Origin of the sequence: Burkholderia pseudomultivorans, assembly GCF_001718415.1 — a bacterium.
GTDB lineage: Bacteria > Pseudomonadota > Gammaproteobacteria > Burkholderiales > Burkholderiaceae > Burkholderia > Burkholderia pseudomultivorans_A.
This window is the reverse complement of sequence record NZ_CP013378.1, coordinates 4,448,973-4,561,602: the sequence shown is the minus strand read 5'-3', so window position 1 is coordinate 4,561,602 and position 112,630 is coordinate 4,448,973. Positions and strand designations below refer to the sequence as shown.

The following is a 112,630-nucleotide window of genomic DNA, read 5'->3' as shown; positions in this document are numbered from 1 at the left end:
CCCCACAGTTCGCGGCGCACGCGCGCATGCATCGCTTCGGCGAACGCTTCCGCGAAGCGGTCTGCGAGCGCCTTCAGCATGATCGCGCTGTAGTCGTCGAAATCGGCTTCGAACTGCTTTTCCTTCGCGTCGACGCCGATGCCGGCCGTCACCGCGAACATCCCGATGTAGTCGGCGACGCCCGATTCCTTCGGCGCGATGAAATCGGCGAGCGAGCGGTTCGGCCGCATCACGCCGTCGACCACCGGGCGCACGCTCTGCTGACGCAGGTTGCGCCACGTGAGCAGCACTTCCGAGCGCGATTCGTCGGTATAGATCTCGATGTCGTCGTCGTTGACCGTGTTCGCCGGCAGCAGCGAGATCACGCCGTTCGCGGTCAGCCAGCGGCCCTGGATCAGGCGCGCGAGCATCGATTTCGCGTCGGAGAACACGCGCCGCGCCGATTCGCCGACGATCTCGTCGTTCAGGATCGCCGGGTACGGGCCCGCGAGATCCCAGGTCTGGAAGAACGGGCCCCAGTCGATATAGTTCGCGAGCTCGTTCAGGTCGTAGTTGCGGAACACGCGGCGGCCGATGAACTTCGGCTTCACCGGCGTCGTGTTCGCCCAGTCGATCTTCGTCTTGTTCGCGCGCGCCTCGGCGAGCGTGACCATCGGCTGCGCCTTGCGGTTCGCGTGCTGGTCGCGGATGCGCTCGTAGTCGGACTTCAGCTCGTCGAGATACTTCGCCGCGCCCTCGTCGGACAGCAGGCTCGACGCGACCGACACCGAGCGCGACGCGTCGGGCACGTAGACGACCGGGCCTTCGTAGTTCGGCGCGATCTTCACTGCCGTGTGCACGCGCGAGGTCGTCGCGCCGCCGATCAGCAGCGGAATCTTCTTCACGCGGAAGTAGTCGTCGCGCTGCATTTCCGACGCGACGTACGCCATTTCCTCGAGGCTCGGCGTGATCAGCCCCGACAGCCCGATGATGTCCGCGCCCTCGACCTTCGCCTTCGCGAGGATCTCGTTGCACGGGACCATCACGCCCATGTTGAACACTTCGAAGTTGTTGCACTGGAGCACCACCGACACGATGTTCTTGCCGATGTCGTGCACGTCGCCCTTGACGGTCGCGATCACGATCTTGCCCTTCGCGCGCACGTCGCCGCCCGCTTCCGCGAGCAGCCGCTTTTCTTCCTCGATGAACGGGATCAGATGCGCGACGGCCTGCTTCATCACGCGCGCCGATTTCACGACCTGCGGCAGGAACATCTTGCCCTGGCCGAACAGGTCGCCGACGATGTTCATCCCGTCCATCAGCGGCCCCTCGATCACGTTGATCGGGCGGCCGCCTTCGGCGGCGATCTTCGCGCGCGCTTCTTCGGTGTCCTCGACGATGAAGTTCGTGATGCCGTGCACGAGCGCGTGCGCGAGCCGCTTCTCGACCGGCTGGTTGCGCCACTCGAGGTTCTCTTCCTTCTTCGCGGCGCCGGTCTTGAACTTGTCGGCGATCTCGAGCAGGCGGTCGGTCGAATCGTCGCGGCGGTTCAGGATCACGTCCTCGACGCGCTCGCGCAGTTCCGGGTCGAGATCCGCGTAGACGCCGAGCTGGCCCGCGTTCACGATGCCCATGTCCATCCCGGCCTGGATCGCGTGATACAGGAACACGGTATGGATCGCCTCGCGCACCGGGTCGTTGCCGCGGAACGAGAACGACACGTTCGACACGCCGCCGCTCACCTTCGCGTACGGCAGGTTCTGCTTGATCCAGCGGGTCGCCTCGATGAAGTCGACCGCGTAGTTGTTGTGCTCCTCGATGCCGGTCGCGACCGCGAAGATGTTCGGATCGAAGATGATGTCTTCCGGCGGGAAGCCGACCTCGTTGACGAGGAAGTCGTACGAGCGCTTGCAGATCTCGGTCTTGCGCTCGAACGTGTCGGCCTGGCCCTTCTCGTCGAACGCCATCACGACGGCGGCCGCGCCGTAGCGGCGGATCAGGTTCGCGTGATGGCGGAACGCGTCCTCGCCTTCCTTCAGCGAGATCGAGTTCACGATCGCCTTGCCCTGCACGCATTTCAGGCCGGCCTCGATCACCTCCCACTTCGACGAGTCGATCATGATCGGCACGCGCGCGATGTCCGGCTCCGACGCGATCAGGTTCAGGAAGCGCACCATCGCCGCCTTCGAATCGAGCATCGCCTCGTCCATGTTGACGTCGATCACCTGCGCGCCGTTCTCGACCTGCTGGCGCGCGACGGCGAGCGCCTCGTCGAACTGGCCGTTGAGGATCATCCGCGCGAATGCCTTCGAGCCGGTGACGTTGGTTCGTTCGCCGACGTTGATGAAGAGCGTCCCGGGCGTGACGTTGAACGGCTCAAGGCCGGCAAGGCGCATCGTGTGATCGGTCATGGCGGTGCGAATTCGTGTGATGAAGGGCGTGGGGCGGTCGGGTCAGGCGTCGTTGCCGTACTGGCTCGGCCAGCGGCGCGGCTTCACGTCGGCGAGCGCCTTCGCGATCTCGGCGATGTGCTCGGGCGTCGTGCCGCAGCAGCCGCCCGCGAGGTTCACGAGCCCGGCCTGCGCGAATTCCTTCAGCAGGCCCGACGTGACGTCCGGCGTCTCGTCGAAGCCGGTCTCGGCCATCGGGTTCGGCAGGCCCGCGTTCGGGTAGCACGACACGTAGGTGTCGCACAGCTTCGCGAGTTCGGCGATGTACGGGCGCATCAGCGCCGCGCCGAGCGCGCAGTTCAGGCCGAACGTGAGCGGCTTCGCGTGGCGCAGCGAATTCCAGAACGCCTCGACCGTCTGGCCGGACAGGATGCGGCCCGACGCGTCGGTGACGGTGCCCGAGATCATGATCGGCAGGCGCTCGCCGGTGTCCTCGAACAGCTCGTCGAGCGCGAACAGCGCGGCCTTCGCGTTCAGCGTGTCGAAGATCGTCTCGACAAGGAACAGGTCGACGCCGCCGTCGAGCAGCGCCTTCGCCTGCTGGTAGTACGCCGCACGCAGCTCGTCGAACGTGACGTTGCGTGCGCCCGGATCGTTGACGTCCGGCGAGATGCTGGCCGTCTTCGGCGTCGGCCCGATCGCGCCCGCGACGAAGCGCGGCTTGTCGGGCGTCGCGTATTTCGCCGCCGACTCGCGCGCGAGCTTCGCCGAGGCGACGTTCATCTCGACGACGAGGTCTTCCATCCCGTAGTCGGCCTGGGCGACGGTCGTCGCGCCGAAGGTGTTGGTCTCGACGATGTCCGCGCCGGCCGCGAAGTACTGGTCGTGGATCTCGCGGATGATCTGCGGCTGCGTGATCGACAGCAGCTCGTTGTTGCCCTTGATGTCGCGCGCGAAATCCTTGAAGCGCTCGCCGCGATACGCGGCCTCGTCGAGCTTGTAGCGCTGGATCATCGTGCCCATCGCGCCGTCGAGGATCAGGATCCGCGACTTCAGCAGCGCGGGCAGTTCGGCGCCGCGCGTGTAGGACGCGTCGAGCGGGGCGGCGGAAGCGGCGAGAGGGGACGCAGACATGGCGGAAGAGCGCGAAAACGGGAAAACCGACATTGTAGCCGGTGCGCCGGGCCGCCGCCCGGGCTCGCGCGGGGCGGGGCGGCGGCGCGTGTGACGCGCCGATGACGTGTCACACGCGCAACGCGCACGCCGGCGGGCCGAAAATGAAAGCCCCCGCCCGGCGAACCGGGCAGGGGCATGATCGGAGTGCTCGCGAGCCGCGCGTGAATGCGCGGCGAATGGCCCGGTCGCGCGAGCGCCGGGCCGTGGGTCGTCAGTGCAGGACGACGGGCATCATCATCAGGCTGTCGAATTGTCCGAGGAACTCGTCGACTTCGTCGAGCGACGGCTCTTCCTCGATCAATTGCTTCACGTGGGCGCGGAATCGTTCGGCAAGCTCGCCGTCGATGAAGATTTCGCGCTGCGCGTTCTTGTCGACGATTTCGTATCCGCCGGCATTCATCAGATGGTGGCCGGCCTGCGGCGCGAATTCGACGACGCAGTAGTTGGGGCTGTTGTAGATCATTTGCATGGCGGCACTCCTCTTCGCAGTGGCATCTGGCCTTGTTGTCCCCTAGGTGGGGCAGGCTTTGCCGGTTTCAAGGGGCTTGCGCTGCACACCCCGTTCCCGTTCGCGTGGGGTGTATCGGTTAGAAGCCGATGTCTATGAAACGTTTCCCATTGTGTGCCGGTGGACTGAAATAGTTGTTAAAGAGTGTCATCGGCTATTTCACCGAATATTGCAATCGGTCGAATTTGCCGATTTGCCGGTGTTCAGGGTGCGGCGGGCGACGATGCGGGCGGCTCGGCGGGCTGGGGCGCCGGTTGTGGTGGTTGCGGTGGCTGTGCCGGTTGCGCTGGCGACGATGCAGCCGATGCCGCTTCCGGCGACGACGGGGCGGCAGGCGCGTTCGTTGCGTCCGCCGCGGGCGGCGCGAGCCGTCCGTGCCACAGCAGCTCGATCTGCGCGCCGTTCGGCTCGGTCTGCACGAGCCGCGCCGGCAGCCAGCCGAGCGAGGGCGCGAGCCACATGTCGATGCGGCGCGTATCGCCGTCGCGGCGCGGCAGGCGCATGAAGTGCCGCGCCTGCACGATGCCGGCCTGCGTCTGCACCTGCTCGTCGCCGATCACCGTGATCGGCCACGTCTCGCCGCTGTTGTTGTCGATCACGAAAAACTGCTGCGTGACGCCGGGCTTGTACGCGGACGGATTGCCGCGCACGAGGCCCGACAGCTGCATCAGCATGCTGAAGCGGTCCTGCACGCCGTCGGGCAGCGGCGCGTTGTTCGGCGTGCGCGTGAACACCACCTGGCGGATCTCGCGGTTGAAGATCGCGATGTCCTCTGGGCGCCGGCCGCGCTTCTCGACGTAACGATCGGGCGCGATGCCGAATGCATCGATGCGGCCCTCGCTGCGATAGCTGAACGGTCCGACGAACGGCACGGGCATCGAGACGGCCAGGTCGTAGGTGCGGCCGTCGGTGCGCCAGTGGATCGTGCCGATCATGTTTTGCATGCCGTTGTAGAACGTGTCGTACTGCAGGTCGCCGGACGGCGGCGCGGAGAATTTCACGCCGCTCGTCGCCGGCCCGGGCGTCGCGGCCGTGCTTGCGCCGGCGGCCGATGCGGCTTGCGCACCCGACGCACCCGACGCGCCCGGCACGCCGCTCGCCGCGGAAGCGGCCGACGGCGGCGGCACGCCGTGATCGGCGGTCTGCGTCGACGTGAGGACCGGCGCCTGCGGCGGCGCGGCCGGCTTCGGCGCAGCGGGTTTCGGCGCGGGCGGCGTCGGCGCGGCCGGCTTCGGTGCAGCCGGCTGGGGCGCAGGCTGCCGCTCGATCGGCTGCGGCTTTAGCAGCTCGATCTGCACGGGCACTTCGGCGGGCGGCGTCGGCGTGAACGAATCGCGGCTGCGCATCAGCCACAGTGCGGCCAGCGCGTGCAGCACCAGCACGGCGACGAGCGCGATGCCCGCGCGCAGCCAGCGGCGGGGCAGGGCGGAGCGAGGGCGGGCGTCGGCAGGCGGCATCGGCAGTCGGAACGGGTTGGGGCGCGCGTGGCATCCGGCGCGGGTGCGCCACAGGAGTCGGACCGGCGGATGCGCCGCGCGTTCGCAGCGCGTGGCGCGCGTCAGTCGTTGCGCGCGTCGGGACTATAGCCGAGTTCGTACGACAGTTTTTGCGCGGTGGCGCGCAGCGCGGTGTCGATCTCGCCGCCCCAGGCGATGTCGAACGAGCCTTCCTGGCCGAGCGCGACGATCGCGAGCGCCAGCTCGCCGACCGCGTCGAACACGGGCATGCAGAATGCGTGGATCGTCGGCAGCAGCATCCCTTCGACGCGCGCGGCCTGGTGCGCGCGCACCTCGGCGAGCACCGCCTCGACCTCGTCGAGCGTGCGCGGGCCGCCATGATGCGGCGAACGGCGCGTATCGGCGAGCTCGCGCTCGAGCATCGCCGCGGTCTTGCTGCGCGGCAGGTACGCGGCGAACAGCAGGCCCGTCGCGGAACCGAGCAGCGGCATCACGTCGCCGAGCTTCAGCGACGCCTTCGCCGGATGGCTCGACTCCATCCAGTGCACGATCGTCGGCCCCTGGTTGCCCCAGACGGCGATGCCGACGGTCTGGTCGAGGCGGTCGCGGAATTCGGTCAGCGCGATCCGTGCGAGCTTCACGCCGTCGACGCGCGCGAGCCGCGCCAGCCCCATCTGCAGCGCGAAGCCGCCGAGTTCGTAGCGGCCCGACACCGGGTCCTGCGACACGACGCCGAGCCGCGAGAAGCTGACCAGGTAGCGATGCGCCTTCGCAGGGCTCATGCCCGCACGCTGCGCGAGATCGCGCAGCATCATCGCGCGCGGCTCGCTCGTCAGCACGTCGAGCAGGCGAAAGCCGACCTCGATCGACTGGATGCCGGAGCGGACCTTTTCGCCGTTTTCGCCGGCAGCGGCGTCGTCGGTGTCGGGTTCGGCGAGATCGTCGTCGGGAAGCTGGGTGGCGGGCATGGGCGGCAGGCGCGAAACGCGGCAAGGGTCGGGACGGAAGCGGCGCAGATCGTCGTCGCGCCGCGCGGATTCACCATCGTAAAATAGATTCCTTCCATCGTCACTACAACGGCAGATTCCCACTTATGAAACTTGCTTCGCTGAAGGACGGCACGCGCGACGGCCAGCTGATCGTCGTATCGCGCGACCTGCACACCGCGGCGATTGCCGACACGATCGCGCCGACGCTGCAGCGCGTCCTCGACGACTGGGCGTTCTACGCGCCGCAGCTGCGCGACCTGTACGACGCGCTGAACCACGGCCGTGCGCGCCATGCGTTCGCGTTCGATCCGGCCAACTGCATGGCGCCGCTGCCGCGCGCGTTCCAGTGGGCCGACGGCTCCGCGTACGTGAACCATGTCGAGCTGGTGCGACGCGCACGCGGCGCGGAGATGCCGCCGGAGTTCTGGACCGATCCGCTGATGTACCAGGGCGGCAGCGACGATTTCATCGGTCCGCGCGACGACGTCGTGTGCCCGTCCGAGGAGTGGGGCATCGATTTCGAGGCGGAAGTCGCGGTGATCACCGGCGACGTGCGGATGAGCGCGACGCCCGACGAGGCGCTGAAGGCCGTGCGGCTCGTCACGCTGGTGAACGACGTGTCGCTGCGCAACCTGATTCCGGCCGAGCTCGCGAAGGGCTTCGGCTTCTTCCAGAGCAAGCCGGCGACCGCCTTCGCGCCGGTCGCGGTGACGCCCGACGAACTCGGCGACGCCTGGCTCGACGGTCGCGTGCACCGGCCGATGATCGTCCACTGGAACGGCAAGAAGGTCGGCCAGCCCGATGCGGGCACCGACATGGTGTTCCACTTCGGCCAGCTGATCGCGCACGCGGCGAAGACGCGCAACCTGCGCGCCGGCACGATCGTCGGCTCGGGCACCGTGTCGAACAAGGACGCGAAGCGCGGCTACTGCTGCATCGCCGAGAAGCGCTGCCTCGAGACCATCGAGCACGGCGCGCCGCAGACGGCCTTCATGCGCTACGGCGATACGGTGCGCATCGAGATGTTCGATGCGGCCGGCAAGTCGATCTTCGGCGCGATCGAGCAGTCGGTCGCACCGCCCGACGGCGCCGCCTGACGCGTGCGCCGCCACGGCGAGACACGGCCTCGGCCCGCGCGCCGGGTTTCGCCCGATGTTTGCCCGCGCGGGCTTGGCTACACTCGATCCAACAGCCCAGCAAGGAGCAGCGCATGGCCGATCTCGCCGCCTATGGCGGTTACGAAGCCCTGAAGGTGACACGCCGCGAACATGGCGTGCTCGACATCGTGATGAGCGGCGAGGGCGTGAACCGCAGCAGTCTCGCGACCGCGAACGACCGCATGCATCGCGAACTGGCCGACATCTGGCGCGACGTCGATCGCGATCCCGACACGCGCGTCGCGGTGATCCGCGGCGAGGGCAAGGGCTTCTCGGCGGGCGGCGACCTCGCGCTCGTCGAGGCGATGGCGAACGACTTCGACGTGCGCGCGCGCGTCTGGCGCGAGGCGCGCGACCTCGTCTACAACGTGATCAACTGCAGCAAGCCGATCGTGTCCGCGATGCACGGGCCGGCGGTCGGCGCGGGGCTGGTTGCCGGGCTGCTCGCCGACATCTCGATCGCCGCGAAGGACGCGCGCATCATCGACGGCCATACGCGGCTCGGCGTCGCGGCCGGCGACCACGCGGCGATCGTGTGGCCGCTGCTGTGCGGGATGGCGAAGGCGAAGTACTACCTGCTGCTGTGCGAGCCGGTGAGCGGCGAGGAGGCCGAGCGCATCGGCCTCGTGTCGCTCGCGGTCGAACCGGCCGACCTGCTGCCGAAGGCGTACGAGCTGGCCGAACGGCTCGCGAACGGCTCGCAGTCGGCGATCCGCTGGACCAAGTACGCGCTCAACAACTGGCTGCGCTCGGCCGGGCCGACCTTCGACGCGTCGCTCGCGCTCGAATTCATGGGCTTTTCCGGGCCCGACGTTCAGGAGGGCATCCATTCGCTGCGCGAGCGCCGGCCGCCCGCGTTCCCCGGCGACGCACCGTTCTGACGCGCGCTATGATCGAACCACGCGGTCGCGCACGAGGCCGGCCGCGGTGCCTTACCAGTCAACCAGGATCCGCGTATGACCAACGATGCCTCCGGCTCCAACCCTTTCGCCGGCTTTGCCGGCTTCAAGCCCGCCGACATGCTCGACCGGATGTGGGACATGATCCGGATGTCGCCGTTCGGCGGGATGGCGCCGTTTCCCGGCGCCGCGTCGGGGCTGCCGCCGTCGCTGTCGAGCATGTCCGACATGATGGCGCCGCTCACGAGCGTCGAGGAACTCGACAAGCGCATCACCGACCTGCGCGCGGTCGAGCAGTGGCTGAAGCTCAATCTCGGGATGCTGCAGTCCGCGATCCAGGCGCTCGAGGTGCAGCGCGCGACGCTCGCGACGCTGCGCGCGTTCGGCGCGTTCGCGCAAACCTCGATGTCGGCCGCCGAGGATGCGGCCGTCGCAGCCGCGAAGGCTGCCGCGCCGGATGCCGGCGCCGCTGCCGGTGCGGGGGCGGCGAATGCGCAGGCGGATGGCGAGGCCGCGCAGAACGCGGCGTTCGACCCGTCCGGCTGGTGGAACCTGCTGCAGACGCAGTTCAACCAGCTCGCCAGCCTGGCGATGGCGCAGCCGGGCATGCCGCCGGGTGCGCCGGGTGCGGAGTCGGCGGCCGATGCCGAACCGCCGGCGGCCGCGCCCGCTGCCGCCGCCGCGCCGCGCAAGCCCGCCGCGAAGCGTGCGAAGCCGGCCGGTTCGGCCGCGGCGCGCGCGGCCGCGGCTTCGTCGCCCGAAACCCGTCCGCCGAAGCGCTCGACGTGACGCGCCGCAGGTAGCAGGTCGATCATGCGGCTCGCGCTCGTACTGATGGGAGGCGGCGCGCGTGCCGCCTATCAGGTCGGCGTGCTCAAGGCGCTGGCCGAGATCACGCGCGAGGCCGATCCGCACCGGCACACGCTGCCGTTCGCGGTCGTGTGCGGCTCGTCGGCCGGCGCGATCAATGCGACATCGATCGCGAGCCACGCGGACGATTTCTCGCACGGCGTGCGGCGCCTGCTCGAATTCTGGGAGCATCTGCGTCCCGACTACGTCTATCGCACCGACTGGCTCGGGATCGCCGCGGCCGGTGCGCGCTGGCTCGCGACGATGACCTTCGGCTGGGCCGCGCGCCGTTCGCCGCGCGGGCTGCTCGACAACACGCCGCTCGCGCACCTGCTGCAGCGCGAGCTGAGCTTCCACCGGATCGAGCAGATGCTCGAGGCGCGCCTGCTGCACGCGCTCGCGGTGACGGCGCTCAGCTATTCGAGCGGTCGCCACCTGACGTTCTACCAGGCGGCCGAGCCGATCCAGGCGTGGCGGCGCGCGCAGCGCACCGCGCGGCTCGTCGATCTGTCGGCGTCGCATCTGCTCGCGTCGTCGGCGATTCCGTTCGTGTTCCCGGCCGTGCCGCTCGTGCTCGACGGGCAGATCGAATACTTCGGCGACGGCTCGATCCGGCAGATCGCGCCGCTGTCGCCGGCGATCCACTTCGGCGCGGACCGCATCGTCGTGATCGGCGCGGCCGATCCGCGGCCCGAGATTCCCGCCGCGAACGGCGCGGGCCTCGTGCGCGGCTATCCGACGCTCGCGCAGATCGGCCAGCAGGTGCTCGCGAGCGTGTTCCTCGATTCGATCGGCTCGGACATCGAGCGCATCGAGCACATCAACCGGATGATCGAGCACCTGCCGCACCAGGTCGAGGTGGACAGCGGCTGGCGGCATGTCGACGTACTCGCGATCGCGCCGTCCGAGCGCATCGAGCTGATCGCCGCGAAGCACCTGAAGCAGATGCCGGCGACGATGCGCGGGCTGCTCGGCGCGATCGGCGGCAGCCAGCCGGCCGGCGCGTCGTTCGCGAGCTATCTGCTGTTCGAGGAACCGTTCACGCGCGAGCTGATCGAGCTCGGCTACCGCGACGGACGCGCGCAGCGCGACACGCTCGCGGACTGGATTGCACGGGCGGACGGCGGCGGGCCGGGCGCCGGCGCTGCCGTGTCGGGTACGGCCGAAGCCGGAACGCCCGCCGCCGACGGCCGGGCCGCGGGCGAAATGCGGGTCTGATGCGATCGGGTTGCATTTTCGCGACGCGCAGCCGCGACGGATCGCCGCACCACGATTGGCGGGAGGGGACCGGGCTGCCTTCTCGGATCCGTCATGTCCGCGTGCTATCATGGCCGCCGCCGAATACACCATATCGAGCAGCCCGCCGAGCCGGCGTCCGCACGGGAAACCCTTCGGGGCCTGCCGGAACCGGGGACGGGTTCGCCAGCGAGCCGGCAGGCGCCGGCCCCCACTCAGGCACGCGCGGCCGGTTCCGTTCGAGCGGAGCGCGGTTGCGGCGTGCGCCACGGCGGCGACGCGGCCGCTCGGCTGCCGGACGCGGAACGCGCGTCCGGGGGCCGGTTTCACGCGTAAAATTAGAGTCTTGGCTGCAAAAGGCGCGTGCGCGCCTGGCGGCAACAGTCACGTTGAGAGAAGTCGCATTGCGCAGAACAGGGGCGGGACCATCATGAACACCATGCTTTATCCGGAACTTTACAAGTCGCTCGAAGCCGTCCGCTGGGACATGGAGAAGGACATTCCGTGGGACAAGTTCGACGCTTCGCTGCTCACCGACGAGCAGGCGAGGACGATCAAGATGAACGCGATCACCGAATGGTCGGCACTGCCCGCCACGGAGATGTTCCTGCGCGACAACCAGCACGACAGCGATTTTTCCGCGTTCATGAGCGTGTGGTTCTTCGAGGAGCAGAAGCATTCGCTGGTGCTGATGGAATACCTGCGCCGCTTCAAGCCGGAAATGGTGCCGAGCGAGGAGGAGCTGCACGCGGTGCGCTTCGAGTTCGATCCGGCGCCGCCGCTCGAGACGCTGATGCTGCACTTCTGCGGCGAGATCCGCCTGAACCACTGGTACCGCTGCGCGGCCGACTGGCACACGGAGCCGGTCATCAAGCACATCTACGAGACGATCTCGCGCGACGAGGCGCGCCACGGCGGCGCGTACCTGCGCTACATGAAGAAGGCGCTGAACAACTGCGGCGACGTCGCGCGTGCGGCGTTCGCGAAGATCGGCGTGCTGATGGCGTCGGCGCGCCGCACCGAAAAGCCGCTGCACCCGACCAACCTGCACGTGAACCAGGCGCTGTTCCCGCGCGACACCGTGCAGTCGCGCCTGCCCGATCCGGAATGGCTCGAGCGCTGGCTCGACGAGCAGATCCGCTTCGACGGCGAATGGGAAAAGAAGGTCGTCGAGCGCATCCTGCACAACCTGTCGATCCTGTTCGAGCGCACGTTCGCGACCGCGCAGGAACTGAACCGCTATCGCAAGGAAGTCACGGGGCGCCTGCAGTCCGAAGGCGGCCCGTCGTCGGCCGCGCAGCCGGCCTGAGGCCGGCCGCCGTATGCAGCGGCGGCTCCGGCGCGATGCACCGCCGGCGCGCCGCACGCTGCGTCGCGCGAGCCACGTGAAGCCCGCCCGATCCGTCCGGCGGGCTTTTTATCTGGCGCGGCCGTCCGGCGCCTGCGGGCGCGCGGCCGCACTTGTCGTCCATTCTCCCCGGCCTTCATCATGCCCGTCACCTTCGAACGCAAGCTGATCACCCGCGATGCCCTCGTCGCGCTGCGCGCTTCGCTGCCGTCGCCCGTCGTGTTCACGAACGGCGTATTCGACATCCTGCATCGCGGCCACGTCACCTATCTCGCCGACGCGAAGGCGCTCGGCGCCTGCCTGATCGTCGGCGTGAACAGCGACGCGTCGGTGCGGATGCTCGGCAAGGGCGACGACCGGCCGATCAACCGCGAGGACGACCGGATGGCGCTGCTCGCGGCGCTGGAGAGCGTCGACTGGGTCGTGAAGTTCGAGGAAAAGACGCCGGTCTCGCTGATCGAGGCCGTCCATCCGGACATCCTCGTGAAGGGCGGCGACTACGACATGGACGCGCTGCCGGAATCGGCCATCGTGCGCGGCTGGGGCGGCCGCGCGCTCGCGATTCCGTTCGAGCACGATCGCTCGACCACCGCGCTGCTGAAGAAGGTGCGCGCGCAGCAGCCGTAAGCGGCCGCGAGCAGCCGCCAGCGTCGCGGCCGTGCGCCGTCAGTGCGCGGGCGCCGCGAGCGGCTCGGTGTCGACGCCGGGCGGCGCGATCGGCCCGCCGACGACCGGCTGATCGACCGCCTGCGCGAGCGGCATCGCGTGCAGCGCGTCGGGCTGCACCTGGCGTGACAGCAGGCCAGGCTCGCGCGGGCCGGCTGCGGGCAGCGGCCCGAACAGCCCGTTCGCGAGCGCGGCCGCGAGCAGGTTGGCGAGAAAGAGAACAGCGATCAACCAGCGCAGCATCGTCGAGACTCCCTGTCGTCATTCAGTCGAGCCGGCCACGTGGCCGGCTTTTTGCCGTTTGCGGCGACGGCCGGTGCGGCGATTGCGCGGCAGTACCGGCGTTGCGGCGGCGTCATGCCGTCGATCGTCGCCCGCGCGGGCCGGCGTCGATGCGCGTCTGCGTCAGGCGGCCGTCGCCGTCGACGCGGCAATCAGCGCGAGTCCGGACAGGATCAGCGCATCGTGCCGCGTATGCGGCAGCGTCAGCGCGCGCGCGACGTCGTCGGCCGCGCCGCCCGCGAGCACGAGCCGCACCGGCGCCTGCCACGCGTCGGCGAGGTCGCGCCACGCGCGCTCGATCAGCCCCGCCTGCGCATACAGACAGCCGGCCGACAGCGAGCGCGGCGTGTCGACCTGGAACGGCTCGGCCTGCGCACCCGCGAGCAGCCCGCTCGCGATGTCGGTCGTCAGCGTCGGGAGCTGCGCGGTGTGCGTGCCGAGCGCGCGCATCATCAGCGCCCAGCCCGGCGCGATCAGCCCGCCGGTGAAGCGGCCGTCCGCGCGCAGCGCTTCGAGCGTCGTGGCGGTGCCGAACGTCGCGATCAGCAGATGCTCGTCCGGAAACGCCGCGCGTGCGCCGATCAGGCCGGCCCAGCGGTCGCTGCCGAGCTGTTCGGGCGTCGTATAGCCGTTCGTCACGCCGCATTGCGCGGGCTGCGAACGGATCGTCGTGCGCGGCAGGCCCGGCCAGTGCGCGTCGAGCAGCGCATCGAGCCGCGCGGCGACGTCGGCGCCGGCGACGTTCGAGATCCATGCGCCGCACGGGCGCGGCAGCTTCGCCCAGTCCGGATCGGCGCCGCCGTCGCGCGTGTGGCCGAATGCGCCGGTCTCGACCAGCATGCGCTGCGCATCGGCGAGCGCCCACTTGATCCGGCTGTTGCCCGCGTCGATCAGCAGATGCGGTTCGCTCATTGCGCTTCGCGCAGCGAGACGTCGCCGGCGGCGATCGCCTGCGGGCCGTTCGGCGTGTCGAGCAGCAACTGGCCGGCCGCGTCGATGCCCGTCGCGATGCCGCGCGCGCGTTCGACGCCCTGTTCGAGCAGCACGACTTCGCGTCCCGCATACGCATGCAGCGCATGCCAGCGCGGCAGGAACGGCGCGAGCCCGTCGCTGGCGAACTGCGCGAGCGCAGGCGTGAGCGCGTTCAGCGAGGCGGCGAGCGTATCGGTCAGGTTCGCGGACGCCCATCCGGCCGACAGCGCGGCCGGCGGCAGGCCGCTCGCCAGCCTGGCGTCGCGGGCGCGCAGCGCGTCGACTTCCGTCGCCACGGCTTCCGCGCCGCGCACGTTGATGCCGAAGCCGATCACGACGGCGGTGGCGTCGGCGGTGGTCCAGACGGTTTCCAGCAGGATCCCCGCGAGCTTGCCGACGATGCGCGGCGTGCCGTCGTCGTCGTCGGCCGTCAGCAGCAGGTCGTTCGGCCATTTGACGGCGACGCGCGTGCGGGCGTCGAGCGGCAGGGCGGCGAGTCCTTCGGCGAGCGCGACGCCGATCGCGATGCTCAGGCCGCCGAGCGCGTCGACCGGGCGCGGCACGATGCAGCCGACCGAGCACAGCAGCGCGTTGCCGGGCTGCGCGAACCACGGCCGGCCTTGCCGGCCGCGTCCGGCCGTCTGCTCGAACGCGACGCGCACGAGCGGCGCGGGCAGCGCGTTCGCGGCGCGCGGCAGCGCCTTCAGGCGGGCGGCGAGGTCGGCGTTGGTCGAGCCGGTGGCGGCGACGATGTCGAGCGGCCACGCGCGCGGCGCGGCGTCCAGGTGCGCGTCGAGCCGGTTGCGCGCGATGTGCGCGGCGCCGGATTCGGGCGTGTCGGGGGAGGTGGGGGTGTTCATGGCGCTTATTGTAGCGACAGGGGGCGGCGGTGCTCGGAAGTTTGAGGAGGGCGTCGTAGTCGCAAAATGTCACTGAACGGCGAAATGCACAGCCGGTTCGATCGGGCGGGCGTTGTGCCCGGTATAGCCGAACACAAGTGCAAGTCCCTGCTGGGCTGAATAGGTGCGTCTCGACCGGTCTGTCTCTTATTGCGTAAACATACTAAAACGACACCGATTGATAAGGATTTCGAATTTGTCTCATTGAATTTCCGTTCTTGCTTACGCAAATTTGGGTACGGCAATTTTCACCAAATCGTCGAGAAAGGAGATTCCGATGAAGAACGAGCGAGCGGCGCCGACCCATCTTTTCGCCACCATCGGCGCGCTTACCGAACGAGGCGGGCGCGTAACCAAGGCCAGCAGCGAATTGACCGTCGCCGGGCTTGCTGTTGCCCGAGTCGGTGATATCGTGACCTACGAAGACGGCAGCGAGGCGGTAATTGCGGACGGCGCAGGCGAGTACGCGATTGGTAGCGACAAGCCGCTTGCGCTGGTGGGCAGTCGATTGAGCAATGGCGACTGTATTGTCGAAACGCTTCAGCGCTGGTGGGGAATCCATGTGCCGCCAGGCGAGACTATCGATGGATTGTTCGATGCCAGCTATGTACCGCTGCCGGCGCCGCAGCGCTATCGGCTGGCGGTCAGGGGGGCGACGACTGCGCGGGGTGGCGTGCTACGCGAAGCGACCGGCAAGTGGGATACCGGCGTTCGCCTCGGCAACGCCGGTGTGATAGGCGATCTTGTTCACTATGCGGATGGCTCGACTGCACGAATCATCAGCGGTCTCGGGCTGACGGATGACCGCAGCTTCGAGCCTCTGGCTTTCGTCGGTGGTGAACTGGATAACGGTGACACCTTTACGGACAGTCCGGACCGTAACGGTCTTGTATCTGCCGACACCTTCACGGTCGTGAAACATTCGGCGGTGATTCGCCGAGGCGGCGCCGAATGATTCGTTATTTTCTCGCCAAGGGTGATCGTGGCGGCAGCGCGGTGATTATCGAGGGGCTCGAGGGTGTGACCTGTTCGAATCCGCCGCCGAGCGTGAATATCGCCACGCTTTATATGAAGACTTACTGCGCGGCCTGCAATCAGGAAGGATTTATTTCACCGACGGGAGTACGCAAGCCAGGCACCGCGCCGAACGGTCAGCCATGGGCATTGAGCGGCGATATCAATGTCTGTGGGTGCAATCCGCCGCCGACTTTCTATGCCGAACGCAGCATGATGATGATCTTCGAGTCGCACGAAGTAGAGCCGCCGAAGGGAGCCAAACGTGTCCCGGCTGTAAGTGTCGCGATGGTCGAGGAGCAGAAGGGGGCACAGGCCGATATGTCTGTTGGTTACGACGAACAGGTGCGTGCTGGCATAGGCACCACGTTACCGCAGAGCTACCCATACCTGATCGAAATGAGTGACGGGCGTACGTTGTCAGGGCACATAAACAGTAATGGCCTGTTGCCGCGAATCCACTCAGAGAGTGCCGACAGCTACACGATCTATTGGGGCGAAGATGCCCTTATGCACAAGGACTGGACGTGATGCCAAACAGGCCGACGACGATAAGAACGAACACGACGCCTGATTCCATCAAGGGCGTGCAACTGAGGGCGATAACATTCAAGGAACTGTGGGACGCCTACCCGTCAGGCAATCCCTATGAGAATCCGGCTTATACCAACCAATGTGCTATTCGCATGAGCGTTGCCTTTCATGGCGTCGGTATTGAAATGAAGTCTTTTTCGTCAAGGCTGATCAAGCCGCTCGGTGGCCAGCCGAGTATCGGGCGAATCCTGCTGGACGGGAAAGCGACGGCCACGCGCGCCAACGAGTTGGGCGCGTGGCTGGAATTGTTGCCGTTCGCGGGGTTGGGGAGGGGCGAGAACATTACCGGGCGAGACTGGGAGGCGAAAATCAAAGGTCGAACCGGTATTGTGATGTTCGACGGTTATTGGACCCGGGCGGGTGAGCGCGCGGAAAACGCCAGTGGCGGGCATATCGATCTATGGAACGGCACGCGCCTGACCATAAGCAGTCCACTCAACGCATTAGCAGCGATCGGGCGTCAGCTCGGCCGACGATCTTTTCGGCCTGGAAGCGCAATGGGCTGGTCCGACCTGGGAAACTCGAATCGCATCCTGTTCTGGGAAGTCCGATGAGGCGTCAGGGCGTTGCGATTATCTTCGCGATTCTCGGACTGGTCAGCTGGTGGGGCTGGGCCGGTGTTGATATCGAGATCTGTCAGCGCTTCCCGCAGCGCTGTGTGACGAATGGGTGCAAGGAAATTGGCGCGTGCCCGGTCGACTTCGTGGAGGGACTGGGATTTCTCTCCGCCATTTTCGGTCCATCGATCCTGTTTTATGTCGCAGCCGTGTTGTTCGGCAGCAGGCGACGTAACGCGATTCAATGGGTGGTCTTGTTGAGCATGCTCGTGGCTGCGCACTGGCTCACGATGCTATCGATAAGGCTGATATAAGCCGCGCTGGCGGCATCGTGTCGTATGTGCGGCGAGGCCTGCCTGCCGGCACCTTCGGGGGTGTCAGGATTTCCGTGTTCAAGGCGGGTGGAGTAATTACACGGAAGGCCGAACGAATCGATCTGCGTAAAGGATAGCGAATTGGTTCATGGCCGTCTTCCAGTCGTGAGCGGCGCTCCCCCAGTTCGCGGTGATGTTGCGCAAGGCCAGCCAGATGAGCTTGGTGGCAGCCTCGTCGGTCGGGAAGTGACCACGGGTCTTGATGATCTTGCGCAACTGCGAGTTGATATTTTCAATCGCGTTCGTCGTGTAAATGATCTTGCGCACACCCGGCGGAAACGCAAAGAACGGGATCACGCGATCCCAGGCGTTGCGCCACGCGCTACTGACAGTCGGGAATTTCTGACCCCACGGCCCATCCGCAAACGCATCGAGTTCGGCCTGAGCGGCTTCCGCGCTGGGAGCGGCGTAGATCGGCTTGATCGCCGCGGCCAAGCCTCGGCGGTCCTTCCAACTGGCGTAATCGAGGCTGTTGCGGATGAGGTGGACGATGCAGGTCTGCAGCGTGGTGGCCGGGAACACGGCGGCCAGCGCTTCGGGCATGCCCTTGAGCCCGTCCGTGACGGCAATCAGGATGTCGTGAACGCCGCGCGTCTTCAGATCGTTGAACACCTTCATCCAGAACTTGGCCCCCTCGGTATTCTCGATCCACAGGCCCAGGATTTCCCGCGTGCCGTCGGGCAGCACGCCCAGCGCCAGATAGACCGCCTTGTTGCGCACGACGGCGTCTTCGCGAATCTTGACCCGCAGTGCGTCGAAAAACACGACCGGATACATCGGCTCAAGCGGTCGGGCCTGCCAGGCGGTTACTTCGGCCATGACCTCGTCGGTGACCGAACTGATGAAGTCGGGCGAGACCTCGGTGCCGTACTGTTCCAGCAAGAAGCCCTGAATCTCGCGTACGGTCATGCCTCGGGCATACATGGCGACGATCTTGTCGTCGAAGCCCGTGAAGCGCCGTTCGTGCTTGGGAATCAGGATGGGTTCGAAGCTGCCGTCGCGGTCACGCGGCACCTCGATACGGATCGGGCCGTCTTCGGTCAGAACCGTCTTGGCCCCTTTGCCGTTGCGCTGATTCGTGGCGTTGACCGGCTTGGCAGCACCGGGAGGGTAGCCGAGATGATGGTTCATCTCGCCGCCCAGCGCCCGTTCGATCAGCGCCTTCTTGAGCGCCAGCGTCGCGGCGTTGATGGCTTCGGCCGTCATCGGACCGTTGCCGAACTGCTCGAGCAGCTCGGCCGGAATCGCCGGCAGAGCCGCCGGCTGGGCTTTCGGTTTGCGAGGCATAAACTCTCCTTGGGAGCATGTTATGCCTTAAACACAAAATTCCTGACAGGCCCGCACCTTCACGCATCGCGGATCAGGCGGCGGGATGCGGGAAAGCGAGGCAACCGCCACCGCGCTTTCTCGATCCTCGTCACGGCGCCACCACCGGGTGCTTCAACGCATGCGCGGTCTCGATCCACTGCGCGTGGAACTCGTCCGCGTCGGGCCGCAGCCCCAGTTCGCCGTTGCGATACGCCATCGCGAGCGTCTGCACGGCTTCCGGCAACTCGTGCTCGGCCGCGCGCCGATACAGCGCGAGCGCGCGCGCTTCGTCGCGCGGCACGCCGCTGCCGTCGCGGTACGCGTTCGCGAGCATGAAATCCGCGGCCGGGATGTCCGCGCGCGACGCGATCTCGAACCAGTGCGCGGCCTGCACGGGATCGGCGGCCGTGCCGTAGCCGCTGCGGTAGATCAGCCCGAGGTAGTACGCGGCGGCCGGATCGCCGTGATCGGCCGCTGCACCGAGCAGCGCGTGCGCGCGTGCATAGTCCTTCGGGACGTCGCCGCTGCCGAGCAGCAGCGCCTTGCCGAGCGCAAGCTGCGCGCGCCGCGCGGCCGGTGCGTTGGCCGCACCTTCCGCCTGTGCAGCCGTTTCCAGCCAGCCGCGCCCTTCGTCGCGCAGCCCCGGTTCGCGCGCGTCGGCGAGCGCGATGCCGAGCGCCGCCTGCGCGGCGGCCGAACCCGCGCGCGCGAGGTCGCGCAGCTGCGCGAGCGCGTGCGGCTCGGCAGCCTGCGCGACCATCGCCTGCCATTCGTCGAGTTGCGCGGCGCTCGGCGCGGGGGCCGTCGTGCCGCGCCAGCCGGCCGCCGCGACCGCGATCGCGACGGTCGCCGCGGCCGCCGCGAGCAGCGCGGCGGGCGGCAGCTGGATGCGCAGCAAGCGGCGCGCCGCGGCGGCGAAGCCGGTTTCGGCCGGCCGCATCGTCCGGATCGGTTGCATCGCGGGTCTCATTGCGTCAGGTCGATCTCGTAGGTTGCGAGGTTCTTGCCGGAGCCGTCGTCGGCCGCGACCTGCGTGATGCCGGTCAGGCCGGCCGCCGTCGCGTCGGCGAGCCGGTTCGGCGCAGACGCGAACTGCACGTGCGCGACCGAGCTCGCGAGCTTCGTGAAGCGCCAGCTGCGCTGGGCGCCGTCGGCCGCGCGCGTGATCTTGCCGCGCTGCTTGATGTACGCGATCAGCACGTCGCGGTTCGCGTCGGGCGACGCGAAGATCGTCTTGCTGCCGTCGAGGCCCGGGAAGTTGCCGCCGCCGCTCGCGCGGTAGTTGTTGGTCGCGACGATGAACTGCGCGTTCGGATCGATCGGCGCGCCCTTGTACGCGAGCTGCTTGATCCGGCTGCCGACGGGCTGCGTGACGTCGATCTCGTACGTGAGGTCCGCCGACGTGAACATGTCGAAGTTGTAGCCGGGGAAGCTGCTGACGAGCGGCTGCACGGTCGCCTTCGTCGGGTCGATCGTGTTGAAGCGCTTCGCGGCCGTCTCGAGCCAGTTCTTCACGTCGGCGCCGCTCACTTTCGTCGCATAGACGGTGTTCGGATACAGGTAAAGGTCGGCCGCATTGTTGATCGCGAGCGCGCCCGGCGCGACGTCGGTGTAGTCGCTGCCGCCGCCGAAGCCGCTCTTGAACGGCGCACTGACCGACAGCACCGGCAGCGACGCGTATTGCGGCAGGTTCGCTTGCACGTAGCGCGCGACGTAGTCGGCCTGCGCCTCATTGACGATCTGGATCGCGCCCGGATCGCCGACGTCCGCGAAGTACGAGTTCATCCGGTAGTCGGTCGAGCCGATCGGCGTCTTCACGTAGTCGATGGTCGCCTGGTGCTCGGCCGCGATCGCGGCCGAGACCGACGGGTCGGCCGCCACGTAGGTCTTGTCGGCGTTCTGGATCGGCCGCGCCTCGACGGTCGTCTGCGATTTGTCGACGGTCCACGTCCTGCCGTCGAACTTCAGGCCGAGCTTGATCACGCCGAGGTGCTTGCCCCAGTAGTTCGCCATCACGGTCGGCACGCCGTTGACGGTGCCCTTGACCTTGTCGACGCCCGGCAGGTTGAACTGCGGCACGGTGCTCGCCGCGTCCGGGAACACCTGGTGCGAGTGGCCGATCAGCATCGCGTCGATGCCGGGCACGGTCGACAGCCACCAACTGCCGTTTTCCATCGTCGGCGAATAGGCGGAATTGTCGAGCCCGCCGTGCGAGATCGCGACGATCAGGTCGGCGCCCTTCGCGCGCATCTCGGGGATGTACTTCTGCGCGGCTTCCTTCAGGCCGGTCGTGTAGACCTTGCCGTCGAGCCAGCGCTTGTCCCAGTTCATGATCGCGGGCGGCGTGAAGCCGATGATGCCGACCTTCACCGGCGCGCTGACGGTCTTGCCGTCGGGCGTGGTCGCCGTCAGCGTGCGCGTCAGGATCGTGTACGGCGTGAACAGCGGCGCGTTGGTCTTCGCGCTGATCACGTTCGCGAGCACCTGCGGGAAGTTCGGGCCCGCGCACTTCTTCTGCTGCGCAGGCGCCGGCAGGCCGTCGACGTCGAACGTGCTGCCGGTCACCTGCGACAGGTACGGCAGCCCGTAGTTGAATTCGTGGTTGCCGATCCCGCCGCCGTCGAATTTCGCGGCGTTCATCACCTTGTAGATCGCGAGCGTCTGGTCGCAGCCGACCGGTTTCACGAGCGCCTGGTAATCCGACAGCGCGGTGCCCTGGATCGTGTCGCCGTTGTCGAGCAGCAGCGTGTTCGGATACTGCGCGCGGGCCTGCGCGATCAGCGTCGATACGCGCTCGAAGCCGAGCGAGTTGTCGGCGGCGAGCTTGAAATAGTCGTACGACAGCACGTTGGTGTGCAGGTCGGTCGTCTCCAGCACGGCCAGCGTCGCGGTCGTGCCGGCCGGCGCCTGCGCCGGCTGCTGCGACGCGGGAGGCGACGTGACGTCGTCGCCGCCGCACGCGGCGAGGGTGAACGCGAGGCTCGCGAGCGCGGCGGCGGCCGGTACGCGACGGCGGGGAAGCGAGGGGAGTCGCATCGAATGTCCTGTTTGGTGTTTTATCGTGACGAGGTGCGCAACGAGATGGCGGCGCGGCGCGCCGACGGCCTGACGTGCGGCGCGTGAGAGTATCGAAAGCAAACGTGACGGCAGAATGAAAGCTGTCGTCGTGCCGGTCCTCGCGCCGGGCTCCGCCGGGGCCGGACCGCGCCGGGCCGCATCTCGTCGCGAACGCCGGGCCCGGCCTCCCGCCGGTGCCGCGGCCGGCAGTCCGGGCCGCGCGTTCGCGCGGAAATCCTCACGTCGCGGCGCCGGTCGGTTCGCTACAATGGCCGCTGTCATTCATTTGCAAACAAACCGCCCTTGGACTTCGAGACCCCTCCCGGCCTGTCGGTCGACGCCGGCGGCCAGGGCCAGACCGTGCGCCTGACCGGCCAGTGGACCGCGCTCGCGCTCGCGCGCAATCGCGGCGCGGTCGTGCGCCGCGCCGAGAGCGTCGCGACCGGGCGCGTGAGCGAATGGGACCTGTCCGGCATCGGACGGCTCGACCACGTCGGCGGCCAGGCGCTGTGGCGCGTATGGGGCCGCAAGCTGCCGGCCGGCATCGCGCTGACGGCGACCCAGCGCACGATCTTCGAGCGCATCGAGCGGCTCGACAGCCAGCGCGAGGCGCCCGAGCGCATCGTGCGCGTCGATCCCGTCACGCGGCTCGGCCTGATGCTGTTCGCGTTCGCCGAGCACCTGCAGGGCGGCATCGCGATGTTCGGCCGCGTGATCCTCGATGCGCTGTCGGTGCTGCGCCGCCCGCAGACGATGCCGTGGAAGGAGACCTCCGCGAACATCTACAGCGCGGGCACGCAGGCGCTGCCGATCACGGCGCTGGTCGCGTTCCTGATCGGCATCGTGCTCAGCTACCTGTCCGCGCAGCAACTGCAGATGTTCGGCGCGAACCGCTACATCGTGAACATCCTCGGGCTGTCGGTGATCCGCGAGCTCGGCCCGGTGCTGTCGGCGATCCTCGTCGCGGGCCGCTCGGGCTCGGCGATCACCGCGCAGATCGGCGTGATGCGCGTGACCGAGGAACTCGACGCGATGCGCGTGATGGGCATCCCGCACGGGCTGCGGCTGATCCTGCCGCGCGTGCTCGCGCTCGGCATCGCGATGCCGCTGCTCGTGATGTGGACCAACATCATCGCGCTGACGGGCGGCGCGCTCGCCGCGAAGCTCGTGCTCGGCATCGACGTCAACTATTTCGTGCGCTCGCTGCCGGGCGTGGTGCCGATCGCGAACCTGTACATCGGCGTCGGCAAGGGCGTCGTGTTCGGCATGCTGATCGCGCTGGTCGCCTGCCATTTCGGCTTCCGGATCAAGGCGAACTCGCAAAGCCTCGGCGAAGGCACGACGACCTCGGTCGTCACGTCGATCACGGTCGTGATCCTCGCCGACGCGGTGTTCGCGATCCTGTTCCAGAACGTGGGGCTCGGATGAATATGTCGAATCAGTCGGCAGCCGGTGCTGCGGCAGCCGGTGCTGCGCCAGCCGATGCTGCGGCAGCCGGTGCTGCGCCGGCCGACGCCGCGACCGCCCATGCCGCGGCAGTCGCCGCCGCGTCGGTCGGCCCGTCGCCGGCGGCGACGCAGGGCGGCGACCTCGTGATCGAGGTGCGCAACCTGACCAAGCGCTACGGGCGCAACATCGTGCACCAGAAGCTCGATTTCGACGTGCGGCGCGGCGAGATCGTGTCGATCGTCGGCGGCTCGGGCTCGGGCAAGACGACGCTGGTGCGGCAGATCCTCGGCCTCGAGCGGCCGACGTCGGGCACGATCAAGGTATTCGGCGACGACACGTCGACGATCGATGCGGCGACCGCGCGGCTGATGCGCACGCGCTCGGGCATGCTGTTCCAGCACGGCGCGCTGTTCTCGTCGATGACGGTGTTCGACAACGTCGCGCAGCCGCTGCGCGAGCTCGGCCGCGTGCCGCCCGACCTGCTGCACGACATCGTGATGCTCAAGCTCGAGATGGTCGGGCTGCCGTGCAAGCACGCGTCGAAGATGCCGGCCGCGCTGTCGGGCGGGATGGTCAAGCGGGTCGGCATCGCGCGCGCGATCGCGCTCGAGCCCGAGCTGCTGTTTCTCGACGAGCCGACCGCCGGCCTCGATCCGCAGGCGTCCGACGAATTCGTCGAGCTGATCGCGACGCTGCATCGCACGCTCGGGCTGACTGTCGTGATGGTCACGCACGATCTCGACACGATGGTCGCACTGTCGACGCGCGTCGCGGTGCTGGCCGATCGCAAGGTGCTGGTCGCCGCGCCGGTCGAGGAGGCCGCGAACGTCGATCATCCGTTCATCCACGAATATTTCCTGGGGCTGCGCGGGCGCCGCGCGCTGCAGGCGTTGCCGCCCGAGCGGCGCGCGAAGCTGCCGAAGGCGGCCCTCGAACCGGCGCTGTCGAGCGTCGAGCTGTAAAGGAACCCGCGAATGGAAAACAAATCACATGCGTTCTGGGCCGGCCTGTTCACGATCGCGCTGACGCTCGCGATCGCGGGCACCGTGTTCTGGTTCAACGTCGATCGCACCGTGCGCGTGCCGTATGACCTGATCGCGCGCACCAACGTGACGGGCCTGTTCCCGGACGCGGCCGTGCGCTTTCGCGGCCTCGACGTCGGCAAGGTGCAGTCGATCGGCTTCGATCGTACGCATCCGGGCCAGATCCGGATCCGGATCCTCGTCGATCACGATGCGCCGATCACGCAGTCGACCTACGGCAGCCTCGGCTTCCAGGGCGTGACCGGCATCGCGTTCGTGCAGCTCGAGGATACGGGCCGCGACCTGTCGCCGCTGCCGTCGTCGCCGAAGTCGATCGCGCAGATCCCGATGCGGCCGAGCCTGTTCGACCAGCTGCAGGAGCGCGGCGACGTGCTGCTGCGGCAGCTCGAACTGGCCGCGAAAAGCGCGAACCAGCTGATGTCGCCGGAGATGCGCGAGCAGCTGCGCGCGACCGCCGAGAGCATGCAGCACGCGGCGGACGGCGTGACGACGCTGTCGAAGCAGCTCGGCCCGGCGGTCGCCGCGCTGCCGCAGACGATGCACGAGGTCGATCGCGCGATGGCGTCGGCGAACACGCTGCTGCAGCCGAACGGGCCGCTCGTCTCGAACCTGAACAAGGCCGGCACGGCCGCCGAGCAGGTCGGCGTCGCGCTGAACGACCTCAACGCGCGCGTGCAGTACGACACGCTGCCGCGCTTCAATGCGCTGGCGGGCAGCGTCAGCGACGCGTCGCGGCAGCTGAAGGACGTCGCCGGTGAACTCGGCCGCAATCCGAGCAGTCTGTTGTTCGGCTCGCCGGGTTCGGCGCCGGGGCCCGGCGAACCGGGTTTCGTCTGGCCGGGTTCGGCCGCCGCCCGCTGAAACACTTTGCACAACCGGATCATCATGCAGGAACACGCCATGCCACGAATCCTCGACCGCGCGCTGCGCCCGGCCGCGGCCACGCTCGCCGTGCTGACGCTCGCGCTGGCCGCCGGCTGCGCCGGCAACAGCGCGGCGCTGTCGAACATCCGCTACGACCTCGGGCCGGCGGCGCCGGTCGCGACGGCCGGCAGCGGCCCCGCGCTGAAGGTGCTCGACGTCGCCGCGCCGGAAGCGCTCGACTCGGACAAGTTCGTCTATCGCCTCGCCTACGCGGACGCGCAGCGCACGGCCGTCTATCGCGACAGCCGCTGGACCGCGCCGCCCGCGCAACTGCTCACGCAGCGGCTGCGCGGCGCGCTGTCGTCGCGCGGCACGGTGCTCGAAGGCTCGGACGGCGTGCGCGCGCCGACGCTGAAGGTCGACCTGAGCGAGTTCGAACAGGTGTTCGACGGGCAGTCGCAGAGCCATGGCGCCGTCACCGCGCGCGCGACGCTGATGCAGGACGGCAAGGTGCTCGGCCAGCGCACGTTCGTGTCGCGCGCGCCGTCGAGCACGCCCGACGCGGCGGGCGGCGCGCGTGCGCTCGCGTCGGCGAGCGACGAGCTCGTGTCGCAGATCGCCGCATGGATCGGCATGCAGGCGTACGCGGGCTCGCCGTAATGCACGGCGCGCAGCCGCGATGAGCGCGCCCGTCCCGCATCGCGCGTCGACGCTGGCGCGGCAGGCTTTCGCCGCGTATGCGGCGCTCGTCGTCTATGCGTCGCTGTATCCGTTCGAGGGCTGGACGTCGCTCGGCATCGGGCCGTTCGACTATCTGTTCGCACCGATGCAGCGCTACGTGACCGCGTTCGACGTGGTCACCAACGTGCTCGGCTACATGCCGTTCGGCGCGCTCGCCGTGCTGGCGCTGCACCCGCGCTGGCGCGGCGTGTCCGCGACGCTGATCGCGGGCGGCCTCGGCGTGCTGCTGTCGGGCACCATGGAGGCGCTGCAGACCTATCTTCCGACGCGGGTCGCGTCGAATCTCGATCTGGCCGCCAATTCGCTCGGCGCGTTGCTCGGCGCGGCGTTCGTCGCGCCGGCCGCCGGCGCGCTGCTCGATCGCGGCGTGCTGCGGCGGCTGCGCTTCGCGTGGTTCGAGGCCGACGGCGCGACGCCGCTGCTGCTCGCCGGGCTGTGGCCGTTCGCGATCCTGTTCCCGTCGCCGTTCCTGTTCGGCATCGGCGACTGGCCGGCTGCGCTGTGGGAGCGCGCCGATGCGTCGATGCAGGATGCGCTGCTCGCGTGGCTGCCGGCCGCGTGGCGCGTCAGCGAATGGCCGGAGCGCATCGACGGCTGGCTGTCCGATTCGGGGTGGGAAGCCGCGCTCGGCGGGCTGATGCTGTTCGCCGCGCTGGCGATCGCGTCGCTTGCGATGCGAGCGCGCGCGCCGCGCGTGCGGCTGCTGATCGCGTTCGTCGTCGCGACGCTCGTGTTGAAGGCGGCCGCGACCTTCATGCAGTCGGCCACCGGCCTCGTCGTCGTATGGGCGACGCCCGGCGCGCGGCTCGGCATCGAGCTCGGTTTCGCGGCGGCGCTTGTCGCGCTGCGCGTGCCCGACGCGTGGCGCGCGGCGCTCGCGGCCGTCGCGTTGCTGGCCGGCGTCGTGCTGGTCAACCTGCTGCCGGTCAATCCGTTCTTCGACTTCACGCTGTCGGGCTGGCGGCAGGGCCGCTACGTGCACTTCAACAGCATCGCGCGCTGGCTCGCGTGGATCTGGCCGTACGCGGCGCTGATCTGGCTCGGCCAGCGCGTCGAGCGCGCGTGGCTGCCGGCCGCGGCGCGCCGCTGACGCGCACCGGGCAGCGGCGCGCGCCGCTCGTTATAATCGTCCGCACCGCCGTCGCACCGCGCGACGGCGTCCCACCCTCTATCCGTCCGGCGCTGCCGGGCCGCTCGTCGCCACCATCATGGATTCCTACTACCAGCACCACGTCTTCTTCTGCCTGAATCAGCGCGAACCGGGCGCCGACCGTCCGAGCTGCGCGCAATGCGACGCGCAGACCATGCAGGAATACGCGAAAAAGCGCGTGAAGGAACTCGGCCTCGCCGGGCCCGGCAAGGTCCGCATCAACAAGGCCGGCTGCCTCGACCGTTGCGAGGAGGGGCCGGTGATGGTCGTGTATCCGGAAGGCACGTGGTACACGTATGTCGACAAGGCCGACATCGACGAGATCGTCGAATCGCACCTGCGCGACGGCCAGGTCGTCGAGCGCCTGAAGATCTGAGCGGGCCGGCCGAATGAACGTTCATACGCAGAAGTCGCTGATCGCAGGCCCGGTCGGGCAGATCGAAATCGCGCTGGACCTGCCCGACGCCGTGCGGGAAGGCAGCGCCGCGCCGCGCGGGATCGCGCTGGTCGCGCATCCGCATCCGCTGTTCGGCGGCACGATGGACAACAAGGTCGCGCAGACGCTCGCGCGCACGCTCGTGCAGCTCAACTACGTCGTCTACCGCTCGAACTTCCGCGGCGTCGGCGCGACCGAAGGCGTGCACGACAACGGCATCGGCGAGGCCGACGACCTGCTCGCGGTGCTCGCGCACATGCGCGCACAGCCTGCGTACGCGGACTTGCCGCTGGTGCTCGCGGGCTTCTCGTTCGGCACCTTCGTGCTGTCGCATGTCGCGAAGCGGCTGCGCGACGCGGGCGAGGCGATCGAGCGGATGGTGTTCGTCGGCACGGCCGCGAGCCGCTGGCAGGTCGCCGACGTGCCCGAGAACACGCTGGTGATCCACGGCGAAACCGACGACACCGTGCCGATCGCGTCGGTGTACGACTGGGCGCGGCCGCAGGAACTGCCGGTCGTCGTGATCCCCGGCGCCGAGCATTTCTTCCATCGCAAGCTGCACGTGCTGAAGCGCGTCGTGATCGATGCGTGGCACTGAGCCGCCGAGCCTCTAACCTCTGAGCCACCGAGCCGCCACGTGCGGCGGCTCGCGTCATCGTGACGCATCCGCGCGACAGTCGGTATTACCGCTCGCCGCGCGCCGGCGCAACCCGACTTGCGCTGCGCCTGCGCATGCCTTTCGCACGGCTTCGATCGATATTCCCGACAGCGTGGCCGCTATCCTGCCGATGCCGGTGTGCGGCCGTCCGGCGCCTGGTTCGCGAAAACGCGTTTCGCGGCCACGTATAATGGCCGCATTTCGCGTCGCCCGCGGCCCGGCTGGGCCCATGCGGCGCTCGTTTCGCCGCCGCTTTGCCCGCTCGCGACGGCCGCGAACCGAACGCGTCCGCACGAGTCCAACCGGCGCGTTTCGCGTCGCCCGGCGTTTCGGGCGAGCGCCCGAAACGCGCGCCGCCTTGCCGTTCAACCCTGCGCGTTTCGCGCCGCACTTTCTGCCATCAGCCTGAATCGATCATGCGTCTGTCTTCCCAAGGCCTCAAGTCCCTCGCTTCCTCCATTGCCTTCGGCACCGCCGCGCGCAACGTCGCGCTCGGCGTGATGCTGCCTGTCGCGCTCGCGTCGACGATCGTCGTCGCCGAGGCGAAGCCGGCCGCCAAGGCCAAGGCCGCGCATGCGGCGCCCGCCGCCGAGCAGTTCACCGGCGCGCCCGCGACCTTCATGCCGGGCGCGGTGCCGCCGCCGGGCGTGAACGCGCGCTCGTGGGTGCTCGTCGATGCGACCAGCAACACCGTGCTCGCGTCGGGCAATGCGGACGAACGCGTCGAGCCGGCGTCGCTGACCAAGCTGATGACCGCGTACCTCGTGTTCGAGGCGCTCGACAAGAAGAAGATCTCGATGGAGCAGATCGTCACGCCGAGCGAAGCGGTGCGCCGCGTCGGCCGCGACGAGTCGCGCATGTTCATCGAGGCGAACAAGCCGGTGTCCGTGCACGACCTCGTGTACGGGATGATCATCCAGTCGGGTAACGATGCGGCGATCGCGCTGGCCGAACTGGTCGGCGGCAGCGAAGCGCAGTTCGTCACGATGATGAACGACGAGGCGCAGCGCCTCGGCATGAAGGGCACGCACTTCGCCGACGTGAACGGCATGCCCGACCCGAACCACTACACGACGGCCGGCGACCTCGCGAAGCTGTCCGCGCACCTGATCCGCGATTTTCCGCAGTACTACAGCATCTTCTCGGAGAAGGAATTCAAGTACAACAACATCCGCCAGGGCAACCGCAACCGTCTGCTGTGGCTCGACCCGACGGTCGACGGCCTGAAGACGGGCCATACGCAGGCGGCCGGCTACTGCCTGATCGCGTCGGCCAAGCGCGCGATTCCGGGTTCGGACGGCCAGCGCCGCCTCGTGTCGGTGATGATGGGCGAGCAGAAGGAAGGCGAGCGCACGCAGGACAGCATGAAGATGCTGAACTACGGCTACAGCGCGTTCGACGCGGTACGCCTGTTCAAGGGCGGCCAGGCGATCTCGACGCCGCGCCTCTACAAGGGCAAGGAGAACACCGTGCAGGTCGGCGTGAAGAGCGACCAGTGGGTGACCGTGCCGCGCGGCCTCGGCGACAAGGTCAAGCCGGAAGTCGACGTCAACGCGCCGCTGATCGCGCCGCTCGCCGAAGGCCAGCAGGTCGGCACCGTGAAGATCGTCGCCGACGGCAAGACGCTGTCGGAATTCCCGGTCGTCGCGCTGCAGGCTGTGCCGGAAGCGGGTATCTTCGGTCGTATCTGGGACTCGATCCTGCTGATGTTCAGCAAGAAGAAGTAAGCGAGTCAGCGACGGGCCTTTGTTTCGACGACTTCATCCCCATCTGGTATAGCCATGAGCCAAGCCGAATTCGATCCGATCGTCTACCTGAGCGTGTCCGCGCAGGAAGAATGGGTGCCGCTGTCGCAGGCCCGTATTCCGGTGCTCGACCGCGGTTTCATCTTCGGCGATGGCGTGTATGAAGTCGTCCCCGTCTACGCGCACGACGGCGCGCACGTGCCGTTCCGGATCGCGCAGCATCTGGAGCGGCTCGAGCGCAGCCTGAAGAAGATCGGCATCGCCAATCCGCACGACGAAGCGGGCTGGCGCGCGCTGATCGAGCGCATCGTCGCGGAGAACGCGCCAGGGCTCGGCAGCCGCGACGCGACCGTCTATCTGCAGGTCACGCGCGGCGTCGCGAAGCGCGGCCACGCGTTTCCCGCGCATGCGGTGCCGACCGTGTTCGCGATGACGAATCCGCTGAGCCTGCCGTCCGCCGACGAGCGCGCGCGCGGCGTGCGCTGCGTGACGGCCGAGGATCGCCGCTGGCTGCATTGCGACATCAAGTCGACGTCGCTGCTCGGCAACGTGCTGATGGCGCAGCATGCGGCCGAGCGCGACGCGTTCGAGACGCTGCAGCTGCGCGACGGCAACCTGACCGAAGGCTCGTCGTCGAACGTTTGGATCGTGAAGAACGGCGAGCTGCTCGCGCCGCCGCGCAGCAACCGGATCCTCGAGGGGATCCGCTACGCGCTGCTCGAGGAACTGGCCGACGAATGCAAGATCCCGTTCGTCGCGCGCGAGATCAGCGAGCCGGAGTTGCGCGCGGCCGACGAAATCATGATCACGTCGGCCACTAAGGAAGTGCTGCCCGTCACGTCGCTCGACGATCTGCCCGTGCAGGGCGGCAAGCCGGGCCCCGTGTTCGCGGCGTTGTACGACGCGTACCAGCGCGCGAAGGCGCGCGAGTTTGAACAGTTTGACCTAACCCGGAGAAAATGATGAGCGAACCGACCAAAACCATCGAGGTGACCGGCGCGATCGATACCCGGAAGGAGTCGCTGCTGGAGTTTCCGTGCGATTTCCCGATCAAGATCATGGGCAAGGCGCACCCGGAATTCAAGGACACGATCTTCAAGGTCGTCAGCGTCCACGACAATGAAATCGACCTCGAGAAGATCGAGGAGCGCGCATCGAGCGGCGGCAACTACACGGGCCTGACGATCACCGTGCGCGCGACGAGCCAGGAGCAGCTCGACAACATCTACCGTGCGCTGACCGGCCATCCGATGGTCAAGGTCGTGCTCTGATCCGCCTTCCCCCCGCGCTCACGCGGCGGCGGATTTCCCCGCCGCGCGACGCGCGTCCAGCTCCTCGCACAGCAGCTTGAACGCTGCGACTTCCTGAAGTATCCAGGTCCTGAACGCCTGCACGCGCGGCGCGCTCAGCAGCGGCGTCGGGCACACGAAGTAGTAGTGCCACGGGCTCGGCCCGTCGATGTCGAACAGGCGCACGAGCCGCCCCTGCAATACTTCGTGCAGCGCCAGCGAGCGCCGCACGAGCGCGATGCCCTGGCCGTCGATCGCGGCCTGCAGCAGGTTCGACGAATCCTGGTACAGGATCCCGCGCTTCGGCTCGGTCAGCGTGTCGAGCCCGGCCGCGTCGAACCATGGCCGCCACAGCTCGTCGTCCGAGCGCAGCAGGTTGTAGTGGACGAGATCGGCGGGCGTCTGCGGCAGCTTGCCGCCGTTCAGCGTCGGCGCGCATGCCGGAAAGAACACTTCCTCGAACAGCGGCTCGACGTAGAGCCCAGGGTAGCTGCCGAAGCCGAAGCGGATCGCGAGATCGACGTCGTCGCGCGCGAAATCGGTGAGGGAATTGGTCGACTGCAGTTCGATGTCGATTTCCGGATGCCGCTCGATGAAGGTGCCGATCCGCGGCGTCACGAAGCGCGCGGCGAACGACGACAGCATCGAGATCACCAGCCGCCGGTCGCGGTCGCTCGCGCGCACCTGGCGCGTCGCATCGGCGAGCATCATCAGCGCGGTGCGGACCTGCTGCGCGTAGCGCATGCCGGCGTCGGTCAGGCACAGCCGCTTGCCGTTGCGCGTGAACAGCTGCACGCCGAGCTCCTCCTCGAGCGCACGCACCTGATGGCTGACCGCGCCGTGCGTGACGAACAGTTCGTCGGCGGCGCGCGAGAAATTCTCGTGACGGGATGCGGCCTCGAACGCGCGGATCGCGTTCAGTGCGGGGAGCTGTCGGAGGTCCATTTGCTAATTTTCCTCACATCGACGTGAAAATTGGTCGTTTGGTCGGACGCCTTTAAGTGTCTACGATTGTAGCCATCGAAGCAGCTTTTGGCGGAGCCGATCATGCAAGAAATTTCTTCAAGCATCACGTTCGAGATACCGGCCGGCGAAACGGTGCCGATGAAGGTTCAGCGCAGCACGCGACTGACGGTCCAGTGCGGGCCGGTGTGGGCGACGCGCAGCAACGACGTCGACGACTACTTCCTCGTCGACGGCGAGACGCTCCGCCTGCGCCGCGGCGAGCGGCTGTGGCTCAGCGCGGAAGGCGCGCAGAGCGCGTGCGTCGCGTTCTCGGTGTCGCGGCCGCCGAAGGAGGTGGCGCTGGGCGGCCTCGCGCGGCTGCGCGAACGCGTCGGCGCGATGTTCCGCGACGGCTGGCGCACGGTCTGATCCCGTTCCCCTGCGACGGGGCGCTGGTGATCCGTCCCTTTCGCAGGCCGGCGAGACCCATGGGTTTTCGGTAAACTACCGCCCATGTCCGTCTCGCCGGTTTCCATCGTGTCCACGCCTGTTGTCGTTCCCGCATCCCCGGCAGGGTCGCCGGTCCAGCCGGTCACCGTGCGGTGGCGGGGCGTCGAGGCCTACGAGACGAGCTTCGACGCGATGCGCGCGTTCACCGACACGCGCACGGCCGACACCGGCGACGAGATCTGGGTGGTCGAGCATCCGCCCGTCTACACGCTCGGGCAGGCGGGCGACCCGGCCCACCTGCTGGTCGCCGACAGCGGCGTGCCGCTCGTCAAGGTCGACCGCGGCGGGCAAATCACCTATCACGGCCCCGGCCAGATCGTCGTCTATCTGCTGCTCGACTTGCGCCGCCGCAAGCTGATGGTGCGCACGCTGGTGACGAAGATCGAGGAGGCCGTGATCGAAACCCTCGCGGCGTATAATCTCGCTTCGGTCCGCAAGGCGGGCGCGCCGGGCATCTATGTGGCATCCGGCGCGCACGAGGGCGCGAAGATCGCGGCCCTCGGCCTGAAGATCCGCAACGGCTGCAGCTATCACGGGCTGAGCCTGAACGTGAAGATGGATCTGCGCCCGTTTCTCGCGATCAATCCGTGCGGCTATGCCGGACTGGAAACCGTCGACATGGCGAGCCTCGAGGTTGCCGCCGACTGGAACGACGTCGCCCACACGCTGGTGGGGCGTCTGATTGCCAACCTCGACGGCGAAACCGCGGCCGCCGACAAGCCGCAGGCACTGGAACATTCGAATGACTGACGTTACCGCTTCCCCCGCACCGGCCGATTCGGCCGCGACGACCGCTGCGTACGATCCGACCGCCAAGCAGAAGGCGCAGGCCAAGACGGCGCGCATTCCGATCAAGGTCGTGCCGATCGAGAAGCTGAAGAAGCCCGAGTGGATCCGCGTGAAGGCGGCCACCGGCAGCTCGCGCTTCAACGAGATCAAGACGATCCTGCGCGAGCACAACCTGCACACCGTGTGCGAGGAAGCGAGCTGCCCGAACATCGGCGAATGCTTCGGCAAGGGCACCGCGACGTTCATGATCATGGGCGACAAGTGCACGCGCCGCTGCCCGTTCTGCGACGTCGGCCACGGCCGCCCCGATCCGCTCGACGCGGACGAGCCGAAGAACCTGGCGCGCACGATCGCGGCGCTCAAGCTCAAGTACGTGGTGATCACGAGCGTCGACCGCGACGACCTGCGCGACGGCGGCGCGGCCCACTTCGTCGAGTGCATCCGCGAAGTGCGCGAGCAGTCGCCGGAAACGCGCATCGAGATCCTGACGCCGGATTTCCGCGGCCGTCTCGACCGCGCGATCTCGATCCTGAACGCGGCGCCGCCCGACGTGATGAACCACAACCTCGAAACGGTGCCGCGCCTGTACAAGGAAGCGCGCCCCGGTTCCGACTATGCGCATTCGCTGAAGCTCTTGAAGGACTTCAAGGCGCTGCATCCGGACGTCGCGACGAAGTCGGGCCTGATGGTCGGCCTCGGCGAGACCGAAGAGGAAATCCTGCAGGTGATGCGCGACCTGCGCGCGCACGACGTGGACATGCTGACGATCGGCCAGTACCTGCAGCCGTCGGAGCACCATCTGCCGGTACGCGCGTACGTGCATCCGGATACGTTCAAGATGTACGAGGAAGAGGCGTACAAGATGGGCTTCACGCACGCGGCCGTCGGCGCGATGGTGCGCTCGAGCTATCACGCCGATCTGCAGGCGCATGGGGCGGGGGTGGTTTGAGCGTCTGCGTTTCCCGTCCTGCATGAAGCCATGCAACCGAACAAGCCCGCAGCGATGCGGGCTTTTTCGTTGATGCGGCCGCCGGCTGCGTATTCGCACCACAATCGTCATCCGACCAGACGTGTGATCCAATCCAGCGTGAAAAGCAAAGCTGAAACGCCGTCGATAGCTTCGCAGGATAAGTTCGCTCCCGCCACGCGCAAACCTCCTATAGTCGGCTCTCCCGCAGCAATGCCCGCATTCCGAAGGAGAGCCGCATGTCCCGTTTCAGCTTCGTCCGCCGCGCCGTCGTCGCGCTGACCGCCTTCGCCGCGCTCGGCGCGGCACACGCCGAATCGCGCGAGGTCGTGATCGCGTATCAGGACATGGTCGTGCCGTGGCGCTACGCGCAGGCGAGCGGTGAAGTCGAAAAGGCGACCGGCTACAAGGTCACGTTCCGCAAGCTCGACAGCGGGGCCGATGTGATCCGCGCGCTCGCATCGGGCTCGGTGCAGCTCGGCGAGGCCGGGTCGAGCCCGATCGCGGCCGGGCTGTCGCAGGGCCTCGACATCTCGCTGTTCTGGGTGCTCGACAACATCAACGACGCGGAGGCGCTCGTCGCGCGCAACGGCTCGGGCGTGACCAGCATCGCGGCGCTGAAAGGCAAGAAGATCGGCGTGCCGTTCGTGTCGACCTCGCACTTCCATACGCTCGTCGCGCTGCAGGCCGCGGGCGTCAATCCGAACGACGTGAAGATCGTCAACCTGCGTCCGCCCGAAGTCGCGGCCGCATGGACGCGCGGCGACATCGACGCGACCTACATCTGGGATCCGGTGCTCGCGAAGGTCAAGCAGTCGGGCACGGTGCTGACGACGTCGGGCCAGGTCGCGAAGGAAAGCGGCAAGGCGACCTTCGACGGCTTCGTCGTGAACCGCAAGTTCGCGCGCGACAACCCCGAATTCGTCGCGCGCTTCGTCAAGGTGCTCGCATCGGCCGACGCCGACTACCGCGCGCACACGGCCGCGTGGAAGGTCGGCTCGCCGCAGGTCGCGGCGGTGGCGAAGGTGTCGGGCGCGAATGCGCAGGACGTGCCGGCAAGCCTCGCGCTGTACGCGTTCCCGACGCCGGCCGAACAGGCGTCGCCGACCTGGCTCGGCGGCGGCGCGCAGTCGGGCGCCGCGAAGTCGCTCGCGGCCACCGCCGCGTTCCTGAAATCGCAGGGCACGATCCAGACGGTGCTGTCCGACTACTCGGTCGGCGTCGATCCTCAGTTCGTGCAGAAGGCCGCGCGCTGAGCGCGGCGATCCTCACGCGGAGCCTTCGATCATGAGCACGCTGGAAGTCCGTCAGGTATCGGTCGCCTATCCGGGCGAGCGCGGGCGGCCGACGACGCAGGCGCTCGCGCACGTCGACCTGCGCATCGACGCCGGTGAATTCGTCGTCGCGCTCGGCGCATCCGGGTGCGGGAAGACGACGCTGCTGAACTGCATGGCCGGCTTCGTCGCGCCGACGACGGGCGAGGTGCGGGTCGACGGCGTGCCGATCGACGGCCCCGGCGCCGATCGCGGCGTCGTGTTCCAGAAATACGCACTGCTGCCGTGGCTCGACGTGCTCGACAACGTTGCGCTCGGGCTGCGCTTCGCGCGCGTGTCGACGGCCGAACGCGAGGCGCGCGCCACCGAGATGCTCGCGCTCGTCGGGCTGGAGCGTCATGCGCATGCGCGCGTGTACGAGCTGTCGGGCGGGATGCAGCAGCGTGTCGGCATCGCGCGCGCGCTCGCGAGCGATCCGCGCGTGCTGCTGATGGACGAGCCGATGGGCGCGCTCGACGCGATGACGCGCGGCACGATGCAGGCGCTCGTGCTCGACGTGTGGGCGCGCACGCGCAAGACGGTGTTCTTCATTACGCACGACGTCGAGGAGGCGCTGTTCCTTGCAACGCGCCTCGTCGTGATGACGCCCGGCCCCGGTCGGATCGCCGAAACCTTCGAACTGCCGTTCGCGCGCCGCTATGTCGAATCGCGCGATGCGCGCGCGGTGAAGTCGTCGCCCGATTTCATCGCATGGCGCGAGCGCTTGATCGCGTATCTGCATCGCGACGAAACGCTCGGGGAGGTCGCATGATGCGCGAACTGGCGCGACAGGGCGTGTCCGTCGGACGCGGCCGGAACAGCACTTTGCACAGGCAGGACAGCATGAGCACGCAGGATTCGTGGGCGGCCGAGCGCGCGCCCGCCGGTTTCGCCGAGGACGATCGCACCGCGCCGCCGCGCGCGGCACGCGCCGCGCGCCGCTACCGGCTGCCGGGGCAGGGAAGCACGGCAGGGCTGAGCGCAGCGACGGTCGCCGCGCTGGCCGTGCTGTGGTGGGTCGCGACGCACCGGCAGTGGCTGCCGCCGTTGTTCCTGCCCGCGCCGGAAGCTGTCTGGACCGCCTTCGTCGACGCGTGGCACGGCCGCATCCAGGGCGGGCTGCCGTTGTCCGAGCATCTGCTGTGGAGCGCCGCGCGCGTGTTCGGCGCGTTCGTGCTCGCGACCGCGATCGGCGTGCCGGCCGGCATCCTGATGGGCGTGAGCCGCATCGCGCGCGGCGTGCTCGATCCGCTGCTGGAGTTCTACCGGCCGCTGCCGCCCCTCGCGTATCTGCCGCTCGTCGTGATCTGGTTCGGCATCGACGAGACGGCGAAGCTCGTCGTGATCTTCCTCGCCTGCTTCGCGCCGATCGCGATGGCCGCGCGCGCCGGCGTGCGCGCGGCGACGGTCGAGCAGATCAACGCCGCGTATTCGCTCGGCGGCAGCTTCGCGCAGATCGTGCGCCACGTCGTGCTGCCGGCCGCGCTGCCGGAGATCCTCACCGGCCTGCGGATCGCGATCGGCTTCGGCTGGACGACGCTCGTCGCGGCCGAGATGGTCGCCGCGACGGCCGGGCTCGGGCAGATGGTGCTCAACGCATCGAGCTTCCTGCGCACGGACATCGTCGTGATGGGGATCCTGATCATCGGCCTCATCGCGTGGCTGTTCGATCTCGCGATGCGCTGGATCGAGTGGCGCGTGGTGCCGTGGAAGGGGCGCGGGTGACGGCAGGCGTGGCGCGCCGTTTTCGGCGACGCATGCGGCGCTCGGCTGCCTGACAGCGTTCGACCTGCCTGCCGCCGCTCAATCCCCCATCGCGACGCCTTCGCGCCGCGGGTCCGAGCCGCCGAACCACACCGTCTGCCCCTGCACGTTGAGCCGCTGGATCCCCTGCAGTCCCGAATTCATTTCGACGACCTGCACGTTGTGTCCGCGTCCCTTCAGCCCGTCGACGAGCGCGTCCGACACGCGGCCGCGTTCGAGCTGCGTTGGCCCGTTGGTCGAGCCGAAGTTCGGCAGCGCGATCGCCTGCTGCATCGTCATCCCCCAGTCGAGCACGCCGATCAGCGCCTTCGCGACGTGGTTGATGATCGCCGGGCCGCCCGCCGAACCGACGATCATCGTCACCTGCCGGGTCTGCTTGTCGAACACGAGCTCGGGCGACATCGCCGAGCGCGGGCGCTTGCCGGGCTGCACGCGGTTCGCGACCGGCCGGCCGTTCTCGCTCGACACGAACGAGAAGTCGGTGAGCTGGTTGTTCAGCAGGAAGCCGCGCACCATCAGCCGCGAGCCGAACGCGTCCTCGACGCTGGTCGTCATCGACAGCGCCTGCCCGTAGCGGTCGACGATCGCGATGTCCGAGGTCGACGGCAGCTCGGGGCTGCGATCGTCGGCCATCGCGAGCGTCGCGCCCTGCGGCGTGCCGGCCTGCGCGACGCCCATGCTGGTGTCGCCGATCAGGTGCGCGCGCTGCGCGAGATAGGTCTTGTCGGTGAGGCTCGCCCAGTTGCCGCCCGGCAGCGGCACGAAGTCGGGATCGGCGACGTAGCGCGCGCGGTCCGCATACGCGAGGCGCCCGGCCTCGCTGAACAGGTGCGCGGCGAACGGCGTCGGCTCGTAGCCGACCTCGTTGCGCACCGGTTTCTGCGCGCCGATCTGCTGCCAGTCGGGCATCGCTTCGAGAATGCCGAGCATCTGCGCGATCGCGAGGCCGCCCGACGACGGCGGCGGCATCCCGCACACCACCGAGCGCCGGTAGTCGGTGCACAGCGGCGCGCGCACCTTCGCCTTGTAGCGCGCGAGATCCTGCAGCGACAGCAGGCCCGGATTGGTCGGGTGCTTCCTCACCTTCGCGACGATGTCGCGCGCGATCGCGCCCGTGTAGAACGCGTTCGCGCCGCGATCGGCGACCTGCCGCAGCACGACCGCGAGCGCCGGGTTCTTCAGCACCGTGCCGGCCGCCTTCGGCGTGCCGTCCTGGTTGTAGAAGTACGCGCGCGCGGCCGGATCGTTGGCCAGATACCGGTCGTTCGCGATCAGCCTCGCGAGCCGCGGGCTGATCGTGAAGCCGTGCTCGGCGAGCCGGATCGCGGGCTGGAACAGCCGTCGCCACGGCAGCTTGCCGTGCGCGCGATGCGCGGCCTCCAGCATGCGCAGCACGCCGGGCGTGCCGACCGAGCGCCCGCCGACGACGCCTTCGTAGAAGCTCATCGGCTGGCCGGTCGGGCCGTAGAACAGATGATCGGTCGCGGCGGCCGGCGCGGTTTCGCGGCCGTCGTACGCCTGCGTCGTCTTGCCGTCGAAGTACAGCATGAATGCGCCGCCGCCGAGCCCCGACGACTGCGGCTCGACGAGCGCGAGCACCATCTGCGTCGCGATCGCCGCGTCGATCGCGGTGCCGCCGGCCTTCAGCATGTCGTGGCCGGCCTGCGTCGCGAGCGGGTTCGCGGCCACGATCATGTCGCGCTGCGCGGTCCAGCCCGGCTTGTCGGTCCAGCCGCTCGACAGTTCGGGCGCGTGGAAGCCGGGCAGCGGCGCGGCCGGACCCGAGGCGGCCACCGGCACGACCGCGCCCGACGGCGGCGCGGACGGCGACGTGCACGCGGCGTTGAACGCGACGAGCGCGATGGCGGCGATCAGCGTCCAGGGACGCGCAGGCGGACGAATCCGGTCGAACATGGAACCCTCGGCAGCAGTGAATTCGAAGGAGGCGGCGGTGTTCCGCGGCGGGCCGTCAGCGCGGGCGAGCGGCCGTGCGGCTGCGGCAGGCGCTGCGCGGGCGCCCCGGCGCGCTATTGTCGCCGCGCGGCCGGCGGCTTGTCATCCGACAAAAAACCCTGACGCATCGCGTCCGGCCCGCGCCGGCCGGTCTTTCCGGCCTGTTCGAGGATGAACTCTATGAAGGTCGAGGTCGCGCGCGTGTGATGCCGGTTCGGCATGTACAGCATGTACATGTGCGTGCCGAAGATGCTGAGCCGGTACGCGTCGAGCGACGTGACGATGTCGCCGCGCCGCATGTCGTCGTGCACCACGTAGTCGGGCACGATGCCGACGCCGATGCCGGCGAGGATCGCCTGCCGCAGGAACAGGAAGTTCTCCGAGACGAGCGTCGGTTCGAGCAGCACCTCGTGGCGCTCGTCGCCGAGATACGCGGCGATCCGCAACTGCCGCCCCATCACCGTCGCGGTGACGACCGGCCCGGCCGACAGCGCGTCGAGGCTCGCCGGCATCCCGTGCTCGGCCGCGTAGGCGGCCGACGCGCACGCGACGTAGCGCACCGCGCCCATGTCGCGCGCGACGAGGTTCGGCGGCGGCTCGGGCATCACGCGCACCGCGATGTCGATCTCGTCGCGCATCAGGTCCTCGACGCGGTTCTCGAACACGACGTCGAGCACGATGCCCGGATGCAGCCGCTTGAACGCGAGCAGCCAGTCGGACATCACCATCTGCCCGTAGCCGCTCGGCACCGACAGCCGCACGCGGCCCTGCAGGTCCTGGCCGAGCGTCGTCACCGATTCCTGCGCGGCGAGCAGTTCGTTGCGGATGCGCCGGCCGTGCTCGTACAGTTTCAGGCCGATCTCGGTCGGCTCGATGCGCCGCGTCGTGCGCCGCACGAGCTGCTGGCCGATCGAGCGCTCGAGCTGGTTCAGCCGGTAGCTGACGTTCGCGCGGCTCATCTTGAGCCGCTGCGCGGCCTTGCTGAGATTGCCCGCGTCGAGGATCTCGACGAGCAGCGTCAGCGCGTTCAGGTCCATGCGTATGCTCCGATCCGTCCCCTTTGGCGGGCGGTTGGCGTCGTCAATGTCAAGTGAGACTTGACAGCTTGTAAAAGCTTGCTGGAATTGTCAATGAATCTCGATCAATCGAGAATCGAGTCATGCCCGGCATGCAGCCGGATCTTTTCCGCGTTCCTGCTTTTCCGCTTTCGCGAATCCGGCGCCGATGCACGCGCCGCCGCGTCAAGGAGACACGATGAATTCACCCGCTTTCCCCGATACCCCGGCCGCCACCGTCACGCGCGAGCGCCGCGACAAGGTGCTGGTCGTCACGATCGATCATGCGCCGGTCAATGCGCTGTCCGCCGACGTGCGGCGCGGCCTCGCCGACGCGCTCGACGCCGCGCAGGCCGACGACGCGGTCCGCGCGGTGCTGATCGTCGGCGCCGGCCGCAACTTCATCGCGGGCGCCGACATCCGCGAATTCGGCAAGCCGCCGGTGCCGCCGTCGCTGCCCGACGTCTGCGCGCGCATCGAATCGAGCGCGAAGCCGGTGGTGGTCGCGCTGCACGGCGCGACGCTCGGCGGCGGCCTCGAGGTCGCGCTCGCCGCGCATTACCGGCTCGCGGTGCCGGGCGCGAAGCTCGGCCTGCCCGAGGTCACGCTCGGCCTGCTGCCGGGCGCGGGCGGCACGCAGCGCGCGCCGCGGCTGATCGGCGCGCAGGCCGCGCTCGACCTGATGCTGACCGGCCGCCACGTGGGCGCGGACGAGGCGCTCGCGCTCGGCCTCGTCGATCGCGTCGCGCACAGCGACGACACGCTCGCCGAAGGTCTCGCGTATGCGCAGGAACTGCTGTCGCTCGGCGCCGGCGTGCGGCGCACGCGCGATGCGCATGGCCTCGCCGATCGCGCGGCCGCGCAGGCCGCGATCGACGCGGCGCGCGCCGAGCTGCCGAAGAAGTCGCGCGGGCTGTTCTCGCCGGCGAAGATCGTCGACGCGGTCGAAGCCGCGCTCACGCAGCCGTTCGACGCGGGGATGAAGCTCGAGCGCAGCCTGTTCCTGCAGTGCATCGACAGCCCGCAGCGCGCGGGCCTCGTGCATGCGTTCTTCGCGGAGCGCGAAGCCGCAAAGGCGCCCGAGGCGCGCCGCGCGAACGCGCGGCCGGTCGAGCGCATCGGCGTGGTCGGCGGCGGCACGATGGGCGCGGGCATCGCGGTCTCGGCGCTCGACGCGGGGCTGCCCGTGACGATGATCGAACGCGACGAAGCGTCGCTCGCGCGCGGCCGCGCGCATGTCGAGAAGGTCTACGACGGCCTCGTCGCGAAGGGGCGCATGACGCCGGCCGCGCGCGCGGCGCGGCTCGCGCGCTTCAAGGGCAGCACGTCGTACGACGCGCTCGCGCAGGCCGACGTCGTGATCGAGGCCGTGTTCGAGGACATGGCGGTGAAGCAGGCCGTGTTCGCCGAACTCGCGCGCGTGTGCAAGCCGGGCGCGGTGCTCGCGACCAACACGTCGTATCTCGACATCGACCGGATCGCCGCGAGCATCGACCGGCCGTCCGACGTGATCGGCCTGCATTTCTTCTCGCCGGCCAACGTGATGAAGCTGCTCGAGATCGTCGTGCCGGCCCGCGTGAGCGCGGACGTCGTCGCGACCGCGTTCGCGCTCGCGAAGCAGCTGAAGAAGACGCCGGTGCGCGCCGGCGTGTGCGACGGCTTCATCGGCAACCGGATCCTCGCGGTCTATCGCACCGCGGCCGACTATCTGATGGAAGACGGCGCGTCGCCGTACCAGATCGATCGCGCGGTGCGCGAATTCGGCTTCCCGATGGGCCCGTTCCAGGTCGTCGACCTCGCGGGCGGCGACATCGGCTGGGCGACCCGCAAGCGCCGCGCGGCGACGCGCGACCCGCGCGCGCGCTACGTGGAAATTTCCGACCGGCTGTGCGAGCGCGGCTGGTTCGGCCAGAAGACCGGGTGCGGCTACTACCTGTATCCGGACGGCGCGCGCGTCGGCACGCCGGACCCGGAAGTCGAGGCGATCGTCGCGGAAGAGCGCGCGAAGAAGGGCATCGCGCCGCGCACGTTCACCGACGACGAAATCCTGCGCCGCTACCTCGCGGCGATGATCAACGAAGGCGCGAACGTCGTGCACGAGAAGATCGCGCTGCGTCCGCTCGACGTCGACGCGGTGTTCCTGCACGGCTACGGCTTCCCGCGCTATCGCGGCGGCCCGATGCACTACGCGGACACGGTCGGCCTTGCGAACGTGCTCGCCGACATCCGCGCGTTCGCGAAGGAGGATCCGCTGTTCTGGACGCCGTCGCCGCTGCTCGTCGAACTCGTCGGGCGCGGCGCGGATTTCGCGAGCCTGAACCGCGTCGACTGAACCCCGCCACCGCATTCGCAACGGACTTACGATGGACCTCAATTTCACTCCCGAAGAGGAAGCGTTCCGCACCGACGTGCAGCGCTTCCTCGCCGCTGAACTGCCCGAGCGCATGGCGCGCAAGGTGAAGGGCGGCCTGCACCTGACGCGCGACGACATGCGCGAATGGCATGCGATCCTCAACGCGCGCGGCTGGCTCGCGAGCCACTGGCCGCGCGAATACGGCGGCCCCGGCTGGAGCGTCGCGCAGAAGTTCCTGTTCGACAACGAGTGCGCGCTCGCGGGCGCGCCGCGCATCGTGCCGTTCGGCGTGAACATGCTCGGGCCGGTGCTGATCAAGTACGGCAGCGAAGCGCAGAAGCGCCACTGGCTGCCGCGCATCCTCGACGGCTCCGACTGGTGGTGCCAGGGCTACTCGGAGCCGGGCGCCGGCTCGGATCTCGCGTCGGTGAAGACGAGCGCGGTGCGGCGCAGGGACGCGCAGGGCGATCACTACATCGTGAACGGCCAGAAGACGTGGACCACGCTCGGCCACTACGCGAACATGATCTTCTGCCTCGTGCGCACCGCGACCGACGTGCGCAAGCAGGAGGGCATTAGCTTCCTGCTGATCGACATGAACACGCCGGGCGTCGAGGTGCGCCCGATCGTCACGCTCGACGGCGAGCACGAAGTCAACGAGGTGTTCTTCACCGACGTGCGCGTGCCGGCCGAGAACCTCGTCGGCGAGGAGAACCGCGGCTGGACCTATGCGAAATACCTGCTCACCTACGAGCGCACCAACATCGCGGGCGTCGGCTTCTCGACGGCCGCGCTCGACCGGCTGCGCGCGGTCGCCGCGAAGCTGACGAAGAACGGCCGGCCGCTCGCCGACGATCCGTTCTTCGCGGCGCGCGTCGCGCGCGTCGAGATCGAGCTCGACAACATGCGCACGACCAACCTGCGCGTGCTCGCCGCGGTCGCGGGCGGCGGCGCGCCGGGCGCGGAAAGCTCGATGCTGAAGATCCGCGGCACGCAGATCCGCCAGGAGATCACGTCGCTGATGCGGCGCGCGATGGGGCCGTATGCGCAGCCGTTCGTCGACGACGCGCTCGACGCCGACTACGACGGCGAGCCGGTCGGGCCCGACGAAGCCGCGAGCGCGGCGCTGCAGTACTTCAACAACCGCAAGCTGTCGATCTTCGGCGGCTCGAACGAGATCCAGAAGAACATCATCGCGAAGATGATGCTCGGGCTGTAAGGGGGCGACGATGGATTTCCAGCACACAGAAGACCGCCGGATGCTGGCGGACACGTTGAACCGCTTCATCGCCGAGCAGTATCCGTTCGCGGTGCGCGATCGCATCGCGCAGTCGGCCGACGGCTTCGATCGCGCGATGTGGCAGCGCTTCGCCGAGCTCGGCGCGATCGGCGCGCTGTTTCCGGAGGCCGACGGCGGCTTCGGCGGCGCGGGCTTCGATATCGCGGTGGTGTTCGAATGCCTCGGCCGCGGGCTCGTCGTCGAACCGTTTCTCGGCGCCTTGCTCGCGGGGCGCGCGCTTGCGCTCGCCGGCGGCGACGCGCATCGCGCGAAGCTCGCGGCGCTGATCGACGGCAGCGCGAGCGCCGCGTTCGCGCACGACGAGCCGGGCTCGCACTACGAACTGACGACCGTGCGCACGCGCGCCGAGCGTTCCGGTGACGGCTGGGTGTTGACGGGCGCGAAGGGCGTCGTCGAGCAGGCCGCGCAGGCCGCATTCTTCGTCGTCAGCGCGCGCGTGGCCGGCGCCGACGACGACGCGGCCGGCATCGGCCTGTTCGTCGTGCCCGCCGACGCACCGGGCGTGTCGCTGCGCGACTACCGGAAGATCGACGGCGGCCGCGCGGCCGAACTGCGCTTCGAGCGCGTCGCCCTGCCGGCCGATGCCGCGCTCGTCGATCCGCACGGCGAGCAGGGCGCCGCACGGCTCGAACAGGTGCTCGGCTTCGGGCTGCTCGCGCTGTCGGCGCAGGCGCTCGGCGCGATGGACGTGGCGAAGGAATACACGCTGGACTACCTGCGCACGCGCAAGCAGTTCGGTATGCCGATCGGCAGCTTCCAGGCGCTGCAGCACCGCATGGCCGACCTGCTGCTCGAGGTCGAGCAGGCGCGCTCGGCGGTGATCAACGCGGCCGCACAGCTCGATGCGCCGCGCCTGGTGCGCGAACGCGCGCTCGCGGCGGCGAAATACACGATCGGCCGGATCGGCACGCTCGTCGCCGAGGAGAGCATCCAGCTGCACGGCGGGATCGGCATGACCTGGGAACTGCCGCTGTCGCACTATGCGAAGCGCCTCGTGATGATCGATCACCAGCTCGGCGACGAGGACCACCATCTCGCACGCTATATCGCGCTGTCGAAACGGTAAGCGCGACCACCCGAATGGAGGAGACAGGGATGACGAACGAACCGCGCGCGTTGCCGCTCGCCGGCGTGAAGGTGCTCGATTTCTCGCGCGTGCTCGCGGGTCCGTGGTGTGCGATGGTGCTCGCCGATTTCGGCGCGGAAGTGATCAAGGTCGAGCATCCGGCGCGCGGCGACGACACGCGCGACTGGGGGCTGCGGATCGGCGATACCGAGACCACCTACTTCAACAGCGTGAACCGCAGCAAGCGCTCGATCTGCGTCGACCTGCAGACGGATGCGGGCCGGCGCCTTGCGCGCGAACTGGCCGCGCAGGCCGACGTGCTGATCCACAACTTCAAGTTCGGCGGCGCGGAAAAGCTCGGCCTCGGCTACGACGCGCTCGCGGCACTGAATCCGCGTCTCGTGCACTGCGCGATTTCGGGCTACGACCGCTCGGGCGCCGAGGCCGCGCGGCCCGGCTACGACCTCGTCGTGCAGGGCGAGGCCGGGCTGATGGCGCTGAACGGCGAGGCCGACCAGCCGCCGCTGAAGTTCGGCGTCGCGGCGGTCGACCTGTTCACCGGCATGTATTCGGCGCAGGCGATCCTCGCCGCGCTGGTCGAGCGTGAGACGACCGGGCGCGGCCGGCGCGTCGAGATGGCGCTGTTCGACTGCGGGCTGATGATCACCGCGTACTACGGGCTCGATGCACTGCTGACGGGCGAGGATCCGCCGCGCTACGGCAACGCGCATCCGTCGATCGTGCCGTACGGCGTGTTCGACGCGGCCGACGGCCCGCTCGTGATCACGGTCGGCAACAACACGCAGTTCGCGCGCTTTTGCGACGTGCTCGAACGACCCGACCTCGCTGCCGACGCGCGTTTCGTGACCAACCTCGGCCGCTCGGAAAACCGCGCCGACCTGCTGCCCGAGCTGCGCCGCGAACTCGCGCGCCGGCCGCGCGCGAAGCTGCTCGCGGCGCTCGCCGACGCCGGCATTCCGTGCGGCGAAGTGCTCGGGCTGCACGAGGCGCTGACGTCCGAGCGCGCGACGCGTGCCGGGCTCGTCACGCGGCAGCCGCATCCGGTCGCGGGCGCGGTCGACGTGCTCGCGCCGCCGTACCGGTTCGACGGCGCGCGGCTGCCGGTGCGCGGCGCACCGCCGGTGCTCGGCGCCGACACGGAGGCCGTGCTGGGCGGCTGGCTCGGGCTGTCGGCGGACGAGGTCGCGCGGCTGCGGTCCGAGCGCGTGGTCTGACGGCCCGCACGGTTTTTCGCATCGGTTTGCCGCCGCGGCGCGGGCGGAGCGGTTCGCGCGCCGGCCCACCACGATACGCCCGTCGCATGCGACGGCGGGCGAAAGGAGACACCATGGAGCTTTCCGTCATCGAATCGGTCACGGCGCGCCGCGACTACCAGCAGCTCGTACGCGCGCGGCGCCGCTTCAGCTTCGTGCTGACGGCGCTGATGATCGCGACCTACTACGGCTTCATCCTGCTCGTCGCGCTCGCGCCGCACGTGCTCGCCGCGCCGCTGTACCGCGGCGCGACGACGACGGTCGGGATCGTCGCGGGCGTCGCGATCATCGCGATCGCGATCGGCCTGACTGCGTGCTACGTGCTGCGCGCGAATCGTGCGTTCGACCGCCAGGTCGACGCGATCCTCGCCCGCACTTGACGGAGGGCACGATGCGACGTTCATCGACAGCGCTCGGCGCGTTCTTCACCTTGCTGTGCAGCTCGGCCCACGCGGTCTCGGTGGCGGGCCCGATGCCCGACCGGGTCGAGCTGAATCCGGTCGCGATCGCGATGTTCTTCGCGTTCGTGTTCGCGACGCTTGCGCTGACGCGCTGGGCCGCGCGGCGCACGCGTTCGACGCGCGACTTCTATACGGCCGGCGGCGGCATCACGGGCCTGCAGAACGGGCTCGCGATCGCGGGCGACTACATGTCGGCCGCGTCGTTCCTCGGGCTGTCCGGGATGGTGTTCATGTTCGGCTTCGACGGGCTGATCTATTCGATCGGCTTCCTGGTCGGCTGGCCGTTCGTGATGTTCCTGATCGCCGAGCCGCTGCGCAACCTCGGCCGGTTCACGTTCGTCGACGTCGTCGCGTACCGCTTCGCGCAGCGGCCGATCCGGCTGCTCACGTCCGCGAACGCGCTGACGATCGTCGTGCTGTACCTGGTCGTGCAGATGGTCGGCGCCGGCAAGCTGATCCAGCTGCTGTTCGGGCTGTCGTACGGCGCCGCCGAGCTGATCGTCGGCGTGCTGATGGTCGTCTACGTGTTCTTCGGCGGGATGACGGCCACCACCTGGGTGCAGGTGATCAAGGCGGTGCTGCTGCTGTGCGGCGCGACGCTGCTCGCGTTGCTCGCGCTCGGCGAGTTCGGTTTCAGCGTCGACGAGATGTTTCGCCGCGCGGTGGCCGTGCACCCGGGCGCGCTCGGGATCATGGGCCCCGGCAAGCTGATCCGCGACCCGGCCAACGCGCTGTCGCTCGGCATCGCGCTGATGTTCGGCACCGCGGGCTTCCCGCACATCCTGATGCGCTTCTTCACGGTGCCGAACGCGAGGGAGGCGCGCAAGTCGGTGCTGTATGCGACCGGCTTCATCGGCTACTTCTACCTGCTGACCTTCGTGATCGGCTTCTCGGCGATCGTGCTGCTCGCGCAGCATCCGGAATTCTTCCGGCTCGGCGCGGACGGCACCTTCAACCTGACGCGCGACCTGCTCGGCGGTTCGAACATGGTGGCGGTGAAGCTCGCGCAGGCGGTCGGCGGCAACGGGTTCTACGGGTTCATCGCGGCCGTCACGTTCGCGACGATCCTCGCGGTGGTCGCCGGGCTGACGCTCGCCGGCGCGACGACCATCTCGCACGACCTGTACGCGCAGATGTGGGCGCGCGGCAAGCCCGACGAGCGGCTCGAGATGCGCATCTCGCGCGCGGCGACGATCGGCCTGTCGGCGGTCGCGATCGGGCTGTCGATCCTGTTCGAGCACGTAAACGTCGCGTTCATGGTCGGTCTCGTCGCCGCGGTGGCCGCCAGCGCGAATTTCCCGGTGCTCGCGATGTCGATCTTCTGGCGCGGCATGACGACGCGCGGCGCGGTGCTCGGCGGCGGCCTCGGCCTCGTGTCGGCCGTGGCGCTCACGGTGCTGTCGAAGTCGGTGTGGGTCGACGTGCTGCACCACGCGCATGCGCCGGTGTTCCTCGACAACCCGGCGCTGGTCTCGGTGCCGCTCGCGTTCGTCGGGATCGTGCTGGGCTCGCTCGCGGACCGCGGCGAGCGCGCGCGGCGCGAGCGCGATGCCTTCGCGCAGCAGGAGTTCTACGCGCAGACGGGCGTGCTTGCCGGGCAGGCCGTGCAGCACTGATTGATCCGATCAAACGCCGCATCCGTCCGGATCGCCGGACGGATGCTTTCCGGATTTCCGGAATCCCGGATTTCCTTGCATGCCGCATGACGGGAAATACAATGAAAACAACGGCTTGAGGGATTTCGGGAAGCTGGCATCGACCTTGCAATATAAAACGCACGGCCGCCCTTCGGCCTCAACTACTACAGCAAGGAGACAACCGATGACCCACGCCTTCCTTTCCCCCCGGATGTCCTGAGGCATCGCTTGTTGCGGCACGGCAGCCGCGCGGGCGAGTGTCTTTCCCCTGGCATTCGCCCGCGCGCGTGACGCCGTTTCCACCGGCTCACCCATCCTTCATCAGGAACCATCGTGAAGAAGAAACCCATCTACAAAGTGCTCTATGTGCAGGTGATCTTCGCCATCGTCGTCGGCGTGATCCTCGGTCACTACTATCCGTCGCTCGCCACCGAGATGAAACCGCTCGGCGACGGCTTCATCAAGCTGATCAAGATGGTGATCGGGCCGATCATCTTCTGTACGGTCGTGACCGGCATCGCCGGTATGGAGGACATGAAGAAGGTCGGGCGCGTCGGCGGCAAGGCGCTGCTGTACTTCGAGATCGTGTCGACCTTCGCGCTGCTGCTCGGCCTCGCGGCCACGCACATCCTGCGTCCGGGCGTCGGCTTCAACATCGATCCGGCGACGCTCGACGGCAAGGCCGTCGCGTCGTACGCGGCGAAGGCGCACGGCCAGTCGACGGTCGATTTCCTGATGCACATCATCCCGAACACGATGGTCGACGCGTTCGCGCAGGGCGAGATCCTGCAGATCCTGCTGATCGCGCTGCTGTTCGGCAGCGTGCTCGCGCACCTCGGCGAGCGCGGCAAGGTCGTCACCGACTTCATCGACGGGCTCACGCGCGTGCTGTTCGGCATCGTGCACATCGTCACGAAGCTCGCCCCGATCGGCGCGTTCGGCGCGATGGCGTTCACGATCGGCAAGTACGGCGTCGGCTCGCTGGTGCCGCTGCTCAAGCTGATCGGCACGTTCTACCTGACCTCCGTCGTGTTCGTGCTCGTCGTGCTCGGCGCGATCGCGCGCTTCACCGGCTTCTCGATCATCCGCTTCGTGTCCTACATCAAGGAAGAACTGCTGATCGTGCTCGGCACCAGCTCGTCGGAAGCCGCGCTGCCGCAGCTGATGGAGAAGCTCGAGAAGGCCGGCTGCTCGCGTTCGGTGGTCGGCCTCGTGGTGCCGACCGGCTATTCGTTCAACCTCGACGGCACCAACATCTACATGACGATGGCCGTGCTGTTCATCGCGCAGGCGACCAACATCGAACTGACGTGGATGCAGCAGCTCACGCTGCTCGCGGTCGCGATGCTGACCTCGAAGGGCGCGAGCGGCGTCACCGGCGCGGGCTTCATCACGCTCGCCGCGACGCTCGCCGTCGTGCCGACCATCCCGCTGTCGGGCATGGTGCTGATCCTCGGCATCGACCGCTTCATGAGCGAGTGCCGCGCGCTGACCAACATCGTCGGCAACGGCGTCGCGACGGTCGTCGTGTCGGCGTGGGAGAAGGAACTCGACCGCGCGAAACTGCGCCAGGCGCTGAAGGGCGGCGGCGAGGTCGCGACGACCGAGACGGCCGGCGTCTGACGCGATGAAGGAGCAGGCGGCACCGCCCGCGGGCGGCGCGCCGCGCGGCGGCGATCCGGAGGCCTATGACACAATAGGCGATCCGCATCGCCAGGAAGTCTCGACCGTGAAGCGCCGCCTGCTCGTCCTCGTCGTGCTCGCCGCCCTGCTCGGCGCGGCCTGCGCGCTGACGTGGACCTTCACGTGGCGGCGCGGCGTCGCCGAACTGCAGCGCAACGCGGCGGTGCGCGTCGATCGCACCACCAATGCGCTGAAAAGCACGCTCGACCGCTATGAATCGCTGCCGTACCTGCTCGGCAGCCATCCCTACGTGCAGGACCTGCTGGGCGAGCCGAAGCGCGCCGACTACGCCGCGCGCGCGAACCGCTATCTCGAAGATCTCAACGAACACGCCCATGCGACCGTCACCTACGTGATCGGCGCGGACGGGCTGTGCGTCGCCGCGAGCAACTGGCGCGCGCCCGACAGCTTCGTCGGGATCGGATACCGTTTCCGCCCGTATTTCATTGACGCGATGCACGGCCAGGTCGGCCGCTTCTTCGGGATCGGCACGATCTCGCGCGATCCCGGCTACTACATCTCGCAGCCGGTGTGGCGCGACGGCCGGATCGCGGGCGTCGTCGTCGTGAAGCTCAACCTCGAATGGTTCCAGGGCGCCGACGCGTCCGAGCCGCTCGTCGTCGCCGACGATCACGGCGTCGTGTTCCTGTCGTCGGTGCCCGCGTGGAAGTACCACACGCTGCGGCCGCTGACGGGGCCGGTCGCCGCGTCGATCTTCGAGACGCGCCAGTATGCGCAGCAGCCGGTCACGCCGCTGCCGCTGCGGGTCGAGCAGGTGCTCGGCGCCGACGCGGAGATCGTGCGCCTCGGGCCGGGCCTGCGCGCGCCGCGCTTTCTCGCGACCCGGCGCAGGATCGGCGAGCCCGACTGGCAGCTGGTCACGCTCGCGCCGATCGCGCCGGTCGATGCCGACGCGCGCAATGCGACGATCGTCACCGGCTTCGGTTTCGTGTCGGTCGCGCTGCTCGCGTTCTACTGGCGGATGCGCCGCGCGCGCGTGCGCGAGATGATCCGCGGCCGCGCCTTGCTGCAGCAGGCCTACGCGGAGCTGAACCGGCGCGTCGAGGAGCGCACGGCCGACCTGTCGGAAGCGAACGAGCAGTTGCAGAAGGAAGTCGGCGACCGGATCCGCGCGGAGCAGGAACTGCGCGCCGCGCACGACGAGCTGATCCAGGCCAGCAAGCTGGCCGCGCTCGGCCAGATGGCGGCCGGCATCACGCACGAGCTGAACCAGCCGCTGGCCGCGCTGCGCAGCTTCTCGGACAATACGCGCGTGCTGCTCGATCGCGGCGAGCAGGGCGCCGCGCGCGAGAACCTCGAGGCGATCGCCGCGCTGACCGAGCGGATGGGCAAGATCACGAACCAGTTGAAGCTGTTCGTCGGTCGGGCGAAGCCGCGCAACGAGCGGGCGCTCGTCGTGCGTGCGCTGCGCGGCGTGCTGGCGCTGCTCGGCGAGCGGCTGGACGGGGTCGCGCTGACGTTGACGCTGCGGGATGCGACGGTGTCGCCCCCGCGCGACGCACCGCTCGATCCGGCCGACGACCATCCCGAACTCGTCGCGCGCTGCGAGGACCTGCGTCTGGAGCAGGTGCTGATCAACCTGCTCGGCAACGCGCTCGACGCGGTCGCCGGGGTCGCCGCGCCGGCCATCGACGTGACGGTCGCGGTGTCGGGCGCGACGCTCGGGATCGAGGTGCGCGACAACGGGCCGGGCATTGCGCCCGAGCTGCTGCCGCGCCTGTTCGAACCGTTCTTCACGACCAAGGAAATGGGGCGCGGACTCGGCCTCGGGCTCGCGATCTCGTCGTCGATCGCGAGCGACGCGGGCGGCGCGCTGACCGCGCGCAACGCACCGTCGGGCGGCGCGCTGTTCGTATTGACGCTGCGCCGGGCGCGCACGCATCATCCGGACGCCGCGTCCGAAACGGCGGGCTCGCATTGAGCGCGGGTTCGCCGCGGCCCGACCGATCGCGGCCCGACCGGCATCAACGACGCCGCGTGCGCGACGCTGCCGCGCGGCCCGCCAGGAGCAAGGAAATACGATGGCCAACCGGCTGCAAGTGATCTATATCGAAGACGATGCGCTCGTTCGCCGGGCGAGCGTGCAGAGCCTGCAACTCGCGGGATTCGACGTCGCCGGCTTCGAATCGGCCGAGGCGGCCGACAAGGCGATCGTCGCCGACAACGCGGGCGTGATCGTCAGCGACATCCGGCTGCCCGGCATGAGCGGGCTCGAACTGCTCGCGCAGTGCCGCGAGCGCGTGCGCGACGTGCCGGTCATCCTCGTCACCGGGCACGGCGACATCTCGATGGCCGTGCAGGCGATGCGCGACGGCGCGTACGACTTCATCGAGAAGCCGTTCGCGGCCGAACGGCTGATCGAGACCGTGCGGCGCGCGCTCGAGCGGCGCGAGCTGGTGCTCGAGAACCATGCGCTGCGACGCGAGCTGGCCGGCCAGAACGTGGTCGCGCCGCGCATCATCGGCCGCAGCCCGGCGATCGAGCAGGTGCGCAAGCTGATCGCGAACGTCGCGCCGACCGACGCGTCGGTGCTGATCAACGGCGACACCGGCGCCGGCAAGGAACTGATCGCGCGCAGCCTGCACGAGCTGTCGCCGCGCCGCGACAAGCCGTTCATCGCGGTCAACTGCGGCGCGCTGCCCGAGCCGATGTTCGAGTCGGAGATGTTCGGCTACGAGCCCGGCGCTTTCACGGGCGCCGCGAAGCGCCGCGTCGGCAAGCTCGAATACGCGTCCGGCGGCACGCTGTTCCTCGACGAAATCGAAAGCATGCCGCTCGCGCTGCAGGTGAAGCTGCTGCGCGTGCTGCAGGACGGCGTGCTGGAGCGGCTCGGCTCGAACCAGCCGATCCGCGTTAACTGCCGTGTGGTCGCGGCCGCGAAGGGCGACATGAGCGAACTGGTCGCGGCCGGCACGTTCCGGCGCGACCTGCTGTACCGGCTCAACGTCGTGACGATCGCGCTGCCGCCGCTCGCCGAGCGCCGCGAGGACATCGTGCCGCTGTTCGAGCACTTCATGCTCGACGCGGCCGTGCGCTATGGCCGCCCCGCGCCGGTGCTGAGCGACCGGCAGCGCGCGAGCCTGATGCAGCGCGACTGGCCCGGCAACGTGCGCGAGCTGCGCAACGCGGCCGACCGTTTCGTGCTCGGCGTCGCCGACATGCCGCAGGAAGCAGGGGCGGCCGACGGCGATGCCGCGAACGAGCAGACGCTGAAGGAGCGCATCGAGCAGTTCGAGCGCGCGGTGATCGCCGAGGCGCTGAACCAGACGGGCGGGGCGGTGGCCGCGACGGCCGATCGGCTGCACGTCGGCAAGGCCACGCTGTACGAGAAGATGAAGCGCTACGGGCTGTCCGCGAAAGGGGATGCCGAGCGCTGAAAAGCAAACGGACCGCAGAACCGGGTGTCCGGTCGTGCGGTCCGTGGCGCGGGCGCGTGTCTTGCGCGTTCTGGCCGGGTGCTCAGGCCGCGTTGCCGCCGAGCGCCTTCTTGAGCAGCGCGTCGAGTTCCGCGAACTGCGGTGCGCCGACGTAGCGCTTCAGGATCTTGCCGTCCTTGTCGACGACGAAGGTCGTCGGCGTGAGCTGCACGTTGCCGAACTGTTTGGCGACGCTGCCGTCGTCGAGCGCGACCTTGAACGGCAGCTGGCGCGTCTGCGCGTAGTTCGCGACGTACATCGGCGGATCGTAGTTCATCGCGACCGCGACGAATTCCAGCCCCTGGCCCTTGAAGCGGTTATAGGTCTCGACCATCTGCGGCATTTCCTGCATGCAGGTCGCGCAGCTCGTCGCCCAGAAATTCACGAGGTAGACCTTGCCCTTCAGGTCGCCGGCCGTCGACACCTTCTGGCCCGACAGCAGCGTGAACGTCGCGTCCGGCACGCTGGACTTGCCATTGAACGCAAAAAAGCCCGCGACGGCGATGGCCGCGACGATGACGGCGGCGGCGATGTAGCGGACGGGGCTGCGGCCCTGGGCGGGAGGCGTGTTGTTCATCTGCGGGGCTCTCGGAGTCGGTCGATGACGCGAAGCGATACAAAGGACGGCGAAATTCGGCGTCTATTTTAGCGCGAATGCGGCGCGTGCATCGGTGGCCGCCGCGCATCCCGCTCCCCGCGTTCGACGCATAATGGGCGTTTTGCCTGCCCGACCCGCGCCATGCCGAAGGAATTCGCCGATTCGTTGCGTCCCTTTTTCACCCCGCTGCGGCGCTTCGCCGCACTCGCGTGCGCAAGCGTCGCGCTGGCCGCCTGCACGCCGTCATTCGACTGGCGCACGCTGCACAACGACGCCGGCTATACGATCGACCTGCCCGCCAAGCCGACCGTCGAGGACCATCCCGTCACGGTCGGCGGCGCGTCGATGCCGATGCGGATGCAGGCCGCGCACGTGGACGGCGCGGTGTTCGCGGTCGGCTCGCTGACGCTGCCCGACGACCGCGACGACACGCGCCGGGCCGCGCTCGACTTCCTGCGCACGGGGCTGTCGCGCAACCTCGAAGGCGCGCCGCAGATGGCCGCCGTGTCCGTGCCGCTCGCCGCCGGCGGCGCGGTGAACGGGATCGAGCTGCGGGTCGCCGGCGCGGCGGCCGGCGGCGATCGCGCGCGCAAGACGATCGTCGCGCGCTTCGTGGCGCGCGGCCGGCATGCCTATCAGGCGGTGGTGATCGCCGACGGGCCGCTCGCGCAGGAGCAGCTCGACCAGTTCTTCGGCTCGTTCAAGCTCGACTGATGGCGGCGGCGAGGGCGCTCTGACCCAATGTGACAACTGAAAGTTCATTCGCAACTTTCGGTGCTAATCGCCGGATTTTGCGGGGGTTTTTCAGCTATCCACAGCGGATGTGGATAACTTTGTGGAAAGATCGCCCGAATCGGCCGCGAAGCCAGACCGGGCGGCCCTCCGGCCCGTTTGGGCGTTTGTCCGGGTTTCCAGAAAATTCAATAAAAACAAAGGGATGCGAATTTGACTTCGGACAGTGCGCGAAGCGCCTCGATTCGGGGCTGGATGCGTGGAATTGTGCATAAGTCAAGTCTTGACAGGCGAATTTTGTCCAAAGTGGCGCCTCAAGGCGGCGCCAGCGCCCGCCGATAACGGATCGCCTCCGCGATCTGCGCGGCCGTCGGCAGCGGGTCGCCGTTCAGGTCGGCGATCGTCCGCGCGACCTTCAGGACACGGTAATACGCGCGCGCGGACCAGCCGAAGCGCTCGCCGGCCTCGCGCAGCAGCCGTTCGCCTTCGTCGGTCGGCCGGCACAGCGCGTCGGTCTCGCGCCCGCTCAGCATGTGGTTGGTCTTGCCCTGCCGGGCGAGCTGGCGCGCCCGCGCCTGCGCGACGCGCGCGGCGACCGCGGCGCTCGGCTCGCCCGGCGTCGACAGGCGGGCCGCCAGTTCGGCCGGCGACAGCGCCGGCAGCTCGATCTGGATGTCGATGCGGTCGAGCAGCGGCCCCGACAGCTTGCGCAGGTAGCGCGCGGCGACCTCGGGCGAGCAGCGGCAGCGGCCGGACGGATCGCCGAGCCAGCCGCACGGGCACGGGTTCATCGCGGCGATCAGCTGGCATGCGGCCGGGAAATCGGCCTGCTGCGCCGCGCGCGAGATCGTGATGCGGCCGGCTTCGAGCGGCTCGCGCAGCATTTCCAGCACGTGCCGGTCGAATTCGGGCAACTCGTCGAGAAACAGCACGCCGAGATGCGCGAGCGTGATCTCGCCCGGCTGCGGCGGATTGCGGCCGCCGACCAGCGCGGCGGCGCTCGACGAATGATGCGGCGACCGGAATGGGCGCCGACGCCACTGCGCGGGCGAGAAGCCGAGGCGGCTCGCCGACAGCAGCGCGGCCGAGCTCAGCGCCTCGTCGTCGGTCATCGGCGGCAGCAGCCCCGGCAGCCGCGCGGCCAGCATCGACTTGCCGGCGCCCGGCGGCCCGACCATCAGCATGTGGTGGCCGCCCGCGGCGGCGACTTCGAGTGCGCGTCGCGCGCTGCGCTGGCCGACCACGTCAGCGAGATCGGGCGCGGCCGGCACCGGCAGCCCGTCGAGGCACGGCGCGTCGACGGGCGCAAGCCGCCCGTCCGGCGCACCGGCGAGGTGCGCGCACAGCGCGGGCAGGTCGGGTGCGCCGAATACGGTGACGCCCGGCACGAGCGCGGCCTCGGCGGCGCTGGCGAGCGGCAGGTACAGTTCGGGCGCGCGCGATGCGGCGCCGGCGTCCGGGCCGATTCCCCACGCGCCGCCCGGATCGGGCGCGATGCCGCCGCGCAGGCCGGAATCGGCGTCGCGGTCCGCCGCCTGCCAGTCGCGCGCCACGCCGCACGCCATCGCGAACGCGCCGCGCATCGGCCGCAGTGCGCCGGTCAGCGACAGCTCGCCCGCGAATTCGCGGCCGGCCAGCGCGTCGGCCGGGATCTGGCCGTTCGCGGCGAGGATGCCGAGCGCGATCGGCAGGTCGAAGCGGCCCGACTCCTTCGGCAGGTCGGCGGGCGCGAGATTGACGGTGATGCGCCGCACCGGGAATTCGAATCCGCAGTTCTGCAGCGCGGCGCGCACGCGCTCGCGGCTTTCGCGGACTTCGAGATCGGGCAGGCCGACGATCGAGAACGACGGCAAGCCGTTGGCGAGATGGACTTCGACGGTGACGTCCGGCGCGCGGCCGGCCGCCGGCGCACGGCTGCGCACCACGGCGAGCGACATGGCAAGGCTCCTGTATACGGTCGGGCGGCGGCCGTTGGGGGCCGCGAGCCGCGGAGGGCTGAGGATTCGGAGCGCGCTTGCCGGCGTGGCGCGGGGAACAACGAGGGACTGCGGAACAACGAACTACGAAGAGCGAGGTACGACGGGGAACAGCGGGGCGACTTCCGGGTGGCGGGCCGGGCCGCGCGGGGCGGCCCGGCCCGGACCTGTCGGTCGGGTGGGGGCGTCAGGCCTGGGGCGCTGCGAGCTTCTGCTCGAGTTCCGCCACGCGCTTTTCGAGTTCCTCGAGGCGCACGCGGGTGCGGGCGAGCACCTGGGCCTGCGTATCGAATTCCTCGCGCGTGACGAGATCGAGCTTCGAGAAGCCTTGCGACAGCATGGCCTTCACGTTGCGCTCGACATCCTTGGCCGGCGAGTTTTTCAGCAGGTCGCTGACGCGCGACTGCAGATCGTTGAAAACGTCGCTGGGTTGCTTCATGTGATTCCCCTTCCTTGCACAAAAAATGTGCATCTTCAGTTGCATACGTGCCCATGATGCACGCATGACCGGAATTGGTGCGTCCGAAGCGCGGATTCCGGGCATGGCGCCCGCATGGGTGAATGTCCCGGTCAGTCGGGACGTGCGTGCACTCTAGCAACGATCCTTTCCCGGCGCCAGCAAACCGGCCCACGTTGGCCGTCCGGCCGGGGTTTCGCGCCCGTCCGGAAGGGATGCGACCCCGTGTGAAAGCCATTCGACAAGGGCCTCGCGCAGACATGGCATGCGAGTTGCTGAAGAGAACCCGTCACACATCCAACCCATGCGACGGGGCAACCCAGCGAGAGGACTTCATGAAACTCATTACCGCAATCATCAAGCCGTTCAAGCTCGATGAGACGCGCGAGGCGCTGTCGGCCCTCGGCGTCTCCGGCATCACGGTGACCGAGGTGAAAGGGTTCGGGCGCCAGAAGGGGCATACCGAGCTGTACCGCGGCGCCGAGTACGTGGTCGATTTCCTGCCGAAGATGAAGATCGAGGCGGCCGTGTCCGACGATCTCGTCGACCAGGCCGTCGAGGCGATCGAGCGGGCCGCACGCACCGGCAAGATCGGCGACGGCAAGATTTTCGTCACGCCGATCGAGCAGGTGATCCGGATCCGGACCGGGGAGACCGGCGCAGACGCGCTGTAACAAACAAGACGAGCGACAAGAGGAAACCCAAGATGCGCAAAGTTCTGATGTCCCTGCTGATGGCCGGCTCGCTGATCGCGGCCGGTGTCGGCCCCGCGCTCGCGGACGACGCGGCGTCCGCTGCGGCTGCGTCCGCGCCTGCCGCTTCGGCGCCCGATGCGTCGGCCGCCGCCGCACCCGCGGCCACGGCCTCCGCCGCGCCCGACGCTTCGGCCGCCGCCGCCGCGCCGGCTTCGGCTGCCGCTTCGGCTCCGGCCGATGCATCGGCTGCCGCCGCGGCCGCGCCCGCCGCACCGACCGCGCCGTTCTCGGTCGATTCGTCGAAGATCAGCGCGGGCGACACCGCGTGGATGCTGACGTCCACCGCGCTCGTGCTGTTCATGACGATTCCCGGCCTCGCGCTGTTCTACGCAGGCATGGTGCGCAAGAAGAACGTGCTGGCGACCGTGATGCAGAGCTTCGCGATCACCGCGCTGATCACGGTGCTGTGGACGGTGGTCGGCTACAGCCTCGCGTTCACGCCGGGCAACGGCTTCATCGGCGGCCTGTCGCGCGTGTTCCTGCACGGCATGAACTACATCAAGGGCGACAAGGCGACGACGCTGACCGTCAGCCATCTCGCGACGACGATTCCGGAATCGGTCTACTTCGTCTACCAGATGACCTTCGCGATCATCACGCCGGCGCTGATCTGCGGTGCGTTCGCCGACCGCATGAAGTTCTCGGCGATGCTGGTGTTCATGACGCTCTGGTCGCTGATCGTCTATGTGCCGATCGCGCACATGGTGTGGGAGCCGACCGGCTGGCTGTCGGCCGACGGCGTGCTCGACTTCGCGGGCGGCACCGTGGTGCACATCAACGCCGGCATCGCAGGCCTGATGTCGTGCCTCGTGCTCGGCAAGCGCGTCGGCTACGGCCGCGAATCGATGGCGCCGCACAACCTGGTGCTGACGATGATCGGCGGCTCGATGCTGTGGGTCGGCTGGTTCGGCTTCAACGCGGGTTCGGCAGTCGCGGCTGACGGCCGTGCCGGCTTCGCGATGCTGACGACGCAGGTCGCGACGGCCTGCGCGGCGCTCGGCTGGATGTTTGCCGAATGGGTCGCGAAGGGCAAGCCTTCGGTGCTCGGCATCGTGTCGGGTGCGGTCGCGGGTCTGGTCGCGATCACGCCGGCGGCCGGCTTCGTCGGCGTGGCGGGCGCGCTCGTGATCGGTATCGCGGCGGGCGTCGTCTGCTTCTGGTCGGCGACCTGGCTCAAGTCGAAGCTCGGCTACGACGATTCGCTCGACGCGTTCGGCGTGCACGGCGTGGGCGGGATTCTCGGCGCACTGCTGACCGGCGTGTTCGCGGTCAAGGACATCGGCGGCGCCGACGGCAGCCTGCTGCTGCAGGCCAAGGGCGTGCTGATCACGCTCGTCTACAGCGGCGTGCTGAGCTTCGTGCTGCTGAAGCTGATCGACCTGACGATCGGCCTGCGCGTGACGGAAGAAGAGGAGCGCGAAGGCCTCGACGTGATCCTGCACGGCGAGCATGTCGAATAAGCGACAAGGATGTACGGCGGGCGGTCGCGACGACGACGCCCGCTCCGAATGAGCGCAGCGACTTCGACCCGCCTCCCGGCGGGTTTTTTTTCTCCTGCAGCGCGGCCCCGCAGCGGATAACCCTGCACGCTATCGGGTCAATAGCCAGAAACTTCCTCCATATCCTTGTGAAGGCGGGAACAATCCCCAAATGGGCAAGGCAATTGCTCTACAATCTTCATTCTCCCGCTCGCGAGTGATTCATGGTTCCCCACCTCGTTACCGCGTTGAACGGTCCGCTGCTCGAACTCGAGCAGAAGATCCTCGACGCGACGCCTGCGATCGAACGCTGGTTCAGGCTCGAATGGCAGGAACACACGCCGCCGTTCTATTGTTCGGTGGACCTGCGCAATGCCGGCTTCAAGCTGGCGCCCGTCGACGCGAACCTGTTTCCCGGCGCGTTCAACAATCTGCCGTCCGAAGTGCTGCCGCTCGCGGTGCAGGCCGCGATGGCCGCGATCGAGAAGATCTGCCCGGACGCGAAGAACCTGCTCGTGATTCCCGAGCTGCCGACCCGCAACGCGTTCTATCTGGAAAACGTCGCGCGGCTCGCGACGATCATGCGCCAGGCCGGCCTGAACGTGCGCTTCGGCTCGCTCGACCCGAGCATCACCGACATCACGCCGATCACGCTCGCCGACGGCCAGAAGATCGTGCTCGAACCGCTCGAGCGTTCGCAGCGCCGCCTCGGCCTGAAGAACTTCGATCCGTGCTCGATCCTGCTGAACAACGACCTGTCGGCCGGCATTCCGGCCGTGCTGGAAAACCTGCACGAACAGTACCTGCTGCCGCCGCTGCACGCGGGCTGGGCCGTGCGCCGCAAGTCGACGCACTTCTCGTGCTACGACGACGTCGCGAAGAAGTTCGCGAAGATGGTCGGCGTCGATCCGTGGATGGTGAATCCGTATTTCGCGCACGTCGAGGGCGTCGACTGGCAGGCGCATGAAGGCGAGCAGGCGCTCGCCGACGCGATCGACGGCGTGCTGAAGAAGATCGCGCGCAAGTACCGCGAATACGGCATCAGCGAGAAGCCTTACGTGGTCGTGAAGGCCGATGCGGGCACCGCCGGGCGCGGCGTGATGACCGTGCACGACGCGGCCGAGATCGGCCGCCTGTCGAAGGCCGAGCGCGCGCAGATGGCCGAGTCGAAGGCCGGCCTCGCGGTGCGCGACGTGATCGTGCAGGAAGGCGTGTATACGTTCGAGCGCGTCGGCGACGAAGTCGCGGAGCCCGTTGTATACATGATCGACCGCTACGTGGTCGGCGGCTTCTACCGCACGCACGGCGGCCGCGAGCGCGACCAGAACCTGAACGCGCCCGGCATGCACTACGTGCCGCTCGGCTTCGAGCACACCGCGCTGCCCGATGCCGGCGCGAAGCCCGGCGCCGCGCCGCCGAACCGCTTCTACATGTACGGCGTCGTCGCGCGGCTGTCGCTGATCGCGTCGTCGATCGAACTGGAAAAGACCGATCCCGAAGCCATCCAGGTGTAACGGACCTTCGCTACGTACAGGACCCGCATGGACATTCTCTTTATCGCCGACCCGCTCGAGCGCTTCAAGATCTACAAGGATTCGACCTACGCGATGATGGCGGAGGCCGCGCGGCGCGGGCATGCGATCTACGCGTGCGAGCCGCGGCAGCTCGCATGGACGGGCTCGGCCGTCGAGGCCGACGTGCGGCGCATCACCTTCGTCGGCGAACTGGACGACCTGCATCGCGAGACCTGGTACGAAGCGGGGCCCGTCGATGCGCGCCGCCTCGAATCGTTCGGCGCGGTGCTGATGCGCAAGGATCCGCCGTTCGACATGGAGTACGTGACCTCGACCTGGCTGCTCGAACTGGCCGAGCGCGCGGGCGCGCGCGTGTTCAACCGCGCGCAGTCGATCCGCGACCATTCGGAGAAGCTCGCGATCGGCGAGTTCCCGCAGTTCGTCGCGCCCACGCTGGTCACGCGCGACGCGAAGCGGCTGCGCGCGTTCCACGCCGAGCACGGCGACGTGATCCTGAAGCCGCTCGACGGCATGGGCGGGATGGGCGTGTTCCGCGTGAAGCCGGACGGCATGAACCTCGGCTCGATCATCGAGATGCTGAGCCACGACGGCACGCGCTCGGTGATGGCGCAGAAATTCATTCCCGAGATCAAGGCCGGCGACAAGCGCATCCTGCTGATCGGCGGCGAGCCGGTGCCGTATTCGCTCGCGCGGATTCCGCAGGGCAGCGAGGTGCGCGGCAATCTCGCCGCGGGCGGGCTCGGCGTCGCGCAGCCGCTGACCGAACGCGATCGCGAGATCGCCGCGGCGCTCGGCCCGGTGCTCGCGTCGCGCGGGCTGCTGCTGGTCGGCCTCGATGCGATCGGCGACTGGCTGACCGAGGTGAACGTCACGAGCCCGACGTGTTTCCGCGAAATCATGGAGCAGACGGGCTTCGACGTCGCCGCGATGTTCATCGACGCGCTGGAGCGTGCGGCCGCGTAGGCCGCGTTCCGCGCAAGACCGGCGGCGGCCGCGCAGGTCCCCCGTCGCCGGCCCGGCATGACCGGCCTGCTACAATGCCCGCTTGCCCGGCGCCGCGCTGCGACGCGCCGAAGGCCCGGCGGTCGGGCCGCTACTGTTGCAAGGCTGAACATGAAACGATCCCCATACTCGCTACGCTCGTTGCCCCGCCGCGGGGCGTCGGCCCGCCAGGGGCGGCAGGGAGCGATCTGACATGGCCGGGATTCTGATCATCGCGCACGCGCCGCTCGCGACCGCGCTGCGGGACTGCATCGCGCACATCTACGGCGGCGTGCCCGCACGCATCGGCTGTATCGACGTGCAGGCGGACAGCGATCCGACCCAGGTGATGGCATTCGCGCACGCAGAGCTCGCGCGGCTCAAGGAAGAGAACGGCGCGATCGTGCTGACCGACATGTACGGCGCGACGCCGGCGAACATCGCGGGCCAGCTCGCAAAGATCGCGAACGTGCGCGTGCTGGCGGGCGTGAACCTGCCGATGCTGGTGCGTGCGGTCTGCTATCGTACGATGCCGCTCGACAAGCTCGTCGACAAGGCGCTGTCCGGCGGGGCGAAGGGCGTCCACGAAGTCGCGGCCGGCACGCCGCCGCCGCCTTCGGAAACCGGTTGCGGGCAGTGCGCGCCGATTCCGCCCGAGCCGCAGCCGCGCACCGAATCACACTGAGCATCCGTTTTAGACCGTGCCGCCGACGCGCGCCGCCGGCGGCCCCGACCGACCCGACCGAGAATCATGCTTCAACAAGAAACCACCATCGTCAACAAATTGGGGCTCCATGCGCGCGCATCGGCCAAGCTCACGCAACTGGCCGGCAATTTCCAGTCGGAAGTCTGGATGTCGCGCAACGGGCGCAAGATCAACGCGAAGAGCATCATGGGCGTGATGATGCTGGCGGCGGGCATCGGCAGTACGGTCACGATCGAGACCGAAGGGCCCGACGAAAAGGAAGCGATGGACGCGCTGCTGAAGCTGATTGCCGACAAGTTCGGCGAAGGGCAATGATCCGACGCACAGGATCGTTTCAGATTCCAGTCAGAATGCCGCGGATTCCGCGGCATTTTTTTCGCCGGCAGCATTGATGCAGAACGCGCAATGCTGCGCTGCATGCAGTCAGCGGCAGCGTGCGGAATTTATAATCGGTATCCGGGGTCATAAGCGCATCGCAGCAGTGTGCCGCGGCTTTACATGTACAGAGGAGGTGCGCGTGTCCTTCACGCTGCATGGCATTCCCGTCTCAAGAGGTATCGCGATCGGGCGAGCGTATCTGATCGCGCCGGCGGCGCTCGACGTCGCCCATTACCTGGTCGAGGCGACCCAGATCGACGCCGAGGTCGAGCGCTTCCGCACGGCGCTCGATGCCGTGCATCGCGAACTCGACGCGCTGCGCGCCGACCTGACCGACGATACCCCGAGCGAAGTCGGCGCATTCATCGACGTACACGCCATGATCCTGGGCGACGCGATGCTCGTCCAGGAAACCATCGACCTGATCCGCACGCGGCGCTACAACGTCGAATGGGCGCTGACCGAGCAGCTCGAACTGCTCACGCGCCACTTCGACGACATCGAGGACGAATACCTGCGCGAGCGCAAGGCCGACATCGAACAGGTGGTCGAGCGCGTGCTGAAGGCGCTCGCCGGTGCGCCGTCCGCGGCGCAGGCGCTCGACGGCGCGGCCGCGAACGGCACCAACGAGATGATCGTCGTCGCACACGACATCGCGCCGGCCGACATGATGCAGTTCAAGACGCAAACGTTTCAGGCCTTCGTCACCGATCTCGGCGGCCGCACGTCGCACACCGCGATCGTCGCGCGCAGCCTCGGCATTCCGGCCGCGGTCGGCGTGCAGCATGCGAGCGCGCTGATCCGCCAGGACGACCTGATCATCGTCGACGGCGACCAGGGCATCGTGATCGTCGATCCGGCGCCGATCGTCCTCGAGGAATATTCGTACCGGCAGTCGGAGAAGCTGCTCGAGCAGCGCAAGCTGCAGCGCCTGAAGTTCTCGCCGACGCAGACCTTGTGCGGCACGCCGATCGCGCTGTACGCCAACATCGAGCTGCCCGACGACGCGAAGGCGGCCGTCGAGGCCGGCGCGGTCGGCGTCGGGCTGTTCCGTTCGGAATTCCTGTTCATGCATCAGAAGGAGATGCCCGAGGAGGAAGAGCAGTTCGCCGCGTACAAGCGCGCGGTCGAGTGGATGAAGGGGATGCCCGTCACGATCCGCACGATCGACGTCGGCGCGGACAAGCCGCTCGAGGCGCTCGACGAAGGCTACGAAACCGCGCCGAACCCGGCGCTGGGCCTGCGTGCGATCCGCTGGAGCCTGTCCGAGCCGCAGATGTTCCTCACGCAGCTGCGTGCGATCCTGCGCGCGTCCGCGTTCGGGCAGGTGAAGATCCTGATCCCGATGCTCGCGCACGCGCAGGAGATCGACCAGACGCTCGACCTGATCCGCGAGGCGAAGCGCCAGCTCGACGATGCGGGGCTCGCCTACGATCCGAACGTGCGCATCGGCGCGATGATCGAGATTCCCGCCGCGGCGATCGCATTGCCGCTGTTCCTGAAGCGCTTCGATTTCCTGTCGATCGGCACCAACGACCTGATCCAGTACACGCTCGCGATCGACCGCGCCGACAACGCGGTCGCGCACCTGTACGACCCGCTGCATCCGGCGGTGCTGCACCTGATCGCGTACACCCTGCGCGAAGCGAAGCGCGCCGGCGTGCCGGTGTCGGTGTGCGGCGAGATGGCCGGCGATCCGGCGCTCACGCGCCTGCTGCTCGGGATGGGGCTCACCGAGTTCTCGATGCATCCGAGCCAGTTGCTGGTCGTCAAGCAGGAGATCCTGCGCGCGCACCTGAAGGCGCTCGAGAAACCGGCGGCCGACGTGCTCGCCGCATTCGAACCGGAGGAAGTGCAGGCGGCGCTGAAGCGTCTCGCGGTCGCGGAGCCGCGCGCGGACGCCGCCGCGTAGCGTTCGCTATCGTTGCACAGTGTCACGCATGCGCGCGCGGCGCATGCGTTCGATGCGCGTCAGTGCCGGCCCCCGCACACGGGGCAGTCGGCCTGGCGCGCGATCTTCATCGTGGTCCATTCCATGCGCAGCGAATCGAGCATCATCAGCCGGCCGTTGAGCGTCGTGCCGATTGCGCCGATCACGCGCAGCGCCTCGGCGGCCTGCATCGCGCCGATGATGCCGACCGTCGGCGCGAACACGCCCATCGTCGCGCACGCAACTTCCTCGAACGGCTGGTCTTCCGGAAACACGCACGCATAGCAGGGCGCGGCCGCGTCGCGGAAGTCGAACGTGCTGATTTGCCCGTCGAAGCGCAGCGCGGCGCCCGATACGAGCGGCACGCCGTGCGCGACGCAGGCGCGGTTGATCGCGTGGCGCGTCGCGAAGTTGTCGGTGCAGTCGAGCACGACGCTTGCGCGCGGCACGTGTTCGCCGAGCCAGGCGTCGTCGACGCGGGCCGCGACCGCATGCACGGTCACCTCGGGATTCAGCCGCGCGAGCGTGTCGCGGCCCGATTCGACCTTGCTGTGGCCGACCGACGCCGTCGCATGCAGGATCTGCCGCTGCAGGTTCGTGAGATCGACCGTGTCCGCGTCGACCAGCGTGATCGTGCCGACGCCGGATGCCGCGAGATACATCGCCGCGGGCGAACCGAGGCCGCCCGCGCCGACGACGATCGCATGCGCATCCAGAAAGCGTTGCTGGGCCTCGATGCCGATTTCGTCGACGAGGATGTGGCGGGAGTAGCGGAGGAGTTGATCGTCGTTCATGGGGCGTGTCGGGCGAAGCGCGCCGCGGGCGGCGGCGCGTGCATGTTCGCGTATTTTAGGCGCGCATGAAAAACGGGCCATCGCGGTCTTCCCGCGATGGCCCGTCGGATGCCGCTCGGCGCTTACTGCGGCGTCGACGCGGGCTTCGGCGCGGACGCCGGCTTCGCGCTTGCGCCCGACGCCTTCGCTGCCGCGGCCGGCTTGCCCGCCGGGCTCTTGGCCGTGCTCTCGGCGAGCAGCGACTTCGATTCCTGGACCGGCTTGCCTTCGAGCTTGTTGAGCGCCTGCTGCATCATGAAGTCGTCGGCGCTGCCGAACTCGATCGGCTTGCGATCGCGATCCTTCTGGCGCTGCTCCGGCGTCTTCTTGTCGTTCTGCTCCTCGAGGATGCGCAGCTGATCCATGCGGCGCTGCTCGCGCTCTTCCTGTTCCTTCTTCTCGTTCGGGTCCTGCGTGTTCGCGAGGTGGTTCGAGTAGTCGACCTCGCGCGTCACGAGCACGTCGTCCGGATCGCCGTCCGCGTACTGATCGACCGGCACGTCGGGCGTGATGCCCTTGTTCTGGATCGAACGGCCGCTCGGCGTGTAGTAGTACGCCGTGGTCAGGCGCAGCGCGGTGTCGGCCGTCATCGGACGGACCGTCTGCACCGAACCCTTGCCGAACGTCGTCTTGCCCATGATCTGCGCGCGCTTCGAATCCTGCAGCGCGCCGGCGACGATTTCCGATGCGGACGCCGAATAGGCGTTGGTCAGCACGACCATCGGCACCGTCTTGAAGATCGGCGGCAGGTTCTTCAGCGGATCGCCGTCGAAGGACGGCAGGCGATAGTTGTCGTAGGTGTCGCGATAGACCTGCTTCGAATCGGGGATCTGGCCGTTGGTCGACACGACGACGGAGTCGGGCGGCAGGAACGCGCCGGCGACGCCGACCGCGCTCTGCAGCAGGCCGCCGCCGTTGTTGCGCAGATCGAGGATCAGGCCCTTCAGGTTCGGCTGCTGGCGCGCGATGTCCTGCAGCTTCGCGGCGAGATCGGGCGTCGTGCGCTCCTGGAAGCTCGTGATGCGGATGTACGCGTAGCCCGGGTCGAGCATCTTCATCTTCACGCTCTGGACCTTGATGATCGCGCGCGTGACCGTGACCGGGAACGTGCGGTCGTCGCTCTTGCGGAAGATCGTCAGCGTGACCTTGGTGCCCGGCTCGCCGCGCATCTGCTTGACGGCCTTGTCGAGCGTCATGCCGCGCACCGGCTTGTCGTTGATGCGCGTGATCAGGTCGCCCGGGCGGATGCCGGCGCGGAACGCAGGGGTGTCCTCGATCGGGGAGATCACCTTGACGAGGCCGTCTTCCTGCGAGATCTCGATGCCGAGACCCGCGAAGCGGCCCTTCGTCTGCTCCTGCAGCTCGTCATAGTCGGTCTTGTCGAGGAACGACGAGTGCGGGTCGAGGCTCGATACCATGCCCTTGATCGCCGCCGTCAGCAGCTTCTTGTCGTCGACCGGCTCGACGTACTCGCGCTTGATCTGGCCGAACACTTCCGCGAACAGGCGGAGCTGGTCGAGGGGAAGCGGCGCCGTGGCGGTCTGCTCGGCCGATGCGGAAATCTGCAGCGTGGCGAACACGCCCGTGGCGAGGCCCGCGGCAATCAGGCCGATGTTCTTCAATTTCATTCGCATAGAGAGTCTGGTGCGGTCGGGAAGCGCGTGGCGGTAGCGGGGATGTAGCGGACAAGTATAACTGTTCGTCCGATTACTCAGTGGAACGGTGCGAAACGGATCCGGCGGATTGCGCCGGCCGGGCCTGCCCGGCGGCGCGCGCAACGCGCTCGAAGCGGGTTCGACAGTGCCCGGGCCGCGAAGGTTCGCGCGGCCCGGGCGGGCCGCACCGCAGGGGGACGGGACCTTAGCCGGCCTTGCCCTGCTTCGCGACGGCGGCCTGCGCCTTCGCGATCGCGTCCGGGTCGCCGAGGTAATAGTGCTGGATCGGCTTGAGGTTTTCGTCGAGCTCGTACACCAGCGGCACGCCGTTCGGGATGTTCAGGCCGACGATGTCGCTGTCCGAAATATCGTCGAGGTACTTGATCAGCGCGCGCAGCGAGTTGCCGTGCGCGGCGATCAGCACCTGCTTGCCGGCGCGGATGGCCGGCGCGATCGACTCGTTCCACAGCGGCAGCACGCGCGCGACCGTGTCCTTCAGGCACTCGGTGAGCGGCAGCTGCTCGCGCGGCACCTTCGCGTAGCGCGGGTCGTTGTACGGCGCGCGTTCGTCGGTCGGCTCGAGCGCGGGCGGCGGCGTGTCGTAGCTGCGGCGCCAGACCAGCACCTGGTCGTCGCCGAACTTCGCGGCCGTTTCCGCCTTGTTCAGGCCCGACAGCGCGCCGTAGTGGCGCTCGTTCAGGCGCCACGAGTGGACGACCGGCAGGTACATCTGGTCCATCCGGTCCTGCACGTGCCACAGCGTGCGGATCGCGCGCTTGAGCACCGACGTATACGCGATGTCGAACGCGTAGCCGGCCTCCTTGAGCAATTCGCCGGCCTGGTAGGCCTCGTTGCGACCCTGTTCGGTCAGGTCGACGTCGACCCAGCCGGTGAAGCGGTTTTCCTTGTTCCACGTCGATTCGCCGTGGCGGATGAGAACGAGTTTGTACATGGATCTTGCGGTCGGTAGTGAAGGAAGCGGTACGCGTCGCACGGCGCCCGAGCCCGGGCGCGCCATCGCGCAAGTCGGTTATTTTATAATGGCGGGATTGTCCTTTTCCGATTTCTCTTTTTCCGGCGGAATTCCGTGAAGTTCTTTACCGATTACACGAACCTGGCCCTCATCGCGATCCTGCTGGTGTCGGGCGGCCTGCTGGCCTGGCCGGCGCTGCGCCGCGGCCGCGGCGGCCTCTCGGCTGCCGAGGCGACGCAGCTCATCAATCGCCGCAACGCGGTCGTGATCGACGTGCGCGCCGCGTCCGAATTCGCGGCGGGGCATCTGCCGTCGGCGCGCCAGGTCGCGGCGGGCGAGATCGGCGCGAAAATTGCGCAGGTGGCGAAGAACAAGAGCACCCCGGTGCTGCTCGTCTGCCAGAACGGCCAGCAGTCGCAGAAGGCGGCGCGCGAGGTCGAGGCGGCGGGCTATGCCGAGGTGCACGTGCTGGAAGGCGGCGTCGCCGCCTGGCAGCAGGCCGGGATGCCGGTCGTCAAACAAGGAGTGGCGAAGTGAACAAGGTTGTCATGTACAGCACGCAGGTGTGTCCGTATTGCATCCAGGCCGAGCGCCTGCTGAAGCTGCGCGGCGTCGAACAGATCGAGAAGGTGCTGATCGACCGCGATCCGGCGCGCCGCGAGGAAATGATGACGCGCACGGGCCGTCGCACGGTCCCGCAGATCTATATCGGCGACACGCACGTCGGCGGCTACGACGATCTGTCGAAGCTCGACCGCGAAGGCGGCCTCGTGCCGCTTCTGCAAGCGGCCTGATTAGGGCAGAATGGCCGCCGGTCGCGCCGCGGCCCGCGCGCAGGATTCATCCGGGGACGCCGGCAGCAGCCGGCGGCCCGTTACCACTTTTAGGGAAACACCATGTCCGACGTCGAAAATCAACCGTTCTTCAACATCCAGCGCGTCTACCTGAAGGATATGTCGCTCGAGCAGCCGAATTCGCCGGCGATCTTCCTCGAGCAGGACATGCCGTCGGTTGAAGTCGAGGTCGACGTGAAGGCCGAGCGCCTGGCCGAGAGCGTGTTCGAAGTCGTCGTGTCGGGCACCGTCACCGCGAAGGTGAAGGACAAGGTCGCGTTCCTGATCGAGGCGAAGCAGGCCGGCATTTTCGACATCCGCAACATTCCGGACGAACAGCTCGATCCGCTGGTCGGCATCGCGTGCCCGACGATCCTGTTCCCGTACCTGCGCTCGAACATCGCCGACGCGATCACGCGTGCGGGCTTCCCGCCGATCCACCTCGCGGAAATCAACTTCCAGGCGCTGTACGAGCAGCGTCTCGCGCAGCTTCAGCAGCAGGCCGGCGCAGCAGGCGCACCGAACGGCGCGCCGAATGGCACGACGCTGAACTGACGTTTCACTGCGGACCGGTGCTGGGTATGAAAGTAGCCGTTCTCGGCGCCGGTGCCTGGGGCACCGCGCTCGCGGGCCATCTGGCCGCGCGGCACGACACGCTTCTCTGGGCGCGCGACGCCGCGCTGATCGCCGGGCTGCAGGCCCGGCACGAAAATTCCCGCTATCTGGACGGCATCGCGCTGCCCGACGCGCTGCGCTACGACGCCGAGCTCGGCGTCGCGCTCGCGCACGGCGCTGCGGACGACGCATTGTGCGTGATTGCCGCGCCGGTGGCCGGGCTGCGCACGCTGTGCCGCGCGATGCGCGATGCCGGCTGCGTGCCCGCCCACGTCGTGTGGGTCTGCAAGGGCTTCGAGGCCGACACGCATTTGCTGCCGCATCAGGTGATCGCGGCCGAACTGCCCGAGCAGCGCAGCAACGGCGTGCTGTCGGGGCCAAGTTTCGCACGCGAGGTCGGGCAGGGTCTGCCTGTCGCGCTGACGGTCGCGAGCGCGTCCGCCGCCTGCCGCGAGCGCACGCTCGCCGCGTTCCATCACGGCGCGATGCGGATCTACACGGGCGACGACGTGGTCGGCGTCGAGGTGGGCGGCGCGGTGAAGAACGTGCTCGCGATCGCGACCGGCATCGCCGACGGGCTCGGCCTCGGGCTGAACGCGCGCGCCGCGCTGATCACGCGCGGGCTTGCCGAAATGTCGCGGCTCGGCGTCGCGCTCGGCGGCCGCACGGAGACCTTCACGGGCCTCACGGGCCTCGGCGACCTGATCCTCACCGCGACGGGCGACCTGTCGCGCAACCGCACGGTCGGGCTGCAGCTCGCGGCCGGCCGGTCGCTGAACGACATTCTCGGTGCGCTCGGCCATGTGGCCGAAGGCGTGCGCTGCGCGCAGGCCGTGCTCGCGATCGCGCGCACGCATGCGATCGAGATGCCGATCACCGAAGCCGTCTGCGGCGTGCTGTTCGACGGCATCGCGCCGCGCGACGCGGTCAGCGGGCTGCTGCGGCGGGACGCGCGCGCCGAGTAACGCCGCGCGCAACGCGCGAAAGCGCACTACGCTTGAACCGTCTCCGGCGTTTTCGGGAGGGTGTCATGCTGCAGATCGGTTCCACCATGCTCGACGCACAGCTCGTCGACATCACGACGCTCGACGTCGACGCGATCGTCAATGCCGCGAACGGTTCGCTGCTCGGCGGCGGCGGTGTCGACGGCGCGATTCACCGCGCGGCCGGCCCCGGCCTGCTCGCCGAATGCCGCACACTCGGCGGCTGCGACACGGGCGACGCGAAGCTCACGCGCGGCCACGCGCTGCCGGCGCGCTACGTGATCCATGCGGTCGGCCCGGTGTGGCACGGCGGCGGCCGCGGCGAGCCCGAGCTGCTCGCGTCGTGCTACCGGCGCGCGCTCGAGCTGGCCGAGGAGGTCGCCGCGACGTCGATCGCGTTTCCCGCGATCAGCTGCGGGATCTACCGCTATCCGGCCGACGAGGCCGTCGACATCGCGGTCGGCACCGTCATCGAGACGCTGCCGCAGGCGCCGAGCCTCGCACGCGTGGTGTTCGCGTGCTTTTCCCCCGACATCCACGCGCTGTATCGCGCGCGGCTCGCGCGCCGTTAGCGCCGGCCGGGCGCCGTCATGCGCCGCCTTCGAAGCCGGCCTGGCGCCACGCCTCGAACACGACCACGGCGACCGTGTTCGACAGGTTCAGGCTGCGGTTGCCCGGCCGCATCGGCAGGCGCACGCGCTGTTCGTTCGCGAAGCGCTCGAGCACGTCGGCGGACAGGCCGCGCGTTTCCGAGCCGAACACGAACCAGTCGCCCGGCAGGAACGCATGGTCGTGGAAACGGCCCGAGCCGCGGGTCGTGAACGCGAACATGCGTGCCGGGTCGGGCGATTCGGCCGCGACGAACGCGTCCCAGTCGCGATGCACCTGCATCTGCGCATATTCGTGATAGTCGAGGCCCGCGCGGCGCATCTTCGCGTCGTCGAGCGGGAAGCCGAGCGGCTCGATCAGGTGCAGGCGCGCGCCCGTATTGGCGCACAGACGGATCACGTTGCCGGTGTTCGGCGGAATTTCGGGGGCGACGAGGACGACGTTGAACATGTTTCGGATCGGCTGGGCCGTGCGCGGCCGGACGGTTCGGCCCGGGCGCGACGGCCGGTTCATGGCGGCCCGGCCGCACGGCGGCGGCCGGCCTTCGATGCTGCTATCTAATTAATCCCTCGCGGTGCGCAACGCAACCAGATTCGTCACGCGCGCGGCGCCGGCCGCCTTCAGCGCATGCGCGGCGGCCGCGAGCGTCGCGCCCGACGTCATCACGTCGTCGACCAGCGCCACGTGGCGGCCCGCGACGTCGCCCGCGACCGCGAAGGCCGCGGCGACGTTGTCGCGCCGCGCGCGCCGGTCGAGCCGGGACTGCGGTGCGGTGTCGGCGACGCGCGCGAGCAGCGTCGCGTCGGCGCGCACGCCGAGCCGGCGCGCGAGCGGACGCGCGATGGCCCACGCCTGGTTGTAGCCGCGCGCGACGAGCCGCCGGTGCGACAGCGGCACGGGCGCCACCACGTCGAAGCCGCCCGCGCCGCGCGTATCGTCGACGAGCCGCGCGAGCCGCGTCGCGAATTCCGCGCCGAGCGCGAGCCGCGCATGGAACTTCAGCCCGCGCGCGAGCCCGTCGAGCGGCGCGCGGTAGTCGGCGAGCGCGAGCGTCGCGTCGAACGGCGGCGGCGCCGTGCGGCAGGCCTTGCAGCGGTATGCGGCGGCGCGTGCGGCGCCGGTGCGCCCGGAGCCGGTATGCCCGAAACCGGTATGCCGGTCGCGCCGACGCGACGCCCCGATGCCGAGCGGCACCGCGCACATGTCGCAGCGCAGCCGCGCTTCGTTCCAGTACGCGGCGTCGCACGCGGTGCAAATCACGGCATGTGACAAATTGCCGCACAGCGCGCAGCGATTCGGCAGCGCGACCGTTGCAATGCGCGCCGCCAGCGCGCGAACCTGCGACAAAACGACGCGCACGGGGCGCGGAACGGAACGACGGACCATCGCGAACACTCCTTGCGGCCCCGCCTCACTGAAGCCCGCGAGGCGAGCGAGTATACTTCGGGCTCTTCGCCAGTGTGCCCGACATGTCCCCAGCTTCGACTTCAACCGGCCGTCCGGCCAATGACGCACGGCGTCTGCGGCGGATCTTCGACCGCCGCGCCGCCACCTTCGACGCGGTCGCGTTCCTGCCGCGCGAGATCGCGCAGCGGATGAACGAGCGCCTCGAATACATCAAGGTCAGCCCGACGGCCGTGCTCGATGCGGGCTGCGGCCCGGGCGACGACCTGCCGGCGCTGCGCGCGCGGTTCCCGGAGGCGCCCGTGTTCGGCGTCGACCTGTCGGGCGCGATGCTCGTGCGGGCCGCGCAGCGCGAGATCGAGCAGACGAGCTGGCGCCGCTGGCTGCCCGCGTCGCTCGGCCGGGCGCTCGGCCAGCGCGGCCCGCGCGTCGCGCAGGCCGACTTCTCCGCGCTGCCGTTCGCGGCCGGCGCGTTCGACCTGATCTGGTCGAACCTCGCCCTTCACTGGCATTCGCGCCCCGACGCCGTGCTGCCCGAATGGCAGCGCGTGCTGCGCGTCAACGGCCTGCTGATGTTCAGCACGCTCGGTCCCGACACGCTGCGCGAGCTGCGCGCGGCCTGCGCGGAGGCGGAAGCGGCGCTCGGCATCGCGCCGAACGCGGCGCGCGTGATCGATTTCGTCGACATGCACGACCTCGGCGACATGCTGGTCGAAAGCGGTTTCGAGATCCCCGTGATGGATCAGGAAGTGCTGACCGTCACCTACAAATCCCCCGATTCGCTGCTGGCCGACGTGCGCCGCTGGGGCGCCTATCCGTTCGAGCGCAGCGCGCCGCGGCAGGCTGCGCGGCGCTTCCGGCAGGCGCTCGGCGACGCGCTCGACGCGCGCCGGCGCGCCGACGGCACGATCGCGCTGACCTTCGAGGTGATCTACGGGCACGCATGGAAAGCCGTGCCGCGCACGACTGCGGAAGGGCACGGAATCGTGCGTATCGAAGACATCGGAAAGGGGCGTCCGAAGAATCGGTAAAGCGGTAAAGAGGGGTTTTGTTATGTCTGAAATTAGCGGTGCAAAGCGGGGTCGAATTGACGGCTGAAATGGCCGGGAAGCTTGTCGCGCTTGGCTCGCGGGCCGATAGCCGCTTGCTTGTGGATGCCATTGAACCCGCCTATAATGCGTCAGCTTGTCGTCCCGGGGTCCCCGCAATACGGGGCGGCGAGTCCGATGCAGGCATGCATCGCATGCCATTCGCGTGAGGCGGCGATGGAAGCAGCGAGGGTTTTGGCGGAGACGGCGGACGACGAACCGGTCCTGAACGACTGGCTCATTAAACGCAACTGTTCGGTGTCGCCGCGCCAGTTCGTGCTGTTTTACGCGTCGCTCGCGGGCTTCTCGCTGGTGATCGCGGCGTTGCTGATGTGGCGGGGGGCGTGGCTCGTCATGCCCTTCACCGGAATCGAATTGCTGGTCGTGGGCGTCGCGTTTGCGATCTACGCCCGCCATGCGGTCGATTACGAGCGCATCAGGCTGTTTCCGCACCGGCTCGTGATCGAGCGGATGGATGCGGAGCGGTTCACGCAGATCGAATTCAACCCGCGCTGGGTGCGGGTCGAGCCGGGCGCGACGCCACGCGACCCGATTCGACTGGTGTCGCGCGGGCAGACCGTCGTAATCGGGCAGCATCTCGCGCAATACAAGCGTGCGCAGTTCGCCGACGAACTGCGCGTGTCGCTCCGGCGCTGCGGCTGACGAGGCAGGCTCGCCGGCAGCAACAGGCAGGCGGCTGGCGACGGGGGAGGGTTTGAATGGAAATTTTGGGTAAGGATGCTATGAAAACAATCAAGCGAGCCCTCACGGGCGTGCTGGCATGCAGCGGATTGCTCTTTGCCGGTGCCGCTCTGGCGGTCGGTGACAGCCCGGGCGGCCCCCGCGTCAATGAAATCAATTTTCAGCCGCCTGTCACGAAGATCGCCGAGGAGCTCTACGATCTCCACACGATGATGCTGATCCTCTGTACGGTGATCTTCATCGGCGTGTTCGGCGTGATGTTCTATTCGATCTTCGCGCATCGCAAATCCAAGGGCCACAAGGCCGCCAATTTCCATGAAAGCACGACCGTCGAAATCATCTGGACGATCGTGCCGTTCATCATCGTCGTGCTGATGGCGCTGCCGGCGACGAAGGCCGTCGTCGCGATGAAGGACACGACGAACGCCGATCTCACGATCAAGGTCACCGGCTACCAGTGGAAGTGGGGCTACGACTACGTGAAGGGCCCGGGCGAGGGCATCGGCTTCCTGTCGACGCTGACCACCCCGCGCGACGAAGTGATGGGCAAGAAGCCGATCACCGACACCTATCTGCAGGAAGTCGACAACCCGCTCGTCGTGCCGGTCAACAAGAAGATCCGCATCATCACGACCGCGAACGACGTCGTCCACTCGTGGTACGTGCCCGCGTTCGGCGTGAAGCAGGATGCGATCCCGGGCTTCGTGCGCGACACGTGGTTCAAGGCCGACAAGGTCGGCACCTTCCGCGGTTTCTGTACCGAGCTGTGCGGCAAGGAGCACGCGTACATGCCGGTCGTCGTCGAAGTGCTGTCGGATGAAGACTACGCGAAGTGGGTGAGCGCGCAGAAGGCCAAGATGGCCGGCGCGGCGGTCGACCCGAACAAGGTCTACACGATGGCCGAACTCGTCGCGCACGGCGAGGAAGTCTACAAGGCGAACTGCGCGGCCTGCCACCAGGTGAACGGCAAGGGTCTCGGCGCGTTCCCGGCGATGGACGGCAGCCCGATCGTGAACGGCCCGATCGCCGGCCACGTCGAGCGCGTGCTGCATGGCAAGGGCGCGATGCCGTCGTGGGCGTCGCTGTCGGATCTCGACATCGCATCGGTCATCACGTACGAACGCAACTCGTGGGGCAACCACAAGAACGACCTGCTGCAGCCGAAGCAAGTCGCCGACGCGCGCAACGGCAAGATGCCGGAAGACACCGCGGGCGCCGCAGCGGCCGCATCGGCACCGTCCGAAGCCGCTTCGGCGCCGGCGCAAGCCGCATCGGGCGCAGCGGAACAGCCGGCCGCGGCAACCTCGGCCGCGCTGTCGACGATCTACTTCGAGACGGGCAAGAGCACGCTGCCGGCCGACGCGAAGGCGGCGATCGCCGCGGCGGCCGACTATGCGAAGGCACATCCGGACGCGAAGCTCGCGCTGTCGGGTTTCACCGACAAGACGGGCTCGGCCGACGCGAACGCCGAACTGGCCAAGCATCGCGCGCAAGCCGTGCGCGACGCGCTGAAGGCCGCAGGCGTGGCGGAAGACCACATTGTTCTCAAAAAGCCGGAAACGATCACGGGCGGCGCCGACGCGAAGGAAGCGCGGCGTGTCGAGATCGGGCCGGCGGCTTGACGTGTCGCTGAGTTAGTCGACGTATTCGCATTAGGAGATTCTCATGTCTAGCATCGGGCACGACGTAGCCGCGGACCACGCGCACGACGACCACGCGCACGAAACGCCTCACGGCTGGCGGCGCTGGCTGTTCGCCACCAACCACAAGGACATCGGTACGCTGTACCTGCTGTTCTCGTTCATCATGTTCCTGTCGGGCGGCGTGATGGCGCTCGGCATCCGTGCCGAGCTGTTCGAGCCGGGCCTGCAGATCATGCGTCCGGAGTTCTTCAACGAACTCACGACGATGCACGGCCTGATCATGGTGTTCGGCGCGATCATGCCGGCGTTCGTCGGCTTCGCGAACTGGATGATTCCGCTGCAGATCGGCGCCTCCGACATGGCGTTCGCGCGGATGAACAACTTCAGCTTCTGGCTGCTGCCGGTCGCAGCCGTGCTGCTGGTTGGCTCGTTCTTCGCGCCGGGCGGCGCGACGGCCGCCGGCTGGACGCTGTACGCGCCGCTGTCGACGCAGATGGGCCCGGGCATGGACTTCGCGATCTTCGCGGTGCACCTGATGGGCGCGTCGTCGATCATGGGCGGGATCAACATCGTCGTGACGATCCTGAACATGCGCGCGCCGGGCATGACGCTGATGAAGATGCCGATGTTCGCGTGGACCTGGCTGATCACCGCGTACCTGCTGATCGCCGTGATGCCGGTCCTGGCAGGCGCGATCACGATGGTGCTGTTCGACCGCCACTTCGGCACGTCGTTCTTCAACGCGGCAGGCGGCGGCGATCCGGTGATGTACCAGCACATCTTCTGGTTCTTCGGCCACCCCGAGGTGTACATCATGATTCTGCCGGCGTTCGGGATCGTGTCGCAGGTGATCCCGGCGTTCGCGCGCAAGACGCTGTTCGGCTACAGCTCGATGGTGTACGCGACGGCTTCGATCGCGATCCTGTCGTTCATGGTCTGGGCGCACCACATGTTCGCGACCGGCATGCCGGTGACCGGCCAGCTGTTCTTCATGTACGCGACGATGCTGATCGCGGTGCCGACGGGCGTGAAGGTGTTCAACTGGCTCGCGACGATGTGGCGCGGCTCGATGACGTTCGAAACCCCGATGCTGTTCGCGATCGGCTTCCTGTTCGTGTTCACGTTCGGCGGTCTGACGGGCCTGATGCTCGCGATGGCGCCGCTCGACATCCAGTATCACGGCACCTACTTCGTGGTCGCGCACTTCCACTACGTGCTGGTGGCCGGCTCGCTGTTCGCGCTGTTTGCGGGCTGGTACTACTGGTCGCCGAAGTGGACGGGCTGGATGTACAACGAGACGCGCGGCAAGATCCACTTCTGGGCGTCGATGATCTTCTTCAACTTGACGTTCTTCCCGATGCACTTCGTCGGTCTCGCCGGCATGCCGCGCCGCTATGCGGACTACCCGGCGCAGTTCACGGACTTCAACCAGGTCGCGACAATCGGCGCATTCGGCTTCGGCCTCGCGCAGGTGTACTTCCTGTTCGCGGTCGTGCTGCCGGCCTACCGTGGCGGCGGCGAGCTGGAGAAGGCTGCCGACAAGCCGTGGGATGGCGCGACGGGCCTCGAATGGACGGTACCGAGCCCGGCTCCGTTCCACACGTTCGAGCAACCGCCGCACGTCGAATAAGTGTCACCGCGCGTTCCGCCGCTGCCTGCCGCGCAGGCAGGCGCGGCGGACGCCGAAACGAAGTTTCAGATGAACCGGAATCCACAACAAAGACGAACGCCCGAGCAGATCCGCGCGGGCAACAAGCGGCTCGGCCTCATCCTGCTCGTCATCGCCGCCGTTTTTTTTGTGGGTGTCGTGATCAAGCAGTGGTGGCTGTCCACTCACTGATGCAGTAACTGACGCTGTAGCGAGGAAGTTGTCGTATGTCGAAGCCGGAAGCGGGCGCCGCCGATCGCGCGTTCAATCGTTCGATGCTGGCGAAGCTGTTCGTCGTCGCCTTGCTGATGTTCGGCTTCGGCTTTGCGCTGATCCCGATGTATCGCGCGATCTGCCAGATCACGGGCATCAACAACCTGGTGCAGCGCGACGTCAGCGAGCGCGAGGCGAAGAATACGCAGGTCGACACCAGTCGTACCGTGTCGGTCGAGTTCGACGCGAACGCGCGCGGCCCGCTCGGTTTCAAGCCGGAGCACAACAGCCTCGACGTGCATCCGGGCGAGCTGACGACGATCGTGTACGACGTGACGAACGGGCAGGGCCGGCCGGTCGTCGCGCAGGCGATTCCGAGCTACGCGCCGAAGCAGGCGACGGAGTTTTTCAAGAAGATCGAGTGCTTTTGCTTCACGCAGCAGACGCTGGCCGCGAACGAGTCGCGCAAGATGCCGGTGGTGTTCGTGATCGATCCGAAATTGCCGAAGGACGTGAAGACGATCACCTTGTCGTACACGTTCTTCGAACTGAATACGCCGGCATCGCCGGCGCCCGCGACGCGCAGCACGGCGACGCAGGGCGCGGCGGCAAAGCCGGACGCGTGACGAGGGCGGGGCGAGATGACGGAGGTCAAGCGAGGCGGATCGTTCGCTCAGGCGCTGAAAGCCGTGTTGTGGTCGTTCTTCGGCGTGCGCAAGCGCCGCGACCTCGAGGCGGACGCGACGCAGCTGAATCCGCTGCACGTGCTGATCGTCGCGCTGCTCGCGGCCGGCGTCTTCATCGGCGTGCTGATCCTGATCGTGCGCGCGGTGGTCGGCTAGGCGGTGCAACAGAATGCAGTGCGGAGCGCCTCGGCGCTTCGTGCGGGAAAGCGTAGCGGCAGGGCAGTCGCGCCGCGCAAGAAATATATCCGGAGCGGTTTCCGGTACACAAATTGGACTGAAGTGGAGAATCAAGCATGAGCGGTCAAAACCAGACCCCGTACTATTTTGTGCCGCATCCGTCGCAGCATCCGATCAGCGCGGCCGTCGGCCTGCTGGTCATGCTCGGGTCGGTCGCACTGTGGATCAACGGTCACGACTGGGCGCCGTACACGGCGCTGCTCGGCCTGCTGTGGCTGCTCTTCACGCTGTACCACTGGTTCGGCGATTCGATCGCCGAGTCCGAAGGCGGCCACTACGGCAAGAACGTCGACAAGTCGTACCGCTGGAGCATGAGCTGGTTCATCTTCTCCGAAGTGATGTTCTTCGGCGCGTTCTTCGGTGCGCTGTTCTATGCGCGCGAAATCGCGCTGCATCAGCTCGGCAGCCTCGACTACAAGCTGATCTGGCCGGATTTCTCCGCCGTGTGGCCGAACGAAGGCCCGGCCGCGCTCGCCGGTCACTTCAAGACGATGGGCCCGTGGCCGATCCCGACGCTGAACACCGCGCTGCTGCTGTCGTCGGGCGCGACGCTGACGGTGTCGCACCACGCACTGCGTGAAGATCACCGCAAGAAGGCGATCGCCTGGCTGGCCGCGACCCTCGTGCTCGGCGTCTGCTTCCTGTTCCTGCAGGGCTTCGAGTACTACCACGCGTACAACGAACTGAACCTGACGCTGAACTCGGGCGTCTACGGCTCGACGTTCTTCCTGCTGACGGGCTTCCACGGCTTCCACGTGTTCCTCGGCGGCACGATGCTCGCGGTGGTGCTGGTGCGGATGATCCGCGGCCACTTCAAGCCCGATCACCACTTCGCATTCGAAGGCGCCGCGTGGTACTGGCACTTCGTCGACGTCGTCTGGCTCGGCCTGTACGTCGTCGTCTACTGGCTGTAAATGAAAAAACGGCCCGCGCAGCAATGCGCGGGCCGTTTTCGTTGGTGAGGGCCGGGCGGCGGAGCGCTGCCGGCGGCCAGCACCGCCCGGGCGCCGCCGCGACTCAGTCAGGCGGCGCTTTTGCTTGGTGGCGCGGCCATGCGGCGATATGTCACAGCGGTCACAGCGGCCGCCGCGACGGCGGCATCAACGCCCGATCGGCAGGCCGGTCGAATGGATCCAGCCCATCCAGTTCGCGAGCAGGATGAACAGGAACAGCGAGATCGACAGCCCGACGCGGGTGGCGAGCGACCAGACCATGCGTTTCGTATGGCCGCGGTCGTGCATCATGAAGTAGAGCGCCGAGCCCATGCTGGCAATGATGAGGACGAAGGCGATGGGAACGAGGATGTGCATGACACGAACCGGACGACGGCAATTCGAAAGGAAGAGGATAATTATCGCACTTCGCTTTCGCGAATGCGCCTGGCGCGAACGGGCGGCCCGATGAAGATCCGCTGGCTGCCTGCGCTGCTGATCCTCGTCGTCGTCGCGGTCACGATCCGTCTCGGTTTCTGGCAGCGCGACCGCGCGCACCAGAAGGAAGCGCTGCAGGAAAACATCGTCCGCTACGAGCACGCGGCGCCCGTCGAGGTCGGCGCGCAGCCGCTGCCGCTCGCGTCGATCGAGTTTCACCGCGTGCGCGCAAAGGGCCGGTTCATGCCCGAGCAAGCGGTGTTCCTCGACAATCGGCCGTATAACGACCAGCCGGGTTTCTACGTCGTGATGCCGTTTAAACTCACGGGCGGCGGCTACGTGCTGGTCAACCGCGGCTGGCTGCCGCGCAACATCGCCGATCGCACCGCGATCGAGCCGTTCGCGACGCCGCAAGGCGAGGTGGAAATCGAGGGCATCGCGCGCGCCGACGCGTCGCGCGCGTTCGAGCTCGGCGAAGGCGGTTCGGCGCCGCACCAGAAGATCCGGCAGAACCTCGACGTCGCCGCGTATGCGCAGGAAACCGGGCTGCCGCTGCAGCCGTTCGTGATCCAGCAGACGAGCGACGACGGCGACAAGCTCGTGCGCGACTGGCCGGCGGCGACGACCGGCGTCGAGCGCAATTACGGTTACATGTTTCAGTGGTGGGGCATGGCGGCGGCCGCGCTCGGTTTCGGCCTGTACGCGGCAAGGCGTGCGGCGAAGAAGTCGGCCGGCGCGTGAGCGCGATGCCCGGACGCGGCGCCTGCGCCGCGGGTTCGTTTCGAGAGGTCTGATTTGTCCATGCAATCTTCCCGTCAGGGTCCGGCCGCCGCGCCGGTTTCGCCCGCGGCCCGCAAGCGCGGCCGCTGGATGCTCGTGCTGCTCGGGCTCGTCTGCGCGGCGCCGATGATCGCGTCGTACTTCACCTATTACGTGATCAAGCCGAAGGGCGGCTCGACCAACTACGGCACGCTGATCGAGCCGCAGCGACCAATTCCGGCCGACCTGCAGGTCACCGACGAAACCGGCAAGACGGTGCCGCTGTCGTCGCTGCGCGGCGTATGGCTGTTCGTCATGGCCGACCGCAGCGCGTGCGACGACGCATGCGCGCAGAAGCTCTATTTCATGCGCCAGATCCGCGTCACGCAGGCCGGCGAGCGGCACCGGATCACGATGGTGTGGCTGCGCAGCGATGCGGGCGCCGTGCCGCAGAAGGTGCTGGACGCGTATCCGGATACGCGCCGGCTCGTCGCCGACCCGGCCGCGGTCGCCGCCTGGCTGCCGGTCGACGCCGGCACGCGGGACACCGACCACATCTACCTGGTCGACCCGAACGGCAACCTGATGATGCGCTTCCCGAAGAACCCGAACCCCAGCAAGATCAAGGCGGACGTCACGAAGCTGCTGAAGTGGTCGAGCATCGGCTAAGGCGAGACGAAGAGGCACCCTACCGATGTCCTATTTACTGCAACTCGGCCTGATCGGCTTCTGCATCGCGCTGCTGCCGCTGTCGTACGTGTGGGTGAAGGCCGACGACAACAAGTTCCGCAAGCTGGTGTGGATCACGACGTTCCTGACCCTCGACCTGGTGATGTTTGGCGGCTTCACGCGGCTGACCGATTCGGGCCTCGGCTGCCCCGACTGGCCGGGCTGCTACGGCACCTCGTCGCCGTTCATCGCGCACGCGGCGATCACGGCCGCGCATCAGGCGATGCCGACCGGCCCGGTCAGCATGACCAAGGCGTGGATCGAGATGATCCACCGTTATTTCGCGATGGCGATCGGCGTGCTGATCATCGCGCAGGTCGTGATCGCGTGGTCCGCGCGGCTGCGCCGCCGTCCGCTGCGCGTGTCGCCGTGGTGGCCGACGAGCCTGCTGCTGCTGATCGTCGTGCAGGGCGTGTTCGGCGCATGGACGGTGACGATGAAGCTGCAGCCGGTGATCGTCACGACCCACCTGCTGCTCGGCCTTACGCTGCTCGGCACGCTCGGCTGGCTTGCGGCGCGGCAGACGCCGCTGCCGTTGTACGACCCCGAGGCCGGCCGCTACCGCGCGGCCGCGCTCGCGGCGCTGGTGCTGCTGGTCGTGCAGATCGCGCTCGGCGGCTGGGTGAGCACCAACTACGCGGTGCTCGCCTGCACCGACTTCCCGACCTGCAACGGCCAGTGGATTCCGCCGATGGATTTCGCGCAGGGCTTCCATCTGTGGCGCGCGCTCGGGATGACCAAGGACGGCGACGCGATCACGCAGGATGCGCTGGTCGCGATCCACTGGACGCACCGCACCTTCGCGTTCGTGGTGGTCGCGTATCTGGTCGCGTTCGCGCTGAAGATGCGTCGCTTCGAGTCGCTGCGGCGGCCCGCGAACGGCGTGCTGCTGGTCGTGCTGTTGCAGTTCCTGACGGGCCTGACCAACATCGTGCTGCAGTGGCCGCTGCCGGTCGCGGTCGCCCATAACGGCGGCGCCGCGATCCTGCTGCTGCTCGTCGTCATGTTAAACTTTCGCATCCTTTCAAGCCGCCCCGGCCGTGTCGTGCAGCCCGCGCGCGACGCCGCCCCGGCGTGACCGTCCCCATGCAAAGCACCCTTTCCCAATCGCCCGGTAGCCGGTTTTCCCAGTACATGGCGCTGACGAAGCCGCGTGTCACGCAGCTCGCGGTGTTCTGCGCGGTGATCGGCATGTTCCTCGCGACGCCGGGCATGGTGCCGTGGCACGTGCTGATCGGCGGCACGGTCGGCATCTGGCTGCTGGCCGGCGCCGCCTTCGCGATCAACTGCCTGGTCGAGCAGAAGGTCGACGCGATGATGCGCCGCACCGCATGGCGCCCGTCCGCGCGCGGCGAGATCACGACGCCGCAGATCCTGCTGTTCTCGGCCGTGCTCGGCAGCCTCGGCGCATGGACGCTCTATACGTTCACGAACCCGCTGACGATGTGGCTGACGATCGCGACCTTCGTCGGCTACGCGGTGATCTACACGCTGCTGCTCAAGCCGATGACGCCGCAGAACATCGTGATCGGCGGCGCGTCGGGCGCGATGCCGCCCGCGCTCGGCTGGGCCGCGGTGACCGGCGCGGTGCCGGGCGACGCGTGGATCCTCGTGCTGATCATCTTCGTGTGGACGCCGCCGCATTTCTGGGTGCTCGCGCTGTACCGCCGCAAGGATTACGAGAACGCGGGCCTGCCGATGCTGCCGGTCACGCACGGCGAGAAGTTCACGCGGCTGCACATCCTGCTCTACACGGTGATCCTGTTCGCGGTCACGCTGATGCCGTTCATCTCCGGGATGAGCGGCGCCGTCTACCTGACGAGCGCGGTGCTGCTCGGCGCGGTGTTCCTCGCCTATGCGTGGAAGATCTACCGCGACTACTCGGACGAACTCGCCCGCAAGGCCTTCCGTTACTCGATCGTCTATCTGTCGCTGCTGTTCGCCGCGCTGCTCGTCGATCATTACGCACGCCCGCTGCTCGGCGTGTAACCCGCACGGTTTGAACGCAATGCTCCATTCACGGTTCGGGCGCCGCGCGCGCCAAGGCTGGCTGCTCGCGTGCGCATTCGCGCTTGTGTCGCTGCTGTCGGCGTGCGACAACGCGCCGAAATTCCAGAATCTCGACATCACCGGCAACACGCAGTTCGGCACCGATTTCGCGCTGCCCGACACGACCGGCAAGGTGCGCACGCTCGCCGATTTCAAGGGCAAGGCGGTCGTGATGTTCTTCGGCTATACGCATTGCCCGGACGTGTGCCCGACGACGATGGCCGAACTGTCCGAGGCGCTGAAGCAGCTCGGGCCCGATGCCGCGAAGCGCGTGCAGGTGCTGTTCGTGACCGTCGATCCGGAGCGCGACACGCCCGCGCTGCTCGGCCAGTACGTGCCCGCGTTCGATCCGTCGTTCCTCGGCCTGCGGCCGGCCGACGAAGCCGCGCTGAAGAAGGTGACGAAGGATTTCCGCGTCTATTACGCGAAAGTGCCGGGCAAGACGCCCGGCAGCTACACGATGGATCACACGGCCGCGAGCTACGTGTTCGATCCGGACGGCAAGCTGCGGCTGTTCGTGCGCGACGGCCAGGGCCCCGGCCCGTGGGTGCACGACCTCAAGCTGCTGATCGGCTGACCGGCCGGCGTGCCGCGCTTGCCCGGGCGTTCGACCCGGCAGGCGCGTGACGGCCGCGACGCGCCGTCACGCATTCCCTCCTTTTTCTCCCGCCTTTTTCCTGATCGCCGCTGTCGGGCGTGTGTGCGCTCGCGCGACGCCCGTATCGCGTTACGGCAGCGCCGGCACGTTGAAGCCGGTCGCGGCGCGCGTGATGCGGAATTCCGTCACGCGGTAGGTCGCGAGCCCTTCGGTGACGAACGGATCGGTCTGCAGGATCGCTTCGAGCGCGTCGCGATCGATGCGCGCGGCGAGGATCACGCCGCCTTCGCGCGGCACCTTCGGCCCGGCCGCGATGAAGATGCCCTTGTCGAGCAGCGGCTGCAGATACGCGCGATGGCGTTCGAGCGCGTCGTCGATGCGCTCGAGCGACGCGGTGTAGTGGATGTCGATGACGTACATGTCGGAATGGCCTCGGAATGTCGCCGGCGCATTGCGCGCGCCGGTCAGCCGACCTTTGTAGCACAGCGGGCGTTCGCTGTCGTGCCGCGCGCGGCGCCGTATTCAAGTTGTAAGCGGCGCTGCCGTAAATACGGGAGCAACCGTTTGCGTGCGGCAGGCCGTTCGTGCGCGACGACATCGACATCAAGGCACGCAGATGAGCAGAATGAGTTTGAACCGCAAGCTGTGGCTCGCGCTTGCGCTGGTATGGATCGGTTTGCTGGGCGTCGGCGCCTGGAGCGCCTACGAGACGCGCGCGACGATGCTTGCCGAGCGCAAGGAAGGAATCACGAATCTCGTCGATTCGGCGGCCGGCATCGTGAAGGCGTATTACGCGCTCGCGCAGGGCGGGACGCTGCCGGAGGCCGATGCGAAGCGCGACGCGCTCGCGAGCCTCGCCGCGATGCGCTACGGCGACGCGGGCTACGTGTTCGTGATGGATTCGAAGCCGGTCGTGCTGATGCATCCGACGCTGCCGAAGCTGGTCGGCACGCAGGTCGGCGATTATCTCGATCCGGACGGCAAGCCGCTGTTCGTCACGATCCTGAATGCCGCGAAGGCGACCGGCAGCGGCTTCGCCGAGTACCGCGGGCGGCTGCCGCACAGCGAGACCGCGGTGCCGAAGATCAGCTACGTCACGCGCTTCGCGCCGTGGGACTGGAACATCTCGAGCGGCGTATTCCTGAAGGACATCGATACCGTCTACTACCGGACGCTGGCCGGCCACCTCGTGGTCGTGCTCGTGATCGGGCTCGTGATCAGCGCGGCGATGCTCGTGATCATCCGCAACGTGCGCGGCAGCCTCGGCGGCGAGCCGGACCAGGCGGCCGCGCTCGCGACCCGGATCGCGCAGGGCGACCTGACGCAGCCGGTGCCGGTGCGCGCGGGCGACCGCGCGAGCATGATGGCGGCGATGCGCGACATGCAGGCGCGCCTGCAGGCGACCATCGGCGGGATCCGCCAGTCGGCCGAGTCGATCGCGGCGGCGAGCCGCCAGATCGCGGCCGGCAACGACGACCTGTCGCAGCGCACCGAGGAACAGGCCGCGTCGCTCGAGGAGACCGCCGCGAGCATGGAGCAGCTGACCGCGACCGTGAAGCAGAACGCGGACAACGCGCGGCAGGCGAGCGGGCTCGCCAACAGCGCGTCGGAAATCGCGCGCGCGGGGAGCGACGTCGTGAATCGCGTGATCGGCACGATGGGCGAGATCGACGACAGCTCGCGCAAGATCGCCGACATCATCGGCGTGATCGAGGGGATTGCGTTCCAGACCAACATCCTTGCGCTGAACGCGGCGGTCGAAGCCGCGCGCGCGGGCGAGCAGGGTCGCGGCTTCGCGGTGGTGGCGGGCGAGGTGCGCTCGCTCGCACAGCGCAGCGCGACGGCCTCGAAGGAGATCCGGACGCTGATCGTCGATTCGGTCGAGCGCGTGCGCAACGGCTCGGCACTGGTCGGGCAGGCCGGCACGACGATGGGCGAGATCCTGCAGGCGGTCGCGCGCGTGACCGACATCATGGGCGAGATCGCCGCCGCGTCGGAGGAGCAGGCGAGCGGCATCACGCAGGTCGGGCGCGCGGTCACGCAAATGGATCAGGTGACGCAGCAGAACGCGGCGCTCGTCGAGGAGGGCGCGGCCGCCGCCGCTTCGCTGCAGGAGCAGGCCGCGCGGCTGCGCGACGCAGTCGGCGCGTTCCGGGTGGGCGAGACGGCGCAGCGGGACGGCGCACGGAGCGCCGAACCCGCGTTCGGCGGCCCGGCAGTGCATGCCGCCGCTGCCTGACGCACACCCTTTCGCCACTCGCCGAGAAGCCGGCGATCCGCTGCCGGCACCGTCGCGGTGCATACCCATATGAGCGGGATGTATTTCACTTCCCGCCGATCCTGTGACACCATTTGCCCCTTCCTGCGAGTCGGGGCATACCCGTATCGCGCCCCATTTTCAGTTTGCAAGAAAGCGAGAAACAGATGAAGCGTCGCAGTCTCCTGAAGGTATTTTCCGTGCTGGCAACCGGTGCCGCGCTGACGCTGTCGGCGGGCGCGCACGCCGAGGACAAGGTGATCAAGGTCGGCACGGTGGCCGGCCCGGACGCCGAAGTGTGGCAGGTCGTGCAGAAGGTCGCGAAGGAGAAGGAAGGCCTGAACGTGAAGGTCATCGAGTTCAACGACTACGTGCAGCCGAACGCGGCGCTCGACGCGGGCGATCTCGACGCGAACAGCTTCCAGCACCAGCCCTACCTCGACAGCCAGGTGAAGCAGCGCGGCTACAAGCTCGTCAGCGCGGGCCTGACCTATATCTCGCCGATGGGCGTGTACTCGAAGAAGTTCAAGTCGCTGAAGGACCTGCCGCAGGGCGCGAAGCTCGCGGTGCCGAACGATCCGTCGAACGAGAACCGCGCGCTGCTGCTGCTGCAGACGCAGGGCGTGATCAAGCTGAAGGCCGGCGCCGGTACGGGCGGCAATAACGCGACCGTGCTCGATATCGCCGACAACCCGAAGAAGCTGAAGATCTCCGAGCTCGACGCCGCGCAACTGCCGCGCGTGCTTTCGGACGTCGACGCGGCCGTGATCAACACGAACTACGCGCTCGCCGCGAACCTGCAGCCGACCAAGGACGCGATCGCGCTCGAATCGCTGACGAGCCCGTATGCGAACCTGATCGCCGTGCGCGCGAAGGACAAGGATCAGCCGTGGGTGAAGAAGCTGGTCAAGGCGTACCAGTCGCCGGAAGTGAAGGAATTCATCAAGAAGCAGTTCAAGGGCTCGATGGTCGCGTCGTTCTGAACGACACGCCGGACATACCGCTGAACCGCCGGGGCCTGCATTGCGCAGGCCCTTTTTGCATCCGCGCGCGCCGCACTTACATCTCGCCGCGCCGCGAGCAGATCGACAGGATCTGCTGGATCGCGTAGTTGTCGCGCACGCCCGGCAGCGACTGCACGACGCACTCGTGATAGCGGCGCTCGCGCGGCAGCGTCATCGCGCTGTTGCGGTACAGCGCGTCGCACGAGCGCTGGATCAGTTGCGCGGCCGCGCCGTTGCGGCTCTCGCGCAGCGCCTGCAGCATGCACTGGTCGTATTGCGCGTCGCCGTCGCTCAGCCCCGACGCGGCGGCGGGCAGCGCCAGCACCGCCGCGACGACGGCGATCGCGATCGAACGGATACCGCGTGGCATGGATGTCTCCGGTCAGGTGGACGGGCCCGGTCGACAGCATAACGTAAAGCGGTGCGTGCGTTTGGCCGGCTTCGGCGGCGCGGCGGCCGGCCTTGTCGCGCATGGAGGAAGGGCTGTCGGCGGGCGCGAATCGCCGCGCGTGGCGGGCGCGCATGCGAAAGCGCGGAGTCAGGCGGTGGTCTGCGGAAATGGTATCCTCGTGCGTTCGCCGCCGCGCGCCTTCCCGGGGTGCGTGCGCGGGCCGGCCGCCGCCGCTTCGGGCGCGCGGCGGCACCCGCCGCGGCGGGAATCCATCATCCAGAACCGACAATACGGGGGAGACTCACCCATGAAGCGTTTCAAGACTTTCGCGATCCGTTCGATCACGGCCGGCGTGGCCGCACTGGCGCTGGCCGGCGCCGCGCACGCGCAAACTGTCAAGGTGCTGTCGATCGTCGATCACCCGGCGCTCGATGCGATCCGCGACGGCGTGCGCGCCGAACTGAAGGCGGAAGGCTACGGCGACGACAAGCTCAAATGGGAATACCAGAGCGCGCAAGGCAATACCGGCACGGCCGCGCAGATCGCGCGCAAGTTCGTCGGCGACCAGCCCGACGTGATCGTCGCGATCGCGACGCCGGCCGCGCAGGCGGTCGTCGCGGCCACCAAGAGCGTGCCCGTCGTCTATTCGGGCGTGACCGATCCGGTTGCCGCGCAGCTCGTGAAGGGCTGGGGCCCGTCGGGCACCAACGTGACGGGCGTGTCCGACAAGCTGCCGCTCGATCGCCAGGTCGCGCTGATCAAGCGCGTCGTGCCGAAGGCAAAGACGGTCGGTATGGTCTACAACCCGGGCGAGGCGAACTCGGTCGTCGTCGTGAAGGAGCTCAAGGAGCTCCTCGCGAAGCAGGGCATGACGCTGAAGGAAGCGGCCGCGCCGCGCACCGTCGACATCGGCCCGGCCGCGAAGAGCCTGATCGGCAAGGTCGACGTGATCTACACGAACACCGACAACAACGTCGTGTCCGCGTACGAGGCGCTTGTGAAGGTCGCGAACGAAGCGAAGATCCCGCTCGTCGCGGGCGACACCGACAGCGTGAAGCGCGGCGGCATCGCGGCGCTCGGCATCAACTACGGCGACCTCGGCCGGCAGACCGGCAAGGTCGTCGCGCGCATCCTGAAGGGCGAGAAGCCGGGCGCGATCGCGTCGGAGACGAGCAGCAACCTCGAGCTGTTCGTGAACACGGGCGCGGCCGCGAAGCAGGGCGTGACACTGTCGCCGGACCTCGTGAAGGAAGCGAAGACGGTCATCAAGTAAGCCGCGGCCGGCTCGCCGCCGCGCTGGCAGGCCCGATCCGGGCCTGAACGACATCGCCGGGCGCGCGGCCCCCACCCGGGGCCGCCCGTCCGCTTCGCCCGGCCGCACACGCGCGGCCGGCACGCAACAGGATTTCCCATCATGTCTCTGTTCTCGTTACTGGGCGCGCTGGAGATCGGGCTGATCTTCAGTCTCGTCGCGCTCGGGGTGCTGATCTCGTTTCGCATCCTCAACTTCCCCGACCTCACCGTCGACGGCAGCTTTCCGCTCGGCGGCGCCGTCGCCGCGACGCTGATCTCGGCCGGCTACGACCCGTTTACTTCGACCTGTCTCGCGATCGTCGCGGGCGCGCTGGCCGGCTTCGTCACGGGCTGGCTCAACGTGCGCCTGAAGATCATGGATCTGCTCGCCAGCATCCTGATGATGATCGCGCTCTATTCGGTGAACCTGCGGATCATGGGGCGGCCGAACGTGCCGCTGATCACCGAGCCGACGATCTTCACCGTGCTGCAGCCCGACTGGCTGCCCGACTACGTGCTGCGTCCGGCGCTGCTCGCGCTCGTCGTCGTGGTCGCCAAGCTCGGCCTCGACTGGTTCTTCTCGTCGCAGCTCGGCCTCGCGATGCGCGCGACCGGCGCGAACCCGCGGATGGCGCGCGCGCAGGGCATCGCGACCGGCCGCGCGACGCTCGCCGGGATGGCGCTGTCGAATGCGCTGGTCGCGCTCGCCGGCGCGCTGTTCGCGCAGACGCAGGGCGGCGCCGACATCTCGATGGGGATCGGCACGATCGTGATCGGGCTGGCCGCCGTGATCATCGGCGAGACGCTGCTGCCCGCGCGCCGGCTCGTGCTGACGACGCTCGCGGTCGTGCTCGGCGCGATCGTCTATCGCTTCTTCATCGCGCTCGCGCTGAACAGCGAATTCATCGGCCTGAAGGCGCAGGACCTGAACCTCGTGACGGCCGCGCTCGTCACGATCGCGCTGGTGCTGCCGGCGACGCGCAAGAAGCTGTTCGCGCGCAAGAACGGAGGGGCATGACATGCTGTCCGCACAAGACCTGAAACTCACGTTCAATCCCGGCACGCCGATCGAGACGCGCGCGCTGCGCGGGCTGTCGCTCGAGATTCCCGACGGCCAGTTCGTCGCGGTGATCGGCTCGAACGGCGCCGGCAAGTCGACCTTCCTCAACGCGATCAGCGGCGACCAGGCGGTCGATGCGGGACGCATCACGATCGACGGCACGGACGTCACGCGCAAGGCCGCGTGGGACCGCGCGCACCTCGTCGCGCGCGTGTTCCAGGATCCGATGGCCGGCACCTGCGAGGCGCTGACGATCGAGGAGAACATGGCGCTCGCGATGGCGCGCGGCGTGCGGCGCGGCTTCCGGGCCGCGCTCGATCGTCCGTCGCGCGAGCTGTTCCGCGACAAGCTGCGCCTGCTGAACCTCGGCCTCGAGAACCGGCTGACCGACCGGATCGGGCTGCTGTCGGGCGGCCAGCGGCAGGCCGTGAGCCTGCTGATGGCGTCGCTGCGACCGTCGCGGATCCTGCTGCTCGACGAGCACACGGCCGCGCTCGACCCGAAGACGGCCGCGTTCGTGCTGGAACTGACCGCGCGCATCGTCGCCGACAGCAAGCTGACGACGATGATGGTCACGCACAGCATGCGGCAGGCGCTCGATTACGGCGACCGCACGGTGATGCTGCACCAGGGGCAGGTCGTGCTCGACGTGTCGGGAGACGCGCGCAAGGGGCTCGACGTGTCCGACCTGTTGCAGATGTTCGAGAAGGTGCGGCACGAGCAGCTCGACGACGACGCGCTGCTGCTCGGCTGATCGACTGACCGGATCGACGGGCCGCCCCGGCCGGCGCAAGTTGCTCGCGCCGGCCGGGGCGGCCCGTTTTGCATCGAGGCTGGGCCGACGAGATGCCGCCGCTCCCGGCGACGGCGCAGCATGGGCAATTCGGGGCGGTGGCTCGGCCGCATGCCGTGCCGCTCCCGATGGCGACGCCGACGCGCGGGCGGCCGCGCCGCGCCGATCGACGGATTGCCTGTCCCTTTTTGTTGGGGCCTGACAGCGCCCGTGGCGATCCTCTATACTGTATATCCATACAGCATCGAGTCGCATGATGTCCGCCTCATCCCTGTCCCCGGAATCCCTTCATCCGTCGCTGTGGCGCGGTTCTCAGCTTGCGCGCGGCGGTCCGCGCACGATCGACACGGGCTTCGCGTCGCTGTCCGCCGAGCTGCCGGGCGGCGGCTGGCCGGTGGGCGGCCTCGTCGAACTGCTGGCCGCGCAGCCGGGCTGCGGCGAAATGCGCCTGCTCGCGCCGGCGCTCGCGCGCACCGTCAGCGCGCGGCGGCCGCTGGCGCTCGTCGCGCCGCCGCAGTCGCCGCACGCGAGCGCGCTTGCCAGTCTCGGCGTCCCGGCCGATGCGCTGCTGTGGCTGCGCGCCGGCAGCCGCACCGATGCCTTGTGGGCCGCCGAGCAGGCGCTCCGCACCGGCTGCTGCGGTGCGCTGCTGCTGTGGCAGGACGCGCGCCCCGACGCGCTGCGGCGCCTGCATCTCGCGGCCGCGCGCACCGGCGATACGTTGTTCGTGATGCTGCGTCCGCTGTCGGCCGCGCGGCAGCCGTCGCCTGCGGTGCTGCGCGTCGCGCTGTATCCGGTGCCGGGCGGCGTGTCGCTCGATATCGTCAAGCGGCGCGGGCCCGCGCGCAGCGCGCCGCTCGAACTCGACCTGCCATCGCCCATCGTGGAGAGCCGCTATGCGCGTCTTGCTCGGCATCCATCTGCCGCGCCTGCCGCTCGACGTGTGCGCCGCGCCGCCGTCTGACGACGACGCGGCCGACGCCGGCTGCGCGGTGCTCGAGCAGGGCGCCGTGCTGATCGCCGACGCGGCCGCGCGCCGGCAGGGCGTGCGCGCAGGCATGAAGCGCGGCGGCGTGCTGACGCTCGCGCCCGACACGCGGCTGGTCGAACGCGATCCCGCACGCGAGGCCGATGCGCTGCGCGCGGTCGCGCTCGCGCTGCTGCGTTTTTCGCCCTGCGTCGCGCTGCGCGACGAAGCCACGCTGATCGTCGATGTCGGGCCGAGCCTGCGCCTGTTCGGCGGGCTGCCGTCGCTGTGCCGGCAGGTGCGCGCGACGCTCGCGGCGCTCGGTTATGCGATGCGGCTGTCGGCCGCGCCGACCGGCGGCGGCGCGTGGCTGCTGGCGCGCGTGTCGGCGCGGGCGCGCATCCGGCGGCGGGTGGCTGCCCATGCGTCGCTGGTCCGCGCGCTCGACGGCCTGCCGTGCGTGCTGCTGCCCGAGGCGCGTCCGTATGCGGGCTGGTTCGACGGCCTCGGCTGCCGCACGCTCGCCGATCTGCGCGGCCTGCCGCGCGCGGGGCTGCAGCGCCGTTGCGGCCCTGCGCTGCTGGCCGCGCTCGATCGCGCCTATGGCGACGCGGTCGAGCCGCTGGCATGGATGGCGGTGCCGCCGGTGTTCGACGTGCGGCTCGAACTGGCGGAGCGCGTCGAGTACGCGGAAGCCGTGCTGTTCGTCGCGCGGCGGCTCGTCGTGCAGTTGTGCGGCTGGCTGGCCGCGCGGCAGCTGTCGCTGGCCGCGATGACGTTCGATCTCGAGCACGAGCGCGGCCGCCAGGCCGTGCCGCCGACGCCGCTCGAGCTGGCGTTCGCTGCGCCCGTGCGCGACGAGGCGCATTTCATGCGGCTGCTCGGCGAACGGCTTGCGCGGGTCGAATTGCCGGCCGCGGTGATCGCGGTGCGTCTGAAGGCCACGCGTGTCGAATCGGTCGCGCCGCCGGCCGACGATCTGTTTCCCGAGCCGGGCGGCACGAAGGAGACGCGCGCGCGGCTGCTCGAACTGCTGGTCGCGCGGCTCGGCGCGGAGAACGTGCTGCGCGCGGCGCCGGTGGCCGATCACCGGCCCGAGGTGGCGAACCGCTGGGTGTCGCTCGATGCGCAGGCGGGCAAGCCGCCGGGCGCGCCGCCGGCAGTGCCGCCACGTCCTGCGTGGTTGTTGGCGGAGCCGCTGCCGCTGCTGATGCGCGAGAACCGGCCGGTGTTCCATACGCCGTTGAGGATGATGTCGTCGCCCGAGCGGATCGAGGCAGGGTGGTTCGACGGCCAGCACGTGGCGCGCGATTACTGCGTGGCGCAGGACGAAGAGGGCGCGTGCTACTGGATATTCAGGGAACGAATGAGCAGCCAGGCAGACCCGCACTGGTTTCTGCACGGCCTGTTCGGGTGAGCGGCGATGGTTGCGGAATCCGTGTTGCTGCCCGCTTATGCGGAGTTGTTCTGTCGTTCGAACTTTTCGTTCCTGCATGGCGCATCGCATGCGGAGGAACTGGTCGAGCGCGCCGTGAAGCTCGGCTATCGCGGCCTCGCGATCACCGACGAATGCTCGCTCGCGGGCGCGCCGCGCATGCATGTCGCGGCGCAGGCGGCCGGCTTGCCGCTGATCATCGGTTCGTACTTCGAGGTTACGCCGGATGAGGCGCCGCCCGGCCACGATCCGGGGCCCGGCGCGTTCGGGCTCGTGCTGCTCGCGCAGAACCGCGAAGGCTACGGCAACCTGTCCGAGCTGATTTCATGGCGGCGGATGGCCGCGCCGAAGGGCACGTACCAGCTGACGCCGCGCATGCTGTCGAGGCCGCCCGAGGAATTCGCGCATCTGCGCGGGATGCCCGACTGTTTCGCGATTCTCGTGCCCGTGTATCCGGTGCGCGCGGACGTGCTCGACGCGCAGGTCGCGTGGTTTCGCGCGACGTTCGGCGAGCGTGCGCGGCTCGGGCTCGTGCAGCTGCAGCGTGCGCTGGACGGCCCGCAGCGCGACGAGATTCGCGCGGCCGGCGCGCGGCGCGGCGTGCGCGTCGTCGCGCTCGGCGACGTGACGATGCACCGGCGCTCGTGCAAGCCGCTGCAGGACGTAATGACGGCGATCCGCGTCGGGATGCCGGTGTCGGAGTGCGGCTATGCGCTCGCGCCGAATGCGGAACAGCACCTGCGTTCGCGTGCGCGGATCGCGAAGCTGTTTTCTGCGGACGAGATCGCGCAGACGTGTGCGATTCTCGATGCGTGCCATTTCTCTCTCAAGGAACTGGAATATGAGTACCCGCTTGAACTGGTCCCACGGGGACATACACCGACCAGCTACCTGAGACAGGAGACGTGGGCAGGCGTCGCACGGCGCTACTGGAATGGTGTGCCGGAGAAAGTGGCGAAACAGATTCGGCATGAACTCGCACTGATCGCGAAACTGAATTACGAGCCGTTCTTCCTGACTGTCTACGACATCGTCAAATTTGCGCGCAGCCAGAACATCCTGTGCCAGGGCCGCGGCTCGGCCGCGAACTCGGTGGTCTGCTATTGCCTCGGCATCACCGAGGTGGATCCCGATCAGAGCACGACGCTGTTCGAACGCTTCATCAGCGAGGAGCGCGGCGAGCCGCCCGATATCGACGTCGACTTCGAGCATCAGCGTCGGGAAGAGGTGATCCAGCATATCTACAAAAAATACGGAAAAGATCGCGCCGCGCTCGCGGCCGCCGTCTCGACCTACCGCCCGCGCGGCGTGCTGCGCGAAGTCGGCAAGGCGCTCGGCGTCGATCCGATGCTGGTCGATCGCGTCGCGAAAGGGCACCGCTGGTTCGATGGCAGCCGCGACCTGTTGCAGAAATTTGCGGCGGTCGGGCTGGATCCGGCGACGCCGCTGATCCGCGCATGGGCCGATCTTGCCGCCCGGCTGCTCAATTTCCCGCGCCATCTGTCGCAGCATTCGGGCGGCTTCGTGATCAGCCGTGGCAAGCTCACGCGGCTCGTGCCGGTCGAGAACGCGGCGATGGACGGGCGGCGCGTGATCCAGTGGGACAAGGACGATCTCGAATCGCTCAAGCTGATGAAGGTCGACGTGCTCGCGCTCGGCATGCTGTCGGCGCTGCATCGCGCATTCGACATGCGCACCGCGTGGCGCGGGCCGGCGGCCGACGGCAAGCCGTTCACGCTGAAACACATTCCTCAGGAAGACAAGGCGACTTACGACATGATCTGCGGCGCCGATACGGTCGGCGTGTTCCAGATCGAGTCGCGCGCGCAGATGTCGATGCTGCCGCGCCTGCAGCCGCGCACCTATTACGATCTGGTGATCGAGGTGGCGATCGTGCGGCCGGGGCCGATCCAGGGCGGCGCGGTGCATCCGTATCTGCGACGGCGACAGGGGCTCGAAAAGATCAGTTACCCGAAGGATGACCTGAAACCCGCACTCGAACGCACGAAGGGCGTGCCGATCTTTCAGGAACAGGTGATGCAGATCGCGATGATCGCGGCGGGCTTCACGGCCGGCGAGGCCGACGAACTGCGTCGCGCGATGGCCGCATGGAAGCGCAAGGGCAATCTCGAGAAGTATCACGCCAAGATCGTCGACGGGATGCGCGAACGCGGCTATCCGCCCGATTTCGCCGAGCAGATCTTCGAGCAGATCAAGGGCTTCGGCGATTACGGCTTTCCCGAAAGCCATGCGGCGAGCTTCGCCAAGCTGGCCTACGCGAGCAGCTGGCTCAAATGCCACGAACCGGCGATCTTCCTCGCCGCGCTGCTGAACAGCCAGCCGATGGGTTTCTATCCGCCGTCGCAACTCGTGCAGGACGCGAAGCGCCACCGCGTGCAGGTGCTGCCGATCGATGTCACGCACAGCAACTGGGAGGCGTCGCTCGAAGCGCTGCCGAACCAGCCGCCGCCGCACGGCCAGCCCGCCGTGCGGCTCGGCATGTCGCTCGTGCGCGGCCTCGGTGAAGCGGCCGCGCGGCGCATCGAGGCCGCCCGCGCGGCCGGCCCGTTCGACGACGTCGACGCACTCGCGCGCCGCGCGCAGCTCGAACGCCGCGACCTCGAAGCGCTCGCCGCCGCGAACGCGCTCGCGACGCTGGCCGGCCATCGCCGCGACGCGTTGTGGCAGGCCGTCGCCGCGGCGCCGGATCGCGACCTGCTCGCGGCCGCGCCGATCGACGAAGCGCAGCGGCCGGCGCTCGGCGCGCCGTCGGAAGCCGACGAGATCCTCGCCGATTACGATACGACGGGCCTCACGCTGAACCGTCACCCGGTCGCGCTGTTGCGGCCCGCGCTGCGCGCGCAGCGGCTGTCGTCCGCGGCCGAGTTGCGCGATCGCCCCGACGGCCGGCTCGCGCGCGCATGCGGGATCGTGATCTCACGCCAGATGCCGGGCACCTCGAACGGCGTGATGTTCATGACGCTCGAGGACGAAACGGGCTGCGTGAACGTGATTGTCCGGCCCGAGCTGCTCGCGCGGCAGCGTCGCGCGACGCTCGATTCGCAACTGCTCGCGGCGTCGGGCGTCTGGCAGGTCGTGAGCGACGTGCGGCACCTCGTCGCGCAGCATTTCGAAGACCTGACGCCGCTGCTCGGCGGCCTGCGCACGTCGAGCCGGGAGTTCCACTGAAGCTGGCGCGCGGGTGCCGGCCAGCATGCATACCAGTTGGCTGAACTGGTTCTATTTCGGTCTCATTTTCAGCTCCGGAACGTCCACCGATGTGACGCCGAAACGGTCCCCTTGCATACCAATCCGGGTAAATCCCTATCCTTCCCCGCGTTGTAAACAAAGGCTTTTCCGGCACTAAACCGCTTGCCGGGCAAGGCTTCCGGCGATTTTCGCAGCCCTAGTACCAGTTCGTTGACTGGTATTATGGTGGTTATATAATGCGTTCACTTTCGACGGCTTGCGGTCGTCGTCCGACACCCGGAGGCACATGGAAACCGGCTGGTCCGAACTGGCGCCCGATCCGCTCAGCGATACGCCGCTCTATCTGCAGCTTGCCCGCAAGCTGGCCGGCGCGATTCACGGCGGCGCGTGGCGCGCCGGCGAGGCGCTGCCCTCGGAGCGGCTGCTGTCGGCGTCGGTCGGCGTGTCGCGGATCACGGCCCGGCGCGCGCTCGCGCTGCTGGCCGAGCAGGGACTGATCAAGCGGGCGCGCGGCGCGGGCAGCTTCATCACGCCGCGCGTCGCCGATCCGCTGTCGCGGCTGGTCGGCTTCACCGCGAAGATGCGGCAGCGCGGCTTCACGCCCGATTCGGTGTGGCTGTCGCGCCGGCTGCGCCCGGCGAGCCGCGACGAGCTCGTGCATCTCGGCCTCGCGCCCGGCGCGATGGTCGCGCGGCTCGAACGGCTGCGCCGCGCGGACGGGATCGTGATGGCCGTCGAGCATTCGACGCTGCCGGCCGCGGTGGTGCCCGATCCGCAGGCGCTCGGCGCGTCGCTGTACGAATACCTCGAGGCGCGCGGCATGAACGTGGTGCGCGCGCTGCAGCACTTTCGCGCGGTCAACGCGACGCGCGAAATCGCGAAATGGATGGCGGTAAAGCCGGGCGCGGCGCTGCTGGTGATCACGCGCATCGGCTACGGCGCCGATCAGCGCGCGATCGAAGTCAGCGAAACGTATTGCCGCGACGACTATTACGACTTCGTCGCCGAACTGAAACGCTGACGCGCGAGACTGCCCGCGCGCGACAGGCGCGAAACGAATTTGCACATCACGACGCGAACGCTCGCGTCACCAGATCATCAAGAGAATGTCATGCTGACTGGAAACATCCTGACTCCCGACGGCTGGATTCACGGTTCGCTCGATAGCGAGAACGGCCGCATCACGCGGCTCGACGGCACGCCCGCCGATCCCGCGAAGAACGACGCACCCTACATCCTGCCCGGCTTCATCGACCTGCACGTGCACGGCGGCGGCGGCGCCGACGTGATGGAAGGCGGCGACGCGATCGAGACGATCGCGCGCACGCACGCGCAGTACGGCACCACGAGCCTGCTCGCCACCACGATGACCGCGCCGCGCGACGAGCTGATGAACGTCGTCGCGAACCTCGGCCTCGTCGCGCGCACCCGCACGCCGGGCGGCGCGCGCGTGCTCGGCGTGCATCTCGAAGGTCCGTACATCAACCCGGGCAAGCTCGGCGCGCAGCCCGACGCGGCCGTCTCGGCGGTGCTCGACGAAGTGCTGAAGTACCTGTCGATCGCGCCGATCCGCGTCGTCACGCTCGCGCCGGAAATCGCCGGCCACATCGAGATCATCGGCGAGATGGCCGCGCGCGGCGTGCGCGTGCAGCTCGGCCACTCGCTCGCGACCTACGACGACGCGGTCGCCGCGCTCAAGCACGGCGCCTGCGGTTTCACGCACCTGTTCAACGCGATGTCGCCGCTGCATCACCGCAACCCGGGCCTCGTCGGCGCGGCGCTCGCGCATGCCGAATACGCGGAAATCATTCCCGACCTGCTGCACGTCCATCCGGGCGCGATTCGTGCTGCGCTGCGCGCGATCCCGCGCCTGTACGTCGTGACCGACAGCACGTCGGCGACCGGCATGCCCGACGGCGAATACCGGCTCGGCAGCCAGCACGTGACGAAGTGCCTCGGCGGCGTGCGGCTCGCCGACGGCACGCTCGCCGGCAGCACGCTGACGATGGACCAGGCGCTGCGCAACCTCGTGTCGCTCGGCCTGCCGATCGCCGACGTGTCGAACCGGATGTCGCGCTACGCGGCCGACTACCTCGGCATCGCCGATCGCGGCCGCCTCGAGCGCGGCGCATGGGCCGACCTCGCCGTGTTCGATCGCGACCTGAACCTCACCGCGACCTACGTCGAAGGAGAATCGATTGTCGAATATGCTTAACGAAGCGCGCGAGTCCGCCCGCGTCGTCGCCGCCCAGCTCGCCGATACCGCGCGCGTCGAAGCGCTCGCCGGCCAGCTGCTCGATCATCCGCCGGCCGTCGCGCTGACGGTCGCGCGCGGCAGCTCCGATCACGCCGCGAGCTATTTCGCGAGCCTGACGATGAGCCGCCTCGGCGTGCCCGTCGCGTCGCTGCCGATGTCGGTCGCGACGCTGCAGCAGGCGCCGCTGAAGGTGCAGGACCAGCTCGCGATCGCGTTTTCCCAGTCGGGCCAGAGCCCCGATCTCGTCAACACGATGGCCGCGCTGCGCGAAGCCGGTGCGCGCACCGTCGCCGCCGTGAACGTGCTGCCGTCGCCGCTCGCCGACGCGTGCGAGCACCAGCTGCCGCTGCTGGCCGGCCCCGAGCTGTCGGTCGCCGCGACCAAGAGCTATATCGCGATGCTGTCGTTGTCCGCGCAGATCGTCGCGTTCTGGCAGCGCGACGCGGCGCTGATGACGGCCCTGCGCGGGCTGCCCGACGTGCTCGCGCAGGCCGGCGCGCTCGACTGGTCGCCCGCCGTCGCCGCGCTGGCAGGCGTCGAGCGGATGATCGTGATCGGCCGCGGCCTGGGCCTCGCGATCGCGCAGGAAGCCGCGTTGAAGCTGAAGGAAACCTCCGGGATCCAGGCCGAGGCGTTCTCGAGCGCAGAAGTGCGTCACGGCCCGATGGAGCTGATCGACCGCGACTACCCGCTGCTCGTGTTCGCGCCGCCGGGGCCCGAGCAGGCCGGGCTGCTGCAGCTCGCCGCCGACATGCGCGCGCGCGGCGCCGCCGTGCTGCTCGCGGCGCCTGCCGGCACGCCGGGCGCGAGCTTGCCGCTCGCATCGTCCTCTCATTCGGCGCTCGACCCGATCGCCGCCATTCTTTCGTTCTACGTGATGGCGGCGGATCTCGCCGTCGCGCGCGGCCGCAATCCCGACACGCCGCGCCACCTGAACAAAGTCACCGAAACGCACTGATAGCCGAGACCGCCGATGAGACGCGCCGAGGAGTCCCAGTTGAAGAGTTCCGCCCATGATCCGATCGTCCTGCTTGCCCCGTTGACGGGGCCGATCGTCGCGCTGGCCGACGTGCCCGATCCGGTGTTCTCCGGCGGGATGTTCGGCGACGGGCTCGGCATCGACCCGCTCGAAGGCCGGCTCGTCGCGCCGTGCGCGGGGGTCGTGTCGCATCTCGCGCGCACGGGCCACGCGGTGACGATCACGACGCCGCAAGGCGCGGAAGTGCTGCTGCATATCGGCATCGATACCGTCGAGCTGAACGGGCAGGGCTTCACCGCGCGCGTCGAGGCCGGCGCGCGCGTCGAAGCGGGCGACCTGCTGATCGAGTTCGACCAGGATGCGGTCGCGCGCAGCGCGCATTCGCTCGTGTCGGTGATCGCGATCGCGAATTCCGATGCGTTCGAGGTGGTCGAGCGCGCGGGCGGCTTCGCGACGGCCGGCAGCACCTCGCTGCTGACGCTGCGCGGCAAGGGCGACGCCGCCGCGCAGGCGGCCGAGGCCGGCGCGGCAGCCATGAACGAAGTGCGCCGCGAGATCGTGCTGACGCAGCCGGGCGGCCTGCACGCACGGCCGGCCGCGCGGGCGCGCGAAGCCGCGCGCGGGCTCGACGCGCATGTCGACGTGCATTTCGACGGCCGCAAGGCGCCGATCGAAAGCGTGGTCGGCCTGCTCGGCCTCGGCGCCGGCGAGCGCGCGACGATCGAACTCGTCGGCCGTGGCGCGCAGGCGCAGCAGGCCGTCGACGCGGTCGCGAACGAACTGCTGCGCGAGGCGCACGGCGAGGTCGAGGAAAAGCCGGCGCGGCTGAAGTCGCCCGCGCCGCAGGCGATCGTCCACAACAGCGGCGCGCCGCTCGCGCCGAATACGCTGGCAGGCGTATGCGCGGCGCCCGGCATCGCGGTCGGCACGCTGGTGCGCCTCGACGACGCGGAGCTCGTGCCGCCCGAACAGGCCGCCGGCACGCCCGCGACGGAAAGCCGCCAGCTCGACCGCGCGCTGAAGGCCGTCGATGCGGAACTCGACGAAACGGTGCGCAATGCGTCGGCGCGCGGCGCGGTCGGCGAAGCGGGGATCTTCGCGGTGCATCGCGTGCTGCTCGAGGATCCGACGCTGATCGATGCGGCGCGCGACCTGATCAGCCTCGGCAAGAGCGCGGGCTTCGCATGGCGCACGACCATCCGCGCGCAGATCGACACGCTGTCGAAGCTCGACGACGCGCTGCTCGCCGAGCGCGCGGCCGACCTGCGCGACATCGAGAAGCGCGTGCTGCGCGCGCTCGGCCACACGAGCGGCGCGACCCGCGCGCTGCCCGACGAGGCCGTGCTCGCAGCCGAGGAATTCACGCCATCGGACTTGTCGTCGCTCGACCGCCAGCGCGTGACCGCGCTCGTGATGGCGCGCGGCGGTGCGACCTCGCACGCGGCGATCATCGCGCGACAGCTCGGCATTCCGGCACTGGTCGCGGTCGGCGACGCGCTGTATGCGATTCCGGACGGCACGCAGGTCGTCATCGACGCGAGCGCGGGCCGTCTCGAACATGCGCCGACCGCGCTCGACGTGGAGCGCGCGCGGCACGAGCGCCAGCGTCAGGCCGGCGTGCGCGAGGCGAACCGGCAGATGGCCGGTGCGGCCGCCGCCACCGTCGACGGGCGTGCGATCGAGGTCGCCGCGAACATCGCGACGCTCGACGACGCGAACACCGCGGTCGACAACGGCGCGGACGCGGTCGGCCTGCTGCGCACCGAACTGATGTTCATCCACCGTCAGGCGGCGCCGACGGTCGCCGAACACCGGCAGAGCTACCAGTCGATCGTCGACGCGCTGCAGGGCCGCACCGCGATCATCCGCACGCTCGACGTCGGCGCGGACAAGGAGGTCGACTACCTGACGCTGCCGCCCGAGCCGAACCCCGCGCTCGGCCTGCGCGGCATCCGGCTCGCGCAGGTGCGCCCGGACCTGCTCGACGATCAGTTGCAGGGCCTGCTTGCGGTGCAGCCGGCCGGCGCGGTGCGAATCCTGCTGCCGATGGTCACGGACGCCGGCGAACTGGTGCGGCTCAGAAAGCGCATCGACGAATTCGCGCGCGCGCAGGGCCGCACCGAGCCGATCGAGGTTGGCGCGATGATCGAGGTGCCCTCGGCGGCGCTGCTCGCCGACCAGCTCGCGCAGCACGCGGATTTCCTGTCGATCGGCACCAACGACCTGACGCAATACACGCTCGCGATGGACCGCTGCCAGGCCGATCTGGCCGCGCAGGCCGACGGCCTGCATCCGGCCGTGCTGCGCCTGATCGACATCGCGGTGCGCGGTGCGGAAAAACACGGCAAGTGGGTCGGCGTATGCGGTGCGCTCGGTGGCGATCCGCTCGCGGTGCCGATCCTCGTCGGCCTCGGCGTGACCGAGCTGTCGGTCGACCCGGTCGCGGTGCCGGGCATCAAGGCGCGCGTGCGCCGTCTCGATTACCAGCTGTGTCGCCAGCGTGCGCAGGATCTGCTCGCGCTCGATTCGGCGCAGGCGGTAAGGGCAGCAAGCCGCGAGGTCTGGCCGCTCGACTGAGCGTCGCCGGCGGGCGCGCGGCCCGTTTTACTACGAAAGCAATCAGGTCAACGAAGCGAGACAAGGATTGGAGGACTGAATGGACGGGAATCCGTTTCTGAAGATACAGAGCCTGGGCCGGGCGCTGATGCTGCCGATCGCGGTGTTGCCGGTCGCCGGCATCCTGCTGCGGCTCGGGCAACCGGACGTGTTCAACATCAAGATGATCGCCGACGCCGGCGGCGCGATCTTCGACAACCTGCCGCTGCTGTTCGCGATCGGCGTGGCGGTCGGCTTCGCGAAGGACAACAACGGCGTCGCGGCGCTCGCGGGTGCGATCGGCTACCTGATCGAAACCGCGATCATGAAGGACATCGACCCGAAGCTGAACATGGGCGTGCTGTCCGGGATCATCGCGGGCGTGGTGGCCGGCCTGCTGTACAACCGCTACAAGGACATCAAGCTGCCCGACTACCTGGCGTTCTTCGGCGGCAAACGGTTCGTGCCGATCATCACGGGGCTCGCGTGCGTGGTGCTCGGCATCGTGTTCGGTTACGTGTGGCAGCCGATCCAGCATGCGATCGATGCGGCCGGCCAGTGGCTGACGACCGCGGGCGCGATCGGCGCGTTCGTGTTCGGCTTCCTGAACCGGCTGCTGCTCGTCACGGGCCTGCACCACATCATCAACTCGCTCGCCTGGTTCGTGTTCGGCAACTTCACGCCGCCCACCGGCGGCGAGATCGTGCACGGCGACCTGCACCGCTTCTTCGCGGGCGACCCGACCGCGGGCACCTTCATGGCCGGCTTCTTCCCGATCATGATGTTCGGCCTGCCGGCCGCGTGCCTCGCGATGCTGCACGAAGCACCGAAGGAGCGCCGCGCGATGGTCGGCGGCCTGCTGTTCTCGATGGCGCTGACCTCGTTCCTCACGGGCGTGACCGAGCCGATCGAATTCAGCTTCATGTTCCTCGCGCCGGTGCTGTACGTGATCCACGCGGTGCTGACGGGGCTGTCGCTCGCGATCTGCCAGATCCTCGGCGTGAAGCTCGGCTTCACGTTCTCGGCCGGCGCGATCGACTACGTGCTGAACTACGGGTTGTCGACGAAGGGCTGGATCGCGATTCCGCTCGGTCTCGCGTACGGCGTCGCGTACTACGGGCTGTTCCGCTTCTTCATCCGCAAGTTCAACATGGCGACGCCGGGTCGTGAGCCGGCCTCGGCCGATGCGGCGACCGAGTCGTATGCGTCGGGCGGGTTCGTTGCGCCGGCCGCGGGCGCCGCGGCTGCCGCGCCGCGCGCGCAACGCTATATCGCCGCGCTCGGCGGTGCGGGCAACCTGACGGTCGTCGACGCATGCACGACGCGTCTGCGGCTGACGGTCGTCGATCCCGAGCAGGTATCGGAGCCCGAACTGAAGGCGATCGGCGCGCGCGGCGTGCTCAAGCGCGGCGGCAACAGCGTGCAGGTGATCATCGGGCCCGAGGCCGACCTGATCGCCGACGAGATGCGCAGCGCGATCGGCAGCGGCACGTCCGCCGCGCCGGCGACCGCCGCGGCCGCTGCCGCGCAGCCCGTCACCGGCGCGGCGGCCGGCCCGCTCGATCCGGACCCGGCGCGCTGGCTCGCGGTGTTCGGCGGCGCGACCAACGTCGCGTCGCTCGACGCGATCGCGACCACGCGGCTGCGCGTCGTCGTGCGCGATCCGTCGGCGGTCGATCGCGACCGGCTCGGCACGCTCGACGTCGCGTGGATCTCGCCCGACACGTTCCACATCGTCTGCGGCAACGCGGCGGCACGCTATGCGGAACAGCTCGGCGCGCGCCTGCCGTCCGCCGGCGGCGGCGCGGCCGCGCAACCGGCCTGATGCGGCGCGGCCGGCCCGGCGGTACGGGCCGGCCGCGTGAGCGCACAAACGAAAACGGCTTGCGAGGCATCGCAAGCCGTTTTGCCTTGGCGCGGCACAAAGGCCGCGCGAGGTGCGTCGCCGACACCGGCGGCGGCGCCCTGCCGCCGCCCGCACTGCGCGTCAGTCGCGCTGCGTGCGCACCGGCACTTCCTGCTTCTTCTGGCGCGCCTCGAGCCACATCGCATTGACGATGCCGAACGACAGCGCGACGCCGATACCGAGAATCCAGCTGAAATACCACATGATCCGACTCCTTGCGAAACGGGGCGGCGGGGCGCCTGCGCGCCCCGGCCGGGTTCAATACATCGAGTGCTTGTTCTCTTCGAGCACCTGGCGCGTGACCTTGCCGCGCATCACGCGATACACCCAGCTCGTGTAGAGCAGGATGATCGGCAGGAACACGATCACCGCGAACAGCATCACCATCAGCGTCTTCTGGCTCGACGTCGAGTCCCACACGGTCAGGCTGCTGCGCGGGTCGAGCGACGACGGCATGATGAACGGGAACATCGAGAAGCCCGCGGTCAGGATCACGCCGACGATCATCAGGCCCGTGCAGAAGAACGCGGTCTTTTCCTGCTTCGAACCGGCGAGCAGCAGCGCGAGCAGGCCGCCCGCGATGCCGACGACGGGCGCCGCGATCATCCACGGATACTCGCGGTAGTTCGCGAGCCACAGGCCCGAGCCCGCGGCGACGTCCTTGAGCAGCGGGTTCGCGACCGTATCGGTCGGCGCGGCGCGCGTGATGTGGAAGCCGCCGATATACGACGCGACCAGCACGCCCGCCAGCACGAACAGCACGACCGCGAGCAGCGACGACACGCGCAGCGCGACCGACGCGCGGCGCGCGATCACGCCGTCGGTCTTCATCTTGATGAACGCGGCGCCGTGCGCGACCAGCATCGTGAGGCTGACGAGCCCGCACAGCAGCGCGAACGGGTTCAGCAGCGCCCAGAAGCTGCCGTGGTAGGTCACGCGCAGGTCGCTGTCGAACTGGAACGGCACGCCCTGCAGCAGGTTGCCGAACGCGACGCCGAACACCAGCGCCGGCACGAAGCCGCCGACGAACAGGCCCCAGTCCCAGCCTGCGCGCCAGCGCGGGTCGGGCCGCTTGCTGCGATAGTCGAAGCCGACCGGCCGGAAGAACAGCGCGAACAGCACCAGCAGCATCGCGAAGTAGAAGCCGGAGAACGACGCGGCGTAGACCAGCGGCCACGCGGCAAACATCGCGCCGCCGGCCGTGATCAGCCACACCTGGTTGCCTTCCCACGTCGCGCCCACCGTATTGACGATGATGCGGCGCTCTTCGTCGGTCTTGCCGAGGAACGGCAGCAGCGCGGTCGCGCCCATGTCGAAGCCGTCGGTGACGGCGAAGCCGATCAGCAGCACGCCGACCAGCAGCCACCAGATCAGCTTGAGAGTTGCATAGTCCATAGCGATTCCTTGTTCGGTTGCGGGGGCGCGCTCAGACGGCCGCGCGCTCGCCGGCGGCCGCCAGCTCGTGGTGATAGCGGCCGGTATGCAGCGACGACGGGCCGAGGCGGGCGTACTTGAACATCAGCTTGATCTCGATGACGAACAGCGCCGTGTAGAACGCGATGAAACCGGCGAGGCTCAGGTACAGGTCGCTCGGCGTCAGGCTCGACGCGGAAAGATGCGTCGGCAGGATGCCCGCGATGGTCCACGGCTGGCGGCCGAGCTCGGCGACGACCCAGCCGAATTCCGCGGCGAGCCACGGCAGCGGGATCGCCCACACCGCATAGCGGAGGAACCAGCGGCGGTTGTCCTGCAGCAGCTCGCGGCGCGCGCAGAACCAGAACGCGGCGATGAAGGTCGCGAGGAACAGGAAGCCGAGGAACACCATGATCCGGAACGAGAAGAACACGGGCGCGACCGGCGGAATCGTCTTCTTCGCGGCGGCCTTGATCTGCTCCGGCGTCGCGTCGACCACGTTCGGCGTGAACTGCTTGAGCATCAGCCCGTAGCCGAGATACTGCTTGTGCTGGTCGAACAGTTCGCGCGTCGCCGCGCTCGTGTCGCCTTCCTTGATCTTCTGCAGCGCGCCGTACGCGATCATCCCGCTCTGGATGTGCTCCTCGCTGTGCTTCGCGAGCTCGCGCAGGCCGATCACCGGCTCGTCGATCGAGCGTGTCGCGATCAGGCCGAGCGCATACGGGATCTTGATCGCGTAGTCGGTGCGCTGTTCCTCCTGGTTCGGAATGCCGATCAGCGTGAACGATGCGGGCGCCGGCTGCGTTTCCCATTCGGATTCGATCGCGGCGAGCTTCATCTTCTGCACTTCGCCGGTCGTGTAGCCCGATTCGTCGCCGAGCACGATCACGCAGAGCGTAGCCGCGAGGCCGAAGCCGGCCGCGACCGCGAACGAGCGCAGCGCGAAGTCGACGTCGCGCTTCTTCAACAGATACCACGACGACACGCCGAGCACGAACATCGCGGCCGTCACGTAGCCGGCCGACACCGTGTGCACGAACTTGACCTGCGCGACCGGGTTGAACAGCACGTCGAACAGGTTGGTCAGCTCCATGCGCATCGTCTCGTAGTTGAATTCGGCGCCGACCGGATTGTTCATCCAGCCGTTCGCGACGAGGATCCACAGCGCGGACAGGTTCGAGCCGAGCGCGACGAGGAACGTGACGATCAGGTGCTTGACTTTCGACAGGCGGTTCCAGCCGAAGAAGAACAGGCCGACGAAGGTCGATTCGAGGAAGAACGCCATCAGGCCTTCGACGGCGAGCGGCACGCCGAAGATGTCGCCGACGTAGTGCGAGTAGTACGACCAGTTCGTGCCGAACTGGAATTCGAGCGTGATGCCGGTCGTCACGCCCATCGCAAAGTTGATCCCGAACAGCTTGCCCCAGAACTGCGTCATGTCCTTGTAGACCTGCTTGCCGGTCATCACGTAGACGGACTCCATGATGACGAGCAGCCAGGACAGGCCGAGCGTCAACGGCACGAACAGGAAGTGGTAGAGCGCCGTGATGCCGAACTGCAGACGTGACAGATCGACGACTTCGCTACTTATCATGGTGGTCTCCCTCGGTAGAAGCGGGCGCCGGTACCGAGAGCAGCTTCTCGGCGACGGCGGCAGGCGGCAACGACATGTGTTCAGCCTGCGGATGATTGAAGAATGCGTATTTGAGCGACATCAACAGGATCAGCTTGACGATCAGCACGAGCGTGATGTCGCGGGCGAGGGTCGGCCCGCGTGCCCAGGCGCCGAGGCGCGCGCGCCAGCCGGGCGGGCCGGGCGATCTCGCAGGCGGCGGCGGATTTTTATTGATCGAGATCAAGGCAATTAATCCTGAATCGATTTACACCGAATTGGGGCGACTTTACGTCGGATTTATGACGGCCGTTAAGCTGTTTTAATCCTTTTGCGCCTGACATGCCAATTTTAAAAGGACGGCTTTGCAAAGCCGAGTGCTGCGCTGCGGCAGACCGTCGCGAACCGCGGGCCAAAGCTTGAGGTGGATCAAGCTTATGCGGAAGGTGCCCGGGAACCGCCCAAATACCCGATGAACAAGGTCAATCAACAGGCGAAAAAAAACCGCTGCCGGGCAGGCAGCGGTTTTCGATGAAGCACTCTAAATCGCCGGGAATTTATGCGTATTCGGCGAGTGCGGTGCGCATCTTTTTCATCGCGCTCGCTTCGATCTGGCGAATGCGCTCGGCCGACACGCCGAATTCCGCGGCGAGATCGTGCAGCGTCGAGCCGCCCGAGCCGTCGTCGTCGACGTGCAGCCAGCGCGCCTCGATGATGCGGCGGCTGCGCGCGTCGAGCGCGTCGAGCGCCTGCGCGATGCCGTCGGTCTGCAGCATGTCGCGCTGACGCGCGGCGAGCACGGCGGTCGGCTCGTTGTGCGAGTCGGCCAGATAGGCGATCGGCGCGTACGACTCCTCGCCGTCCTCGACCTGCCCTTCGAGCGCGATGTCGCCGCCCGACAGCCGCGTTTCCATCTCGGTCACTTCTTCGCGCTTGACGTTGAGTTCCTTCGCGAGACCGTCGATTTCCTCGGGCGTCATCGCCTGCACGCCCTTCTTGTGGCTGCGCAGGTTGAAGAACAGCTTGCGCTGCGCCTTGGTCGTCGCGACCTTCACCGTGCGCCAGTTACGCAGGATGTATTCGTGAATCTCCGCCTTGATCCAGTGGATCGCGTACGACACGAGGCGCACGTTCTGCGCCGGGTCGAAGCGCTTCACGGCCTTCATCAGGCCGATGTTGCCTTCCTGGATCAGGTCGCCGTGCGGCAGGCCGTAGCCGAGATAGTTGCGCGCGATCGACACGACGAGCCGCAGGTGCGACAGCACGAGGCGGCGCGCAGCGTCGAGGTTGTTGTCTTCGCGGAATTGGGTCGCGTACTGGCGTTCCTCTTCGGCGGTCAGCAGCGGAATGCGGTTGACGGCCTGGATATACGCGTCGAGGTTGCCAAGCTGGCCCGGCAACATCGCTTGAGTTGCGAGCGCCAGCGAGCCTGCCGATTCGGCCTTGGCCGGCGCCGGGCTCAGGGTGTTCGGAAGGGTCAGGGCGTTGCTCACTAAAAAACTCCTTTGGAATCAGGGATGAACCCCGGACTCGGATCGAGATTCCGAGGCCAATCTTAGCACTCCCGCAAGCCGAGTGCTAATTCCTTAGAGCGCGCGCGGGCATTGGAGTTCCCAGTTTTTCTATCGATTCCGGTTATCCGATAGCCAGTTCTGAGACAGGGGCTGGGTGAGCGGAGTTCCGTAAGCCGTTGTTTTGGATGGAAATCAGCAGACGCTTTCGATTTTTGTAGATTTGGAAGCAAACAATTTCGCTTCGTGATGCCGATCCGAAAAGTCCTTTACCATACCATTCAGTTCGCTCGAGCCGGGCCGCTGCGCCAGGCTCCATTCAACCCACAAAGTTGGAGTGTCAGATGAACAACAAGAAGAACCGCCGGTCGCGTAGCCGGCTTGTGCTGCACGCGATGCTGGCGGCGTCCCTGCTGGGCGGATCGGGGGCAGCGTTCGCAGACCGGTGGGGCATCCAGGCGGGCGGCGGCTTTTCCGATCGCCGCGGGATCGACATGGGCGAACTCGGCGTCGTGTGGGACCCGGGCTGGAACTGGTGGGAGATCGGCGGCTGGCACTTCTCGTTCGTGGTGGAAGGGCACGCCGGCTACTGGCACACCGGCGGCAACGTCCACAGCAGCATCGGCGAATTCGGCGTGACGCCGATGTTCCGCTTCATCAAGAGTGCCGGGCAGATCCGGCCGTTCATCGAGGCGGGCGGCGGCGTCCGGCTGTTGACGCATCCGACGATCTCGGACAATTTCTCGCTGTCGACCGCGTTCCAGTTCGCACCGGTCGCCGGCGTCGGCGCACAGTTCGGAGACCGGCAACAGTATCAGGTCGGCTACCGTTTTCAACATGTGTCTAACGCGGGTATCAAAGAGCCGAATCCTGGGGTAAATTTCCACCAGTTCTACGTGCAGTACAACTTCTGATCCCCGCACGCCCACGCACGGCGTGCGCGTTGCCGAGGAGTCAGGCGATGACGAAGGTGGTCGATGCGATCCGCGCGCTCGAGCGCGATCGGTTCCGGGCGATGGTGGACGGCGACGGCGAGGCGCTCGACGCGCTGCTGTCGGACAAGGTGTTCTACGTGCACACCAACGGCAAGCGGGAAACCAAGCAGCAGTTCATCGACGCCATCGCTGCCGGCCGCCGCCGCTATCGCCAGATCGAGATCCAGTCGCAGGACGTGCTGCCGGTCGGCGACGACACCTGCGTCGTCACGGGGCGCGCGCTGATCGAGATGGAAACGAACAACGGCGGCCTCGTGTTCCCGATTGCCTATACCGCCGTGCAGACCCACGAGAAAGGTCGCTGGCGCCTGCTGGCCTGGCAGGCGACGCGGTGCGCGACCGAGACCTGAGCGCGCGTGGCGCTCCTTTTATCGTCCCGACAGAAGCGGCCTCGTAGGCCGCTTTTTGCTGGCCCGTGCGGCGCGGATCGCGCGGCGCACGGACGGTCGCGCTCCGCTCGCTGACCGGGTGTCCCGGAGGCCGTTCGCGATCGACGCGAACCGGCCCTGAATCGCTGCGGCGCGCTCAGGCCGCCGCGCGGCGGTCGGCGCAGTGCCACGCCGAACGGTTGATTGCGCTGACGACCGCGTCGAGCGCGGCGCTCGTCGCGTCCGCGTGCACGCCGACGCCGTGCCGCAGCGGCGCGTCGCCGACGCAGCAGCCGACCGATACCGCGATCCGGCCGTCCGCCGTGCGCACGTGCTCGCACGACGCGACATCGATCGTCGCGCCGGCCGCTGCCGCGAAGACGGCGGCCGCGCGCTGCACCGCATCCTCGGGCGTCGCGTCGGCCGCGAACGCGCCGCCGATCTCGCGGTTCTGCCAGCGCGCAGCGTGGTTGTGGCGCGCGGCGGGGCCGTCGGTCTCGAAGAATTCGCGCGCAAACAGTGCGCAGATCGCATCGCCCGTCACTTCCTCGCCGGAGGCGTCGGCGAGCGTCTGCACCGCGTGGCTGAATTCGATCTGTACGCGCCGCGTCGGCGTGAAGCCCATTCCGCGTTCGAGCAGGAAGGTCGCGCCGCCCTTGCCGGACTGGCTGTTGACGCGGATCACCGCGTCGTAGCTGCGGCCGAGATCGGCCGGATCGATCGGCAGGTACGGCACTTCCCACAGCGCGTCGTCGCGCTGCTGCGCGAAGCCCTTGCGGATCGCGTCCTGGTGCGAGCCCGAGAATGCCGTGAACACGAGGTCGCCCGCATACGGGTGGCGCGGATGCACGGGAATCTGGTTGCAGCGCTCGACGACGCGGCGCACCGGGTCGATGTCGGAGAAGTCGAGGCCCGGGTCGATGCCCTGCGTATAGAGATTGAGCGCGAGCGTGACGAGGTCGACGTTGCCGGTGCGCTCGCCGTTGCCGAACAGGCAGCCCTCGATGCGGTCGGCGCCTGCGAGCAGCGCGAGTTCGGCGGCCGCGACCGCGGTGCCGCGATCGTTGTGCGGATGCACGGACAGCACGATGCTGTCGCGATACGCGAGATTGCGGTCCATCCATTCGATCTGGTCGGCGAACACGTTCGGCATCGCCGCTTCGACGGTCGCCGGCAGGTTGACGATCATCTTGTGGTCGCGGGTCGGACGCCACATTTGCGCGACCGCGTCGCACACTTCGCGCGCGAACGTCAGCTCGGTCATGCTGAAGGTTTCGGGCGAGTACTGGTAGGTCCAGTGCGTGTCCGGGCGTGCCGCCGCGTGTTCCTTGATGAGCCGCGTGCCCTCGACCGCGAGCGCCTTCACGTCGTCCTTCGACATTCCGAACACGATGCGGCGGAACGACGGGCAGATCGCGTTGTACAGGTGCACGATCGCGCGCGGCACGCCTTCGAGCGCCTCGAACGTGCGTGCGATCAGGTCTTCGCGCGACTGTACGAGCACTTCGATCGTCACGTCGTCGGGGATGCGCCGCTCGTCGATCAGCTTGCGCACGAAATCGAAGTCGGTTTGCGACGCCGACGGAAAACCGACTTCGATCTCCTTGAAGCCGATCGCGACGAGCATCTCGAAGAACTCAAGCTTCTGCTCGATGCTCATCGGCTCGATCAGCGACTGGTTGCCGTCGCGCAGGTCGGTGCTCATCCAGACCGGCGCACGCTCGATCGTGCGGTTCGGCCACTTGCGGCCGTTGATACGGACGGGTTCGAACGCTCGGTACTTGTCTTGCGGGTTGCGCTTCATCTTCTTGGCCTCGGGGCTCAAGTCGCGAGCGAAG

Annotated in this window: 107 protein-coding genes (1 of these 107 running past the window's edge); 76 read left to right on the top strand and 31 right to left on the bottom strand. The window is 68.4% G+C overall.

Features of this window, described 5'->3' with window-relative positions; genetic code table 11:
• From metH to WS57_RS33390, 5 genes are all read right to left on the bottom strand, one after another.
• A protein-coding gene (gene metH / locus WS57_RS33410) for a methionine synthase (RefSeq protein WP_069245361.1) crosses the window boundary here: on the bottom strand, positions 1–2,390 show its 5' portion. 328 nt of this gene lie to the left of the window's left edge; only the first 2,390 of its 2,718 coding nucleotides appear in the window; its start codon is at positions 2,388–2,390; its stop codon lies off the left edge, out of view.
• Positions 2,391–2,432: 42 nt separating this feature from the next.
• Positions 2,433–3,503: a homocysteine S-methyltransferase family protein gene (locus tag WS57_RS33405; protein WP_040128326.1), complete on the bottom strand. Its 1,071-nt coding sequence runs from the start codon at positions 3,501–3,503 to the stop codon at positions 2,433–2,435.
• Between the two features lie 253 nt (positions 3,504–3,756).
• A complete protein-coding gene (locus WS57_RS33400) occupies positions 3,757–4,014 on the bottom strand; it encodes a DUF3567 domain-containing protein (RefSeq protein WP_009693455.1) in 258 nt (85 codons plus the stop codon).
• A 242-nt stretch (positions 4,015–4,256) separates the two neighbouring features.
• Positions 4,257–5,510, bottom strand: a complete 1,254-nt coding sequence (locus WS57_RS33395) for a DUF3108 domain-containing protein (protein ID WP_208610310.1) — start codon at positions 5,508–5,510, stop codon at positions 4,257–4,259.
• A gap of 101 nt (positions 5,511–5,611) precedes the next feature.
• Positions 5,612–6,478, bottom strand: a complete 867-nt coding sequence (locus tag WS57_RS33390) for an IclR family transcriptional regulator (RefSeq protein WP_009687473.1) — start codon at positions 6,476–6,478, stop codon at positions 5,612–5,614.
• 125 nt (positions 6,479–6,603) lie between these two features.
• Here WS57_RS33390 and WS57_RS33385 point away from each other — a divergent pair, with 125 nt between their 5' ends.
• The 6 genes from WS57_RS33385 to rfaE2 all read left to right on the top strand — a co-directional run bounded on the left by WS57_RS33385 (position 6,604) and on the right by rfaE2 (position 12,615).
• Positions 6,604–7,596 (top strand): fumarylacetoacetate hydrolase family protein, encoded by a 993-nt coding sequence (locus WS57_RS33385; protein WP_009687474.1) that lies wholly within the window; start codon positions 6,604–6,606, stop codon positions 7,594–7,596.
• A gap of 113 nt (positions 7,597–7,709) precedes the next feature.
• Positions 7,710–8,537 carry an enoyl-CoA hydratase/isomerase family protein gene (locus WS57_RS33380; protein ID WP_009687475.1) on the top strand — a complete coding sequence of 276 codons (828 nt, stop codon included), beginning with the start codon at positions 7,710–7,712 and terminating at the stop codon, positions 8,535–8,537.
• Positions 8,538–8,612: 75 nt separating this feature from the next.
• Positions 8,613–9,344: a PhaM family polyhydroxyalkanoate granule multifunctional regulatory protein gene (locus WS57_RS33375; RefSeq protein ID WP_040128322.1), complete on the top strand. Its 732-nt coding sequence runs from the start codon at positions 8,613–8,615 to the stop codon at positions 9,342–9,344.
• A 24-nt stretch (positions 9,345–9,368) separates the two neighbouring features.
• Positions 9,369–10,622, top strand: a complete 1,254-nt coding sequence (locus WS57_RS33370; RefSeq protein WP_069245359.1) for a patatin-like phospholipase family protein — start codon at positions 9,369–9,371, stop codon at positions 10,620–10,622.
• A 448-nt stretch (positions 10,623–11,070) separates the two neighbouring features.
• Complete coding sequence (locus WS57_RS33365) at positions 11,071–11,949, top strand: hypothetical protein (protein WP_009695773.1); 879 nt, start codon at positions 11,071–11,073, stop codon at positions 11,947–11,949.
• 180 nt (positions 11,950–12,129) lie between these two features.
• Positions 12,130–12,615 carry a D-glycero-beta-D-manno-heptose 1-phosphate adenylyltransferase gene (rfaE2, locus tag WS57_RS33360; RefSeq protein WP_040128319.1) on the top strand — a complete coding sequence of 162 codons (486 nt, stop codon included), beginning with the start codon at positions 12,130–12,132 and terminating at the stop codon, positions 12,613–12,615.
• 39 nt (positions 12,616–12,654) lie between these two features.
• On the opposite strand, the gene WS57_RS33355 is transcribed toward rfaE2, so the two are convergent.
• From WS57_RS33355 to WS57_RS33345, 3 genes are all read right to left on the bottom strand, one after another.
• On the bottom strand, positions 12,655–12,897 hold the full coding sequence (locus tag WS57_RS33355; RefSeq protein WP_040128318.1) for a hypothetical protein: 243 nt from the start codon (positions 12,895–12,897) through the stop codon (positions 12,655–12,657).
• 162 nt (positions 12,898–13,059) lie between these two features.
• Positions 13,060–13,848, bottom strand: coding sequence for a type III pantothenate kinase (locus tag WS57_RS33350; protein ID WP_069245358.1), 789 nt, complete (start codon positions 13,846–13,848; stop codon positions 13,060–13,062).
• Positions 13,845–14,768 (bottom strand): biotin--[acetyl-CoA-carboxylase] ligase, encoded by a 924-nt coding sequence (locus WS57_RS33345; protein WP_069245357.1) that lies wholly within the window; start codon positions 14,766–14,768, stop codon positions 13,845–13,847. Before WS57_RS33345 ends, WS57_RS33350 begins: the two co-directional genes overlap by 4 nt.
• Before the next feature lie 316 nt (positions 14,769–15,084).
• Here WS57_RS33345 and WS57_RS33340 point away from each other — a divergent pair, with 316 nt between their 5' ends.
• The 4 genes from WS57_RS33340 to WS57_RS33325 are packed head-to-tail and all read left to right on the top strand — an operon-like array spanning position 15,085 to position 17,286.
• Positions 15,085–15,762: a PAAR domain-containing protein gene (locus WS57_RS33340; protein WP_009687224.1), complete on the top strand. Its 678-nt coding sequence runs from the start codon at positions 15,085–15,087 to the stop codon at positions 15,760–15,762.
• A complete protein-coding gene (locus tag WS57_RS38130) occupies positions 15,759–16,352 on the top strand; it encodes a hypothetical protein (RefSeq protein ID WP_236871931.1) in 594 nt (197 codons plus the stop codon). The genes WS57_RS33340 and WS57_RS38130 overlap by 4 nt, the downstream gene beginning before the upstream one ends.
• Positions 16,352–16,969 (top strand): type VI secretion system amidase effector protein Tae4, encoded by a 618-nt coding sequence (locus WS57_RS33330; RefSeq protein WP_069245356.1) that lies wholly within the window; start codon positions 16,352–16,354, stop codon positions 16,967–16,969. The genes WS57_RS38130 and WS57_RS33330 overlap by 1 nt, the downstream gene beginning before the upstream one ends.
• A complete protein-coding gene (locus WS57_RS33325; RefSeq protein ID WP_009687227.1) occupies positions 16,966–17,286 on the top strand; it encodes a hypothetical protein in 321 nt (106 codons plus the stop codon). Before WS57_RS33330 ends, WS57_RS33325 begins: the two co-directional genes overlap by 4 nt.
• A gap of 96 nt (positions 17,287–17,382) precedes the next feature.
• Here WS57_RS33325 and WS57_RS33320 read toward each other — a convergent pair whose 3' ends face one another.
• From WS57_RS33320 to WS57_RS33310, 3 genes are all read right to left on the bottom strand, one after another.
• Positions 17,383–18,633 (bottom strand): IS256 family transposase, encoded by a 1,251-nt coding sequence (locus tag WS57_RS33320; protein ID WP_038455837.1) that lies wholly within the window; start codon positions 18,631–18,633, stop codon positions 17,383–17,385.
• 130 nt (positions 18,634–18,763) lie between these two features.
• A complete protein-coding gene (locus WS57_RS33315; protein ID WP_069245355.1) occupies positions 18,764–19,612 on the bottom strand; it encodes a tetratricopeptide repeat protein in 849 nt (282 codons plus the stop codon).
• A gap of 8 nt (positions 19,613–19,620) precedes the next feature.
• Complete coding sequence (locus tag WS57_RS33310) at positions 19,621–21,690, bottom strand: bifunctional 2',3'-cyclic-nucleotide 2'-phosphodiesterase/3'-nucleotidase (RefSeq protein WP_060246736.1); 2,070 nt, start codon at positions 21,688–21,690, stop codon at positions 19,621–19,623.
• Between the two features lie 324 nt (positions 21,691–22,014).
• Here WS57_RS33310 and WS57_RS33305 point away from each other — a divergent pair, with 324 nt between their 5' ends.
• The 10 genes from WS57_RS33305 to WS57_RS33260 all read left to right on the top strand — a co-directional run bounded on the left by WS57_RS33305 (position 22,015) and on the right by WS57_RS33260 (position 31,068).
• Positions 22,015–23,139, top strand: a complete 1,125-nt coding sequence (locus tag WS57_RS33305) for an MlaE family ABC transporter permease (protein WP_060246738.1) — start codon at positions 22,015–22,017, stop codon at positions 23,137–23,139.
• Positions 23,136–24,122, top strand: coding sequence for an ABC transporter ATP-binding protein (locus WS57_RS33300; RefSeq protein ID WP_420481037.1), 987 nt, complete (start codon positions 23,136–23,138; stop codon positions 24,120–24,122). Before WS57_RS33305 ends, WS57_RS33300 begins: the two co-directional genes overlap by 4 nt.
• A 12-nt stretch (positions 24,123–24,134) precedes the next feature.
• Positions 24,135–25,064 carry an MlaD family protein gene (locus WS57_RS33295; protein WP_040128307.1) on the top strand — a complete coding sequence of 310 codons (930 nt, stop codon included), beginning with the start codon at positions 24,135–24,137 and terminating at the stop codon, positions 25,062–25,064.
• A gap of 39 nt (positions 25,065–25,103) precedes the next feature.
• Positions 25,104–25,727 (top strand): ABC-type transport auxiliary lipoprotein family protein, encoded by a 624-nt coding sequence (locus WS57_RS33290; RefSeq protein WP_040129034.1) that lies wholly within the window; start codon positions 25,104–25,106, stop codon positions 25,725–25,727.
• Positions 25,728–25,746: 19 nt separating this feature from the next.
• Complete coding sequence (locus WS57_RS33285; RefSeq protein WP_069245354.1) at positions 25,747–26,898, top strand: VanZ family protein; 1,152 nt, start codon at positions 25,747–25,749, stop codon at positions 26,896–26,898.
• Positions 26,899–27,016: 118 nt separating this feature from the next.
• The gene (locus WS57_RS33280; RefSeq protein WP_009694928.1) at positions 27,017–27,334 is read left to right on the top strand and encodes a (2Fe-2S) ferredoxin domain-containing protein; all 318 of its coding nucleotides are present in this window, start codon (positions 27,017–27,019) and stop codon (positions 27,332–27,334) included.
• A 13-nt stretch (positions 27,335–27,347) separates the two neighbouring features.
• Positions 27,348–27,992 (top strand): alpha/beta hydrolase, encoded by a 645-nt coding sequence (locus tag WS57_RS33275; protein WP_069245353.1) that lies wholly within the window; start codon positions 27,348–27,350, stop codon positions 27,990–27,992.
• Positions 27,993–28,468: 476 nt separating this feature from the next.
• The gene (locus WS57_RS33270) at positions 28,469–29,779 is read left to right on the top strand and encodes a D-alanyl-D-alanine carboxypeptidase family protein (RefSeq protein ID WP_060246746.1); all 1,311 of its coding nucleotides are present in this window, start codon (positions 28,469–28,471) and stop codon (positions 29,777–29,779) included.
• Positions 29,780–29,833: 54 nt separating this feature from the next.
• Complete coding sequence (locus WS57_RS33265; protein ID WP_069245352.1) at positions 29,834–30,760, top strand: D-amino acid aminotransferase; 927 nt, start codon at positions 29,834–29,836, stop codon at positions 30,758–30,760.
• On the top strand, positions 30,760–31,068 hold the full coding sequence (locus tag WS57_RS33260; RefSeq protein ID WP_009694922.1) for a YbeD family protein: 309 nt from the start codon (positions 30,760–30,762) through the stop codon (positions 31,066–31,068). The genes WS57_RS33265 and WS57_RS33260 overlap by 1 nt, the downstream gene beginning before the upstream one ends.
• Positions 31,069–31,086: 18 nt before the next feature.
• On the opposite strand, the gene WS57_RS33255 is transcribed toward WS57_RS33260, so the two are convergent.
• Positions 31,087–32,031 (bottom strand): transcriptional regulator GcvA, encoded by a 945-nt coding sequence (locus WS57_RS33255; protein WP_009694921.1) that lies wholly within the window; start codon positions 32,029–32,031, stop codon positions 31,087–31,089.
• Positions 32,032–32,133: 102 nt separating this feature from the next.
• On the opposite strand from WS57_RS33255, the gene WS57_RS33250 reads away from it, so the two are divergent.
• The 6 genes from WS57_RS33250 to WS57_RS33225 all read left to right on the top strand — a co-directional run bounded on the left by WS57_RS33250 (position 32,134) and on the right by WS57_RS33225 (position 37,335).
• Positions 32,134–32,460, top strand: coding sequence for a DUF2917 domain-containing protein (locus WS57_RS33250; protein WP_009694920.1), 327 nt, complete (start codon positions 32,134–32,136; stop codon positions 32,458–32,460).
• A gap of 84 nt (positions 32,461–32,544) precedes the next feature.
• Positions 32,545–33,291 carry a lipoyl(octanoyl) transferase LipB gene (gene lipB / locus WS57_RS33245; RefSeq protein WP_069245351.1) on the top strand — a complete coding sequence of 249 codons (747 nt, stop codon included), beginning with the start codon at positions 32,545–32,547 and terminating at the stop codon, positions 33,289–33,291.
• The gene (lipA, locus tag WS57_RS33240; protein WP_009694918.1) at positions 33,284–34,279 is read left to right on the top strand and encodes a lipoyl synthase; all 996 of its coding nucleotides are present in this window, start codon (positions 33,284–33,286) and stop codon (positions 34,277–34,279) included. Before lipB ends, lipA begins: the two co-directional genes overlap by 8 nt.
• 257 nt (positions 34,280–34,536) lie before the next feature.
• A complete protein-coding gene (gene tauA / locus WS57_RS33235; RefSeq protein WP_060246756.1) occupies positions 34,537–35,553 on the top strand; it encodes a taurine ABC transporter substrate-binding protein in 1,017 nt (338 codons plus the stop codon).
• 31 nt (positions 35,554–35,584) lie between these two features.
• A complete protein-coding gene (locus WS57_RS33230; protein WP_069245350.1) occupies positions 35,585–36,382 on the top strand; it encodes a taurine ABC transporter ATP-binding protein in 798 nt (265 codons plus the stop codon).
• Entirely contained in the window at positions 36,382–37,335 is a 954-nt protein-coding gene (locus WS57_RS33225; protein ID WP_069245514.1) for an ABC transporter permease subunit, read from the top strand. The genes WS57_RS33230 and WS57_RS33225 overlap by 1 nt, the downstream gene beginning before the upstream one ends.
• Positions 37,336–37,413: 78 nt before the next feature.
• Here WS57_RS33225 and ggt read toward each other — a convergent pair whose 3' ends face one another.
• Positions 37,414–39,288, bottom strand: coding sequence for a gamma-glutamyltransferase (gene ggt, locus WS57_RS33220; protein WP_069245349.1), 1,875 nt, complete (start codon positions 39,286–39,288; stop codon positions 37,414–37,416).
• A 113-nt stretch (positions 39,289–39,401) separates the two neighbouring features.
• Complete coding sequence (locus tag WS57_RS33215) at positions 39,402–40,364, bottom strand: LysR family transcriptional regulator (protein ID WP_040128292.1); 963 nt, start codon at positions 40,362–40,364, stop codon at positions 39,402–39,404.
• Positions 40,365–40,581: 217 nt separating this feature from the next.
• Between WS57_RS33215 and WS57_RS33210 the strand changes: the two genes are divergently transcribed.
• The 9 genes from WS57_RS33210 to WS57_RS33170 all read left to right on the top strand — a co-directional run bounded on the left by WS57_RS33210 (position 40,582) and on the right by WS57_RS33170 (position 53,554).
• Positions 40,582–42,714, top strand: coding sequence for a 3-hydroxyacyl-CoA dehydrogenase NAD-binding domain-containing protein (locus WS57_RS33210; RefSeq protein WP_069245513.1), 2,133 nt, complete (start codon positions 40,582–40,584; stop codon positions 42,712–42,714).
• 31 nt (positions 42,715–42,745) lie between these two features.
• Positions 42,746–43,954 (top strand): acyl-CoA dehydrogenase family protein, encoded by a 1,209-nt coding sequence (locus WS57_RS33205; protein ID WP_069245348.1) that lies wholly within the window; start codon positions 42,746–42,748, stop codon positions 43,952–43,954.
• Between the two features lie 10 nt (positions 43,955–43,964).
• On the top strand, positions 43,965–45,101 hold the full coding sequence (locus WS57_RS33200) for an acyl-CoA dehydrogenase family protein (protein ID WP_040128290.1): 1,137 nt from the start codon (positions 43,965–43,967) through the stop codon (positions 45,099–45,101).
• A gap of 29 nt (positions 45,102–45,130) precedes the next feature.
• Positions 45,131–46,336 (top strand): CaiB/BaiF CoA transferase family protein, encoded by a 1,206-nt coding sequence (locus WS57_RS33195; protein WP_069245512.1) that lies wholly within the window; start codon positions 45,131–45,133, stop codon positions 46,334–46,336.
• Between the two features lie 113 nt (positions 46,337–46,449).
• On the top strand, positions 46,450–46,755 hold the full coding sequence (locus WS57_RS33190) for a DUF485 domain-containing protein (RefSeq protein ID WP_059482773.1): 306 nt from the start codon (positions 46,450–46,452) through the stop codon (positions 46,753–46,755).
• Positions 46,756–46,766: 11 nt separating this feature from the next.
• Positions 46,767–48,452 (top strand): cation acetate symporter, encoded by a 1,686-nt coding sequence (locus WS57_RS33185; RefSeq protein ID WP_040129031.1) that lies wholly within the window; start codon positions 46,767–46,769, stop codon positions 48,450–48,452.
• 354 nt (positions 48,453–48,806) lie between these two features.
• Complete coding sequence (locus tag WS57_RS33180; protein ID WP_009688793.1) at positions 48,807–50,096, top strand: dicarboxylate/amino acid:cation symporter; 1,290 nt, start codon at positions 48,807–48,809, stop codon at positions 50,094–50,096.
• A gap of 4 nt (positions 50,097–50,100) precedes the next feature.
• Positions 50,101–52,098 carry a sensor histidine kinase gene (locus WS57_RS33175; protein WP_009688792.1) on the top strand — a complete coding sequence of 666 codons (1,998 nt, stop codon included), beginning with the start codon at positions 50,101–50,103 and terminating at the stop codon, positions 52,096–52,098.
• Positions 52,099–52,198: 100 nt separating this feature from the next.
• Positions 52,199–53,554, top strand: coding sequence for a sigma-54-dependent transcriptional regulator (locus WS57_RS33170; protein WP_040128286.1), 1,356 nt, complete (start codon positions 52,199–52,201; stop codon positions 53,552–53,554).
• Positions 53,555–53,636: 82 nt separating this feature from the next.
• On the opposite strand, the gene WS57_RS33165 is transcribed toward WS57_RS33170, so the two are convergent.
• On the bottom strand, positions 53,637–54,170 hold the full coding sequence (locus WS57_RS33165) for a TlpA disulfide reductase family protein (protein ID WP_009691743.1): 534 nt from the start codon (positions 54,168–54,170) through the stop codon (positions 53,637–53,639).
• A 162-nt stretch (positions 54,171–54,332) separates the two neighbouring features.
• Here WS57_RS33165 and WS57_RS33160 point away from each other — a divergent pair, with 162 nt between their 5' ends.
• Complete coding sequence (locus tag WS57_RS33160) at positions 54,333–54,905, top strand: hypothetical protein (protein ID WP_059601028.1); 573 nt, start codon at positions 54,333–54,335, stop codon at positions 54,903–54,905.
• A 332-nt stretch (positions 54,906–55,237) separates the two neighbouring features.
• Here WS57_RS33160 and WS57_RS33155 read toward each other — a convergent pair whose 3' ends face one another.
• Positions 55,238–56,860, bottom strand: a complete 1,623-nt coding sequence (locus tag WS57_RS33155; protein ID WP_059512619.1) for a YifB family Mg chelatase-like AAA ATPase — start codon at positions 56,858–56,860, stop codon at positions 55,238–55,240.
• Positions 56,861–57,086: 226 nt separating this feature from the next.
• A complete protein-coding gene (locus WS57_RS33150; RefSeq protein ID WP_006489451.1) occupies positions 57,087–57,338 on the bottom strand; it encodes an accessory factor UbiK family protein in 252 nt (83 codons plus the stop codon).
• A gap of 353 nt (positions 57,339–57,691) precedes the next feature.
• Here WS57_RS33150 and WS57_RS33145 point away from each other — a divergent pair, with 353 nt between their 5' ends.
• From WS57_RS33145 to ptsP (WS57_RS33115), 7 genes are all read left to right on the top strand, one after another.
• Entirely contained in the window at positions 57,692–58,030 is a 339-nt protein-coding gene (locus WS57_RS33145) for a P-II family nitrogen regulator (protein WP_006398175.1), read from the top strand.
• 32 nt (positions 58,031–58,062) lie between these two features.
• The gene (locus WS57_RS33140) at positions 58,063–59,571 is read left to right on the top strand and encodes an ammonium transporter (protein ID WP_059482781.1); all 1,509 of its coding nucleotides are present in this window, start codon (positions 58,063–58,065) and stop codon (positions 59,569–59,571) included.
• A 242-nt stretch (positions 59,572–59,813) separates the two neighbouring features.
• Positions 59,814–61,103: a glutamate--cysteine ligase gene (gene gshA / locus WS57_RS33135; RefSeq protein ID WP_009693775.1), complete on the top strand. Its 1,290-nt coding sequence runs from the start codon at positions 59,814–59,816 to the stop codon at positions 61,101–61,103.
• Positions 61,104–61,130: 27 nt separating this feature from the next.
• A complete protein-coding gene (gene gshB / locus WS57_RS33130) occupies positions 61,131–62,087 on the top strand; it encodes a glutathione synthase (protein ID WP_040128279.1) in 957 nt (318 codons plus the stop codon).
• Between the two features lie 232 nt (positions 62,088–62,319).
• Positions 62,320–62,790, top strand: coding sequence for a PTS sugar transporter subunit IIA (locus WS57_RS33125; RefSeq protein WP_040128277.1), 471 nt, complete (start codon positions 62,320–62,322; stop codon positions 62,788–62,790).
• Between the two features lie 66 nt (positions 62,791–62,856).
• The gene (locus WS57_RS33120; protein ID WP_009695680.1) at positions 62,857–63,126 is read left to right on the top strand and encodes an HPr family phosphocarrier protein; all 270 of its coding nucleotides are present in this window, start codon (positions 62,857–62,859) and stop codon (positions 63,124–63,126) included.
• Positions 63,127–63,328: 202 nt separating this feature from the next.
• Positions 63,329–65,101 (top strand): phosphoenolpyruvate--protein phosphotransferase, encoded by a 1,773-nt coding sequence (ptsP, locus tag WS57_RS33115; RefSeq protein WP_059512689.1) that lies wholly within the window; start codon positions 63,329–63,331, stop codon positions 65,099–65,101.
• A 59-nt stretch (positions 65,102–65,160) separates the two neighbouring features.
• On the opposite strand, the gene WS57_RS33110 is transcribed toward ptsP (WS57_RS33115), so the two are convergent.
• The 3 genes from WS57_RS33110 to gpmA form a co-directional block, all read right to left on the bottom strand.
• On the bottom strand, positions 65,161–65,913 hold the full coding sequence (locus WS57_RS33110; protein ID WP_040128276.1) for a HesA/MoeB/ThiF family protein: 753 nt from the start codon (positions 65,911–65,913) through the stop codon (positions 65,161–65,163).
• Between the two features lie 122 nt (positions 65,914–66,035).
• Positions 66,036–67,586, bottom strand: coding sequence for a S41 family peptidase (locus WS57_RS33105; protein WP_059601030.1), 1,551 nt, complete (start codon positions 67,584–67,586; stop codon positions 66,036–66,038).
• Positions 67,587–67,812: 226 nt separating this feature from the next.
• On the bottom strand, positions 67,813–68,559 hold the full coding sequence (gene gpmA / locus WS57_RS33100; protein WP_009695676.1) for a 2,3-diphosphoglycerate-dependent phosphoglycerate mutase: 747 nt from the start codon (positions 68,557–68,559) through the stop codon (positions 67,813–67,815).
• Positions 68,560–68,694: 135 nt separating this feature from the next.
• Between gpmA and WS57_RS33095 the strand changes: the two genes are divergently transcribed.
• The 5 genes from WS57_RS33095 (at position 68,695) to WS57_RS33075 (ending at position 71,583) form a co-directional block, all read left to right on the top strand.
• Entirely contained in the window at positions 68,695–69,117 is a 423-nt protein-coding gene (locus tag WS57_RS33095) for a rhodanese-like domain-containing protein (RefSeq protein WP_009695675.1), read from the top strand.
• Positions 69,114–69,374 carry a glutaredoxin 3 gene (gene grxC / locus WS57_RS33090; protein WP_009695674.1) on the top strand — a complete coding sequence of 87 codons (261 nt, stop codon included), beginning with the start codon at positions 69,114–69,116 and terminating at the stop codon, positions 69,372–69,374. Before WS57_RS33095 ends, grxC begins: the two co-directional genes overlap by 4 nt.
• A gap of 102 nt (positions 69,375–69,476) precedes the next feature.
• Positions 69,477–69,968: a protein-export chaperone SecB gene (gene secB, locus WS57_RS33085; RefSeq protein ID WP_006752068.1), complete on the top strand. Its 492-nt coding sequence runs from the start codon at positions 69,477–69,479 to the stop codon at positions 69,966–69,968.
• 26 nt (positions 69,969–69,994) lie between these two features.
• On the top strand, positions 69,995–70,993 hold the full coding sequence (locus tag WS57_RS33080; protein WP_009695673.1) for an NAD(P)H-dependent glycerol-3-phosphate dehydrogenase: 999 nt from the start codon (positions 69,995–69,997) through the stop codon (positions 70,991–70,993).
• A 65-nt stretch (positions 70,994–71,058) separates the two neighbouring features.
• A complete protein-coding gene (locus WS57_RS33075; RefSeq protein WP_009695672.1) occupies positions 71,059–71,583 on the top strand; it encodes an O-acetyl-ADP-ribose deacetylase in 525 nt (174 codons plus the stop codon).
• A 16-nt stretch (positions 71,584–71,599) separates the two neighbouring features.
• Here WS57_RS33075 and trmL read toward each other — a convergent pair whose 3' ends face one another.
• Both trmL and WS57_RS33065 read right to left on the bottom strand, forming a co-directional pair.
• Positions 71,600–72,070 carry a tRNA (uridine(34)/cytosine(34)/5-carboxymethylaminomethyluridine(34)-2'-O)-methyltransferase TrmL gene (gene trmL, locus WS57_RS33070; RefSeq protein WP_009695671.1) on the bottom strand — a complete coding sequence of 157 codons (471 nt, stop codon included), beginning with the start codon at positions 72,068–72,070 and terminating at the stop codon, positions 71,600–71,602.
• A gap of 111 nt (positions 72,071–72,181) precedes the next feature.
• Complete coding sequence (locus WS57_RS33065; protein WP_069245347.1) at positions 72,182–73,006, bottom strand: ComF family protein; 825 nt, start codon at positions 73,004–73,006, stop codon at positions 72,182–72,184.
• 83 nt (positions 73,007–73,089) lie between these two features.
• Here WS57_RS33065 and WS57_RS33060 point away from each other — a divergent pair, with 83 nt between their 5' ends.
• The 8 genes from WS57_RS33060 to WS57_RS33025 all read left to right on the top strand — a co-directional run bounded on the left by WS57_RS33060 (position 73,090) and on the right by WS57_RS33025 (position 80,155).
• Entirely contained in the window at positions 73,090–74,055 is a 966-nt protein-coding gene (locus WS57_RS33060; RefSeq protein WP_059512631.1) for a methyltransferase domain-containing protein, read from the top strand.
• 195 nt (positions 74,056–74,250) lie between these two features.
• Positions 74,251–74,775, top strand: a complete 525-nt coding sequence (locus WS57_RS33055; protein ID WP_059512633.1) for a DUF2244 domain-containing protein — start codon at positions 74,251–74,253, stop codon at positions 74,773–74,775.
• Positions 74,776–74,831: 56 nt separating this feature from the next.
• Positions 74,832–76,436 carry a cytochrome c oxidase subunit II gene (coxB, locus tag WS57_RS33050; protein ID WP_069245346.1) on the top strand — a complete coding sequence of 535 codons (1,605 nt, stop codon included), beginning with the start codon at positions 74,832–74,834 and terminating at the stop codon, positions 76,434–76,436.
• 43 nt (positions 76,437–76,479) lie between these two features.
• Positions 76,480–78,087: a cytochrome c oxidase subunit I gene (gene ctaD, locus WS57_RS33045; protein ID WP_009690485.1), complete on the top strand. Its 1,608-nt coding sequence runs from the start codon at positions 76,480–76,482 to the stop codon at positions 78,085–78,087.
• A 69-nt stretch (positions 78,088–78,156) separates the two neighbouring features.
• Positions 78,157–78,297: a cytochrome oxidase small assembly protein gene (locus tag WS57_RS37770; protein WP_027789063.1), complete on the top strand. Its 141-nt coding sequence runs from the start codon at positions 78,157–78,159 to the stop codon at positions 78,295–78,297.
• 35 nt (positions 78,298–78,332) lie between these two features.
• Entirely contained in the window at positions 78,333–78,944 is a 612-nt protein-coding gene (locus WS57_RS33035) for a cytochrome c oxidase assembly protein (protein WP_009690483.1), read from the top strand.
• A gap of 15 nt (positions 78,945–78,959) precedes the next feature.
• A complete protein-coding gene (locus WS57_RS33030) occupies positions 78,960–79,160 on the top strand; it encodes a DUF2970 domain-containing protein (protein ID WP_009690482.1) in 201 nt (66 codons plus the stop codon).
• 137 nt (positions 79,161–79,297) lie between these two features.
• A complete protein-coding gene (locus WS57_RS33025) occupies positions 79,298–80,155 on the top strand; it encodes a cytochrome c oxidase subunit 3 (RefSeq protein ID WP_009690481.1) in 858 nt (285 codons plus the stop codon).
• A gap of 186 nt (positions 80,156–80,341) precedes the next feature.
• On the opposite strand, the gene WS57_RS33020 is transcribed toward WS57_RS33025, so the two are convergent.
• On the bottom strand, positions 80,342–80,551 hold the full coding sequence (locus tag WS57_RS33020) for a twin transmembrane helix small protein (RefSeq protein WP_009690480.1): 210 nt from the start codon (positions 80,549–80,551) through the stop codon (positions 80,342–80,344).
• A 90-nt stretch (positions 80,552–80,641) separates the two neighbouring features.
• Here WS57_RS33020 and WS57_RS33015 point away from each other — a divergent pair, with 90 nt between their 5' ends.
• Genes WS57_RS33015 through WS57_RS32995 form a run of 5 tightly spaced genes read left to right on the top strand, consistent with a single transcriptional unit; the run spans position 80,642 to position 84,725 of the window.
• Positions 80,642–81,352 (top strand): SURF1 family protein, encoded by a 711-nt coding sequence (locus tag WS57_RS33015; RefSeq protein WP_060299180.1) that lies wholly within the window; start codon positions 80,642–80,644, stop codon positions 81,350–81,352.
• Between the two features lie 60 nt (positions 81,353–81,412).
• Positions 81,413–82,039, top strand: a complete 627-nt coding sequence (locus WS57_RS33010) for an SCO family protein (protein WP_069245345.1) — start codon at positions 81,413–81,415, stop codon at positions 82,037–82,039.
• 25 nt (positions 82,040–82,064) lie between these two features.
• Positions 82,065–83,177 carry a COX15/CtaA family protein gene (locus WS57_RS33005; protein WP_069245344.1) on the top strand — a complete coding sequence of 371 codons (1,113 nt, stop codon included), beginning with the start codon at positions 82,065–82,067 and terminating at the stop codon, positions 83,175–83,177.
• A gap of 8 nt (positions 83,178–83,185) precedes the next feature.
• Positions 83,186–84,088: a heme o synthase gene (gene cyoE / locus WS57_RS33000; RefSeq protein WP_009690476.1), complete on the top strand. Its 903-nt coding sequence runs from the start codon at positions 83,186–83,188 to the stop codon at positions 84,086–84,088.
• A gap of 19 nt (positions 84,089–84,107) precedes the next feature.
• Complete coding sequence (locus WS57_RS32995; RefSeq protein ID WP_059601040.1) at positions 84,108–84,725, top strand: SCO family protein; 618 nt, start codon at positions 84,108–84,110, stop codon at positions 84,723–84,725.
• 150 nt (positions 84,726–84,875) lie between these two features.
• Here the strand turns inward: WS57_RS32995 and WS57_RS32990 are convergent, their stop codons facing one another.
• Positions 84,876–85,166, bottom strand: coding sequence for a YciI family protein (locus WS57_RS32990; protein ID WP_009690474.1), 291 nt, complete (start codon positions 85,164–85,166; stop codon positions 84,876–84,878).
• 196 nt (positions 85,167–85,362) lie between these two features.
• On the opposite strand from WS57_RS32990, the gene WS57_RS32985 reads away from it, so the two are divergent.
• Positions 85,363–86,985 carry a methyl-accepting chemotaxis protein gene (locus WS57_RS32985; protein ID WP_069245343.1) on the top strand — a complete coding sequence of 541 codons (1,623 nt, stop codon included), beginning with the start codon at positions 85,363–85,365 and terminating at the stop codon, positions 86,983–86,985.
• A gap of 185 nt (positions 86,986–87,170) precedes the next feature.
• Positions 87,171–87,986: a MetQ/NlpA family ABC transporter substrate-binding protein gene (locus WS57_RS32980; protein ID WP_040128260.1), complete on the top strand. Its 816-nt coding sequence runs from the start codon at positions 87,171–87,173 to the stop codon at positions 87,984–87,986.
• A 76-nt stretch (positions 87,987–88,062) separates the two neighbouring features.
• Here WS57_RS32980 and WS57_RS32975 read toward each other — a convergent pair whose 3' ends face one another.
• Positions 88,063–88,377, bottom strand: coding sequence for a VF_A0006 family four-cysteine protein (locus tag WS57_RS32975; protein ID WP_040128259.1), 315 nt, complete (start codon positions 88,375–88,377; stop codon positions 88,063–88,065).
• 328 nt (positions 88,378–88,705) lie between these two features.
• Between WS57_RS32975 and WS57_RS32970 the strand changes: the two genes are divergently transcribed.
• From WS57_RS32970 to nagE, 11 genes are all read left to right on the top strand, one after another.
• Positions 88,706–89,671, top strand: coding sequence for an ABC transporter substrate-binding protein (locus WS57_RS32970; protein WP_009693623.1), 966 nt, complete (start codon positions 88,706–88,708; stop codon positions 89,669–89,671).
• A 141-nt stretch (positions 89,672–89,812) separates the two neighbouring features.
• Positions 89,813–90,709, top strand: a complete 897-nt coding sequence (locus tag WS57_RS32965) for an ABC transporter permease (RefSeq protein WP_009693624.1) — start codon at positions 89,813–89,815, stop codon at positions 90,707–90,709.
• A gap of 1 nt (position 90,710) precedes the next feature.
• Positions 90,711–91,505, top strand: a complete 795-nt coding sequence (locus WS57_RS32960; protein WP_069245342.1) for an ABC transporter ATP-binding protein — start codon at positions 90,711–90,713, stop codon at positions 91,503–91,505.
• 295 nt (positions 91,506–91,800) lie between these two features.
• The gene (gene imuA / locus WS57_RS32955) at positions 91,801–92,508 is read left to right on the top strand and encodes a translesion DNA synthesis-associated protein ImuA (RefSeq protein WP_069245511.1); all 708 of its coding nucleotides are present in this window, start codon (positions 91,801–91,803) and stop codon (positions 92,506–92,508) included.
• Entirely contained in the window at positions 92,441–93,928 is a 1,488-nt protein-coding gene (locus WS57_RS32950) for a Y-family DNA polymerase (protein ID WP_069245341.1), read from the top strand. The genes imuA and WS57_RS32950 overlap by 68 nt, the downstream gene beginning before the upstream one ends.
• Before the next feature lie 6 nt (positions 93,929–93,934).
• The gene (locus WS57_RS32945; protein ID WP_069245340.1) at positions 93,935–97,135 is read left to right on the top strand and encodes an error-prone DNA polymerase; all 3,201 of its coding nucleotides are present in this window, start codon (positions 93,935–93,937) and stop codon (positions 97,133–97,135) included.
• 307 nt (positions 97,136–97,442) lie between these two features.
• The gene (locus tag WS57_RS32940) at positions 97,443–98,177 is read left to right on the top strand and encodes a GntR family transcriptional regulator (RefSeq protein ID WP_059512655.1); all 735 of its coding nucleotides are present in this window, start codon (positions 97,443–97,445) and stop codon (positions 98,175–98,177) included.
• Between the two features lie 90 nt (positions 98,178–98,267).
• Positions 98,268–99,371, top strand: coding sequence for an N-acetylglucosamine-6-phosphate deacetylase (gene nagA / locus WS57_RS32935; protein ID WP_009687664.1), 1,104 nt, complete (start codon positions 98,268–98,270; stop codon positions 99,369–99,371).
• Positions 99,364–100,371, top strand: a complete 1,008-nt coding sequence (locus WS57_RS32930) for an SIS domain-containing protein (protein WP_059512657.1) — start codon at positions 99,364–99,366, stop codon at positions 100,369–100,371. Before nagA ends, WS57_RS32930 begins: the two co-directional genes overlap by 8 nt.
• 15 nt (positions 100,372–100,386) lie before the next feature.
• Positions 100,387–102,969: a phosphoenolpyruvate--protein phosphotransferase gene (gene ptsP, locus WS57_RS32925; protein ID WP_069245339.1), complete on the top strand. Its 2,583-nt coding sequence runs from the start codon at positions 100,387–100,389 to the stop codon at positions 102,967–102,969.
• Between the two features lie 79 nt (positions 102,970–103,048).
• Positions 103,049–104,812, top strand: a complete 1,764-nt coding sequence (gene nagE, locus WS57_RS32920) for an N-acetylglucosamine-specific PTS transporter subunit IIBC (protein WP_069245338.1) — start codon at positions 103,049–103,051, stop codon at positions 104,810–104,812.
• A gap of 162 nt (positions 104,813–104,974) precedes the next feature.
• Here nagE and cydX read toward each other — a convergent pair whose 3' ends face one another.
• The 5 genes from cydX to rpoH form a co-directional block, all read right to left on the bottom strand.
• Entirely contained in the window at positions 104,975–105,097 is a 123-nt protein-coding gene (gene cydX, locus WS57_RS32915) for a cytochrome bd-I oxidase subunit CydX (RefSeq protein WP_009695139.1), read from the bottom strand.
• Positions 105,098–105,151: 54 nt separating this feature from the next.
• The gene (gene cydB / locus WS57_RS32910) at positions 105,152–106,288 is read right to left on the bottom strand and encodes a cytochrome d ubiquinol oxidase subunit II (protein WP_009695140.1); all 1,137 of its coding nucleotides are present in this window, start codon (positions 106,286–106,288) and stop codon (positions 105,152–105,154) included.
• A gap of 31 nt (positions 106,289–106,319) precedes the next feature.
• Positions 106,320–107,900 carry a cytochrome ubiquinol oxidase subunit I gene (locus WS57_RS32905; protein WP_069245337.1) on the bottom strand — a complete coding sequence of 527 codons (1,581 nt, stop codon included), beginning with the start codon at positions 107,898–107,900 and terminating at the stop codon, positions 106,320–106,322.
• The gene (cydP, locus tag WS57_RS32900; protein ID WP_009695142.1) at positions 107,890–108,165 is read right to left on the bottom strand and encodes a cytochrome oxidase putative small subunit CydP; all 276 of its coding nucleotides are present in this window, start codon (positions 108,163–108,165) and stop codon (positions 107,890–107,892) included. The genes WS57_RS32905 and cydP overlap by 11 nt, the downstream gene beginning before the upstream one ends.
• Positions 108,166–108,475: 310 nt before the next feature.
• Positions 108,476–109,411: an RNA polymerase sigma factor RpoH gene (rpoH, locus tag WS57_RS32895; protein ID WP_009695143.1), complete on the bottom strand. Its 936-nt coding sequence runs from the start codon at positions 109,409–109,411 to the stop codon at positions 108,476–108,478.
• Positions 109,412–109,773: 362 nt separating this feature from the next.
• Here rpoH and WS57_RS32890 point away from each other — a divergent pair, with 362 nt between their 5' ends.
• Both WS57_RS32890 and WS57_RS32885 read left to right on the top strand, forming a co-directional pair.
• A complete protein-coding gene (locus tag WS57_RS32890) occupies positions 109,774–110,343 on the top strand; it encodes an acyloxyacyl hydrolase (protein WP_009695144.1) in 570 nt (189 codons plus the stop codon).
• Positions 110,344–110,390: 47 nt separating this feature from the next.
• On the top strand, positions 110,391–110,774 hold the full coding sequence (locus tag WS57_RS32885; RefSeq protein ID WP_009695145.1) for a nuclear transport factor 2 family protein: 384 nt from the start codon (positions 110,391–110,393) through the stop codon (positions 110,772–110,774).
• Positions 110,775–110,949: 175 nt separating this feature from the next.
• Here the strand turns inward: WS57_RS32885 and leuA are convergent, their stop codons facing one another.
• Positions 110,950–112,596: a 2-isopropylmalate synthase gene (leuA, locus tag WS57_RS32880; RefSeq protein ID WP_069245336.1), complete on the bottom strand. Its 1,647-nt coding sequence runs from the start codon at positions 112,594–112,596 to the stop codon at positions 110,950–110,952.
• Positions 112,597–112,630: the final 34 nt, after the last annotated feature.

Excerpts from the sequence above, each read along its gene's own strand:
- WS57_RS33320 (WP_038455837.1), bottom strand. The coding sequence starts at position 18,633 with ATGCCTCGCAAACCGAAAGCCCAGCCGGCGGCTCTGCCGGCGATTCCG.
- WS57_RS33395 (WP_208610310.1), bottom strand. The coding sequence starts at position 5,510 with ATGCCGCCTGCCGACGCCCGCCCTCGCTCCGCCCTGCCCCGCCGCTGG.
- WS57_RS32990 (WP_009690474.1), bottom strand. The coding sequence starts at position 85,166 with ATGTACGTCATCGACATCCACTACACCGCGTCGCTCGAGCGCATCGAC.
- WS57_RS33325 (WP_009687227.1), top strand. The coding sequence starts at position 16,966 with ATGAGGCGTCAGGGCGTTGCGATTATCTTCGCGATTCTCGGACTGGTC.
- WS57_RS33400 (WP_009693455.1), bottom strand. The coding sequence starts at position 4,014 with ATGCAAATGATCTACAACAGCCCCAACTACTGCGTCGTCGAATTCGCG.
- WS57_RS33110 (WP_040128276.1), bottom strand. The coding sequence starts at position 65,913 with ATGAACGACGATCAACTCCTCCGCTACTCCCGCCACATCCTCGTCGAC.
- WS57_RS33290 (WP_040129034.1), top strand. The coding sequence starts at position 25,104 with ATGCCACGAATCCTCGACCGCGCGCTGCGCCCGGCCGCGGCCACGCTC.
- WS57_RS32965 (WP_009693624.1), top strand. The coding sequence starts at position 89,813 with ATGTCTCTGTTCTCGTTACTGGGCGCGCTGGAGATCGGGCTGATCTTC.
- WS57_RS33160 (WP_059601028.1), top strand. The coding sequence starts at position 54,333 with ATGCCGAAGGAATTCGCCGATTCGTTGCGTCCCTTTTTCACCCCGCTG.
- nagA (WP_009687664.1), top strand. The coding sequence starts at position 98,268 with ATGCTGACTGGAAACATCCTGACTCCCGACGGCTGGATTCACGGTTCG.
- cydB (WP_009695140.1), bottom strand. The coding sequence starts at position 106,288 with ATGGACTATGCAACTCTCAAGCTGATCTGGTGGCTGCTGGTCGGCGTG.
- WS57_RS32945 (WP_069245340.1), top strand. The coding sequence starts at position 93,935 with ATGGTTGCGGAATCCGTGTTGCTGCCCGCTTATGCGGAGTTGTTCTGT.
- imuA (WP_069245511.1), top strand. The coding sequence starts at position 91,801 with ATGTCCGCCTCATCCCTGTCCCCGGAATCCCTTCATCCGTCGCTGTGG.
- WS57_RS33225 (WP_069245514.1), top strand. The coding sequence starts at position 36,382 with ATGCGCGAACTGGCGCGACAGGGCGTGTCCGTCGGACGCGGCCGGAAC.
- WS57_RS33365 (WP_009695773.1), top strand. The coding sequence starts at position 11,071 with ATGAACACCATGCTTTATCCGGAACTTTACAAGTCGCTCGAAGCCGTC.
- WS57_RS33260 (WP_009694922.1), top strand. The coding sequence starts at position 30,760 with ATGAGCGAACCGACCAAAACCATCGAGGTGACCGGCGCGATCGATACC.
- WS57_RS32890 (WP_009695144.1), top strand. The coding sequence starts at position 109,774 with ATGAACAACAAGAAGAACCGCCGGTCGCGTAGCCGGCTTGTGCTGCAC.
- tauA (WP_060246756.1), top strand. The coding sequence starts at position 34,537 with ATGTCCCGTTTCAGCTTCGTCCGCCGCGCCGTCGTCGCGCTGACCGCC.
- WS57_RS32905 (WP_069245337.1), bottom strand. The coding sequence starts at position 107,900 with ATGATAAGTAGCGAAGTCGTCGATCTGTCACGTCTGCAGTTCGGCATC.
- WS57_RS33330 (WP_069245356.1), top strand. The coding sequence starts at position 16,352 with ATGCCAAACAGGCCGACGACGATAAGAACGAACACGACGCCTGATTCC.
- WS57_RS33255 (WP_009694921.1), bottom strand. The coding sequence starts at position 32,031 with ATGGACCTCCGACAGCTCCCCGCACTGAACGCGATCCGCGCGTTCGAG.
- WS57_RS33250 (WP_009694920.1), top strand. The coding sequence starts at position 32,134 with ATGCAAGAAATTTCTTCAAGCATCACGTTCGAGATACCGGCCGGCGAA.
- secB (WP_006752068.1), top strand. The coding sequence starts at position 69,477 with ATGTCCGACGTCGAAAATCAACCGTTCTTCAACATCCAGCGCGTCTAC.
- WS57_RS32970 (WP_009693623.1), top strand. The coding sequence starts at position 88,706 with ATGAAGCGTTTCAAGACTTTCGCGATCCGTTCGATCACGGCCGGCGTG.
- WS57_RS32980 (WP_040128260.1), top strand. The coding sequence starts at position 87,171 with ATGAAGCGTCGCAGTCTCCTGAAGGTATTTTCCGTGCTGGCAACCGGT.
- WS57_RS33060 (WP_059512631.1), top strand. The coding sequence starts at position 73,090 with ATGTCCCCAGCTTCGACTTCAACCGGCCGTCCGGCCAATGACGCACGG.
- WS57_RS33165 (WP_009691743.1), bottom strand. The coding sequence starts at position 54,170 with ATGAACAACACGCCTCCCGCCCAGGGCCGCAGCCCCGTCCGCTACATC.
- WS57_RS37770 (WP_027789063.1), top strand. The coding sequence starts at position 78,157 with ATGAACCGGAATCCACAACAAAGACGAACGCCCGAGCAGATCCGCGCG.
- WS57_RS33380 (WP_009687475.1), top strand. The coding sequence starts at position 7,710 with ATGGCCGATCTCGCCGCCTATGGCGGTTACGAAGCCCTGAAGGTGACA.
- WS57_RS33190 (WP_059482773.1), top strand. The coding sequence starts at position 46,450 with ATGGAGCTTTCCGTCATCGAATCGGTCACGGCGCGCCGCGACTACCAG.
- WS57_RS33065 (WP_069245347.1), bottom strand. The coding sequence starts at position 73,006 with ATGGTCCGTCGTTCCGTTCCGCGCCCCGTGCGCGTCGTTTTGTCGCAG.
- WS57_RS33340 (WP_009687224.1), top strand. The coding sequence starts at position 15,085 with ATGAAGAACGAGCGAGCGGCGCCGACCCATCTTTTCGCCACCATCGGC.
- cydX (WP_009695139.1), bottom strand. The coding sequence starts at position 105,097 with ATGTGGTATTTCAGCTGGATTCTCGGTATCGGCGTCGCGCTGTCGTTC.
- leuA (WP_069245336.1), bottom strand. The coding sequence starts at position 112,596 with ATGAAGCGCAACCCGCAAGACAAGTACCGAGCGTTCGAACCCGTCCGT.
- WS57_RS33315 (WP_069245355.1), bottom strand. The coding sequence starts at position 19,612 with ATGCAACCGATCCGGACGATGCGGCCGGCCGAAACCGGCTTCGCCGCC.
- WS57_RS33345 (WP_069245357.1), bottom strand. The coding sequence starts at position 14,768 with ATGAACACCCCCACCTCCCCCGACACGCCCGAATCCGGCGCCGCGCAC.
- WS57_RS33390 (WP_009687473.1), bottom strand. The coding sequence starts at position 6,478 with ATGCCCGCCACCCAGCTTCCCGACGACGATCTCGCCGAACCCGACACC.
- gshB (WP_040128279.1), top strand. The coding sequence starts at position 61,131 with ATGGACATTCTCTTTATCGCCGACCCGCTCGAGCGCTTCAAGATCTAC.
- coxB (WP_069245346.1), top strand. The coding sequence starts at position 74,832 with ATGGAAATTTTGGGTAAGGATGCTATGAAAACAATCAAGCGAGCCCTC.
- WS57_RS33005 (WP_069245344.1), top strand. The coding sequence starts at position 82,065 with ATGTCCTATTTACTGCAACTCGGCCTGATCGGCTTCTGCATCGCGCTG.
- WS57_RS33285 (WP_069245354.1), top strand. The coding sequence starts at position 25,747 with ATGAGCGCGCCCGTCCCGCATCGCGCGTCGACGCTGGCGCGGCAGGCT.
- WS57_RS33280 (WP_009694928.1), top strand. The coding sequence starts at position 27,017 with ATGGATTCCTACTACCAGCACCACGTCTTCTTCTGCCTGAATCAGCGC.
- lipA (WP_009694918.1), top strand. The coding sequence starts at position 33,284 with ATGACTGACGTTACCGCTTCCCCCGCACCGGCCGATTCGGCCGCGACG.
- WS57_RS33375 (WP_040128322.1), top strand. The coding sequence starts at position 8,613 with ATGACCAACGATGCCTCCGGCTCCAACCCTTTCGCCGGCTTTGCCGGC.
- WS57_RS33355 (WP_040128318.1), bottom strand. The coding sequence starts at position 12,897 with ATGCTGCGCTGGTTGATCGCTGTTCTCTTTCTCGCCAACCTGCTCGCG.
- gpmA (WP_009695676.1), bottom strand. The coding sequence starts at position 68,559 with ATGTACAAACTCGTTCTCATCCGCCACGGCGAATCGACGTGGAACAAG.
- WS57_RS32930 (WP_059512657.1), top strand. The coding sequence starts at position 99,364 with ATGCTTAACGAAGCGCGCGAGTCCGCCCGCGTCGTCGCCGCCCAGCTC.
- nagE (WP_069245338.1), top strand. The coding sequence starts at position 103,049 with ATGGACGGGAATCCGTTTCTGAAGATACAGAGCCTGGGCCGGGCGCTG.
- WS57_RS33295 (WP_040128307.1), top strand. The coding sequence starts at position 24,135 with ATGGAAAACAAATCACATGCGTTCTGGGCCGGCCTGTTCACGATCGCG.
- WS57_RS32960 (WP_069245342.1), top strand. The coding sequence starts at position 90,711 with ATGCTGTCCGCACAAGACCTGAAACTCACGTTCAATCCCGGCACGCCG.
- WS57_RS33155 (WP_059512619.1), bottom strand. The coding sequence starts at position 56,860 with ATGTCGCTCGCCGTGGTGCGCAGCCGTGCGCCGGCGGCCGGCCGCGCG.
- WS57_RS33030 (WP_009690482.1), top strand. The coding sequence starts at position 78,960 with ATGACGGAGGTCAAGCGAGGCGGATCGTTCGCTCAGGCGCTGAAAGCC.
- WS57_RS33145 (WP_006398175.1), top strand. The coding sequence starts at position 57,692 with ATGAAACTCATTACCGCAATCATCAAGCCGTTCAAGCTCGATGAGACG.
- cyoE (WP_009690476.1), top strand. The coding sequence starts at position 83,186 with ATGCAAAGCACCCTTTCCCAATCGCCCGGTAGCCGGTTTTCCCAGTAC.
- WS57_RS32885 (WP_009695145.1), top strand. The coding sequence starts at position 110,391 with ATGACGAAGGTGGTCGATGCGATCCGCGCGCTCGAGCGCGATCGGTTC.
- ptsP (WP_069245339.1), top strand. The coding sequence starts at position 100,387 with ATGAGACGCGCCGAGGAGTCCCAGTTGAAGAGTTCCGCCCATGATCCG.
- WS57_RS33185 (WP_040129031.1), top strand. The coding sequence starts at position 46,767 with ATGCGACGTTCATCGACAGCGCTCGGCGCGTTCTTCACCTTGCTGTGC.
- WS57_RS33120 (WP_009695680.1), top strand. The coding sequence starts at position 62,857 with ATGCTTCAACAAGAAACCACCATCGTCAACAAATTGGGGCTCCATGCG.
- ctaD (WP_009690485.1), top strand. The coding sequence starts at position 76,480 with ATGTCTAGCATCGGGCACGACGTAGCCGCGGACCACGCGCACGACGAC.
- WS57_RS33385 (WP_009687474.1), top strand. The coding sequence starts at position 6,604 with ATGAAACTTGCTTCGCTGAAGGACGGCACGCGCGACGGCCAGCTGATC.
- WS57_RS33200 (WP_040128290.1), top strand. The coding sequence starts at position 43,965 with ATGGATTTCCAGCACACAGAAGACCGCCGGATGCTGGCGGACACGTTG.
- WS57_RS32995 (WP_059601040.1), top strand. The coding sequence starts at position 84,108 with ATGCTCCATTCACGGTTCGGGCGCCGCGCGCGCCAAGGCTGGCTGCTC.
- WS57_RS33405 (WP_040128326.1), bottom strand. The coding sequence starts at position 3,503 with ATGTCTGCGTCCCCTCTCGCCGCTTCCGCCGCCCCGCTCGACGCGTCC.
- WS57_RS33205 (WP_069245348.1), top strand. The coding sequence starts at position 42,746 with ATGGACCTCAATTTCACTCCCGAAGAGGAAGCGTTCCGCACCGACGTG.
- WS57_RS33270 (WP_060246746.1), top strand. The coding sequence starts at position 28,469 with ATGCGTCTGTCTTCCCAAGGCCTCAAGTCCCTCGCTTCCTCCATTGCC.
- WS57_RS38130 (WP_236871931.1), top strand. The coding sequence starts at position 15,759 with ATGATTCGTTATTTTCTCGCCAAGGGTGATCGTGGCGGCAGCGCGGTG.
- WS57_RS33105 (WP_059601030.1), bottom strand. The coding sequence starts at position 67,586 with ATGCGAATGAAATTGAAGAACATCGGCCTGATTGCCGCGGGCCTCGCC.
- WS57_RS33370 (WP_069245359.1), top strand. The coding sequence starts at position 9,369 with ATGCGGCTCGCGCTCGTACTGATGGGAGGCGGCGCGCGTGCCGCCTAT.
- WS57_RS33075 (WP_009695672.1), top strand. The coding sequence starts at position 71,059 with ATGCTGCAGATCGGTTCCACCATGCTCGACGCACAGCTCGTCGACATC.
- WS57_RS32950 (WP_069245341.1), top strand. The coding sequence starts at position 92,441 with ATGCGCGTCTTGCTCGGCATCCATCTGCCGCGCCTGCCGCTCGACGTG.
- WS57_RS32940 (WP_059512655.1), top strand. The coding sequence starts at position 97,443 with ATGGAAACCGGCTGGTCCGAACTGGCGCCCGATCCGCTCAGCGATACG.
- WS57_RS33275 (WP_069245353.1), top strand. The coding sequence starts at position 27,348 with ATGAACGTTCATACGCAGAAGTCGCTGATCGCAGGCCCGGTCGGGCAG.
- gshA (WP_009693775.1), top strand. The coding sequence starts at position 59,814 with ATGGTTCCCCACCTCGTTACCGCGTTGAACGGTCCGCTGCTCGAACTC.
- WS57_RS33020 (WP_009690480.1), bottom strand. The coding sequence starts at position 80,551 with ATGCACATCCTCGTTCCCATCGCCTTCGTCCTCATCATTGCCAGCATG.
- WS57_RS33055 (WP_059512633.1), top strand. The coding sequence starts at position 74,251 with ATGCAGGCATGCATCGCATGCCATTCGCGTGAGGCGGCGATGGAAGCA.
- WS57_RS33025 (WP_009690481.1), top strand. The coding sequence starts at position 79,298 with ATGAGCGGTCAAAACCAGACCCCGTACTATTTTGTGCCGCATCCGTCG.
- WS57_RS33350 (WP_069245358.1), bottom strand. The coding sequence starts at position 13,848 with ATGAGCGAACCGCATCTGCTGATCGACGCGGGCAACAGCCGGATCAAG.
- WS57_RS33125 (WP_040128277.1), top strand. The coding sequence starts at position 62,320 with ATGGCCGGGATTCTGATCATCGCGCACGCGCCGCTCGCGACCGCGCTG.
- lipB (WP_069245351.1), top strand. The coding sequence starts at position 32,545 with ATGTCCGTCTCGCCGGTTTCCATCGTGTCCACGCCTGTTGTCGTTCCC.
- WS57_RS33265 (WP_069245352.1), top strand. The coding sequence starts at position 29,834 with ATGAGCCAAGCCGAATTCGATCCGATCGTCTACCTGAGCGTGTCCGCG.
- WS57_RS33150 (WP_006489451.1), bottom strand. The coding sequence starts at position 57,338 with ATGAAGCAACCCAGCGACGTTTTCAACGATCTGCAGTCGCGCGTCAGC.
- WS57_RS33010 (WP_069245345.1), top strand. The coding sequence starts at position 81,413 with ATGCAATCTTCCCGTCAGGGTCCGGCCGCCGCGCCGGTTTCGCCCGCG.
- ggt (WP_069245349.1), bottom strand. The coding sequence starts at position 39,288 with ATGTTCGACCGGATTCGTCCGCCTGCGCGTCCCTGGACGCTGATCGCC.
- WS57_RS33310 (WP_060246736.1), bottom strand. The coding sequence starts at position 21,690 with ATGCGACTCCCCTCGCTTCCCCGCCGTCGCGTACCGGCCGCCGCCGCG.
- WS57_RS33080 (WP_009695673.1), top strand. The coding sequence starts at position 69,995 with ATGAAAGTAGCCGTTCTCGGCGCCGGTGCCTGGGGCACCGCGCTCGCG.
- trmL (WP_009695671.1), bottom strand. The coding sequence starts at position 72,070 with ATGTTCAACGTCGTCCTCGTCGCCCCCGAAATTCCGCCGAACACCGGC.
- WS57_RS33175 (WP_009688792.1), top strand. The coding sequence starts at position 50,101 with ATGAAGGAGCAGGCGGCACCGCCCGCGGGCGGCGCGCCGCGCGGCGGC.
- WS57_RS33195 (WP_069245512.1), top strand. The coding sequence starts at position 45,131 with ATGACGAACGAACCGCGCGCGTTGCCGCTCGCCGGCGTGAAGGTGCTC.
- WS57_RS33230 (WP_069245350.1), top strand. The coding sequence starts at position 35,585 with ATGAGCACGCTGGAAGTCCGTCAGGTATCGGTCGCCTATCCGGGCGAG.
- WS57_RS33015 (WP_060299180.1), top strand. The coding sequence starts at position 80,642 with ATGAAGATCCGCTGGCTGCCTGCGCTGCTGATCCTCGTCGTCGTCGCG.
- WS57_RS33170 (WP_040128286.1), top strand. The coding sequence starts at position 52,199 with ATGGCCAACCGGCTGCAAGTGATCTATATCGAAGACGATGCGCTCGTT.
- WS57_RS33210 (WP_069245513.1), top strand. The coding sequence starts at position 40,582 with ATGAATTCACCCGCTTTCCCCGATACCCCGGCCGCCACCGTCACGCGC.
- WS57_RS33300 (WP_420481037.1), top strand. The coding sequence starts at position 23,136 with ATGAATATGTCGAATCAGTCGGCAGCCGGTGCTGCGGCAGCCGGTGCT.
- rfaE2 (WP_040128319.1), top strand. The coding sequence starts at position 12,130 with ATGCCCGTCACCTTCGAACGCAAGCTGATCACCCGCGATGCCCTCGTC.
- WS57_RS33035 (WP_009690483.1), top strand. The coding sequence starts at position 78,333 with ATGTCGAAGCCGGAAGCGGGCGCCGCCGATCGCGCGTTCAATCGTTCG.
- WS57_RS32985 (WP_069245343.1), top strand. The coding sequence starts at position 85,363 with ATGAGCAGAATGAGTTTGAACCGCAAGCTGTGGCTCGCGCTTGCGCTG.
- WS57_RS33215 (WP_040128292.1), bottom strand. The coding sequence starts at position 40,364 with ATGGACCTGAACGCGCTGACGCTGCTCGTCGAGATCCTCGACGCGGGC.
- WS57_RS33140 (WP_059482781.1), top strand. The coding sequence starts at position 58,063 with ATGCGCAAAGTTCTGATGTCCCTGCTGATGGCCGGCTCGCTGATCGCG.
- WS57_RS32975 (WP_040128259.1), bottom strand. The coding sequence starts at position 88,377 with ATGCCACGCGGTATCCGTTCGATCGCGATCGCCGTCGTCGCGGCGGTG.